Genomic DNA, 105,728 nt, shown 5'->3' with positions numbered 1-105,728 from the left:
CGCGGTCAGACCGCTGTAGGTGTAGAAGGAATTGCGGCCCGGGAACATCTGGTTGAACTGGGACTCGCTGACCACGAAGCCACCGGGCTGCGGGTTCCCACCGCCGGGCGCCGACCACTTCTGGTTCGACTGTCCCGAACACGTCCATATCTGGAGCCGTGTGCCGTTGGCCGTGCTGCGGTCGCGGACGTCCAGGCACTTGTTCGCCTGGGGGTTGACGATGTCGTTGGCACCGGACACGACCCACTGCTGGTTCGGCGTGCCGGCGCAGTCCCACAGCTGGACGAGTGAGCCGTCCGCCGTACCGCGTTCGACGATGTCGAGACACTTGCCGAGGGCCCGGATCGTGCCGTCACCCGGGAGGGACCACCGTTGCGCGTTGCTGCCGTTGCAGTCGTAGAGCTGCACGGGCGTCCCGTTGGCGCTGCTCGCTCCGGCAACGTCGACACACTTGCCGCCCAGCCCGCTGATCTGGCCGTCCGCGGCCTGGGCTGGCGCGGCGAACAAGGCGGCGAACAGTGCGGCGATCGCCAGGCCGGCGGCGGACCGTCCCACGGAGCGGCGTCTGGGGAGAAGGCGCGCGAGGGGTGTGAGGGACATCGTTGTCTGTCTCCTTTTCGCGAGCCGCGGACCATGAGGCCACCGGTCCCGCGCCATGGGGGACGCGCGGGCTCGGCGGGCACACCGGACGTACGGCTGGGGGCCGGCGGAGGGGGTGGGACCAGGAGTGCGGGGCTGTCGCGCAGGGAAGCGGGCTGTCGCCTGGTCCAGACCATGGCAGCGGTCTCGGATGCAGTCAATAGTTGAACAACCCTGCCCTGTATGTGGCTTGAAACCCCCCGCATGCCTCCGGGACGTGAAGTCGGCGACGTCTCCGGGCGGTCCTCCCGCACCTGCCGCCTCCAGGGCGTGTACCGCTCGTCCGCACCCTGGGCGGTAGCGATGCCTCCGGTTCCGTACCGCGGTCCGTTCTGTGTCTACCGTCGGTAATCGCTCCTGCGTAGACTCCACATCTCCCCGAGTCCGACGAGAGACGCTGGAGCGGACGACGATGTCTGCAGAGCAACACCCCCGACGTGAAGTCGTCACCGGCGTACCGCGCAACGCCCGGCGGGCCCCCGGCCACGCGCCCGCCCGCTCGGAGATCAGTGAGCAGACAACCCTCGGCGCCACCTATGTGCGCTCTCTCATGCGCAGCCAGCTGAGAGCCGCGCTCTACGCGCTCGGCACCCTTGCCCTGCTCGTCGGTTCGCTGCCCCTGCTGTTCGCGCTCCCGGCCGTGTTCGACGGCACCCTGGCCTCGCCGGAACCGTTCGTCTGGGCGGCGCTCGGCCTCGCCGTCTACCCCGTGATGTGGCTGACGGCCCGCTGGTACGTCCGCCGGGCCGAGCGCAACGAAGAGGACTTCACCCGACTCGTCGAAGGACGCTGACGGCGTGCCGCGGACGGCAGGGCCCGGTGACCGGACCGGCGCACGGCGGCCGGGCGGGCGGAGATGAACCAGACCTACGCGGTCACCGCCGTCACCGTGGTGGTGCTCGCCACGGTGCTCATCGGCGCGCTCGGGCTGCGAATATCGCGCACCACCTCGGACTTCTACGTCGCCTCACGCACGGTGAAACCTGGCCTCAACGCGGCGGCCATCAGCGGTGAGTACCTCTCCGCCGCCTCGTTCCTCGGCATCGCGGGCCTGGTACTGCTCCAGGGACCGGACATGCTCTGGTACCCGGTGGGATACACCGCCGGCTACCTCGTCCTGCTGGTACTGGTGGCCGCGCCCCTCCGCCGCTCCGGGGCCTACACCCTCTCCGACTTCGCCGAGGCCCGGCTGGAGTCCGCCGCCGTGCGCCGGCTCGCCAGCCTCTTCGTCGTCGGCATCGGCTGGCTCTATCTCCTGCCCCAACTCCAGGGCGCGGGCCTCACCCTGGAGATCCTCACCGGCGCACCCGACTGGGTCGGCGGACTCGTCGTGGCCGTCGTCGTCACCGGGGCGGTCGCGGCGGGCGGCATGCGCAGCATCACCTTCGTCCAGGCCTTCCAGTACTGGCTCAAACTCACCGCACTGCTCGTGCCCGCGCTCTTCCTCGTGGCGGCCTGGGCCCACGACGACGCCCCGAGAGCCCGTTTCGACGCGCCCGCGCTGCTGCGCGAGCACACCGTCGTCCGGGTCGGCGACACCGTACGCGTGGAGCTGGAGAAGCCGCTCACCCTCACGGTCCGCGGGGAGATCGACGGCACCGCCCACGACAACCGCACCGTCACCCTCGACGAAGGCACGCACAGGATCGACGCCGGTACCCGCCTCGGCTTCCCGGAAGGCGCGGAGGTGCCCGAACGGGCCTTCACCGGCGACGATCCGGCGAGCTGGTCGCAACCGCTGTCCGGCGGCCGCGACGGTTACCACCTGTATGCGACGTACGGGCTCATCCTCGCCACCTTCCTCGGCACGATGGGCCTCCCGCATGTGGCCGTCCGGTTCTACACGAGCCCCAACGGACGCGCCGCGCGCCGCACCACGCTCGTCGTGCTGGGACTGATCGGCGCGTTCTATCTGCTGCCTCCCGTGTACGGCGCACTCGGCCGTATCTACGCACCCGAACTCGCCCTCACCGGGGACGCGGACGCCGCCGTGCTGGTACTGCCGGAGCGCGTCGTCGGCGGGATCGCGGGCGATCTGCTCGGAGCGCTGCTCGCGGGGGGCGCGTTCGCCGCCTTCCTGTCCACCGCCTCCGGACTGACCATGTCCGTCGCGGGCGTCATCACCCAGGACGTGCTGCCCTCACGCGGCGTACGCCACTTCCGGCTCGCGACCCTGCTCGCCATGGCGGTTCCGCTGGCCGTGAGCGTCGTCGCCACGAACGTCCCGGTCGCCGACGCCGTCGGGCTGGCGTTCGCGGTGTCCGCTTCCTCGTTCTGTCCGCTGCTGGTGCTCGGCATCTGGTGGCGCAAACTCACGCCGCCGGGCGCCGCGGCGGGCCTCGTCATCGGCGGCGGCACGGCGCTCACCGCGGTGATGGCCACCCGCGCCGGACTCGCTCCCGAGGGCTGGCCGCACACCCTGATGGCGTGGCCCGCCGTCTGGTCCGTACCGCTCGGCTTCCTCACCATGGTGCTGGTGTCGCTCGCCACCGCACGCCACATACCGCGGGGCGCCACCGCCATGCTGGCGCGACTCCATCTGCCGGAGGACCTCGTCGGCAGACCCCAGCCGGAGGGAGCGGAGCGATGACCGGGACCGGACTGGCCGCACTCGCGGCGGCAGGTGTCGTCCTCCTCGCGATCGGTGTCGTCGTCGGCCGCTTCACCGCACGCCGCGGCGGGGAGAGGGACCTCGACCTGGGCACACCCGTCGAACGGGCGACCTTTCACACCCTGCACACCGCCTCGCTCGCCGCACCGCCCCTGCGTGCCGGACTGACCGAGGACACGGCCCGCAAGGCCGCCCGCCGGCTGCGCTCCCTGCTCGGCACCGAGGCGCTGTGTCTCACCGACCGGGAGACCGTGCTCGCCTGGGACGGGCCGGCCGCCGACCATCACGAACAGCGGGTGATGGAGCGCGTCGCAGAGATGCTGGAGTCGGGGCGCAGCATGAGTGTGCGCACCGACTGCGACGAGCTGGAGTGCCCGCTGCGCTGGGCCGTGATCGCCCCGCTGACCGGTGAGGAAGGGGTGCTCGGCGCGCTCGTCGCCTACGGCTCGCGTGAGTCGGCCGTGCTGGTACGGGCGACGACCGAGGTGGCCCGCTGGGTGTCCGTACAACTGGAGCTGGCCGAACTCGACCGGTCCCGGACCCGGTTGATCGAGGCGGAGATCCGCGCGCTGCGGGCCCAGATCTCACCGCACTTCATCTTCAACTCCCTCGCGGCGATCGCCTCGTTCGTCCGGACCGACCCCGAGCGCGCCCGCGAACTGCTGCTGGAGTTCGCGGACTTCACCCGCTACTCCTTCCGCCGGCACGGCGACTTCACCAACCTCGCTGACGAACTGCGGTCCATCGAACAGTATCTGGCGCTGGCCGGAGCCCGGTTCGGCGACCGGCTGAAGGTGACGCTCCAGGTCGCACCCGAAGTGTTGCCGGTGACACTGCCGTTCCTGTGCCTCCAGCCGCTCGTCGAGAACGCCGTCAAACACGGCCTGGAGGACTCCAGGAACGAGTGCCGGGTCACCATCGCCGCCCAGGACGCCGGTGCCGAGGCCATGGTGACCATCGAGGACGACGGCGTGGGAATGGACCCGGCCGTGCTGCGCGCGATTCTCGCGGGGGAGCGGCCCGCGACATCGGGCATCGGGCTCTCCAACGTCGACGAGCGACTGCGCCAGGTGTACGGGGACGACTACGGCCTCGTCATCGAGACCGGCGTCGGTGCGGGCATGAAGATCACGATGCGGTTCCCCAAGTACCGTTCGGGTGTGCACTCTTCGGCCGGCCGCCGCTCCTCCGGCTGACCGGTCCGGGTGCCGTCGTCGTGCGCGCCCGAGCGCCGGTGTCGCACATGTGCGCGGGTCCGGGCCGACCGCAGCGGTCTGATCAGCGGATTCCCGGGTACCTGATGCGGACGTGGATCATTCACCGATGGGGAGGGGACCTCGATGGCGACGGAAGCGCAGCAGGACGCTGTCAGATCGGACGGTCGCGACGAGACGCCGGACGAGCGGGCCGACCGGCAGTGGAGCGAACTGGTCCAGGAGATACGCGTCGCCCAGACCGGCGTGCAGATCATGTTCGGCTTTCTGCTCACGGTCGTCTTCACGCCCCGGTTCGTGACGCTCTCCGGCACCGACAAGACCATCTACATGATCACTGTGGTGCTCGGGGCGGCGGCCGTGGGCGCCCTGATCGCACCCGTCGCCTTCCACCGGATCGTCTCCGGACGGCGTATCAAACCGCATGCCGTGCAGTGGGCTTCACGGCTCACCTTCACCGGCTTGCTTCTGCTGCTGGCCACGCTGGTCTCGGCGCTCCTGCTGATCCTGCGGGCGGCCACGCACGACCACATCGTGCCCTGGATCGTCAGCGGAGTGTTCGCCTGGTACGTGCTCTGCTGGTTCGTGCTGCCCCTGTGGGCGAAGCGCCGGCACACCACGGCCCCGTGAAGGGGACCCGGCACACCACGGCCCCGTGAAAAGGGACGCGGCGCAGGGACGACTGAGTCCCGCCCGGTGTCCGGGAGCGACGGCACCGACCGAGCGGCCCGCGTGTGCGGGAGCGACGGCAACGACCGGGCCGCCCGGCCGGTGTCAGGCCCGTGCGACCCCGGTGAGCCGGGCGATGTCCCGCGGGTCCAGACCGGTGAGCTGCGCGATGCGCGCGGCGGGAACGCCGGCATCCAGGGCGCGGTGCACCAGGGCCTCCCAGTCCTGTGTCACCTCACGGAACCCGAGAAGCTCGTTCTCCATGTCCGTCACCCCCTGAGGAGCACACTGCTGCTGCACGCGGAAGGTCTCCTCCTCGCTCAGCGGGATGGGCAGCCGGTCGACGTCCTCGGGAATGAAGACCTCGGAACCGCCCGGCAGGATCCGCACCTGCTCGGAGGAGGCGGAGACACCATGGGCGTCCAGCCAGCCGCGGACCGCCGGGGTCTCCAGGCACTCCAGGCCGCCGACCGCGCCGAGTGCGGCCCCCAGCAGAGGAGAACGGTCGGGGAGCAGGAAGAGACAGGCCTCGTCAGCCATGGTGCGGAACCGCCTTCGTCGTGGAGCAAGCGGACACCGATGTTATCGCCGCTCAGCGGCGCCGCCCGCCGCGCCCCACCGGGGTCCGCCCGCCGGAGGGCCGAACTGCGGAACGAGCGGACATACGGCGATACTGCGCCCGCGCGGGCCGGGCTCTCGTCGCGATCCGGACCGGCTTCCGGGCAACGCGGTCGCATGCGGGGCGGGCGCCGGACCGCAGCGTGCGGGTGATCTCCCCCGGTGCCCCGGACACCGGGCGTGGCGCGCCCGTGGCGGCGTGTGTCCCGAGGTGCGAACGGTGGCGAACACGCGGAGTGTGGAAGTAACCCGATCGGCCTACGGCAACCCGTCCGGGAGGCTCACAGCACGGGGTGAAGGAGCAGACCATGACAAGCCATGTGAGCGGGGCTCGACCGCACTCCACGTCGCGGAGTTCCACCAGCAGCGGGTTCGTCACCGGCTGGACGGTGTTCGCCGGCGTCATGATGATCTTCGGTGGTCTCATGACCCTCTTCGCGGGCATCGCCGCCATCGCCAAGGACGACGTCTTCGTCGCCACGCGCAATTACGTCTTCCAGTTCGACCTCACCGGGTGGGGCTGGATCCACATGATCCTGGGCATCGTCATCGTGATCGCAGGGTTCGCCCTCTTCCAGGGCTCCACCTGGGCCAGGGTGGCCGGTATCGCGCTCGCCGGTCTGGCCATGCTGGCGAACTTCCTGTGGCTGCCGTACGCCCCGTTCTGGGCCATCGTGCTGATCGCCATCGACGGCTTCGTGATCTGGGCACTCTGCGCACCCCGCCACTCGGAGTCCTCGGCTCACTGAGCGAACAACTCGAGGCGGGCCTCGATCAGTACCCGCTTCCCCGGCCCGCCACCGGGACGCTTCCGGCGGCGGGCCGGTCTGTCCGGGCGTGGCCCTGGCGGGACAGACCGGCCGGGGCCGAGAAGGGAGGAGAGCGGAGTGGGCGATCCCACCGGGCCGCGTCCTTCCGGACGCGAGTGGAGCGACGCCCTCCTGGAGGCGCTGTTCACCGAGTCCCCCACGGGCCTCTACCTGTTCGACAAGGACCTCAGACTGATCCGTATGAACACCGCGGCGCGCGGGTGGCGGGGGGTGACCGTCGAGGATCACGCGGGCCGTCGCCTCGGGGAAGTGGTGCCCGGCTTCGACACCGAGGCGATCGAGGCCATGCTGCGGCGGGTGCTCGACACCGGGAAGGCCACGATCGACTTCGAGCAGCGCGGCTTTCCGCCCACCGATCCCACCCGCGAGTACGTGGCGTCCATCTCGGCCTTCCGGCTCCAGGGCCGAGGCGACACCGTCGACGGGATCGGGGTGGCGGCGGAGGTCGCCGATGTCACGGCGCAGTTCCGTGCGCGCAACCGTGTGCTGCTGCTCAACGAGGCGAGCGAACGGGTCGGCAGGACGCTCGACATGACCGGCACGGCGGAGGAGTTCGTCGAGTTCGTGGTCCCGGCGCTGGCCGATGCCGCCACGGTCGATCTGTTCGACTGTGTGCTGCGTGGAGGCGAGCCCCCGGCCGGGCCGGTGGAGGCGCACCTGCCGCTGAGGCGTGTCGCCCGGCGCGACGTGGAGAGCACGGGCGCGGACGGTGATCGGGACGGCTCGCTCCCGCTGATCAGCCTCGACCCGCCGACCCCCTACACCCAGAGCGTCGTCGATCATCAGCCGCGGCTGATCCAGCAGCCCGGCGTCGACCCGGGCGTCCCGGGCACCGGCGGCCGCGATCCGGCCGGCGAGGAACCCGGCTCCGTCCTGGTGCTGCCTCTCGTCACCCGCGGAGTGGCGCTGGGCGTGGCCGTGGTCCGGCGGAACCACCACTCCGACCCGTTCGACGACGACGATCTCACGATCGCCGCCGAGGTGGCGGGGCGGATGGCCCTGAGTCTGGACAACGCCCGCCGGTACGAGCGCGAGCACGCGACGGCCCGTACGCTCCAGCGCGGGCTGCTGCCTCCCGCCTTGCCGCGGGTCTCCGCCGTGGAGACCGCCCATCGTTATCTGCCGGGTCTCGACGCCGGCGGGGACTGGTTCGATCTCCTCACGCTGTCCGGGGGCCGGGTCGCACTCGTGGTGGGTGACGTCGAGGGCCACGGCCTGGCGGCCGCCACGACCATGGGGCAGCTGCGGACCGCCGTCTCCACACTGGCCGCGATGGACCTCCAGCCGGACGAGGTGCTGTCCCGCCTGGACGATCTGATGTCCCGGATGGCCGAGGAGAGGACCAGGCTCGCGTCCGACGCGACGAGCGACCAGAATCCCGGGGCGAGCTGTGTGTACCTCGTCTACGATCCCGTCTCCCGGCTGTGCACCTTCGCCCGGGCGGGACACCCGCCGCCCGTGCTCGTCCGGCCGGACGGGCACACGCAGGTCCTGGACGGCGGGGCGGGACCCCCGCTCGGACTCGGCGGGCTGCCCTTCGAGGCCGAGGACATGGAACTGCCCGAGGGAAGTCTGCTGGCCCTCTACACCAACGGGCTGATCGAAGGCCGCCGGGCCTCCGACGACGCGCTGGGCCGGCTCCAGCGTGTCCTCGGCCATCCGGGACGGTCCCTGGCGGACAGCTGCGACGAGGCCGTGTCCGCGGTGCGGCCGCGGCGGGCGGACGACGACGCCGTTCTGCTGCTGGCGCGCACCCGCTCCCTCAGGTCCGACTCCGTCGCCACCTGGACCCTGCCGCTGGACCCGGCGATCGTCTCCACGGCGCGCACCCTGGCAGGCCGCCAGCTCGCGTCCTGGGACCTCGACGACCTCTCCTTCACGACCGAGCTGATGGTGAGCGAACTGGTCACCAACGCCATCCGGTACAGCACGGGCACGGTCGTGCTGCGTCTGATCCGCGACGGCGACTCGCTCCTGTGCGAGGTCTTCGACAACAGCACCACCGCGCCGCACCTGCGCCGTTCCCGCGACAGCGACGAAGGGGGGCGCGGTCTGCTGCTGGTTGCCCAGTGCTCGCGACGCTGGGGCACACGCCTGACGGCCACGGGCAAGGCGATCTGGGCCGAACAGCCGTTGCCCGAGCCCGTGTCCACGCCACGCCTCGCGAAGCGGCCCGCGGATCCGGAACCGCCGGTGTGGCAGGAGGCCGGGCCGTCGGCGTGAACTCCTGCCGCCCGCGCCGATCGGGCCGTTCAGTTCAGTCCCTGGTCGAGGGGAACGCGTCGGCGCGGACATGGGGCATGGCCCGACTGGCCACCCGGTAGCGGCCGTTGGGAAGCTGGGCCGACGAGGTGGTGACGCGTACGGTCAGCGGACCGGCCCACTCGTATCCCCGCGTCTCCCCATGCCGGGCGAGCGAGTCCGTCAGCGCCCGTCCCACCTCCCCGACGCGCCGCAACAGCTCCTTGTGCACACTGCGGGTCAGTTCGATCTCGTACGCGTTGGGTACGACGACGCGGCTCTGGCTGCACACCACCGCATGGGTGTCGCACTCCCCTCGCAGCGCGTCGACCAGTTCCACCGGGTCCCGATGAACGACCTTGGCGAGCAGCCCGTCCTGCCAGCGCTCAAGGGCCTGCTCCCACCGCTTCAGATGTCCCATAGGAGTTCGCGTGCCCGTGATACCGGCAGATCACGCACGCCGGAACGGCGCTGTCCCCGGACGGCGGAACTCCGGTGCCTGTGCGATCCGCACGACAGACCTACGGCGCGGGCGCTCCCGCCGGTGCGCTGTGCCGGGCGTGGAGAAGGAAACTGCGGGCGGCGGCACTGAGCGGCCCTCGCGGGTGTGCGATACCGACCGGACGTAAGAGAGGCGGGCTGAAGGAGCGGACCTCCACCCGGTGATGGAACACCCGGAACACCGTGTCCCGGTATCCGATCAGCGACCCGGGTTCCTCCGTCGCACCCGTCCGTGTGTCCGGTCCCTGGTCGTTTTCGGCCACGGCCACCGGTCGCACACCGAGCCGGACGAACATCGCTTCGAGCTCGGTACGCCGGCCCGTACCCGGGGGAGGGAGGACCACCCTCAGGCCGCCCAGCATCCGCAGGGGCACCGGGTCGGGCAGCTCCGAGCCCGGTGGCGAGATCAGCACGATCTCGCGGTCCTGGAGGCGGTACGCCGACAGCTCCTGGTCCACCGGCAGATGGACCAGCCCCAGCTCGGCGGCGCCGTCGACCAGGGCGCGTTCGAGTGCCTCGCGGCTGTCGTGCCGGAGGAGCCGTACGTCGATCTCCGGGTGGCGCTCCACGAACGAGGGCACGAGGTCGGCGGCCACCGCACCGCAGAGGGCCGGCGTCGCAGCCACCTTCACGGTGGCCCGCAGCGCACTTCTGCGGGCTGTGCCGACGTCCTCGATCGCTCCGACCGCGTCGAGGACCGTTCGCGCCAGACGCACGACACGGGTGCCCTCGGCGGTCAGGGTCGCGCGCCGGCCGCGGCGGTCCAGGAGTGTCACGCCGAGATCCCGCTCCAGGGACTGGATGGACCGGGAGAGGGCGGGCTGGGCGATGTAGACGGAGCACGCTGCGGCTGTGATGGAGCGGCAGTCAGCGACGGCGACGAGGTATCGCAGCTGTTGCAGTGTGGGGGTCATGTGCGGACGTTAGCCCTCCGGGTCTGAGCCCTGAAAGAGGCACTCAGGTCAACAAGTCCCGGGCCGCATATGAAATCTGACGCACCGTCTGTTGCCAACCATACCTCTGCGGCATGGATGGGCGGATGGGCGTTGACACTGCCGTCGGGCCGCCGCAGGATGCAACGCGGCTTGCGAAGTTACTGGCCGTTAATCACCTCAGGCACCCGCGCACCCCCCACCTCACCGCCGTCGTGCCCCGCTCCCTCGACCGGCCCTGCACGGAACCCAAGGAGAGCCTGTGATCTCTCAGCCTGCCCGGCGTTCCCACCGGGATCTTGTCGTCGTGGTCAGTCCGTTCGAGGAGCCCCGCCCCCGGATGGTCGCGGCGGCGGAACGAGCGGGAGCCCTGGGCATTCTCGATCTCGGCAGGGACCGCGACCGGGCGCTCGCCGCCATGGCCGCACTGAGTGGCCGATACGGCGTGCGGGTACCGGCCGGATGTCTGCTTGCCCCCGGCGACCTGCCCGCCGCCGTGGACACCGTGCTCCTGGCCGAATCCCACTGGCGCGGTGGCACCGGCGCCTGGTCGGACGGTGGACGGCGCCGGGTGTGGGCCGAGATCGTCAGCCCGGCGGAAGCCGCGGACGCCGTCGCCGCGGGAGCCGACGGCATGGTGGCCAGAGGTCACGAAGGCGGCGGCCGTGTCGGCGAACCGACCACCTTCGTCCTTCTCCAACGCCTGCTCGCCGACCCCCGGTTGACCGTCCCCGTGCACGCCGCGGGGGGCATCGGCCTCCACACCGCGGCGGCCGCCGTCGCCGGCGGGGCCGCGGGAGTCGTCCTCGACACCCAACTCGCCCTGACCACCGAGGGAATGGAAGGACTGCCCCGCGCGGTGGCCGACGCGCTGCGTGCCATGGACGGCAGCGAAACCACCGTCGTCGCAGGCCATCGTGTCTACACCCGGCCCGATCTCGCGCTTCCCGAGGGCGACATGGCCGAGCTGCTCGGCGCGGGAGACCTGCGCGGCGTGCCCTTACCCGTCGGCCAGGAGGGGGCGACGGCCGCCCGCCTCGCCGCGCGTCACCGCACCACCGGCAGTGTCGTCCAGGCAGTCCGTGCGGCGATCACCGGCCACATCGGTGCGGCCGCCCGGACCCGGCCCCTGCTGCCGCGCCCCGGCGACGACCTGCTGCCCGTCGTCCAGGGCCCCATGACCCGGGTCAGCGACCGGTCGGCCTTCGCCTCCGCTGTGGCCGATGCGGGCGGACTGCCCTTTCTGGCCCTGGCCGTCATGGACGGCCAGGAGGTGCACGACCTGCTGACCGAGACCGCCGGGCGGCTGGCCGCCCGGCCCTGGGGCGTCGGTCTGCTCGGCTTCGCCCCGGACGAGCTGCGCCGGGCACAACTGGAAGCGGTCGCCGCCGTACGCCCGCCGTACGCGATCATCGCGGGCGGCCGGCCCGCCCAGGCCGCTCCGCTCGAAGCGGCCGGCACCCGGACGTATCTGCATGTGCCCTCACCGGGCCTGTTGGAGCGCTTCCTCGAAGAGGGCGCCCGGCGCTTCGTCTTCGAGGGGCTCGAATGCGGCGGACACATCGGTCCGCGCGCCGCATTCCCGCTCTGGGAGGAGCAGATCGAGCGCCTGCTCGCCTTCCCGCACGCGGAGGAACTCGACGTCCTGTTCGCCGGAGGCGTCCACGACGAACGCTCCGCCGCCATGGTCGCGGCCGCCGCGGGGCCGCTGGCCGAACGAGGAGCCCGCGTCGGCGTCCTGATGGGCACGGCCTACCTCTTCACCGAGGAAGCCGTCGCCGCCGGTGCCGTACTGCCCGGATTCCAGCAGGCGGCGCTCGACTGCGACACCACCACGCTCCTGCGTACGGCTCCGGGACATGCCACCCGGTGCGCCGTCACCCCGTACGCCGACACCTTCACCGCCACGGCCGAGCGGCTGCGCGCGGACGGCGCGAGTCCGAACGAGGTCTGGGAGGAGCTGGAGAAACTCAACCTCGGCCGGCTGCGGATCGCCAGCAAGGGCCTGCGCCGGACCGGATCGGAGCACACCCCGGTCGACGAGGACGAACAGCGCGCCGAAGGCCTCTACATGCTCGGCCAGATCGCCACGGCGCGCACGTCCGTCACCAGCGTCGCGGCCCTCCACGCCCAGGTGACCGAGGGCGCGACGGCCCTTCTCGCCGAGCGCGCCCGGCTGCTCGGTGCCGACGAGGCCGTCCCGGAGACGGAGGAACGGGCACCGCTGGAGATCGCCGTCGTCGGGATGGCCTGCCGGTATCCCGGCGCGGACGACCTCGCGGGGTACTGGGCCAACATCGTGGCCGGGACCGACTCGGTCACCGAGGTCCCCGCGGACCGCTGGGACACCGCCGCGTATCACGACCCCGACCCGGCGCGGGCGGGCGAGCGGACCCCGTCCCGCTGGGGCGGCTTCCTGGACCCCGCGCCCTTCGACGCCCTCGCGCACGGTATCGCCCCCGCCTCCCTCGGCAGCATCGAGCCGGTCCAGCTGCTCGCCCTCGACACCGCGGCACGCGCCCTCGCGGACGCCGGATACGCACCCGGACGGCACTTCGACCGGTCCCGCACCTCCGTCGTCTTCGGAGCCGAAGCGGGCACCGACCTCGCCGGCGCCTACGGTTTCCGTGCCCTGCACCGCGGCTACCTCGGCGACCTGCCGCCGGGTCTGGACGCCCAACTGCCCAGGCTGACCGAGGACTCCTTCCCCGGAGTGCTCGCGAACGTCATCGCAGGGCGCGTCGCCAACCGTCTCGACCTCGGTGGCGCCAACTGCACCATCGACGCCGCCTGCGCCTCCTCCCTCGCCGCCCTCGACCTGGCGTGCAAGCAACTCGGCGACGGGGACAGCGACATGGTGCTGTGCGGCGGGGCCGATGTGCACAACAGCCTCAACGACTACCTGATGTTCGCCTCCGTACGGGCCCTCTCGCCCACCGGCCGCTGCCGTCCCTTCGACGCGAGCGCAGACGGCATCGCCCTCGGGGAAGGCGTCGCCTGCCTCGTCCTCAAACGCCTCGCCGACGCGGAACGCGACGGCGACCGCATCTACGCCGTCGTCCAGGCCGTCGGAGCATCGAGCGACGGCCGGTCCCTCGGTCTGACCGCACCACGCCCCGAAGGACAGCGCCGGGCCCTGGACCGCGCCTACGCGAGAGCCGGGATCGAGCCCGCCGACATCGGTCTGGTGGAGGCGCACGGCACCGGCACCGTGGTGGGTGACAGCGCGGAACTGTCCGTCCTCACCGAGGTCTTCGGCGGACAGGAGACCGGCTTCTGCTCACTGGGTTCGGTCAAGTCACAGCTCGGACACACCAAGTGTGCGGCCGGCCTCGCCGGCCTCATCAAGGCGGTGCGGGCCGTGCACTCCGGTGTACGGCCGCCGACGCTGCACCTGACCGGCCCCAACGCGGACTGGACGGCAAGGACCAGCCCCTTCTTCTTCGACACCGAGGCCAGACCGTGGGCCGCGCCCGCGGGCAGTCGGCGGGCCGCCGTCAGCGCCTTCGGCTTCGGAGGCACCAACTACCACGCCGTGCTGACCGGGTACGCGCAGGCCGAGGAGCCCGAGCACGGCCTCGACGTCTGGCCGGCGGAGCTCTTCCTGTTCCGTGGAGCCGACCGGCAGGCGGCGGTGCGTGCCGTCGGCCGCCTCACCGCCCGCCTGGAGCAGAACGACGCGGCCGGGCGGCCCTGGCCGCTGCGCGACCTGGCGGCCGAAGTCTCCACCCAGGACGGTCCGGTCCAGGTGGCCGTCGTCGCGACGGACCTCGACGACCTGGCCGAAAAGCTGTCCCACGCCCGCGAGTTCACGGCCGGCGACGGAGTCCACGTGCGCCAGGAGGGAGACGGGAGCGGCCGGACGGCCTTCCTCTTCCCCGGCCAGGGCAGCCAGCGCCCGGGCATGATGGGCGACCTCTTCATCGCCTTCCCGCGCCTGCGCTCGGTGCTCCACGACGCGGACCCCGGCTGCGTGGCGGCCATGTACCCGCCCGCCGCGTTCACCGCCGAGGAGCGGGAAGCACAGCGCGCCGCCGTCACCGACACCCGGACGGCACAGCCGGCGCTCGGTCTCACCGGGGCGGCGGCCCACCGCCTCCTCACCTCGCTCGGCGTGCGCCCGGACTGCACGGCCGGCCACTCCTACGGAGAACTGGTCGCCCTGTGGGCGGCGGGCGCCTACGACACCGCGACCCTGCTGCGGCTCAGTGACCGCCGTGCCGCGGCCATACTCGCCGCGGCGGGGGACGACCCGGGAGCCATGGCCGCCGTACCCTGCGCGCCGCAGGACATCGCGGGCCCGTTGGCCGGCTGTGTCGTCGCCAACCACAACGCGCCCCGGCAGAGCGTCATTTCCGGTCCGACCGCGGCCGTGGAGGCCGCGGTGGCGGAGTTGCGTGCGGCCGGCGTGGCAGCCGAGCGCATCCCGGTCGCCTGCGCCTTCCACAGCGAGGTCGTCGCCGGTGCCGCGGACCTGCTGTCCGCCGAACTCGCGGACGCGGACGTGACCGCCCCCGACCTGCCGGTCTGGTCCAACACGACCGCCCGCCCCTACGGCGCCGAATCCGCCGCCGTGCGGGAGCTGCTCGCCCGTCAGGTCGCCGAGCCCGTCCGGTTCGTCGACCAGATCGAGGCCATGTACGCGTCCGGAGTGCGGATCTTCGTCGAAGCCGGACCCGGCCGCGTGCTCAGCGGACTGGTGGGCCGCATCCTGGGCGACCGCCCGCACACCGCCGTACCTCTCGACGTCCGCGGCGAACACGGCCTGACACGACTGGTCACCGCGCTCGCCGAACTCGCCGCCGCAGGTGTCCCCGTCGATCCGGAACCGCTGTTCCGTGGCCGTGCCACAGCTCTGCCCACCGAGGCGCCCCGTCGCCCGGGCTGGCTGGTGGACGGGCACCTCGTGCGGACCGCGGACGGTGTGCCGGTGGCAGGAGGGTTGCAGCCCGCCCGACGGGTGGAGGCGTCGGTCCCGGCAGCGGCGGACGACCGCCGGGAGGACGCGGTTCTGGAGTATCTGCGCGGAGCGCGGGAGCTGGTCGCGGCCCAACGAGACGTTCTGCTGGGCTACTTGGGGGCGAGTGGGGAGGTCCCGTCCCCGGTGCGCGAGGCCGTGCCTCGGGAGTTCGCGCCGCAGGACATCGTGGACGAGCCGACGGCAGACAGGCGCGCGGCGGACGAGGACCGACCCCTGACACCCGCTCAGCTCATGGACGCCGTACTGGAGATCATCCACATCCGGACCGGCTATCCGCGCGAGATGCTCGACCCGGCACTCGATCTGGAGGCCGACCTCTCGGTCGACTCCATCAAACGGGTGGAGATCATCGGTGCGCTGGCCGACCGGATCGGGCTGCCCTCCGGGACCGGCGGCGCCGAGGAATCGGCCGTCGAGGAACTCGCCCGCATCAAGACGATCAGCGGCATCGTCGACTGGATCGTGGCCCGCGGTACGACGTCGACCGGGCACGGTACGACGGTGGCCGAGGGCGCTGTGATCACGGCCGAATCGGGTCCCGGAGCCGGTCCGGCAGGCGGCGAGCTGCCTGCCCCCGCAGCCGGCCGTGTACCTCTGACCAGGCTGCTCGTCGAAGTCGCCTCGGTCGAGCCGCCCGCGACGCGGGACCCCGCCGACGCCCTGGCAGGGCGGCAGTTCGCCGTCGTCGACGACGGACTGGGCGTTGCCGTCGCCCTCGCGGCGGCACTGGAGGAGCAGGGCGCGGAAGTGCGCACCGTGCACCCGGACCGGCTGGCCGATGCCGCGGGCTGCGACGGCGTCGTCGACCTCAGTGCCCTGCGCCCGGCGCCCGCCCCGGTCCTGCCGGAAGCCTTCCGCGCCCTGCGGGAAACCCTGGTGGCCGGGACGCGCCAGTTGCTGCTGGTCACCGGCTGCGGAGGAGCGTTCGGCCGGGTCGCCGTTCCCGCGGACGTGGTCGCCGACCTGCTGCCTCAGGGCACACCCGAGGCCACGGACCCCATCCCCGGGGCCGGCCTCTACGGGTTCGCCCGCTCCGCCGCCATCGAATATCCGGGAGCGGAGATCCGGGCCGTGGACATCGACCCCAAGGACCGTCCCGAGCGGATCGCCTCGCATCTGATCGCCGAACTGTGCTCCCCGGACGAGCCCGTCGCGGTCGGCTACACCAACGGCACCCGCAATGTGCTGCGCACCGTCCCCGTACCGCTGTCCGGCCGGGGACGGCTGCCCCTGCCGCTGAGCCGCGATTCCGTCGTCCTGCTGACCGGCGGGGCCCGGGGGATCACCGCCCGCACCGCTCTCGCGCTGGCGGACGCCACCGGCTGCCACATCGAACTCATCGGCCGTACTCCGGCGCCCGACGACGCGGAGGATCCGGCTCTCGCCCATGCCCATGACCGGGTCGCGCTGCGTGCCGCGCTGGTCCACCAGGGACTGCGTACGCCCGCCGACATCGAGGCGGCCGCAACCCGGATTCTCGCCGCGCGGGAGGTCCGGGCCACCCTGGACGCCGTGAGGCGCGTCGCTGCCTCCGTGCGCTACCACGCGGCGGATGTCACCGACCCGCAGGCCGTGCACGCGGTCGTTCGTGACGTACGCGCCCGCCACGGCCGGCTCGACGGCATCGTGCACGGAGCGGGGACCATCGAGGACCGGCTCCTGTCCGACAAGGATCCGGCCTCCTTCGCCCGGGTCTTCGGCACCAAGGTCGACGGCGCACGTCACCTCGCCGACGCCGCGGCCGACCACGGGCACGCCCCCGCACCGGAGTTCCTCGTCCTCTTCGGCAGCGTCGCCGGGGTTTTCGGCAACCGCGGCCAGGCGGACTACGCGGCCGCCAACGACGCCCTGGACACGCTGGCCACCACCCCGGCCTGGTCGCGCCGCTTCCCCGGGCGGGTCCTCGCCGTCGACTGGGGCCCCTGGGCCGCCGAGGCCGGCGGCATGGTGACTCCCGAGCTGGAGCGGATGTACGCGAGCCGGGGAATTCCGCTGATCGACCCCGACGGCGGCACGGACGCGTTCCTCGCCGAGCTGGCACACGGCACCACGGGCCAGGTCGTGCTGCTTGCGGAGCAGCCCGGCGACGGGTTCGGAGGGCGGCCGTGACCGACCCGGGCCGCGGCCCCCGTCCCACCGACGCCGCCATCGTCGGGATGGGCGCGGTCTTTCCCGGCGCGGGAGACCTGGTCGCGTACCGCCGCAATCTCTACGCGGGCACCGACGCCATCACCGACGTACCGCCCGGGCGCTGGGACCCGGAGGTGTACTACGACCCGCACGGCAGCGAAGGCCCGGCACGCAGCGACCGCTTCTACTGCCGGCGCGGCGGCTTCATCGACGAGCTGACCGCCTTCGACCCGACCCGCTACGGCATCATGCCCGCGGCCGTGGCGGGCGCGGAGCCCGACCAACTGCTCGCGCTGCGCGTGATCGCCGAAGCCGTCGCCGACGCCGGGGGAGAGGAGGCGCTGCCCGACGACCGCTCCCGGATCGGAGTGATCCTCGGCCGCGGTGGCTTCATGGGGGTCGCCACCGCCCGCCTCGACCAACGGGTCCGTACCGCCCATCAGTTGGCGACGACCCTGCGCGAACTCGCCCCGGAACTGGGCGAGGACCGGATCGCCGCGGTCCGCGATGCCTTCCAGGCCGGCCTCGGACCGGAGCGGCCCGAGGCGTCGATCGGCCTCGTCCCCAGCTTCACCGCCGCCCGGACCGCCAACCGCCTCGACTTCCGGGGCCCCGCCTACACACTCGACGCCGCATGCGCCTCCTCCCTGCTCGCGGTCGAGCAGGCGGCCGGGCTGCTGGCGGCCGGGAGCTGCGACCTGGTCGTGGCGGGGGCCGTGCACCACTGCCACATCGCCACCTTGTGGAGTGTCTTCACCCAGTTGCGGGCGCTGAGCCCCAGCCAGCACATCCGTCCCTTCGACCGCGGGGCCGACGGCACCCTGCTCTCCGAGGGCACCGGAGTGGTCCTGCTGAAGAGGCTCGCCGACGCCGAACGGGACGGTGACCGTATCTACGCCGTCGTCCGGGGCGCCGGTGTCGCGGGCGACGGACGAGCGGCGAGCCTGATGAGCCCCCTCGTGGACGGACAGGTGCGCGCACTGCAACTCGCCTGGCGGCAGGGCGGCCTGGACCCGACCGCACCCGACGCACTCGGCCTGCTCGAAGCCCACGGCACCGGGACCCCGGTGGGGGACGAAGCCGAACTCACCACCCTGGCACGGGTGTTCGGATCGCGGGACGCGGGCGATGAACCCGTCGCGATGGGCTCCGTGAAGTCGATGCTCGGCCACACCATGCAGGCGTCCGGGATGGCGGGCCTGATCAAGGCCGTACTCGCCGTGCACGACAGGATCCTGCCGCCGACCCTCCATGTGGACGATCCGCACGAAGGGTTCGCCCGGACACGGATGCGCCCGGTCACCGCGGCCGAACCGTGGGAGCGCGGCCGGGCACCCCGCCGGGCAGGTGTGAACGCGTTCGGCTTCGGCGGCATCAACGCGCATGTGGTGGTGGAAGAGGCCCCGGGGGCGAGGGTTTCGGACGCCGCGTGGCCGCGGCTCGCGGGGGCGGCGGTTTCCCGTGCCGTGCCGACGTCCCCCGTTGCGGCCAGGGGGGTCACCGAGACCACCGGGGCCGACGGGGACGTGCTCCTGCTCTCGGCCGTCCGACCGGAGGACCTGGCCGCCTCCCTCGCGCGGTACCCGGACCCGGCAGTCGACCCTGCGACCGAGTCCCGCGGCGGGCCGTACCGGCTCGCCGTCCTCGGGCCCACCCCGAAGCGCCTGGCCCTGGCCGCCACGGTCGTCGCCAGGGGACGGCCCTGGCGGGGCCGCGGCGGCGTGTGGTTCACGCCGGACCCGCTGCTCGCGTCCGACGACGCCCGGCTGGCGTTCGTCTTCCCCGGCCTGGAGCCGGACCTCGTACCGGACGTGGACGACGTCGCCGCGCTGCTGCGGCTGCCGAAGCCCACCCTGACCGGCGGTGGCGCGCTCGTGGAACGCGCCGTCGACGCCATCGCCACGGGCCGGTTCTTCTCCCGCGTGCTGCCCGAACTCGGCGTCCGGCCGGACCTGTTGGCGGGACACAGCCTGGGGGAGTGGACCGCGATGGTGGCCGCGGGGATGTATCCCCAGCAGGCGGTCGACACCTTCATCGACTCCCTCAGGCCGGGAGATCTCGATGTGCCCGACCTCGTGTACGCGGCGCTGGGCTGCGGAGCGCGGCAGGCCACCGAGGCGCTGCGGGGCCTCGACCGCATCGCGGTCAGTCATGACAACTGCCCGCACCAGTCAGTGCTGTGCGGGGAGCCCGGCCCGGTGGCGGCGGCACTGGCCCGCCTGGCCGATCAGGGTGTGCTCACGCACGAGCTGCCCTTCCGGTCGGGTTTCCACACACCGATGTGGGCGCCGTACCTCGACCAGGTGCGCGCCGCCTTCGACAGACTGCCGTTGCGGCCGCCGACCGTGCCGGTCTGGTCGGCGACGACCGTCTCTCCGTACCCGGATGCGGATCACGAGATCCGCGATGTGGTACTGCGACACCTCCTGGAGCCGGTGCGCTTCCGGGAGTTGACGTCACGGCTGTACGCCGAGGGGGTGCGCGGCTTCGTCCAGCTGGGGCCCGGCAGTCTCCCCGGCTTCGTGGGGGACACCCTTCATGGTGAGAGCCATCTGGTCGTCCCGGCGGGCGCCGGGCCGGGTGAGGGCGTTGCCCAACTTCGGAGCCTGGTAGCGGCGTTGTGGACCGAGGGGCTGCAGCCGCGCTGGGAACGACTGCTGGAGCGCGGGCCCTCACTCCTCCCGACGAGCATGCCGCCACCACCCGTGGCCCCGGCCGAGGCAGCGGCGCCCTCCGCTACCGCCGAGCCCGCTGGACTGCGGCTCGACCTGGGCTCACCCCTCGTACGGCTCGACGGCAAGACGCCTTCGCTCACCCTCGGCACCGGCCGTGCGAGGACCGCCGTCGACCGGCCGGTACTGCTGTCGGCCCTGGACGCGGTGCTCGACGAGACGGAGAGCGCCGTGCGGAGCGTGGCCGACGCCTGGCGCTCGACGGCGGCACCGGCACGTTCGGCAGCAGGCGAGGCGGCCGCGCCCGCGCATTCCCCGGCTCGCGCGGCGGCCGCACCGGCACGTTCGGCAGCAGGCGAGCCGGCCGCGCCCGCGCATTCCCCGGGTCGCGAGCCGGCCGCGCCCTCCCGCCCCGAGGCCCGCGCGGCCACCGCACCCGAGGCCCACGCGGCGACCGCACCCGAGGCCCGCGCGGCGGCCGCGGTCCCGTCTCCCGCCCGCCGGACCCGGCGGCAACTCTCTCTGGAGACGATGCCGTACGTCCGCGACCACTGCGTCTACCTCCAGCCCGACGACTGGCCCGAGCCCGCCGACCGGTTTCCCGTCGTCCCCATGACCACCCTGCTGGAGCTGGCCGCCGACGCCGCTCGCGAGGCTGTGCCGGGACGGACGGTGACCGGCTTCGAGGACGTACGCGCACTGCGCTGGCTGCCCGTCGCCCCGCCCGTGGACGCCGAGATCACCGCGACACCGTCCGTGGAGCCCTTCGAGGGCGGTGGCGCGCGCGTACGCGTGGAGATCGCCGGCAGCGCGACCGTCACCGTCGTCCTGGCCGACCGCCACCCCTCCGCGTCGGCCCCCGATCGGGCATCCCTGACGCGTGAGGGACCGCCTCCCGTCAGTGCCGAGGCGCTCTACCGCGACCGGTGGATGTTCCACGGGCCCGCCTTCGCCGGGGTCCACCGCGTGGACGCCGTCGCCGAGGACGGCATCCGCGGTGTGCTGCGGGCCCTGCCCGCGCCCGGCGCGCTGCTCGATGCGGCGGGTCAACTCCTTGGGCACTGGATGCAGTTGCGGCTTCCCGAGGACCGCCTCGTCTTCCCGGCCTCGCTGGAGCGGATCCACCTGCACGGACCCGCACCCCGCGAGGGCGCCCTGCTCGGTGCCACGGCGCGGATCCGCGCCGTAAGACCGGACTCCGTACGCGGGGATGTGGAACTCACCGCCGGTGACGGCACGGTGTGGGCCCGTCTGGAGGGTTGGACGTACCGGCGCTTCGCGGCCGACGAGCGGGTGTGGCCGATGAAGTTCACCCCGGAGATCTGCGGCATCGGCGAGCCGCAGCCCGGCGGCTGGTGTCTGGCCAGACGCCGCTGGAGCGATGCGGCGTCGCAGGAACTGGTGATGCGCCGCTATCTGGGGGCGGACGAGCGCGCCGTGTACGAGGGACGTCCTCCGCGCGCCCGTTCGGCCTGGCTGCTCGGGCGGATCGCCGCCAAGGACGCCGTACGGCAGGCCCTGTGGGACACCGGCGCGGGGCCCCTCTTCCCCGTGGAGATCCCCATCGGCAACGACTCGCTCGGCCGACCCGTCCCCGAGGGCCCCCTCGCCGCAGGTCTGCGACTCTCCCTCGCGCACAAGGACCGGATGGCGGTCGCCTGCGTCCACACCGGCAGCTCCGTCGGTATCGACATCGAAGCCGTCACGGACGACCCGGACGCCCTGACCCCGATCGCGCTCACCGCCGACGAGCGGCGGCTCGCCGACGACCTCGCGGCGCGGGAGGGAATCGGTCACGCGCAGGCGGCCACCGTGCTCTGGTGCGCCAAGGAGGCCGCGGCGAAGGCGGAGGGCAGCGGGCTCGGCGGCCGCCCCCGGCAGTGGACCGTTGCCGAGGGACCCGCCGGACTGCTCGTGAGCTCCCCCGAGGGCAACGGCCACAGCATCCGGACCACCACCGTCCTCGGACCAGCCGAGCCGGACCGCGCCCCCGAGACGTTCGTCGTCGCCTGGACGGTCCCGGCGCCCACCCCCACCCATCGAGTCACCCCCACCCCCACGGAGGCCGGACATGGCATCTGACCCCACCGCCGAACGCATACTCGCCGAGATCACCGCCATGCTCGTCGAGACCGTGGGCGACGACTTCCTGCTGGAGGAGGAGGTCACCGCGGACACCACGTTCAACGAGGATCTGGCCCTGGAGAGCATCGAGTTCGTCGCCTTCGCCGAGCTGCTTCAGCAGCGCTACGGCACGGCCGTGGATCTCATGGCCTTCCTGGCCGAGAAGGACATGGAGGAGATCCTGGCGATGACGGTCGGCGATCTGGTGGCCCACATCGCGGGCAGGCTCCCCACGACACCGGCCCCGGTCGTCTGAGCCGGCATGCCCCTCGTCCACGCCAACTCCCTGCGCTTCCACGTCCACCGGCCGCCCGGCGACCGCACCGGCGCGACCGCCGTCTTCCTGCACGGCCTGGTCGTGGACAACCTCTCCAGCTTCTACGCCACCCTCGCGGTCCCCGCAGCCCAGGCCGGCCACGACATCGTCCTGTACGACCTGCGCGGCCACGGTCGCTCCGAACGCCCGTCCACCGGCTACGACATCGCCACCGCCGTGCAGGACCTGACCGCGGTGCTCACCGCCCTCGGCCTCGACGAGCGTCCCGTCCACCTCATCGGCAACAGCTACGGCGGCACGATCGCTCTGCACACCGCACTCGCCCGCCCCGACCTCGTCGCAGGACTCGTCCTGGTGGAGGCCCCGCTGACCGGTACCTGGATCGAGAACATGCTCGACACGCTGTCCGTCGCGGCCCTCGCCCTGGAAGGGAGCCAGGTCCCGCAGGAACTCTCCTCGATCGGCGCGCGCAAGGCCGCCCGGCTGACCGCCACCGCCGACGAACTCCTCAACCGCACCAGCATGATCGACGACATCGCCGCGAGCCGGCCCTTCACGCCCGAGGACTTCGCCCGCGTGCACTGCCCGGTCCTCGCCGTCTGCGGCGAACACTCCGAACTCGTCCCCGGTGCACGGGAACTGGTCCACCACGCGCCCGACTGCACGTTGCGCATCCTGCCGGGCCTCGGCCACGACGTCCTTCAAGGAGGCACCGACGACCTCCGGCACGCCGTGCTCGGCCGACTCGCCGAAGCGGCCGGCTCCCGCGAGACGCGACACGCCGGCGCGGTGGTCGTATGAAGGTCCTCTTCGTCGTCCCGCCGCTGGCCGGGCACATCAACCCCACGGTCGCCGTCGCCGCCGAACTCGCCGCGCGCGGGCACCGGGTCGCCTGGACCGGACCGGCCGAAGTCCTGCCCCGGCTGCTGCCGGCGGACGCGCGGCTCTTCCCGTCCGGAGACCGTCCCGGGCCCCGCGGCTACGGCGCGCTGCACACACACTGGCGCGATCTGCGGGGAGTCGCCGCGCTCCGCTTCCTGTGGTCGGAAGCGCTCATCCCGCTCGCCCACGCCATGATTCCCGGCGTCGAGGCGGCGGTCGACTCCTACGCTCCCGATGTCCTGGTCGTCGACCAGCAGGCACTCGCCGGAGCGGTGGTCGCCGAGCGCCGGGGACTGCCCTGGGCGACATCGGCGACGACATCGGCCGAGTTCACCCGGCCCTTCGCGGGCTTCCCCAAGGTGGCCGACTGGGTGATGGATCAGCTGGCAGGGCTGCTCGCGGACTGCGGGTCGGACCCCGGCTGGGACCCCCGCTTCTCCGACCGTCTGGTCCTCGTCTTCTCCACCCTCGAACTGGTCGGTGAGCACACGTCCCACCCCGGGCACTTCGCCTTCGTCGGCCCCGCGTTGAGCCCCCGTCCCTCCGACGGCTCCGCCTTCCCGTGGCAGCGGCTCGACCCCCTGAGACGCCGGGTCCTGGTGTCGCTCGGCACCCTCAACGGCGAGGCGGGCGGCCGCTTCTTCGCCGCTGTCCTCCAGGCCGCCGAACAGCTCGCCGACCGGGCGCAGTTGATCCTCGCGGCTCCGCCCGACGCCGTCGGCGAGGTTCCCGATCACGTCCTGCACCAGGAACGCGTACCCCAACTGCCCCTGTTACCGCACCTCGACGCCGTGGTGTCCCACGGCGGCCACAACACCGTCTGCGAATCCCTCGCGTACGGACTGCCACTCGTCGTCGCCCCGATCCGGGACGACCAGCCGATCGTCGCCGAGCAGGTCACCACCGCCGGCGCGGGCCTGAGGGTCCGCTTCGGCCGGCCCCGCGCGGCCGAGCTCCACGACGCCATCGCCGCCGTACTCGACAACCCCGCCCACCGCGGGGCAGCCCGCCGTATCCAGGCATCGTTCGCCGCCGCGGGCGGTGCCGCGGCCGCGGCCGACCGGTTGGAGAAACTCCTATGACACCGTCCCCGACCGACATCCCGTGGGCCGCCGTCGTCGCCCTGGCCGGGCTGACAGCGGGCACCGTGCGCGCCCGCCGAAGACTGCGCACCCTGCCCGTACTGGACCAGCTCGCCCCTGCGAACGGCACGTCCCCGTCCGGTGCATGGCATCTGATCACCGCCCGCGGGGTCGACGTCGACGCCGCCACCCTGCGCGCCGCGATCGCCCACGCCGAACGGGCCGGCCTCCAGGTGGTCGACCTGATTCCCGACAGGCTCGACACGGAACGGGCCCTGAGCCTGCTCCGCCTCCTCGACCGCAGCGCCGCGCGCTACGACCGCACCGCCGACGGCCGTGGAGCGGGACACGCTCTCCTCGTCGCCGAGGACGTCCTGCGTCGGTCGGGGATCGACGACGGCACCGGCGCCGCCCGTGAACCCGCCGAGCTGCACACCCTGCTGGGGCGTCTGAAGGAGTACGCCCCCGCCGGCACCGGAGTCGCCATCGCGCCCGGCCTGGCCGTCCCGCCACCCGACCCCGCCCGCCGGGGAGCGGAGCTGCGCGCACAGGGGCTGCCCACCGGTCTGCTGACCGTCGCCCAATTGGCCGGTCTCGGGCTGCTGACGCGCGCCGCCGTGGCGGACGGCGGATGGGGAGCAGCGGCAGCCGCCCTGTACTGGCTCCAGCCGGCCCTGGTCCTCGGCGGGCCGCGGCGAACGCTGCGCCCGGCCGACCTCCTCGGCGCGACCGCGGCGCGTCCCTTCACGTCCCTGGCCTCCGCGATCCGTACGGCCGCCGACGAGCGGTCCGGATCCGGTGCGGCCACCGCCGAACTGGAGGCGCTGCGCCCCGTCTACGCCGCCGAACTCAAGGCGGGCACCGACCGGTTCTTCGAGCCCCGGCGCCCCGACTGCCCCTGGTGCGGCTCGACCGAACTCTCCGTCCGCATCCGCGTCCCCGACCTGCTCCAGGGCAAACCGGGCCGCTTCACCCTCGAAGAGTGCGGCGACTGCGGACACGTCTTCCAGAATCCCCGGCTCTCCCTGGACGGACTCGACTTCTACTACCGCGACTTCTACGAGGGCCTCGGAGTGTCGGGCGCGGCCCAGGTGTTCGGCACGATGGGCCGTTCCTACCGGGCGCGCGCCGCGATGCTCCAGCCGTTCGGGACGCCCACCGCATGGCTCGACGTGGGCACGGGCCACGGCCACTTCTGCGACAGCGCACGCGACGTCTGGCCCGGCACCCGCTTCGACGGTCTGGACATGAGCCCCGCGGTGCGCGAGGCGGAGGTACGGGGCTGGGTCGCCGCCGCCCATCAGGGCCAGTTCCCCGAACTCGCCACCGGCCTCGTCGACCGCTACGACACCGTCAGCATGTTCCACTACCTCGAACACACCCGGGAACCGCTCGCCGAACTCGACGCGGCAGCGGCCGTCCTGCCGCCCGGTGGCCATCTGATCATCGAGCTCCCGGACCCCGAGTCCCGGCTCTCCCGGGTGCTCGGCCCGCACTGGCTGCCGTGGTTCCAGCCCCAGCACCAGCACCTCATCCCGATCGGCAACCTCCGCAAGGCGCTGGAGAGCCGCGGATTCACGGTGCTGGCGGAGGAACACGGCACGGCGCACCAGTCCTGCGACTTCGTCGGGGCCGTCCTGCTGACGGCGAACCGGCTCGCCCCTCATCCGTACGCCCCGTGGGGCGAGGGCAGAGCGACCCGCACGCGGCGTGTCGTCCGCACGGCCGTGCACACCGCGGCGCTGCCGTGCTTCGTCGTCGCGGCCGGTCTCGACGCCGCGCGTGCGGCGGTCGCCCGGCGCACGGAGGGCGGCAACGCGTACCGGCTGCTGGCCCGCAAGACACCGGAGGCGGGGTGACGGACACCGGGAGCCTGACGGGCGGCGGACCGGGGACGAGCACCGTCCCGGGTGTGCCGGACATCGCACGCCGCCACACCGCCGACCCGCTCTTCCGCCTGGTGGCCTTCGCCCTCGAATCCGCCCACGGCCGCCCCCCGGCCACGGTGTGGAGCGCCCCGCACGCCTTCCACCTCGCGGCGCGCCACACCGTCGCCGCCGCGGGCTGGCCGGTGGCGGCGGCCGCGGCACCACGCGACGACGGCCTGGTGCGGCTGAGTTCGCTGGCGCACCCGGCGCAGAGCTGCGAGTTCCGGCTCAGCGGGCCCTCGTCGTCGCATCCCGAGTGGGCGGCCCGCAGCTACGCGCTGCTGCGCACCATGGCCCGTGCCGGATACGGCCGGGGCGGCGCCGATCTGCACATCCACTCCACGCTGACCCCGGCGACCGGGCTCTCCAGCACCGAGCCGCTGGAGTGCGCGGTGGCGCTCGCGATCGCCGAACTGCACACCACCCGCGCCGGAACGCGCCCACCCCGAGGGCGCCTCGCGTCCCTGGCGAGGTCCGCGTCACCGGACGGCGACGCGGCGCTGCGCGAGGCCGTCCTGTTCGGCCGCCCCGGCCGGGCGCTGGTGCTCGAAGGCGGCCGCAGACGCCGGATCGACTTCGATCCTCCCGCGCAGGGGGCCAGGCTGATGTTGCTGGTGACCCGCGGCGAGGGCCTCGGCGCCGACGACGTCCGCCGGGCCCAGGAGTGCGCCCGTCGGACCGGAGCCCTGGCCGCCTGGCGACCGGGCCGGGGCCCTGGGCGGAGCACGCTCGTGCTGTTGCCGCAGGACCGCCTGACACCGATCCGTACGGAGGTGGCGAAGGAGTTCCGGACCGCCGGTCTGCCGGTGCCGCGCTTCCTGACCATCGCGGTGGCGGGCCCGGCCCGCCGCGAGGAGTGAACGGGCTGCCGACCGAGAAGTGCGGGGCGCCGTCGCAGAGCTTCGCGCCCCACGGCGCACCGCCCGCCTGACCCGGTCGCGTTGTCAGTGGTGCCTGCGATGGTGGGAGACATGGACGAGTTGATGCGTGGCCGGGTGTACGGCGCTGACCATGACGATCCCGATCCGGGCCCGCGGCCCGGGCACGTCTATCGCGAGCTGGTCGGGGGGCCGCTGGACGGGCTGTTGCTGGATGTCACCGACTGGCCCGCGGCACAGCTGGCGGAGGGTGCCGCGCTGCCCACCGAGCTCGGTTCCTTCGGGCCCGGAGGACGTGCGGCGTACGGCCCGCGGGCCGGTGACCCACGGCGCTGGGACTGGACGGGCGACGTCCGCTGACCCCACCCGCACACCACCCTGTTTCCCGGCCCACGCTCCCACGCAGGGGGCGGACGGTCGTCGCCGCAGGGTGGACCGTAGACTCGGTCCCCGCTTCCGGCCGCCGGCGGGAAGCGGGAAGCCGCTCGAAGGAAGGACCTCACGACCGTGAGCACCGCGGACCGATCAGACGCCCCCATCTACGCAGAGCTCGTCGACGAGCGAGGGGACGTCCCGGCCGAAGCACGCAGAACGGCCGAGCAGGCCCAGCAGCAGCTCGAGCAGACGATGAACTTCCGCGCCCGGGCGCACGGCTACAGCTGAGGCACTCGCCGCAGACGGGCCACGGGCCGACCGCGCCGCAGCGCGTACCGTCCGCAGCGGCGCAACTGCCCGGGAAGGGCGTTCGCCCGCTGCCCGCCGTGGGTGATGAACGCGTTCACGGGCGTCAGCGGATCGGCGCCCATGGTCCTCGCCAGCAGGACGCCGGCGGCCAGCGGCAACAGGACGCCGACCAGGGCGGCCCCGGTGACGGAGACGTGCTGGAGGCGGGGGCGGGGGGCCGCGTCAGGTGTCATGGCCGCTATTCGACCAGCTGGGCAGCGGGCCGGTATCGGCTCGGATACTCAGCTGAACGCGCCTCACGTACTCACCTCGGCCGAGGTGTGACCCAGGAGGTCAGACGGTGTCCCAGGGCACCGCTTCGTACGCCGCCGTGACGCCGGCCATGAACTCACGGGCGACGGGGAACTCGACGTCGTCGATCCGGCCCACCGGACTGATGCCGTGGGAGTTGGTGACGAACGCGGCGCGGTAGCGGGGCAGATCGCCGAGGGTGACCGGTCGGCGGACCGACGGCAGCCGAGGCTCCAGCAGCGCCATCGTCATCCCCCGCAGACAGGGCGCCTCGGGCCAGACGACGTGCTCGCCGTCCCAGAAGGCGATGTTGGTGATGGCGCCCTCGGTGACCAGGCCCTCGGGGGTGGTCAGCAGCGCTTCGTCGGCGCCCCGGGCCTCGGCCTCGTCCAGGGCCCGGTTCTGCACCGCTCCGTCGAGGTGCTTGATCCGCGGAGTGTGCCGGACGTACGGCACGGAGATCAGCCGCAACGGCCCGTTCGCCGCGACCTGGGGCGCCCGCACCGTGACCTTCGACGTCGCCCGGCTGTCGCCGTCCGGCCAGTGGACGTGGACCCGCACGGACGCGTCGTCACGTCCCGAGGCGGTGAGCGCCCGACGGATCTCAGCCCGCACCCGCTCGCCGTCCAGGCCTGCCCGGCCGAGGTACTCCCGGGTCGCGGCGTCCAGACGGTCCAGATGGAGTGCCAGGCCGCGCACCCGGCGGTCTCGCACCTGCATCGCGGTGAAGTGTCCGGGGCCGCTCAGCGCGGGCGCCGCCAGTGCGGATTCGGTGGCCGGAGCCCCGTCGATCTGTGTGTACGTGGTCTCTGTGCGGGTCAAGCGATCACCCTCGGCGCGGGTTCGGCGGAGTCGGCGGGCATGGCCGATGGCTCCGACACCCGCGCGCCGTGCGGAACGGTGCGGGGCGTCGGGATGCCGTGGCCAGGCGGGTCAGTGACGCAGGAAACCGTCTCCGTGGGTGTTCACATAAGCTTCGAGCGCGGTGAGCGCGTCCTGAGTGGCCTGCGGGCTGCCGCTGCCACGACGCTCCGCGTAGTACGCGGCGCCGAGCTTCTTCAGCAGGTCACCGCCGGCCTTCTGCTGCTGCACATCGTCGACCTTCTGCTTGCCCTGCTGCAGCGCGGACTGCGCCTGCTCCTTGGCTCGGTCGAGGAACCCGGCCATGTCTGCCTCCTGAGGATCAGTGGTACCTACTGGCACAACGTGATCAGCACCGCCCGGGTTCCGCAGTGGCGCGATGCGTCGCCGTTCCACCCGAACGGGCCCGTCGACGCGGCCTGCCGACCCCTTGCCGGTCCGGGCCGCCGTCCGGGGTCGCGGAGCCCTTCGGGTCCGTGCGCGTCCGCCCGCCGCTGGTCCCTCCCGCCGCAGTGGCGATCGTTGTTACGGTTCGCCGATGCCTGACTCTTCGCGCGATTCGGCCGACGGTGCCGGCTGGGGTACCAAGGAACGCGGCTCGTACAAGGAGTTGATGCCGCAGCACGTCGAAAAGCTCTCCTGGCTCAACCCGAAGACGCTCTGGCCGGCCCGGAACGGCGTCCTCGCCTCGTGGTTCGGCGATCCCACCGACGACCACCGGCAGCGCTGGGTCGAGCGGATGGCGGCCGACGGCGCCCCCGCCGACCTGGTGATCCGGCGCGACGACCCCGATCACTTCTCCTTCATGCTCATCGCCGACACCGGCGAGGGTGACGACCCGCAGTACGCGGTGGTCCCGGGCTTCCTGGCGGCGAGCCGGGGAACGCGCTTCGCCGTGCTCGCCAGCGATGTCGTGTACCCGGTCGGCCATGCCGACGAGTACGGCACGAAGTTCTTCCGTCCCTACAAGGACTATCCGGCGCCCATCTACGCCGTGCCCGGCAACCACGACTGGTACGACGGCATCAACGGCTTCATGCGGGTCTTCTGCGACGCCCCCGGCCCGCCCCAGGAAGCGACCCCGCGGCCGCGGCCCCTCAGCCGGGCCTGGCTGCGCTCCCTGCTGTGGCGGAAACCGCGGGCAGTCGACGAACAACGCCTCGCCGAGGTACGGCAGTTGCGGTCCGCGCCGGCCCAGCAGGCCGTCCAGCCGGGCCCGTACTGGGCCGTTGACGCCGGGCCCGTGCGCGTCATAGGGATAGACACCGGCCTCCTGGGCGGGATCGACGCCGAACAGGGCCGCTGGCTGCGTGAGGTCTCGCGCGGCGACACCCCCAAGATCCTGGTGACGGGCTCGCCGCTGTATGTGGACGCCGAGCACGAGCCGTGCCCGATCGAGGGCGGCGGCACGGTCGACGACATCGTGCGCAACCCCGCGCACCACTATGTCGCCGCGATCGGCGGCGACATACACAACTACCAGCGCTACCCGGTGACGGTGGACGGCCGCACCATCCAGTACGTGGTGGCGGGCGGCGGGGGCGCGTTCATGCACGCCACGCACACCATTCCGCGGGTCTCCGTCGCCGAGGTCACCGAGGACGACTTCCGCTGCTACCCGTTGCGCGGTGACTCGCTCGCCTTCTACAGCAGGCTCTACGGCCGCAGGCTGCACATGCGCCGCTTCTTCGAGCTCAGCGAGGCGCAGGCCGCCGCGGTCGTCGCCCATCGCCTCGGCATCCGCCCGACCCGGGCCGCAGGGCCCCCGGCACGCGTGACCCTCCGCACCCGCGTCGTGGCGTCCCTGCTGGGTGCCGGCAGCCGCCCCCAGCGCGCCTCGTGGCTGCGCCTCCCGGTCCGCAAGACCTACACACAGCTGTTCTCGCCGGGCTCGGCGACGTACAGCCCTCCGTTCTTCAAGTGCTTCCTGCGACTGGACGTCACCCCGGAAGCGGTTCGCCTTCGCTGCTTCTCCGCTACCGGGAACCGGGAAGCCGAACTCGATCCACCGGTGGAGGACGATGTGACGATCCCTCTGGTCTGACCGGCCTCGCCGACCGCCCCCCAACCGAACGACCCGAACCAGCCCCACCCGGCCGTGTGCCGCCCGACAGGAGAACCCCATGCCCTTCGCCGATGAACTCATCGGGCGGACCACGGCCGAAGCCCTCACGAACGCCCTGCGGGCCGCGGCCCCCGACGCGCCCCTCAAGGCCCTGCGGGCCGCGACCTCCGCGCTCGAACCGCTGTCGCTCAGGGAGCGCAGCGACCTGCTGCGGGACGCGCTGATCGAGGATCTTCCCGGCGACTACGCGGCCTTCGCCCGAACCGTACGGGCCGCCCGCGACAGCGACCCCGAGTTCAGCGGCTGGCTGATCTGGCCCGTCACCAGCGCGGTCGCGGTGAAGGCCGTCGACGAAGCGACCGACGAGGCCTTCGACGACGGCCTTCGGCTGCTGGCCGAACTCACCTCACGGCTCACCTCGGAGTTCGCCATCCGCCGGCTCCTCAACCACGACCTCGACCGCGCACTGGAAGCCGTCGCGGGCTGGACGACATCGGACGATGCCCACGTACGCCGCCTCGCCTCGGAAGGAACACGACCCTTCCTGCCCTGGTCCGCCCGCGTCCCGCGCATCCTGGCCGAACCCCGCGCGACCCTGCCCGTCATCAACGCCCTCTACCGCGACGAGAGCGAGTACGTACGGCGCTCCGTCGCCAACCATCTGAACGACCTGAGCCGCCAACAGCCGGACCTCGTTGTCGAAACGGCCGCCGCCTGGCTGGCCGAACCGGACGACAACACCGAACGCGTGGTCCGCCACGGGCTGCGCACCCTCGTCAAGAAGGGCCACCCCGGGGCGCTCGGTCTCCTGGGCTTCGCACCGGCGGCGATCGAGGTGACCGGTCCCCGCCTGGCGGCCGACGGCATCGCGTTCGGCGGCACCATCGGCTTCACCGCGACGATCCGCAACACCGGCCCGGAGGCGGCCCGGCTCGCGGTCGACTACATCGTTCACCACCGGAAGGCCAACGGCACACAGACCGAGAAGATCTTCAAGCTCACGACGCTGACCCTCGAACCGGGTGACAGCTTCGACATCGCCCGCGACCACTCGTTCCGCGCGATCACGACGAGGCGCTACTACCCGGGCACCCACGCGGTCGAGCTCCAGGTCAACGGCGTCCGCTCCGGCCGTGCCGAGTTCACGCTGCTGCCGCCCGACTGACAGTGCCCTGCACACGCAGCTCACAACGCGGCGTGGGAAGGGTGGTTCACCTCGTGCGCGTCGACTCCCTCCGGGTGCGCTACGAGGAGTTGGTCACCGCATGCCGAACAGCTGGGTCCAGTACGTACCCCCGGGGCCGCCGCTCGCGAAACCGACGCCGAGGTGGGTGAAGTCCGGCTTCAGAATGTTGGCGCGGTGTCCGGGGCTGTTCATCCACCCCTGCACCACCGCGGCGGCGGAGCGCTGGCCGAAGGCGATGTTCTCGCCGATGCCCCGGTGGTCGCCTCCCGCCGCGGTGGCCCGGTCCCACGGCTGGAGACCCTCGGGAGAGGTGTGGGAGTAGAAGCCGCGCGTCGCCATGTCGGCGCTGTACGCCTGTGCCACGCCGGCCAGGACCGGATCGGGTGCCAGCGGCGGCAGGCCCGCGACGGCCCGTTCCGCGTTCGTACGGGACAGGACCTCGGCGACCGTGCGGGCCAGGCCGTCCGACGTGAGAGGTTGGGCCCACAACGCGGTCCAGTACGTCTCGCCCCGGCTGTCCACCGCGGAGGCGGCACCGAAGTGGGTGATCTCACGGCCCGTCACGGTGCTCCGGTCGGCGGCTCCGTCGAGGCAGTAGGCGAGGAACTCATCCGGAGTGCGCGGCCCCGAGACGAGGTGCTCGGCGAGGTCGAGATAGGCGTACCCATGGGCGGTGACGAGTTGGTACAGCGACCGCCCGTCGGGTCCCTCGGTGCCGAGGCGGTGCTGCCGGGCCATCGCGGTGGCATGCGCACGGGCCGCCGCCGTGAGAGCGGGAGCCGGGGTGAGGGGCGGGACGCCGACCCGCTGCCGCTCGGCGTTGACGAGCGAGGCGAGCGCGTCCGGCGGCCCTCCCTGGGGAGCCGCGGCCGGCGCGGCCTCGGACGTGCCGTCGTCCGACACGTCGACGCCGAAGTCACGCGCCACGCCCGCGAGACCGTCCGCGTATCCCTGGCCGAGAGCACGCAGCTTCCAGGCACCGCGGTGGCGGTAGACCTCGGCCAGCAGCAGCACACTCTCCTGTCCCGCCGGGGGCGGCGTGAAGCGGGTGAGCGTGCGGTTCGACAGGTCGGCGACCTCCATCCTGGGGGAGGGGAGGCGGCTGAGCGGTGTGCCGGGCGAGGAGGAACTGACGACCAGGGTGACGCGGCCGGCGCCCGGGCGAAGACCCTGCCGGTTCAGCGTCACGGTCGCCGTGCCGAGGCGGACACCGGGTGCCGACGGCTGGTTCCAGAACACGAAGTCGCCGTCGTCGCGGACCCTGCCGTCGTCACCCGTGACCAGCACGGAAAGGTCGAAGGGTCCCGGCACGCGGAAGGTGAGCGTGCCGTGCGGCAGGGGGACGTTGCCGCCCGGAACCAACTCGCTCATGACCGTCGCCTTCGCGGTGTACGTGCCCCGCAGGAGCCTTGCGGGCCCCTCGTGCGGGGCCCGGGGTGTGTCCGGAAAGTCTCGTCCGGTTCCCGCCCTTCGGGCGGACGACGACACGATGCGGACACTCCCTGACCGGCTCAACGGAACACGGCCCCTCCCGGGTTCCCGGCCGGCTCGGGTCTACGGCCGCGAGGGCTTGCCCTTCGTACCGATCCAGGTGTGGAACAGCTTGTCGAGGTCCTTGCCGGACTGCTGTTCACAGAGGCGGACGAACTGCGCGGTGGTTCCGTGACCGTCGTGGTGGTCGGCCGCCCAGGTGCGCAGGATCCGCAGGAAGGTCCTGTCGCCGACCGCCTTGCGCAACTGGTGCAGGGCCATCGCCCCGCGCGAGTACACGGGCGCGCCGAAGATGTTCGCCCCGCTGCCCGGGTCGGCCGGCGGGAACGCCCACAGCTCGCTGCTCGCGGGCTCGGCGTACAGGGCGTCGAAGGACTTCTGCGCGCTGTCGCCGCCGTGCTGCTCCGCGTAGAGCCACTCGGCGTAGGTGGCGAAGCCCTCGTTCAGCCAGATGTCCTTCCAACTGGTGAGCGAGACGGAGTTGCCGAACCACTGGTGTGCGCTCTCATGGACCAGCGTCGGGAGGTCGGGGGCGCTGTCGTACACCGGCCGGGTCTGCGTCTCCAGCGCGTAGCCCGCCTGCGGGGCGCGGTCGACGATGGCACCCGCGGCCCGGAAGGGGTAGGGCCCGAAGAGCCTGCTTCCCCAGGCGATGACCGACGGCAGCTTCTTGAGCACCGGAGCGGACGCGGCCGCCTCGCGGGGGTCGACGGCGTTGTAGATCCGCAGACCGCCGGGGGCGGTGTACTGCTGGACCTTGAAGGTGCCCACCGTCGCCGTCGCGAGGTATGCCGCCATCGGCTCGCTCTGGCGCCAGCGGAATGTCGTGCGTCCCCCGGAGGTCTTCTGACCGCGGAAGACGCCGTTGGCGACGGCCGTACGCCCGGCCGGTACGGTGACGGCGAAGTCGTACGACGCCTTGTCCTTCGGGTGGTTGTTGGCGGGGAACCACGTCATGGCGCCCTGCGGCTCACCCGCCACGAACGCCCCGTCGTCCGTGGGGATCCAGCCGTCGAGGGATCCGTCCGGGTCGGTGACCGGCCGGGGAGTCCCTTCGTAGGTGACGGTGGTGCGGAACTCCTGGCCCTTGCGCAGCGCCTTCCTCGGCGTGATGACGAGTTCCTGCCCGTCGCGGCGGAAGGAGGCCTTGGCGTGGTCGACCGTGACGCCGGTGACCCGCAGCCCGCTCAGATCGAGATGGAAGCGGGACAGCCGTTCCGTGGCCCGGGAGGTGATCACGGCCCGTCCGTCGAGGTGACGGCTCGTGGTGTCGTAGCCGAGGGTGAGGTCGTAGTGACGGACGTCGTAGCCCCCGTTGCCCGCGAGCGTGAAGTACGGGTCGCCGACACCGGGTGACCCCGACGTGTCGGCCACGGCGGGCCCGGCCGCCGCGGCCAGCGCGGCGACCACGGCGACGGGGAGGCCCGTGGCGACGACGGCGCGCCGCCGCAAACGGGCCGGGCGCCCGGCAACCTGCTGGAAGGGTCGGGTCACCAAGGCTCCTCGGGCTCGGAGGCGATCACTTCGATCCAGACTAGGGTGCCGATCGCCACGGAACTCCCTCGAAACGGTCAAGGGACGCTCAGGCCAGGACGTTCAGTGCCCCCGGCAGGACCCGTGCGGTCATCGGCAGCGTCGCGTCGACCTCGCCGTCCGCCCCGTACGGCACGGGCCGGTCCGTCTCGACGCGTACCTCGGTGCCCCGGAGGATCTCCACCTGCGGGCGGCTGATGTGGGCACCCGTCTTGAGCTCGTTCATCATCGTGAAGAACAGCCGCTTCGGGGCGTGCCGGATCACGACGACGTCGAGCAGACCGTCGTCCACACGGGCGCTCGGCGCGACGAGACGCCCGAAGCCGTAGTAGCCGGAATTGGCCGCCACGACCGTGTAGCCGCGGCGCTCGTACAGCTCGCCGTCCACGGTGATGCGGTAGTTCACCGGCCGCCAGGAGACCACCGCACGCAGCCCGCCCGCGTAGTACGACGCGGCGCCGCGCAGCAGCCGCGAGGTGTTCGCGTGGCGGTTGGCCAGGGCGTCGACGCCGGCGTACACACTGCCGAGGACGGCGGTCCTGTCGTGGAACGCCGATTCGACCTCGATGGTGTCGACCTTGCGCGGAGCGCCGTTCAGCAGGATGTCCGCCAGCGCTCCGGGTTCGGTGGGCAGGCCGAGGGCACGGGCGAAGTCGTTGCCCCGCCCGGCCGGCACGAGGCCGAGCACGGCGTCCGTGCCGCTCAGCGCCCCGCCCACGCACCCGGCCATCCCGTCTCCGCCGACCGCCAGGACGGTGCGGCCCCGTTCGCCGGCCGCCCGGGCCACGCTGCGGGCGTGCTCCAGGCTGTTGCTGTACTCCGTCTCCAGGTCCGCGCCCGCCTCCCGCAGCAGACGGGCGAGCGGGAGAAGGGTCGCGGCTCCGCTGGATCCCCCGGAGGCCGGGTTGACGACGGCGGTGAACTGTCGCATGCGTACGCCTTTCGGAAGGCAGAGGAGCCGGTCAGCGGAGGGGGAGGAGGACGCCGGGACTGAGGATCCCGTCGGGGTCGAGACGTGCCTTGACGGCCTGGAGGATGTCGGTGCCGAGCGCGCCGATCTCCTGCCCGAACCAGTCGCGGTGGTCGGTTCCCACGCCGTGGTGGTGACTGATGGTGCCACCCGAGGCGAGGATCGCGTCGTTCGCGGCCCGCTTGACCGGCGTCCAGTGGGCGATCGGGTCCTCGCCCTGGGCGGACACGACGGTGAAGTACAGCGATGCCCCGGTCTCGTAGACGTGCGAGATGTGGCACATGACCAGCGGCGGGGTGCCCGCGGCGGTCAGGGTCTCGTTGAGGGCGGTGCGGACCGCGTCGTAGAGCGCGGGGATGCCGGACCAGAAGGTGGCGGTCTCCAGCGTCTCGGCGAACGCGCCGGCGTCCAGCAGGGCGTCCCGCAGGTAGGGGGCGGAGTAGCGTCCGTGGGCCCAGCGCTCACCGGGTTCGGTGCCGACGAGCTCGCCCCCGCAGGTCTCCAGCACGGTCCGTGCCTGCTGCTGCCGGCTCGCGTTGTCCTCGGGCGTTCCCTCGAAGCCGACGATGGCCATGCACCCGGCGGGCGCACCGTCGGGACCGGAACCGCCGATGGCGTCGGGCTGGGCGAGCCCGATGAGGGTCTCGGTCTCGTCGGACAGCCTCAGCACGGTGGGCCGCGGGCCGTCCTGGGCGAGCGTGCGCAGAGCGGCGGCACCGGCCTCGAACGAGGCGAAACGCCACCCTTCGTAGACCCGCTCCACCGGGCGGGGGCGGATGCGCACCGTCACGGAGGTGATGACGCCGAACGCGCCCTCGGACCCGAGGACCAGCTGACGCAGATCGGGGCCGGCGGCCGAGCGCGGCGAGCGGCCGAGATCGAGGCTGCCGCGCGGGGTGGCGACCGTGAGGCCGAGCACCATCTCGTCGAAGCGGCCGTATCCCGCCGAGGCCTGGCCGCTGGAGCGTGCCGCGGCGAAGCCGCCGATGGTGGCCCACTCGTAGGACTGCGGGAAGTGCCCCAGCGTGAACCCGCGCTCGGCGAGGAGAGCCTCGGCCTCGGGGGCGCGCAGCCCGGGCTGGAACGTGGCGGTGCGGGAGACCTCGTCCAGTGCGAGCAGCGCGTCCATCCGGCGCAGATCCAGGGCGACGAACGGGCCCTGGCCCTCCGGCGCGAGGCCGCCGACGACGGAGGTGCCGCCGCCGAAGGGAACGACGGCCACGCCGTGCTCGGCGCAGACCGCCAGGACGGCGACGACATCGTCGTGGCTGCCGGGGAGCAGGACCGCGGCCGGGGTGTCGTCGGTGTCGCCGGCCCGGATGCGCAGCAGGTCGGGCGTCGACTTTCCGCGGGTGTGCCTGATCCGGGTCTCGGCGTCCGTCCGCAGGTGCTCCGGGCCGCCGAGCGCGTCGGCGAGGGCCTGACGGACGTCGGCGCCGAGCGGCGACTCGGGGACCTGGATCTCCTCGAGGGCGATCGGTTCCGCGGACCGCGGCTTCACGCCGAGGGCTGCCTGCAGGAGCTCGATGACCGAGTCGGGCAGAGGGGCCGCCTTGGCCGGGTCGCCCCAGCCGCTCCACAACATGTCCACGCGGGTTTTCCTCACTGGTTGGTCCGGTGGCCGTGTCAGCCGGCCGCACTGCCGTTACACTGTGACAGATGACGCCCATTCGTCACAACCATGCGGACGGCGACGCCGTTCTCGACGCGGCCCGGGACTGTGTTCTCGCGGTCGGCGTCCGCCGGACCACCCTGACCGACGTGGCCCGGCGGGCCGGCGTCTCCCGTATGACGCTCTACCGGCGCTGGCCCGACGTGCGGACCCTCGTCGGCGATCTGATGACGCGTGAGTGGATCGCCGTCGCCCAGGGCGCGCTCCCTCAGGCCGACGACTCCGCCCCGACCCGGGAGCGACTGGTCGACGGGCTGGCGGCCGGAGCGCAGGCGTTCCGGGCGCATCCGCTGTTCCGCAAGATCATCGACGTGGATCCGGAGCTGCTCCTGCCCTATCTGCTCGACCGGCGCGGTGCCACGCAGGACGCCCTGCTGGAGCTGATCGTCACCGCGGTCGAGGAGGGGCAGGCCGACGGCTCGATCCGCCGGGACCACGCCGTCCGTCAGGCCCGCTCGCTGCTTCTGGTCGTACAGGGCTTCACGCTCTCGCTGCGCACCATGACCGACGACAGCGAACCCGACCTCACCGCCGCCGCGTTCCAGCAGGAGCTGCGGACCGTCCTGGAGAGGATGCTCGCCCCATGAGCCCCACCCCCGACACCTTCCCTTCCTCCCTCAACGCCTCACGGCGCGCTCGTGAGCTGGCCGAACTCACCGACGGCACCACTGTCGACGTTCTGGTCGTCGGACTCGGCGCGACCGGCGCCGGAGCCGCCCTGGACGCCGCCGCCCGGGGACTGTCCGTGGCGGCGATAGACGCCCACGACCTCGCGTTCGGCACCTCACGCTGGAGTTCGAAGCTGATCCACGGCGGGCTGCGCTATCTCGCCACGGGCCAGCTCGACGTCGCCCACGAGAGCGCCGTCGAACGCGGCATCCTGATGGAACGCACCGCCCCGCACCTGGTACGCCCACTGCCCTTCGTCCTGCCCCTGACCCCGCTCGTGGGGCGGGCCCAGGCCGCCGTCACCCGGGTCGGTCTGCGGGCGGGCGACGTCCTTCGCGCGTCCGCCCGCACCTCACGATCCACGCTGCCCGCCCCGCGTTCCCTGTCCGCGCGGGAGACCCGGCACCTGGCGCCCGGCCTCCGCTCGACGGGGCTGCGCGGCGGCCTGCTCTCGTGGGACGGCCAACTCAGCGACGACGCACGCCTGGTGACGGCGATCGCCCGTACGGCGGCGGCGCACGGCGCCCGCATCCTGACCCGGGTCCGTGCACTGGAGGTCGGTGACTCCGTCGCCCGCGTACGCGACGAGCTCACGGGCGAGGAAGGGTTCGTCCGGGCGCGTGCCGTGATCAACGCGACGGGCGTATGGGCGGGCGGCCTTGTCGAGGACATCCACCTGCGCCCGTCGCGCGGGACGCATCTGGTCCTGCGGGCCGAGGCTCTGGGCGGTCTGTCGTCCGGTCTGCACATCCCGGTCCCGGGAGAGTCCAACCGCTTCGTCCTGGTGCTGCCGCAGGGCGACGGCAGGGTCTACGTCGGTCTCACCGACGAGCCGGTGGACGGCGACATCCCCGACGTCCCCGAAGTGCCCGAGTCCGACATCGGGTTCCTGCTCGACGTGCTCGGCTCGGCGCTGTCGGCACCGCTGCCCCGGTCCGCGGTCGTGGGCGCGTTCGCCGGGCTGCGGCCTCTGCTGACCGCGGGCAGCGGGACACAGGAGCGCACCTCCGACATCTCACGCCGGCACGCGGTCCTCAGCTCCCGGGACGGTGTCGTCACCGTCGTCGGAGGCAAACTCACCACCTACCGGCGCATGGCCCAGGACGCGGTGGACCACGCCGTGAAGACGCGCGGACTCGTCGCCGGCCCGTGCCGGACCGCCACACTGCCGCTGGTGGGGGCCGCCTCGCCGGACGCCCTCGCGGCCCTGGACGCGCCCCGCCGCCTGGTGGAGCGATACGGCACCGAGGCCCCCGCCGTCCACGCCCTCGGCGCCGCGGACCCGGCCCTGCGGGAACCGGTGGTCGCCGGCCATCCGGTCACCGGAGCCGAACTCGTGTGGGCCGTGCGGCACGAGGGCGCGCTCGACGAATCCGACGTCCTCGACCGCCGCACCCGCATCGGACTGGTCCCGCAGGACCGGGAGTCGGCGCTGGACGCGGCACGCTCCGCGCTGTTCGCGGGGTCGCCCGGCGGGGGCGGGAGCGACTGACCGCGGGGCGGTGGAGCGAGCGAGCGCCGAGTCGGGTCCCAGGTCGTCACCGCCCGGTCAGGCGACCCGCGTGCCCGTCCCCGACACCCGGACCCGCTCGTCGCCTTCGCGCAGCTCCACCGTCAGGACCCCGGGACGGCCCAGGTCCTCGCCCTGATGGAGGGTGAGGACCGACGAGGCCGGCACCAGACCCAGTTCGCGGGCGTACGCGCCGAAGGCGCCCGCGGCCGCGCCCGTGGCCGGGTCCTCGACGACGCCGCCCACCGGGAACGGGTCGCGGACGTGGAAGACGTTCTCCGACTCCCGCCACACCAGATGCACCGTCGTCAGATCGAGGCGGTGCATCAGGGCTTCGAGACGTTCGAAGTCGTACTCCAGGTCCGCCAGTCGCTCGCGGGTCGCGGCCCCGAGCACGAGATGACGCGCGCCCGCGAACGCGATACGGGGCGGGAGCGCGGGATCCAGATCGCCGGCCGGCCAGTCGAGCGCGGCCAGAGCCTCGTCGAGATCGGCGGCCGCGATCTCCTCGGTGCGCGGTTCGACCGTCGTGAGCGTGGCCCGCAGCGAGCCGCTCACCTCGGTCACGGTCACGTGCACCGTGCCCGCGCGTGTCGCGAAGACCAGGTCACCGGGGCCGATGCGCTCGCCGAGAGCGACGGCCGTGGCCACGGTGGCGTGCCCGCAGAACGGCACTTCGGCCTGCGGGCTGAAGTAGCGGATGGTGAACGCACGGCCGCTCTCGCCGCCGAGCCCGTCCGGTGGCGGGGTGAGGAAGGCCGATTCGCTGTACCCGAGCTCCGCGGCGATGGACAGCATCTCCGCGTCGCCGAGCGCTGCCGCGTCGAGGACGACGCCGGCAGGGTTGCCACCCTTCGGATCCTCGGAGAAGGCGGTGTAGCGCAGGACCTCTTGCTTCGTCGTCATGACGGGCGCAACGACGGGCGGGCGTGGGTTGTTCCTGCCGGCCGGTGCGCAGGTGACAGGCCGAAGCCGCTCGCGGGCGGCGCCGGCCTTGCGCTCGTGGGCCGTTGTCAGTGCCGCCCCCTAATCTCCTCGGCATGGCACGGGTGACATTCGTCGACGAGACGACATCGGGCAGCCGCAGTGACGGCTGGGGACTGGACATCGCCGAGGAGCGGCTGGCGTTGCGCGAGGTGATCCGACGGCGGGTCTTCCAGGAGGTCGCGGAGTTCCACGCACGGGGCGCCGGGGAGTACCAGGGGCTGGTCCGGCCCGCCTCCGGCAACGGTTGGGCGGACCGCGCGTCCGGTGCCGGCCGTACGGGCGAGGCGACGGGCGGCCGGATGGATCCGGAGGCCCAGTGCGCCCTCGCGCTCGCCGCCTTCGAGCGCAACGGCTTTCTCATACTCGTCGGCGACCGGCAGGTCGAGGATCTGGACGAGGAGATCGAGCTGCGCCTCGACACCGAAGTCACCTTCCTCAAGCTCGTCCCCCTGGTGGGTGGCTGATGGCCATGTACAGAGCCGAACAGCTGCGGCAGGTCGAGGGCCACATCGCCGACGACAACATGGGCGAGCTGGCGAAGAAGCTCGTGAACATCGCCGCGGTCAACAACAACCACTGGCACGACGACGGCGCGAAGATCCTCGCGGCGGTGGGCGCGCTGCCCGAGAACTCCCGGCTGCGGCTCGCCAACGCCCTGGTCGCACGCCACCGGTCGGGCGGTGACGGTGACATCGTCCGCGGCCATGTCCTCACCCTGGTCGGCGTCGTGGGGCGTGACCTTCCCGACGATCCGCTCTCCGCGGAGCGGCTGCGGAAACTGGACGACCTCTCCCGGGTCAGCTCCCACTACGCGACGCACGAGCTCCACACCCTGGTCGAAGCCGAACTGGCCGCCGGACGGCCGGTGTCGGGCCATGTGGTCGCCGTGGTGCGGCGCTGCCACCTGAGCGCGTACCACGACAAGCAGCGGCTCGGCGAGCTGGCGAAACGGCTCACCGAGCCGGTGCTCAATCCCGGTGAGGCATGGTCGGACCGCGTGCTGGCGGACCTGCCCGTGCTCGCCGGCGACTGGCCCGCGCTGCTGTCGCACGCGCTCACCGCCACATCGGCGAAGCCCAGCGCGAAGTGGGACCGGCCCGCCCGGGACCTGATCGCCTCCATCGGGGCCGATCAGGTGCGGACCACGGTGGTGTCATGGCTCGCGCTGGTCGGGCGGCCCCGGACGCTGGAACTGGTCCGCGGTCCCTACGAGTCGGACGTCAACAACGCCCTCGACCCGTACAACGCCAATGCCTTGCGCGGTCTCGCCTGGATGTTGTCCCTGCTTCCGCCCCACCCCGAGACGGCACGGACGCTCGGGGCGCTGACCGACGTCTGTCTGCGCAAGGTGGCCGGGCTCGGACCCCGCAACCCGAAGATCGCCAACGCGGGGGTCACGGCGCTCGCCCGTATCGAGAGCGAGTCCGCCCTCGCCGAACTGGCCCGGCTCGCCACCCGTGTGACCTACAAGGGCACCCTGAAACTGATCGACGCGGCACTGGAGACACGGGCCGCCGCGCTCGGGCTGAGCCGGGACGAGATCGAGGAACTCGCCGTACCCGCCTACGGGTTGACCGAGGTGGGCCGGGCGGTGCACCAGCTCGGGGAGTGCACGGCGGAACTGACCGTGACCGGCGGCCGGGCCCGCCTGACCTGGCTGAACGCCGCGGGCAAGCAGGTCAAGGCGCCGCCCACCGTGGTAAGGCGCGACCACGCCGACGAGCTGAAGGAGCTCAAGGGCGCGGCCAAGGACATCGACAAGATGCTCGGCGCCCAGTCCGAGCGGCTGGACCGGCAGTTCCTCGCCCGCAGGTCATGGGCGTACCGGGCCTGGCGCGAGCGGTATCTCGACCATCCACTCGTGGGCACCCTCGCCCGACGGCTGCTGTGGACCGTGGACGGCACGACGTGCGGATACGCCGACGGCGAGCTGCGCGACCAGGACGACGAGCCCGTCACCGACGGCACCGCCGTCGAGCTGTGGCACCCCGTAGGCCAGGATGCCGCGGATGTCGTCCGATGGCGGCTCTGGCTCGAACGGCACGCGATCACCCAGCCGTTCAAGCAGGCACACCGCGAGGTCTATCCGCTCACCGACGCCGAGCGGACCACGGGGACGTACAGCAACCGCTTCGCGGGGCACATCCTGCGACAGCACCAGTTCCACTCGCTCGCGGCGGTCCGCGGCTGGACGAACCGGCTCAGACTCTGCGTGGACGACTCCTACACACCCGCCTACCGTGAGCTTCCCCAGTGGGGGCTGCGCGCCGAGTACTGGATCGACGGCGAGGCCGAGGGCTGGGGCCCGGGCGAGACCACCGAGTCCGGCAGCTATCTGCGGCTGGCCACCGACCAGGTCCGCTTCTATCCGATCGACGCCCCGCACAACTACGCGCACGCCGGCAGCGGGCGCTACGAGATGTGGCTACGGGACGGCGGTGACCGCGTCGCACCGCTGGCGCTCACGGACATTCCGGAGCTGGTGCTCTCCGAAGTCCTGCGCGACGTCGATCTCTTCGTCGGCGTGGCCTCCGTCGGCAACGACCCCACGTGGCAGGACGGTGGCCCCGGCGGCCGCTTCCGGGAGTACTGGACCAGTTACGGCTTCGGCGAGCTGAACCAGAGCGCGGCGACCCGCCGGGAGCTCCTCACCCGGCTCGTGCCGCGCCTGGCGATGGCCGACCGCTGCACGGTCGAGGGCCGCTTCCTCGAGGTACGGGGCGATCTGCACACGTACAGGATCCATCTGGGGTCCGGCAACATCCTGCGGACGCCGAACGACCAGTACCTGTGCATCGTGCCCAAGGCCGGCGGCGGACACGACACCGGCTATCTGCCCTTCGAGGGTGACGGCATGCTCGCCGTGATCCTCAGCAAGGCCACCATGCTGTCGAGGGACAAGGAGATCACTGATCCCACGATCGTCAGTCAGCTGCGCTGAGCGCGTTGGGGGCGGCGTCTGAGGTTCCCCGGAGAAAATGTCGCGGCACATGTCGATCCGGCCGCCTCCTGTTCGACGCAGGGGTGAGAGGCGGGGACAGGCCCCGCCGCCGGACGGTGGAGCCGACCATGGACCGCGACGAGATTCTCTCCTGGGTGAAGGCCGAGCGCCTGAGCCTTGCCGACTTCTTCGAAGGCCTCCACGACGAGGAGTGGGAGGAGGCATCGCTCTGCGCCGGCTGGACGGTCCACGACGTGGCCGCCCATCTGACCCTGTCCACCCGCACCACGCCGGCGGGTTCGATCACGGGAATCATCCGGGCCCGCGGCAACTGGGACCGGATGGAAGCCGACAAGGCACGGGAGAGGGCGGCCGGGTTCGGTCCGGCCGAACTGATCGCCCAGCTCCGTGAGACGGCCGGCTCGGCTCGTCGGGCGCCCGGCGCCGCGCCCCTGGACCCGCTGGTCGACGCCCTTGTGCACGGTCAGGACGTGGCCCGCCCGCTCGGACGCCGCCGGGACATGCCGGTGGAGCCGACGGTCGCGGCCCTCGGCCATGTCCACGGAAGCATCTTCTACGGCGCGCGCAAACGCCTCCGCGGCACCAAGCTGGTGGCCACGGACGCGGACTGGTCGGCGGGTTACGGACCGGACGAGGTCAGGGGACCGGTCGGGGAGCTGCTCCTGCTGGCGACCGGGCGTCCGGAGGGGCTGGCGGGTCTCTCCGGCCCGGGTGTGCGACGGCTCGAGGCGGCGCTGCGGTGACGGGGTGCGCTGCGATCCGGACGGTGTCAGGGCGCCCCGCCGGCCGGCCTCGGAGGACAGGGCGCCCCGGAAGCCGTGCCGCGGGGGACACGGCCTCGGCGGCACCGAGCGCGCGGGATGCCGCCGCCTTCTCGTGTACTCCCCGTCCCCTCCTAGCGGCCGACGCCCGCGATGGCGGTGGCCAGAGCCGTGATCGGCGGCCACGACCACTGGCCGGCACGCGCCAGCAGAAAGCTGCGGCGCTTGCCGGCCAGCGGGTCCAGCGGCCGGAACGCGACGTCCGACCGGTTCCTCTCGATCCCCGATTCCGCGAGCAGCGCCACCCCGAGTCCGGCTCCGACCAGGCTGTTCACCAGGTGCAGGCTGTCCACGCGGTGGGCGATGCGAGGGGTGAACCCGGCGATGGCGCACACGCGCTGCACCAGTTCGTCGTCGTCGGTCCCGCGGGAGTTGGCGATCCAGCCCGTCCCGGCGAACTCAGCCAGTTCGGAGACCGCGACGGGGCTCCCGGCGTCCGGATGGTCCACGGGGACCGCCAGGAAGAGCGGCTGTTCCTCGAACTGCCGGGCACTCAGTTCGGGCGGGAGACTGCGGGGGACCAGGCTGTAGTCGTACACGACACCGAGGTCCATCCCACCGGAGCGCAGCAGCCCGGCCGTGTGCTCGGGCTCGTGCTCGTACACCTCCACCACCACGCGTGGATACACCTCACGCAGATGCGCCAGGGCGGGGAGGACGACAGGCTCCACCGCGGTGAAGAAGCTCGCCAGCCGCACCCTTCCCACCGGATCGGCCGCGCCCCGCAGCTCCGCCTGGGCCTCCTCCACCGCGGCGAGGATGCCCACCGCGTGCTCGACCAGTCGCTGACCCGCGGGTGTCAGCTGGACCCGGCGGCCGACCCGGTTCAGCAGCGGGACCCCGACCTCCTCCTCCAGGACGGCGAGGTGCTTGGAGACGGCCGACGTCCCGTAGCCGGTGCTCGCGGCCACCGCCGCCATCGTGCCCAGGCGGTGCAGTTCGACCAGGAGACGCAGCCGTCCCAGATCGGGCAGGTGGTCGATGCCATCACTCGTCATCGGTCAATTGTCCACTGATGGTGGCTGAAGCGTCCACCATCGGCCCGTGGACAGAAACAGAGCCCGGCCGGTCCAATGGCCTGGTGACTGCCACCACCGCCGCCGATACGACCGACGCAACCACCGGTGCAGCGGCGCCCTCCGGGCCCCGCCTGATGCCGGGCCCAGCGCTCGTCCTGATCGCCATGGCCGCCCTGCACACCGGGAGCGCGCTGGCGACGGAGCTGTTCGGTTCACTCGGTCCGGCCGGCACCACCTGGCTCCGTCTGACGTTCGCGGCCGTGTTCCTTCTGGCCTGCACCGGCAGGTCCCTGTGGCGGACGCTGAAGACGACACCGCGCGCCGACCTGCTGGCCACATTCCTGCTCGGCGCTGTCAGCGCGGGCATGATGCTCCTCTTCTCCGAAGCGGCCGCCCGCCTCCCCCTGGGGACGGCCACCGCGCTGGAGTTCCTCGGCCCCCTCACGGTCGCCGTCGTCGCATCGCGCCGGTTCAAGGAGCTGACCTGGCTGGGACTTGCCGCCATCGGCGTCCTGCTGCTCACCTCACCGTGGGCGGGCGCGACGAGCCTGGCGGGCGTCCTGTTCGGTCTCGGCTCGGCGGCTTGCTGGGCGCTGTACGTCGTCGGCACGGCTCATGTCGGCAGCCGCTTCTCCGCGCCCCACGCCCTGGCCGTCTCGCTCGCGGTCGCCGCCGTCGTCGCCGCACCCTTCGGTGCGCCCGGCGCTCTCCCAGCCCTCACCTGGCACACCGCTGCTGCCGTCGCCGGTATCGCGGTGCTCATGCCGCTTGTGCCGTTCCTGCTCGAGATGAAGGCCCTCCAGCGCATCGGCAAGACCACCTACGGCACCCTGGCCGGACTCGAACCGGCCGTGAGCCTGCTGGCCGGCGTGATCCTCATCGCGCAGACACCCACCTCGCTCCAGATCGCCGGCACCGCTCTGGTGGTCGCCGCGGGCATCGGCGCGACGCGGGCCGAGGCGCGCCGGCGGACGGCCGGACCGGCGGTCCTGTAGCGCGCCTGCGGCCCGCCCGCCTGCCCGGGGCGCGTCCATTCGTGTGCCCATGTCCGGCCGGGCACCGGGTACGCGGCCCTCGGGGGAACCGATGACCTTGGCCCTCGCTCCCGCGGGGCGCCGGGCTCCTGGGGTCCGCCCTCCCGGGGGGCAGGCCCGACATCCAGCGATTCGAGGCGAGACGCAGATGAACGATCACGGCACGGACGACGCCGTACCTCGGCGACCGCAGGACGAGCTCCGGAGGAACGCCGCCGAGGCGGGGGCTCGCGAACGGGAGCGTACGGAGCACGAAGCGGTGGTTGCCGCGGCGGAGGCGGCCGCCCCGACGTCACCCGAGGGCCGGGACACCCTCCGCCGGGCGCTGGCCCGTACGGGAGTCCTCGATGTGTTCGGTGACCAGGACGAGACGGTGGTCGGGGCCGTCGCCGAGGCGTCCCCCGATGCCGCCGCCGTGGTGGCCGGATGGATCGACACCGCTTTCGAGGCGGGGCGGGCCCAACGCCCCTGACTCCCCGGCGCGGTACCGACCCGTACCTGCTCCGCGCATCGTCCGCAGGCGCGCCGGAGACGGGCGGAAGGCGCCGCGTACCGTGGCGGTCAGCCGTTGATCCCACCGAGCCGGCGCTCGGGCGCGGGTCGTCCGGAGTGCGCGGGTCGTTCAGAGAGAAGGAACAGGCGTCATGCGTATCGCTGTCGTGGGTGCGGGAGGAGTGGGCGGGTACTTCGGTGCGCGCCTCGCGGCGGCCGGGAACGAGGTGACGTTCGTGGCCCGGGGCAGGCATCTGGAGGCGATCCGCCGCAACGGGCTGCTGGTACGGAGCCCGCTCGGCGAGTTCCGGGTGCACGCCGACGCCGTGGTGCCCACGATCGCCGACCTCGGGCCGGTCGATGTCCTTCTCATCGCCGTCAAACTGTGGGACACCGACGACGTGGTGGCCCAGCTCCGGAACCACGTCGGCGCGGGCACCATGGTCATCTCCCTGCAGAACGGCGTGCAGAAGGACACGGTCCTGCGTCGTGAACTGCCCGCGGAGACCGTCGCCGGGGGAGTCTGCTACATCTCGGCCACCATTCAGGAGCCAGGGATCGTCGTGCACAACGGCGAGATGCAGAAACTGGTCTTCGGCGAGTACGGCGGACAGGACTCGGACCGGACCCGGGCGTTCCTCGACGCCTGCCTCAAGGCCGGCATCGATGCCGAGATCAGCGCCGACATCGAACGGGTCGTCTGGGAGAAGTTCGTCTTCCTGGCCAGTGTCTCGGCGGCGACGTCAGCGGTCCGCCAACCCATCGGCGTGGTCCGTTCCCACCCCCGCTCCCGCGTCCTGCTCGGGGATCTCATGGCGGAGGTCGTCGCGGTCGGCCGGGCGGCCGGCGTCCATCTGGATCCCGCGTTCGCCGACGACCGGCTCACTTTCTGCGACAGCCTTCCGGCGACGATGACCTCGTCGATGCACCACGACCTGACGGAGGGGCACCGGCTCGAACTGGCGTGGCTGAGCGGCGCGGTGGCCGACCTCGGCGAGGAACTCGGCGTGAGCACACCACGCCACCGGACCGTCGCCGACATCCTGGCTCCCTACGAGCTGGGTGAACCGGAGCCGGTGGAGCCGTCCATCGACCCCGACCCCGACAACGGCGCCTGAACAGACGGTACGGATGGAGCGGACACCCGCTGCCCGGGCAGGCTCGTGCCGGCGTCCGGGCACACGGGCCGTGGGGGCCGGGCGGACGGATCAGCGACTGCCGTCCTTGCCGGAGGATTCCTGCGGGTCCACGCCGGTGAAGGCAGAGGCGTCCTTCTCGCCGCTGGGGCGCTGGGACTTTCCCCTCCGGCCGGTGTCGTGCATGCCCTCGGACTTCTTGCCACGGTCCTCCCCGCTCGTGGTCGTGCTGTCCACGGGCGTGCCGGCCTCCGAAGCCCGCTTCTCCTCACTGGTGGACGCCCTGCGTGGCTTGTCGGCCTCGGGGGCGTACGTGTCGGGGTGGAAGGACCGGTGAGCGCTCGGGTTCGACTGCTGGGACTTCTCGTCCACATCGGGCGACCACCCGTGCTGCTTGTCCCCCTTGTGTCGGCTCGGCCCCTCGCCGTGCCGGGGCTGACTGGGCTTGTTCGCCATCGCGAGACCTCTCGTAGATGTCGTATGTCCCAGTATCCGCCTTCTTATGTATTTGGTTCCAGGGGTGCCGGTCATGGTCGTGTACGGCGCGGCCGCGCCTCCGGCGTACGGCTGGGCCCGTCCCCGCCGAGGTCATCCGGGTCCCGTGCGTGACCCGCGCGAACCCGGTTGAATGACGCACCGGTGAAGATCGAGAGCGGCGGGAGGGGGCGCGGTGGACTGGTGGACCCTGGTCGGGGGCCTGCTCGCAGGGCTGGCCATCGCCGCACTCACCGCGCCGGTCGGTGTGTCCGGGGCGGTGTTCCTCCTTCCCGTGCAGCTGAGCGTGTTCGCCGTGCCGAACCCCGCGGTCACCCCGACCAATCTGCTGTACAACGTCGTCGCCGGCCCCGGCGCCCTGTGGCGCCACCGCACCGTCGGCACCCTCGGCGGTCCGCTGACGCGTCGCCTGGTGCTGGGCACGCTGCCGGGCGTCGTCATCGGCGCCTGTATCCGGGTCTTCGCGCTCCCGGGGCCGACGGTCTTCCGCCTGCTCATCGCGTCCCTGCTGCTGCCGCTCGGGCTGTCCCTGTGCCTGCGCACGCTCCGGCCCGTGCGGCAGCGAACCGTCGACGAGCTGTCGGGTCCGGCGCTCACCGCGCTGGCCGTGACCGTCGGAACCGTCGGCGGGATCTACGGAATCGGCGGCGGGTCCCTGCTGGGGCCGATTCTGGTCACCCGGGGCGTACCCGTCGCGAAGGTCGCCCCGGCCACGCTCGCCGCGACCTTCGCCACCTCCGTGGTCGGCGCCGGCGCCTACGCACTGCTGTCCCTGGTCGGCTCCGGAGCCATCGCCCCCGACTGGTCCCTCGGCCTCGCCTGCGGCGCCGGCGGTCTCATCGGCGGATATGTCGGTGCCCTGCTCCAGCCGTACCTTCCGGAGTCGGCACTCCGCGTGATGCTCGGCCTGATGGCAGCGGCCCTCGGCATCCTCTACGCGGTACAGGTCCTGCGCTGAACGGCGGTCTTTCCCGACGGGGCGTGGAAGCTGCTCGAAGCGACCGACCGGCGGGCAGGTTCCGGGCGCCCGCCCGGGCGACGGGGCGCGCAACCCGTACGTCACACTGGTGACCCGTCACCGTACGACGCGAGGCGACCGATGGCTTTGCAGATGAGTGCCACCAACCCCGAGCACCCCGCCGTCCTGCTCGAACTGCCGTGGCACCTCCCGCTGGAGGAGTGGCCGGAGAAGTATCTGGTGCCGCTGCCGCGCGGCATCTCGCGGCACGTCGTGCGCTACGCCCGGGCAGGAGCCGAGGTGGTGGCCGTCAAGGAGTTGGCGGAACGCCCGGCGGCGAGGGAGTACGAACTGCTGCGCACCCTCGCCCGGCTCGGCATCCCCGCGGTCGATCCGCTCGCGGTGGTCACCGGCCGCAGCGGCACCGAGGGGGAGCCCCTGGAGCCGGTGCTGATCACCCGCCACCTCAACGGGTCTCTGCCGTACCGCTCCATGTTCGAGACCACCCTGCGCCCCACCACGGTCCACCGGCTCATGGACGCACTCGCCGTCCTGCTGGTCCGCCTGCATCTGGCGGGCTTCGCCTGGGGCGACTGCTCGCTGTCCAACACACTCTTCCGCCGGGACGCCGGTGCCTACGCCGCCTACCTCGTGGACGCGGAGACCGGCGAGCTGCACCGCCAACTCAGCCCAGGGCAGCGCGAGTACGACATCGACCTGGCCCGCGTGAACATCATCGGCGAGATGCTGGACCTGGAGGCCTCGGGTGCGCTGCATCCCTCGGTCGATCCCATCGCGTTCGGCACCGAGATCTGCCGCCGGTACCACGATCTGTGGACGGAGCTGACCCGCACCTCGGTCTATCCGGCCGGCAAGCACCACTACATCGACCGCCGGATCCGCCGGCTGAACGATCTCGGTTTCGACGTCGCCGAGATGCAGATCCAGCACTCCTCGAACGGCGACACGGTCACCTTCGTGCCGAAGGTCGTCGACGCCGGCCACCACCAGCGCCAACTGCTGCGCCTCACCGGCCTCGACACCGAGGAGAACCAGGCCCGGCGCCTGCTGAACGACCTGGAGAGCTGGATGGCGACCCAGGAGGACTACGCACCGGGCGACCCGCTCGGCGCCCGCGCGGAGGTACTGGCCCACCGCTGGGTCCGCGAGGTCTTCAGACCCACGGTACGAGCGGTCCCGCATCAGCTCAGGGGCGCCATGGACCCGGCCGAGGTCTACCACGGGCTGCTGGAACACCGCTGGTACCTGTGCGAACGCGCGCAGCACGACATAGGCCTGGAAGCGGTGGTGGAGGACTTCGTCACGCATGTGCTGCCCCTCGCGCCGGAGGTCGCGGACGGGAACGCCGCACCGTCGGTGACGGACACCGCCCCGCCATCGCCATGAGCGCGGGGCGGCGGGGTGATGCCGAGGGCCCGCGGCTGCTGCGGACGGTCCGCAGCGGCACGGGCTCCACGGGCACCTGGCTGCGCGGACGACCCGGAACAGCACCCGGACAGGGCCTGGGCCCGCACCCCGTGAAACGCATCCTCGTGGCCGGCATCAGCGGGGCCGGCAAGACCACCATGGCGCAGGCCGTCGCCGCACGGCTCCACCTGCCGTTCCACGAGATGGACTCGCTGAAGTACACCGGACCGGACTGGGCGACAGGCCCGGACTTCGTCGAGCAGGTGGCGGCGATCGCCGCGCGTCCGGGCTGGATCATCGACTCGCTCGGCTACCCGGAAGTGCGGGACCTGCTGTGGGAGCACGCGGACACCGTGATCTGGCTCGACTACACGAGAGCCGTCGTCATGCCCCGCGTCCTGCGCAGGTCGCTGCGCCGGACCCTCTTCCGCGAGCGGATCTTCGGCGGGAACGTGGAAACCGTCTCCGACTGGTTCCGCCGCGATCATCCGGCGTGGTGGGCCTGGTCGCAGCATGCCGCCCGGCGTGCGGAGATCGAACGGCGCAGCCGCGATCCCCGCTTCGCACCGCTGAACGTCCTGCGTTTCCCGTCCCCCCGGAGTGCGGAGGAGTGGCTGCGGCAGGTGTGACCTGCCGCTTCCGGACCGGAGGGCCGCCCAGCACTGTGACCGGCCGGTACCGCGAGCTGATCCGGCGGCCACCCGAAACACGTCGTCCGCGAGCCGATGAGTTTCCCGATCGCCGTCCGTCTACTTGTCCGAACGGCAGCCACCACGGCGGCCGCGGACGCGAGAGCGGAGTGACGGACATGGCACAGCAGGTCTACATCAACCTTCCGGTGAAGAACCTCGAGACGACGAAGGCTTTCTGGAGCAAGCTCGGGTTTTCCTTCAACGATCAGTTCAGTGACGAGCAGGGGGCCTGTCTGGTCATCAGCGACACCATCTACGCGATGCTCCTCACCGAGGCGCGCTACAAGGACTTCACCAAGAAGGCCGTCGCCGACGCCTCCACGACCAGCGAGGTCATCATCGCGTTGAGCGCGGAAAGCCGTGAGCGGGTGGACGAACTCACGGACAACGCGCTGGCCTCCGGCGGTTCGCCCGCGGGCGAGACTCAGGACCACGGGTTCATGTACGGCCGTTCCTTCCAGGACCCGGACCACCACAACTGGGAGGTCATCTGGATGGACATGTCCGCCGCCGGTGGCGACCAGGGCTGACCTCTCACCCGAGGACATGGCCCGGCTGTGCCGTCAGGATGTGTGCGTGGTCGACGGCCCGGTGAGGACGACTCCTCGCCGGGCCGACGCGCACCGCCGCACACCTCGCCGGGCCGTCACGCGTGACCGGCACCCCCCCGCACCCCGACCGGCGCCCCGCCGCCGACCCGGCCTCAGCCGCCGACCGTCCGCAGATACGCGGCGAGCGCCTCGATCGCCGCCGGGTTGCGCGGACTCTCCACGAGGTCCACGTAGTCGAGCACGAAGATCTTCCGGTTCTTGACCGCGGCGACATGCGCCAGCGGGGGATAGGACAGCAGGAACTTCCGCTTCGCCTCGGCGCTCGGCTGCGCGTAGTCGTTGATGACGATGACGTCCGGGTTCTTCTCGACCACCGTCTCCCAGCCGATCGTCGTCCATGAGTCCGCCAGGTCATGCGTGATGGACGTGCCGCCCGCCTTGGTGATGATCTCCTCGGGCGCCGCGAACCGGCCCGCCGTGAAGGGCTTGTCCTGGCCGCTGTCGTAGAGGAAGACCGTGGGCCGCTCGGCACCGCCGGGGACCTTGTCCGCGACGGCGGCGATGCGCTTCCTGAAGTCGGCGATCAGCTTCGCGGCCCGGTCCTCCACGCCGAAGAGCTTTCCGAGATTGGTGAGGTCGGTGTAGAGGGCCTGGAGCGGCGGCATGATGCCGCGTGCCTTCTCGTTGCCGTTGCGGCAGGACTCGGTGAGTACGTACGAGTCGACACCGACCTTGCGCAACGAGTCCGGGGTGATGCCGTCGCCCTCGCTGAAGCCGTAGTTCCAGCCCGCGAAGACCATGTCGGCACGGGCGTCGAGTACCACCTCGCGCGTGATCGCCTTCTTGGAGAGCCACGGCACCCTGTCGTAACCGGCACGCCAGGGAACTCCGTTCAGGTCGCCCTTGTCGTCCGGCATCACATAGCCGGCCATGCGGTCCTCCAGACCCAGGGCGAACATGATCTCGGTGATGCCGACGTCGTTCGTCACCACGCGCCGGGGCACCTTGTCGAAGGTCACCTTCCGTCCGCAGTTCTCGATGGTCACCGGCCCGCCGTCGCCCTTCGCGTCGGAGGGCTCGGACTTCTTCGCGCCGCAGCCTGTCAGCGTCAGGGCGAGGACGGCGGCGAAGGCGGCGCAACGGCGGCTGGACACGGCGAACATGAGGGCTTCCTATTCGGGGAGGGCGGGTTCGGGGCGTGCGGGTTCGGGGCGTGCGGCTTCTGGGAGCCCCGCGACGGGAATCGGGGTCTGCGTCGGCAGCCGGTCGAACAGCAGCCGCAGGGCGCCGGTCTCCGGGTGGCGTACGCGGTGGGCGCGCACCCCGAAGACGTCGGCGAGCAGTTCGGCGGCGAGCACCTCGTCGGGCGGGCCCGAGGCGATGACGGAGCCCTGGGAGATCACGTACAGCAGATCGCAGTACTCCGCCGCGAGATTGAGGTCGTGCAGCGCGGTCAGTACGGTCACCGCACCGTCGGAGCCCGGCGGCCGCCAGTCGCGCACCAGCGCCAGCAGGTCCAACTGGTGGGCTATGTCGAGGTGGTTGGTCGGCTCGTCGAGCACCAGTACCCGTGGGGACTGCGCGAAGGCACGGGCCATCAGTACCCGTTGCCGTTCACCGCCGGAGAGGGTGAGAAAGGTCCGGTCCGCCAGATGCCCCGCACCGGCCCGGTCGAGCGCCTCGGAGCACACGGCGATGTCCCTCGCCGACGGCCGGCCCAGCGCGGAGGCCCGCTGATGGGGGAGCCGCCCCATGGCGACCACCTCGGCGACCGTGAAGTCGAACTCCGGTGCCGAGTCCTGGGGGAGGGCCGCGACACCGCGTGCGGCGGCCCGCGCGTCCATCGTGTGCAGGTCCTCGCCGTCGAGACGCACCACGCCGTCCGCGGGCCGCAGCGCCCGGTAGACACAGCGCAACAGGGTCGACTTGCCACTGCCGTTGGGGCCCACGAGGCCGACCATCCGACCCGCGGCGACCCCCAGATCGATGTCCCGCAGCAGGCGGGCACCACCGATGTCGACCGACAGGTTGTCGATGTCGATCCGCAAGTCATCGCCCCCCGAAGGCATAGCCACGACGGCGCATCAGCACCAGGAACAGGGGCACGCCGACCACCGCGGTGATCACACCCACCGGGAGTTCGGCGGGCGCGAGCAGCAGACGGGACAGGATGTCCACCCACACCAGCAGCACCGCCCCCATCAGCGGCGCGACGGCCAGCACACGTCGGTGGTCGGCGCCGACCAGCATCCGGACGAGGTGCGGAACCATCAGACCGACGAAGCCGATCGCACCGCTCACCGCGACCACGGCGGCTGTGACTCCGGCGGTGACGACGAACAGCTCGCGGCGCAGCCGCTCCGGGTTCACCCCCAGCGCGGACGCGGTCTCGTCGCCCATCGCGAGCGCGTTGAGCCGGCCCGAGGACAGAGCGAGGTGGGCCAGCCCCGCGGCCACCGTCGCCGCCGCGATCGGCAGTGCGTTCCACGACGCGCCGCTCAGACTGCCCAGCAGCCACATCAGGGCGGACCGGGCCGCCTCACCGCGTTCCGCGCCGAACACCATCAGGGTGGTGACGGCCGAGAAGCCGTACGACATGGCGGTCCCGGTGAGGATGAGCCGCAGCGGGGTCATACCGTGCGCGCTGCGGGCCACCGCGTAGACCAGGGTCATGGCCGCGAGGGCGGAGGCGAAGGCCGAGACGGACAGCGCCCAGATCCCCAGTGCCGCGAAGGTGCCGAACAGGATCACGGCGTTGGCGCCCACGGCCGCGCCGTAGGAGATGCCGAGGACGAAGGGGTCGGCCAGCGCGTTGCGCACCATGGCCTGGACGGCGACGCCCGTCGTCGCGAGACCTGCCCCGACGACGGCCGCGAGCAGCGTGCGGGGGAAACGGATCTCCCAGACGATGCTGTAGGCAGCCGTCTCGTCCGCCCGCAGGGTCCCGCCGGTCAGCCCGGCCCACAGCAGGCGCAGGACCTCACCCCAGGTCAGATCAGAGGCCCCCAGCGCCACTCCGCACACGAGGGACAGCAGCAGGGCGGCCGCGAGACCGACGGCGAGGGGAGCGGCAGGTGTCCGGCGGGGTGGACCGGCCCCCGGAGACTTCACGGGCGTGGCGGTGGCTGCGGACACGCGCGGTCCTTCGGATCGGGCCGCGGGCATACCTGAGCAAGGGCGGCCCGCACGGCACGAGGCGCGCGGTTTCCCTCTCGCAGTCCGCGGCGAGCAGTGGGGAGTTCCGTACGTTCCGTGGGTAACCGGGCTTGCACGTCACCCTGGTTCACCGGGCGACGTACTTACCGTTGCGGGTCAGCGCCGGACTCTCACCGGACTTCCCCCACGGGACGCCTGCGCAGCGTAGCAAGGGGCTGCGGAAGGGCCGCAACAGGGCGACCGGCCCGCGTACGGCCCCGCGCTACGAGGTCGACGCGGGGGCAGGGGCGGCGTCCTGCACCGGTGTGCGCTCCGCCAGCCGGTGCAGTTCGGCGGTGAACTGGGCGCCGGCCAGCAGCGCCAGGTTCGACACCCACAGCCAGATCAGGAAGACGACGATGCCGGCCAGCGAGCCGTACAGCCTGCTGTAGGTGCCGAACCCGGAGACGTACGCCGCGAATCCGGCGGACGCGGTGAGCCAGAGCAGGCCGGCGAGCACACCACCGGGCAGGGCGTGCCGCAGACAGCGCGCCGACGTCGGTCCCGTTCGGAAGAGGACCATCACCAGGACCGCGACGAGGGCGACGAGGACCGGCCACTTCAGCAGACTCCAGGCCGCCGCGCCGCCCTCGCCGATGCCCGCCCACCGGCCGAGCATGGCCGCCAGCGGGCCGCTGGTCACCAGGACGACCGCGCTGACGACCAGCAGGGCCAGCACGGTGATCGCGGTCAGCACGATCCGGTAGGCCGTACGCAGGGCCGGCCGGGTGTCCTCGGTGCCGTGGAGAGCATGCAGCGCCCGCCGGAAGACGGCCACATAACTGGACGCGGACCACAGGGCGCTGACACCGCCCGCTGCCACGAGGGTGAGCGCGGCGGACCGTTCCGCGGCCATTCCGCGCAGCGCCTCCTGGAGCGAGGTCCCCGCCTCGGCGGGCGCCCACGCCGTGACATGGGCGATCAGCGTCTCGGTGGTGGCGTCGCTGACCAGCCCGATGACGGAGACGGAGACCAGGAGGGCGGGCAGCAGAGCGAGAATCGCGTAGTAGGTGAGCGCCGCCGCCCAGTCGGACACGTCGTCGTTCCACATCGACACCGGCGTACGGCGCAGGGCCACTCGCCGCTGCGACCAGGCGGTGTGGGCGCGAGGGATCGCGCAGGGCTCCGCCGGGGCCGCGGCCGCGGCGGCGGAAGCGGCCGGCCTGAGGTCGAGGCCGATGCCGTCGGGGGCGGGGACGCGCCGTGTCATGGCGTTGCCTCTCAGGGGGTGCGTGGTGCCGGGGAGCGGCTGTGATCATGTCATCCGAGGTCAGAGCCCGGTCCGAGGACCGGGCCCTCACCTCCGTGTGCCCCCGCCACGGCAATGTCCTCGTCACAGAGGTGACGGCATTCGGGGAGTTCAGTGGATACGGTGCACCCGGGGGCACCGGCCGCGCGGATCCGCCGCGCGGTCGCGGAACGTCCGCACACTCCTCGGGACCGTTCCTCGTGCCGCGTCACGCGGTCGTCGGGCGTGTCCATGGACAGACGAGGTGAGCACGTGGCCATGGCGGAGATGACGGGCTTCGACCGGCAGGTGGTCCGCGCGCCTGTCGTCCGCGCGGGCCGCCGTCCGACGCGGAAGGCGGTCGTACGGCGATGACCCAGAACCCTCCCACTCCTCACGAGCAGGCCGGCCACGGCACGGAAGAGACGCGAGACGTCGATCTCCTGCCGTGCGGCCGCGACCTGTTCCGCATCATCGAACAGGGGCAGGCCGAGCAGCCCGATCCGCACGTCCGCTCCTGCCCGTACTGCACGGCCGTGCTGAGCGAAGCCTCCCTGCTGAACGACGTCGTACGCCGGGCCGGGGACGGCGGTTCCGTCGACGCCGGCGCCGGGTCCGACGCCGGCGCCGACGGGGACTCGGCCCGGATCGCACGGGTCATGGACGTGGTGCGCCTGGAGCTGAGCCCCGGCAGAAACCTCCCGCTCGGCGGGAGCGACGAGGACACGTGGATCACCGAGGCGGCCACCGTCCGGACCTTCCGGGCCGCGGCCGCGTCACTCACCGGTGTCCGCGCCGGCGACTGCGTCGTCCGCGCGCTCGAAGCGGCGGACCCGGAGACGGCCAGATGGCCGCGCGGCCCGGTCCACGTGCGGCTGGACGCCGTCGTGGGGCGAACGTGGCACCTTCCGGACGTCGCCGCACGCATCCGGGAGCGCATCACCTCGGCGGCCGACACGGAACTGGGCATGGACGTCGCAGTCATCGACGTACGGATCGCCGACATCCTCGACCCCGAGGACGGCGACGAAGGGGGAGACCGATGACGGACAGCAAGCCGTCCGCGCAACTGGCGGACGCCATCACCACCGCGGTCCTGAGCACCCGGGGCGTGGCGTTCCTGCGCCCCGGGCTCACCGACCTCCTGATCGCCTCGTCCGGCTCCGGATGGGGCAGCCCCGCCGGCGGCACGACCGGAGCCGGCCGCGGAGTGCGCGTCGTGCGCCAGCAGGAGTCCGAGGCCTGGACCGTCGAGGTCACCATCGTCCTGCGGCGCGGCCATCGTGCGCTGGACGTCACCCGGGCGGTGCGGGCGGCCGTCGAGGAGACGGTCCGCCCCGCGCGCGGCCCGTCGGTGCCGGTGCATGTGACGGTGACGGTCAGCGGAGTGGTCTGAGCCGGGCGCGCGCGGTGGTCTGAGCCGGGCGCGCGTGGTGCTCTGCGTGCCTCCGGCCCTGACCCCGCTGTCCGTGGACCGGCCCCGCCTCCTACGCCGGGTACGGCAGCAGCCCCGCCTCCTACGCCGGGTACGGCAGCAGCCCCGCGTCCGTCCGCTCCCAGGCCGTCTTCAGCTCGCGCAGCAACTCCGGCCGCAGCGCGGCCTTGTCGGCCTGTTCGCGTACGTCCGAGGCCAGATGAAAGAGCTGGTCCTGGCCGCTGCGGCCGCGGTAGTACTTCCACTCCCCGCGCCGCAGGGCCCGCTCGCCGCGCACCCGCCAGAACAACTCCCGTTTCGCGGCGGGCTCTTCGCCCCGCTGGAGATACCCGGCCAGGCTCGTGCCGTCGAGCGGGTACGCGCGGTGCGGCCGGGCGCCGCCCAGTTCCAGCAGGGTCGCGGTCCAGTCCGGTGTGAACACGGGCAGCCGGCTGACCTGACCACCGTCGACCGCCGCCGGCCAGCGCAGTACGGTCGGCACCCGGATGCCGCCCTCCTGCAACGACGCCTTGTTGCCGCTCAGGGGCCAGTTGTAGGAGAATCGCTCACCGCCGTTGTCGCTGGCGAAGACGACCAGGGTGTCCCGCTCCTGCCCCGATCTGCGGAGCGCGGCGAGCACCTGCCCCGCCGACCGGTCCAGGTCCTCGACCATCTCCGTGTACTTCTCGATGGACCCGCCGTCCGCATGCCACAGCGCCCGCCCGTCACCCGCCTTGATCCGGCGGACGATCTCGGCGCTCTCCCTTGTGTCCCCGTCCGCGATCCAGGGCCAGTGCGGGGTGGTGAAGTTGAGGTTGAGCAGCCACGGCCTGTCGTGGTCGCGCTGTACGTACTCGCTCGCGCGCTCGGTCAGGATGCGGGTGTAGTACCGCAGGTCCCGGTACTCGGCATCGCCCTCGTAGAGGTCGTACTCACCGCCGAGCCCGAGCTTCGAGTAGTACTCCAGAGCTCCGCCGAAGTTCCCGAAGAACTCGTCCCAGCCGGACCTGGTGGGCGAGTAGTCCGGCAGATAGCCGCAGTGCCACTTGCCGATCAACGCCGTCGCGTAACCGGCGTCCCCGAGCAGCGAGGCGAGGGTGGGATGGGTCGGTTCGAGCCCGACGGATCTGTCCGCGATGGGCTCCGCCAGGCCGCCCGTGGTGCGGCCCGGATAGCGGCCCGTGTAGAGGGAGAACCGGGTCGGCGAGCAGGTCGCGGACCCGGAGTAGGCGTCGGTGAAACGCACACCCTGACGGGCGAGCCGGTCGAGATGCGGCGTCCTGATGTGCGGGGACCCGTACGAGGACAGGTCGGCCCAGCCGAGGTCGTCGCCCAGGACGAAGAGGATGTTGGGCCTGCGCGCAGGGCGACGCGGGGCGGCTGTGAAAGGCCGTTCGGCGGCCTGTGCCTCACCCGCGGTCACCCCCACGGCGGCGGCCGCGCCGGCGCCGATGACCCCGCCGAAGGTACGACGGGACAGCTTGGATTCACGTGAAGCCATGACGTCTCCTGACAAAGAGACCTGCCCGTTTCGGATCACCACGCAGCTGCGGACAGGGTCCTCGGGCGTGGGAGGGCAGGGTGAAGGAAGGGGCGGCCGCGGTGGCCCGTCGGGCGGACCGGGAGTTCAGCGCTCGGAGCCGCAGGGCTCAGACGCACCTCAGACGCAACAGATGGCGCTCGCTACACGGACCAGGTCGACGTGGCGGCGCTCCACGAGCGTGACCGTGCGGTCACCGAGGGGCTGCATGATCGGGGAGCCTGTCCCACACCCCGCTCGCCTGTCAACGCCTGTCCGCGGGCCGGAACACCGCGACCCGCCGGGAGCGCCGAAACAGGAAGACACCGATCCGCGGGACGGCGGTGCGGATTCGTGTTTCGGGGAAGGCGGGTGAAGGATGAGCCATATGGACGTGCGGAGCAGGAATCATGTCAGGGCGACCGGCCGCGAAGACGGTCCGGTCGTGGTGCTTTCGCACGGCTTCGGATGCGACCAGAACATGTGGCGCCTCGTGGTGCCCCATCTGGAGCGCGACTTCAGGGTCGTGCTGTTCGACCACGTGGGGGCCGGCCGGTCGGATCTGTCGGCGTGGGACGCGGAGCGCTATTCGACGCTGGACGGATACGCCGATGACGTGTTGGCGGTGTGCCGCGATCTGGCATCCGGGCCGGTGACCTTCGTCGGGCATTCGGTGAGCGCCATGGTCGGTGTTCTGGCCGCCGCCCGGGAACCGGAGGCCTTCGAGCGGCTCGTCCTGCTGACCCCCTCGCCCCGCTACATCGACGACGGTGACTACCGGGGAGGATTCAGCGCGGCGGACATCGACGAGCTGCTGGAGTCCCTGGACAGCAACTATCTCGGCTGGTCGGCGACGATGGCGCCGGTCATCATGGGCAACCCGGACCGGCCCGAGCTGGGGGACGAGCTGACCAACAGCTTCTGCCGCACGGACCCGGACATCGCGCGGGTCTTCGCACGGACGACGTTCCTGTCCGACAACCGGGCGGATCTCGCGAAGGTCACGGTCCCGACGCTGGTGGCCCAGTGCTCGAACGACGCGATCGCCCCGCCGGAGGTGGGTGCGTACGTCCACGGCCAGATTCCCGGCAGCGAGCTGGTCACGCTGGAGGCCACGGGACACTGCCCGCAGCTGAGCGCACCGGAGGCGACCGCCGCGGCGATCGCGGCCTTCGCCGGTGCGCATCGATGATGTGCGACACGAGCGACGGCGGCGGGCCCGGACCGTGCCCGGATGCCGAGCAGCCGGGCGACGACGAGGCACGCTTCTCCGCTCTGCTGGAGGACAGCGCCGAGGACCTGTACGAGAACGCCCCCTGCGGCTACCTCTCGACGCTCCTCGACGGGCAGATCGCCAAGGTCAACGCCACGCTCCTCGACTGGCTGGGATACCGCCGCGAGGACCTGGTGGGCCGCAGGCGTTTCGCCGACCTGCTCACTGTCGGCGGCCGGCTCTACCACGAGACGCACTTCGCCCCGCTGCTGCAGATGCAGGGAGAGATCAACGGCATCGCTCTGGAACTACGGCGGGCCGACGGGGGCCGGCTGCCGGTGCTGGTCACCTCGACGGTCAGGACCGACAGCGACGGTCGGCCGCTGCTGATCCGCACCACGCTGTTCGACGCGCGGGACCGCAGGGCGTACGAGACCGAGCTGCTGCGCGCCCGCCGGGAGGCCGACACGGAACGTGAGCGCCTCCAGAAGCTCGCCACCACCCTCCAGCAGACGCTGCTGCCCCCCGCTCTGGCGCCTGTACCCGGCCTGGATGTGGCCGCGCACTACCACATCGCCTCCATCGATCAGGTGGGCGGCGACTTCTACGACCTGTTCCCGCTGGCCGCCGGGACATGGGGCCTGTTCCTGGGCGATGTGTGCGGCAAGGGAACGGCGGCCGCGGCCGTGACGTCCCTGGCGCGCTACACGCTGCGCGCCGCAGCGGTGTACGACCCTGCCCCCACCGCGGTGATCAGCAATCTGAACACCGTGCTGAACCACGAGTACCAGGGGCACGACCCACGATTCTGCACGGTCATCTTCGGTGTGCTGACCCCCGACGCCGACGGCTTTCGCGTCACGCTGGCCAGCGGCGGGCACCCGCCTGCCCTGCTTCTGCGGGCCGATGGCACCGCCGACTACCTGCACACCCCGGGAGGACAGCTCGTCGGCGTCCTGCCCGACGCCCACGTCGCCACGGTCGCCGTGCGTCTCGACCCCGGCGACACGCTGATCCTCTACTCCGACGGTCTGACCGAGGCCCATGTCCACGCGTCCGCGGAACGCTGGGGTGACGACGCACTCCTCGCTTTCGCCCGTGGCCTCGCACCCACGACCGCTTCGGCCGCCGTCACCGCCCTGAGCGAACTGCTCGAATCCTTCGGCGCCGGCGTGGACGACGACACCGCCGTCCTCGCCATCAGCGTGCCCCACCGTCCAGTGAAGAGCCACCGTGAGTGAACTGAGCGTCACCACCCGCCCCGGACCGAACGGCCCGGTCGTCGTGCTGGCGGGTGAACTGGACCACGACACCGCCTCCGAGGTCCGAACCCTGCTGTCCGGACTGGAACTTCGCCCGGCCACGCAGCTCGTCGTCGACCTGACCGAGCTGAGCTTCTGCGATTCGAGCGGGATCACCGTCCTCCTCGCCGCCCGCAACCATGTCCTGGCCGCACAGGCAGGCATGGCGTTGTCAGCGGTCCCCGAAGGCGTCCAGCGCGTCTTCCGCATCCTCGGCCTGGATCAGGTCTTCGTCACGTACCCGACCGTGGAGGATGCGGTCGCCGCCTGGCCGCAGCAAACCGAATGAGGGAGAGCACACCGATGCACGGCCCTTCCGATCCGATACAGCGAGAGCGGACACCTGTGATCACCGAACCCGTACCGGATCTCCAACTTCAGCTGCTGATCCGCCTCCTGGGCCAGGATCCCCGGATGAGTCTGCCCATCACGCTGAACGTCCCCGGCGCTGTCATCCACGGTGACCTGATCGCTCACGAGGCGTGGAAGGCGGACTGGGCGCAGAGTCTGCGACGTATGGAAGGGCCCGGCGCCCAACTCCTCGCCTCCTTCCCCGAATCGGTGGACCAGGCCCTGGACGAAATGGCCGGCGACGACGGCCATCAGGGCCTTCCGCAATGGATCCATCTCCGGGACACCACCTGTTTCACGGGTACCCCCCATCCCGTGGCCTCCGCCTTGTGGCGGGGACGGCTGGCGGATGTCGCCGGCTGGTCACTCGGCAAACCGGCATGACCCGGGTCCAGCTCGCGACAAAAAGCGTATGACAAAGAGAAGGGGGCCGACCGGAAAATCTCCGGTCGGCCCCCTTTTCACGGGGTGCATGTCGTTCAGGCGAGGGGACGGCCGTAATAGCCGCCGATCTCGTCGTGGTAACCCGCGTCACCGATGTGCTTGTCCTTGTCGAACTCGGGAGCGTCCTTGATCTGCTCCTTGGTCCGGTCGACGTAGACCTTCTCCTCGGCGGCATCGACGCGGACGACGGTGCCGGCCGGCAGAAGGACATGCTTGCCGAAGATCCAGACGCCCGTGTCGACGACCAGGTAGGCCGCACCCACGTCGTCGGAGTGCTTGTCGACCTTGCCGATGTGGCCGTCCGTCGCCTCGACCTTGAATCCCACCAGGCTGTGGCCCGGGGTGTATCCGGTCGTCGGCTGGTAGCCCCAGATGTTCTCACTCATGAATGTCTCCTTCGTCGATCGGTCGCTGAATTCTTCGCCGCCGCCCGGAAATTGACGGCGCGTCGTCAAAGGCAACAATGGGGGAGTCGTGCTTGTCGGCCTCCGAGCCACCGAGTGCCCCGTCCCATTCCCGTCACACACGTCATCGAAAACGGGGCCGGAAATGCACGCAGGCGCCCACCCCTCGCGGGTGGGCGCCTGCGCCTTCGCGTACTGCTCGGCTCAGCACATCTTGTAGTCGACCTTGGTGGAGTTGTAGGCACAGGTGTCGACGGTCGCCCCGGTGGACCTCTTGAGGGTCGCCGTGTCCCGGTCGTTGTTCCACACGTAGGCCGCCCGGCCCTGGTACCGGTTGGTCGCGGTGTTGGTGCCCTTGCCGGTGCGGATGGTCACCGTCTTGCCCTTGCCGAGGGTGTAGGCGCCGAAGACGTACCGGTGGTTGGCCGCGTCCACGAGCGTCCAGCCGCTGAGGCTGACGGCCGCGGCGGTGGTGTTGCGGATCTGCACCCACTCGTTGGTGAGGCTGGTGTTGGTGCGGGTGTCCGAGCCGGGACTGTCGTAGTAGATCTTGTACAGATGCACCGAGCCGGGCGCCGCCTGGGACGGTGACGGCATCAGGACGAGGCCACCGAGGCACGCCGCGACAGCGGCAGCGGCGATGGAACGGGTGTGGAGCATGGGCGTCCTCAGATCAAGGCCGGGCACCCCCCAAATCGGGCCCGGCGAGAACGCCCAGGTTAGGTCCAACCACCACGGGGCGGGCGGTATTCGGGAATTCGTGAGATATCGCTTATATGTGCGATACGGGGGCGGTGTGCGCAGCGTCCCGGGCAGTGGCGGCGTTCCCGCCGCGACGGGCGGCTCAGTTCATCCGGTGGTCGAGGTTGATCGCCGAGCTGATGAGGGCGAGGTGCGTGAACGCCTGGGGGAAGTTGCCCAGATGCTCGCCCGTCAGCCCGATCTGCTCCGCGTACAGGCCCACATGGTTGGCGTAGGTGAACATCTTCTCGAGTGCGAGCCTGGCCCGCTCCACCTCGCCCATACGCACCAGCGCCTCGACCCACCAGAACGAGCAGATGGAGAAGGTCCCCTCGCTCCCGTCCAGTCCGTCCGGCGCCTCTTCCGGGTTGTAGCGGAACACCAGGCTGTCCACCACCAGCCGGCGCTCGATGGCCTCGACGGTCGACCGGAACCGGGGATCGGTCGGGGAGAGGAACTTGACCATCGGCATGAGCAGCAGGGACGCGTCCATGATCGTCTTCGGGGGGCCGTCGTCGTCGGAGAGACGCTGGACGAACGTGCGCTCCTCGGGGTGCCAGCCGCGCGTCATGATCTGGTCGTAGATCTCGTCGCGGGCCCGCAGCCAGCTGACCAGGTCCCCGGGCAGCCCTCGCTGGCGGGCCATTCTGACCATGCGCTCGACCGCGACCCAGCACATGAGCCGTGAGTAGGTGTGGTTCTGCTGGCCGCCCCGCGTCTCCCAGATGCTCTCGTCGGTGCCGTCCCAGTTCTTCAGCAGCCAGTCGAGGATGCCGCACAGATCGGTCCAGCTGTCGTGCGAGATGCCGGCGCCGTACTTGTTGAACAGATAGATCGAGTCGATCAGCTCGCCGTAGATGTCCAGTTGGCACTGACCGCTCGCTCCGTTGCCGATGCGCACCGGATGCGATCCCCGGTACCCCTCCAGGTGGTCGAGCGTCTCCTCGGGGAGGATCGCGTCGCCGTCGATCGAGTACATGACGCGCAGCGGCCCGGCGGCTCCGTTCGTCGCGTTGCGCAGGCGCGCGGCGAGCCAGTCGATGAACTCCTGCGCCTCCTGCGTGAATCCGAGGCGCACCATCGCGTAGAGGGAGAACGCGGCATCCCGGATCCAGACGTATCGATAGTCCCAGTTGCGCTGGCCGCCGAGCTGTTCGGGCAGTCCGAGGGTGGGTGCGGCGATGATCGCGCCCGTCGGCTCATGGGTCATCAGTTTCAGCGTCAGGGCCGATCGGTGGACCATCTCCCGCCAGCGTCCGGTGTACGTCGACTGCTTCAGCCAGGTGCGCCAGTACGTCACCGTCGCATCGAAGAGTTCGTCTGCGGCAGTCGGTTCCACCGGCTCCGGCGTCGTGCCGTCCTCGTCGTCGGCCGTTTCCAGGATGAACAGCGCCGTCTCGCCCTCGCGGAGGACGAACCGGGCGTGGGCGTCGGTCTCGTCGAGCTCCAGGTCGACGGTGGCCCGCACCGAGAGGCTGATCTCCCGGCCCGTGAACCGCACGCCCTGGCGGGTCCGCTCGGTGCGGGGCATTTCGCGTCCGTAGTCCAGTCGCGGTGCGATCCGCACGGACATGGTCATATGACCTCGCACATTGACCACCCGCCGCACGAGGCGCTGCCGGTGGTCAGGGTCCTTCTCCCGCAGGATGGGCATGAAGTCCTGGATCTCGACGATGCCGTGCTCGGTGAGCATCCGCGTGAGGAGGATGTTCGTGTCGGGAAAGTAGAACTGGTGGTGGGTGACGCCGGCGCACACCGGCCGGATCTCCCAGTAGCCGCCACGCCGAGCGTCGAGAAGCGAGCCGAAGACGCTGGGGGAGTCGAACCGCGGGGCGCAGAACCAGTCGATCCGTCCGTCGGTGCCGACCAGGGCCGCTGTGCGCAGATCGCCGATCAGCCCGTGCTCGGCGATCGGCAGGTACCCGTGCGGGTCGCTGTCTGTGGGCTCCTGTGCTCGCGCTGTGGTCATTTCCCGGCACCTCGCCACCCCGGTGACTCGTCCTGCCCAGTCTCACTCACCGGTGCCGTCGGCGCACTCCGGTCACGATCCGGTATCGGTCGACGGTCCCGCTCTTGCTTTTCGGCCGTGTAATCGATTCCAATCGGCCGTGTAATCGTTTCCATGGATCACTGCCATGGAGCGAGGCGCACGGAACCCACAAGGAGGTGGACCGTCGATGGCGAGCATCAAGGATGTCGCGGCCGAGGCCGGAGTCTCGGTTGCCACGGTCTCGCGCGTCCTCAACAGCCATCCCTCCGTCAGCCCCGGGGCGAGGGCCCGCGTCCTCGCCGCCGTCGACGCGCTCGGTTACCGGCCGAACGCCGTGGCCCGGTCCCTGCGCACCGATCAGACCCGCACCCTCGGCCTCGTGATCAGTGATGTGCTCAATCCGTACTTCACCGAGCTGGCCCGCTTCGTCGAGGAGGAGGCCCGCGCGCTCGGCTACAGCGTGATCATCGGCAACGCCGACGAGCGGCCCGAGCTCCAGGACCACCATGTACGGACCCTGCTCGACCGCCGCATCGACGGCCTGCTCGTCTCGCCCGCGGACGGACGGTCCCCGCTGACGCTGGACGCGGCACGCGGCGGCACCCCGATGGTCTTCGTCGACCGCTGGATTCCGGGCGTCGACGTGCCCGTCGTGCGCTCCGACGGCCGGCAGGCCATCCGGGACCTCGTCGGGCATCTGCACAGGCTCGGCCACCGCAGACTCGCCATCATCGCGGGGCCCGCGGCCACCACCACCGGACGCGAGCGCGTCGACGCCTTCCGCGACGCGCTGCGCGAACACGGGCTCCCGCTGATCGACGCGTACATCGGGCAGGGCGACTTCCAGGCCGAGAGCGGCCGCCGCGCCACGGAAGCTTTCCTGGCGCTCACCGAGCCTCCCGACGTGGTCTTCGCCGCCGACAACCTCATGGCACTCGGAGCGCTGGACGCCATCCGCGGACACGGCCTTCGCGTACCGCGGGACATCGGGCTCGCCGCCTTCGACGACATCCCGTGGTTCCCGCACACCGATCCACCGATCACGGCGATCTCCCAGCCCACCGCCGAGCTCGCCAGAGCCGCCGTCCGGGCGCTGGCCGACGTGATCGAGGGGAGACCCCCGAGCTCCGTCAGCCTCCCCGCGCGTCTCGTCGTACGCCGCTCCTGCGGTGAAGGCGGCGCGCATGCCGAAGACCCCGAGATCCCGGAAGTCCCCGGAGTCCCCGACCACCCCGCGAGCCAGAGGAGCAACTTGTGAGCCACCCCGACGAGTTGCTGCGCATCGAAGGACTGCGCAAGACGTTCCCCGGCGTCGTCGCCCTCGACGCCGTCGACTTCGACCTGCGCCGCGGTGAGGTGCACGTCCTGCTCGGTGAGAACGGAGCCGGCAAGAGCACCCTCATCAAGATGCTCTCCGGCGCCTACCGCCCCGACAGCGGACGCATCCTCGCCGACGGGCGCGAGGTCCGCATCCACAGCACCCAGGACGCCGAACGGCTGGGGATCGCGACCATCTACCAGGAGTTCAACCTGGTCCCCGATCTCACGGTCGCCGAGAACATCTTCCTCGGCCGTCAGCCGCGGCGGTTCGGGATGATCGACCGCCACCGTATGGAGACGGACGCGGCCGCGCTGCTGGACCGCGTCGGCCTGCGGGTCTCCCCGGGCGCCCTCGTCCGCGAACTGGGCATCGCCCGGCTCCAGATGGTCGAGATCGCCAAGGCGCTCAGTCTCGACGCACGCGTCCTGATCATGGACGAGCCGACCGCCGTCCTCACCACCGAGGAAGTGGACCAGCTCTTCCGCATCGTGCGGCAGTTGCGTGAGGACGGCGTGGGCATCGTCTTCATCACCCACCACCTCGAGGAGATCGCGGCACTCGGCGACCGGGTGACCGTCCTGCGGGACGGCCGCAGTGTCGACGAGGTCCCCGCGTCGACACCCGAGGCCGAACTCGTACGGCTGATGGTGGGCCGGAGCATCGACCAGCAGTATCCCCGGCAGCGCCCCGAGGTGGGCGAGCCGCTGCTCTCGGTGCGCGGGCTCACCCGGGGCGGCGTCTTCCACGACGTCAGCTTCGAGGTGCGGGCCGGTGAGGTCGTCGGCCTCGCCGGGCTCGTCGGCGCCGGCCGCACCGAGATCGCCCGGGCCGTCTTCGGCGCCGACCCCTACGACACGGGCACCGTCGACGTGCGCGGCGAACAGCTCCGCGGACACGACGTGAACGCCGCCATGCGGGCCGGCATCGGCCTCGTCCCCGAGGACCGCAAGGGCCAGGGACTGGTGCTCGACGCCACGGTGCAGGAGAACCTGGGCCTGGTCACCCTGCGCTCGGCCACCCGCGCCGGACTCGTCGATCTCAAGGCCCAGCGCGTCGCGGCCGCCCGGATCGCCGAGCAGCTGGGCGTACGGATGGCGGGCCTCGGCCAGCACGTCCGCACCCTGTCCGGCGGCAACCAGCAGAAGGTCGTCATCGGCAAATGGCTCCTCGCCGACACCAGAGTGCTGATCCTCGACGAGCCGACGCGCGGAGTCGACGTCGGCGCGAAGGTCGAGATCTACCAGCTCATCAACGAGCTGACGGCCTCCGGTCACGCGGTGCTGATGATCTCCAGCGACCTGCCCGAGGTCCTCGGCATGAGCGACCGGGTGCTCGTCATGGCACAGGGCCGTATCGCCGGTGAACTCACCGCGCACGAAGCCACCCAGGACGCGGTGATGGCGCTCGCCGTCAGCGCACCACCCACGACAACCCCCGCACAGAACGACGCAGTGAACGAGGAGGGCCCCCGTGGCCAGTGACACGCTCAAGAACGACACGGGCAAGAGCGGCGCCTCCGCCTCGACCCTGCGCCGCATCCTGCTCGACAACGGCGCCCTGACCGCGCTGGTGGTCCTGGTGGTGGCGATGTCGCTGCTCTCCGGCGACTTCCTGACCACCCAGAACCTCCTCAACGTCGGCGTCCAGGCCGCCGTCACCGCGATCCTCGCGTTCGGCGTCACCTTCGTCATCGTCTCGGCGGGCATCGACCTGTCGGTCGGATCGGTGGCCGCGCTCAGTGCCACGGTCCTCGCCTGGATCGCGACGTCCGAGGGACTACCGGTCTGGCTCGCGGTCCTGCTCGCGATCGGCACGGGCCTGGCCTGTGGTCTCGTCAACGGCGCCCTCATCTCGTACGGCAAACTGCCGCCCTTCATCGCCACGTTGGCCATGCTGTCGATCGGCCGCGGACTGTCGCTGGTCATCTCCCAGGGCAGCCCGATCGCCTTCCCCGACTCCATCTCCGTGCTCGGCGACACGCTCGGCGGCTGGCTGCCGGTCCCGGTCATCGTGATGATCGGCATGGGCCTGATCACCGCACTGATCCTCGGCCGCACCTACATCGGCCGCTCGATGTACGCCATCGGCGGCAACGAAGAGGCGGCCCGCCTGTCGGGCCTGCGCGTCAAGCGTCAGAAGCTCGTCATCTACGCCCTGTCCGGCCTGTTCGCGGCCGTCGCCGGCATCGTGCTCGCCTCCCGGCTCGTCTCCGCGCAGCCGCAGGCCGCGCAGGGCTACGAACTCGACGCGATCGCCGCGGTCGTCATCGGCGGCGCCAGCCTGGCCGGCGGAGTCGGCAAGGCGTCCGGCACGCTCATCGGCGCGCTCATCCTCGCCGTGCTGCGCAACGGTCTCAACCTGCTCTCCGTCTCCGCCTTCTGGCAGCAGGTCGTCATCGGTGTCGTCATCGCCCTGGCCGTCCTGCTCGACACCCTGCGCCGGCGCACCGGAACCACGGCGGCCGCCGCGGGCGCTCCCGGTACCGGAGGTCCGGGAAACGGGAAACGCGGTGCGCTGAAGCTCGGCGTGGCCGCCGTGTGCGTCGCGGCCGTCGTCGGTGGTGTGTCCCTGCTCAACCCCGGCGGCTCCGGGACCACCACGAAGATCGGGATGTCGCTCTCCACGCTCAACAACCCGTTCTTCGTGCAGATGAAGGACGGCGCGCAGGCGGAGGCCAAGGCCGCGGGTATCGACATCACGGTCACCGACGCCCAGAACGATGCTTCGCAACAGGCCAACCAGCTCCAGAACTTCACCAGTTCCGGCGTGAAGTCCGTCATCGTGAACCCCGTCGACTCGGACGCGGTCGGCCCGGCGGTCCGGACCGCCAACAAGGCGGGCATCCCGGTGATCGCCGCCGACCGCGGTGTCAACAAGGCCGAGACCGCGACCCTCGTGGCCTCCGACAACATCGCCGGCGGCAAGCTCGCGGCGAAGACGCTCGCCGACAGGCTCGGCGGCAAGGGCACGATCGTCGTTCTCCAGGGCACGGCCGGCACCTCCGCGAGCCGGGAACGCGGCGCGGGCTTCGCCGAGGGCCTCAAGGCCTACCCGGGCATCAAGGTCGTCGCGAAGCAGCCCGCGGACTTCGACCGCACCAAGGGTCTGGACGTCATGACCAACCTCCTCCAGGCCAACCCCGGTATCAACGGCGTCTTCGCCGAGAACGACGAGATGGCGCTCGGCGCGGTCAAGGCGCTCGGCGCCAAGGCAGGAAAGTCCGTCTCCGTGGTGGGCTTCGACGGAACTCCCGACGGCCTCAAGGCGGTTCAGGCGGGCACGCTCTACGCCTCGGTCGCCCAGCAGCCCAAGGAGCTCGGGAAGATCGCCGTCCAGAACGCGGTGAAGGCCGCACAGGGCAAGGAAGTGAGCAGCACGGTGAAGGTGCCCGTGAAGGTCGTCACCAAGGCGAACGTCGCCGACTTCTCCTGAGCCGCGGTCGGAGGGCCGCGGATTCGCCGCGGTCCTCCGATCCGCCGGATCCATCCGGTCCGGCAGCACACGCCCCACCCGAGAGAACGAGAAAGCAGGACCAGCGATGCACGACCACGGCCCCCACGACCTGCTGGTCATCGGGTCGGCCAACGCCGACCTGGTGATCGGGGTCGAACGCCGCCCGGCGCCGGGGGAGACGGTGCTCGGCTCCGACCTGTCCGTCCACCCGGGCGGAAAGGGCGCCAACCAGGCCGTCGCCGCCGCGCGCCTCGGGGCGCGCGCCGCCCTGATCGCGCGGGTGGGCGACGACGACCACGGCCGTCTGCTGCTCCGGTCGCAGCGGGAGGCGGGTGTGGACACCGAGGGCGTCCTCGTCGGCGGCGCGCCGACCGGCGTCGCTCTGATCACCGTGGACCCGTCGGGAGACAACAGCATCGTGGTGTCGCCCGGCGCGAACGCCCGGCTGACACCGGCGGATGTCAGGGCGGCCGAGGACCTCCTCGCCGCCGCACGCGTGATCTCGGTCCAGCTGGAGATCCCGCTGGACACGGTCGCCGAAGTGGTGGCCCAACTGCCCCCGACGGCCCGTCTCGTCCTGAACCCCTCCCCGCCCGCGCCCCTTCCCCCCGATGTGCTCGCGGCGTGCGATCCCCTGGTCCTCAACGAGCACGAGGCGCGCTTCATCCTCGGCCCCTCCGCGGGAGCCACACCCGAGGAGTGGGCCGCGGGACTCCTGGCCATCGGCCCGCGCTCGGTCGTCATCACGCTCGGCGCACAGGGGGCGCTCGTCGCCGACACGCGGACGGGTGCTCACGTACACGTGCCGAGCCCGCAGGTGGAGGCGGTCGACACCACCGGCGCCGGGGACGCGTTCACGGCCGCCCTGGCGTGGCGGATCGGCCTGGGCGAGCCTCTCGCCACCGCGGCATCCTTCGCCGTGCGTGTGGGCGCCGCCGCCGTCACCGGACAGGGCGCTCAGGAATCGTTTCCCACGGCCGAGGAGGTCGCTGCCCTGTGAAGAGGACAGGCATTCTGAACCGCCACCTGGCGGGCGCCCTGGCGGAACTGGGGCACGGCGATCTGGTGCTGGTCTGTGACGCCGGCATGCCCGTCCCCAACGGTCCGCGCGTGGTGGATCTGGCCTTCCGGGCAGGAATCCCGTCGTTCGCGGATGTGCTGGACGGCCTGCTGGACGAGCTGGTGATCGAGGGAGCCACGGCGGCCCGAGAGGTCACAGATGCCAACCCCGAGGCCGCCGGTCTCCTCGCGCAACGGCTGCCGGCGCTGGACTTCATCACCCACGACGAGCTGAAGGCGCGCTCGGCGACGGCCCGTCTGGTGGTGCGTACGGGAGAGGCGCGGCCCTACGCGAACGTGCTGCTGAGGTGCGGCGTCTTCTTCTGAGCGGAGACCGGCCGCGCATCCGCCGGCCGCCCCGGCCGGGAAGTAGTGGCGAGACCCGCACCGCGCGGGTCCGCCACGAAGGGACGCCGGATCATGAATTCCCGTACCCCCGCAGCAGTCGTCGCCTCCCTCGGCGTATGTGCACTGGCACTCGGTGCCGCCGCTCCTGTCGGCGCCGCTGACCGGAGCGCGGACCAGGCCATGGTCTCCGTCTTCCACGCCGTCCCGGGCCTGACGGTGGACGTCTACGCGAACGGTGACGAACTCCTGGGCGACTTCGAGCCCGGCACACTCACCGAGCCGCAGGCCCTCGCCGCCGGCTCCTACGACCTGAAGGTCTTCAAGGCGGGCGAGGGCCCCGACGGCACGCCCGCGATCCAGAAGACGATCGAGGTGCCGGCCGGCGCCAACGCGACGGTCGTCGCCCATCTGTCGGCCGACGGCACACCGGAGCTCGACGCGTTCGTCAACAACGTCTCCAAGGTGCCTCCCGAAAAGGCCCGGCTGACGGTACGTCATGTCGCGGCGGCACCCGCCGTGGACGTACGAGCCGGCGGAACACCGCTGTTCACCGGGCTGGTCAATCCTCGTGAGGCCACCGCCGAGGTGGACCCGGGCACGGTCTCCACCGACGTCGTGCTCGCAGGCACCGACACGGTCGCCATCGGACCCGCGGACCTGAAGCTGGCCGAGGGAACCGGCAACGTCGTGTACGCCTGGGGCAGCGCCGCCGACAAGAACCTCGCCCTCAAGGTGCAGTCGTTGGACGGCATGCGGTCCACCCCGGGTGCTTCCGCCGGCAGCCCGAGTGCCATGGGCGTGACCAACTCCTCGGACTCCTGGCTCGTGTGGAGCGCCGCCGCGGGGATCACCGCTCTGGCGGGCGCGCTCGTCCTGAGCCGTCGGGCCCGCGAGCGTGCCTGACTCCCGGCAGTCGTCCGTGCCGGCCGGGCCGCCTCTCGTGCACGTCGTACTGGGTCTTCGTTCTCGTCGGCGCGGAGGAGGAGACGGTGGCGGAGCACCTCGATCCGGCGGACCTCGCGGAGCTGTCCCTGGGAACGGCAGGTGAGGCGGATCTGGACGAGGAGTCCCGGCGGCATCTTCGGGACTGTGCGCAGTGCGGCACCGAACTGGAGGAGCTGCGACGGGTCGTGCGGGCCGCGCGGTCGGTCGGTCCGGCGGACCTGCTCCGTGCTCCTCCCGGCAGGGTGTGGGAGGCGATCGCCAGGGACCTGCGGGCCGCCCCCGTCGACCGTCGGCCGTCCACCGGCACCGCCGGGCTTGACGGGCTTGACGAGGAAGCATCGCTCCGGCAGGCCAGGCGTCACCACAAGCGGACGCTTCTTCTCGCCGCCGTGTGCTTCGCCGCAGGAGCGGCCGCGGGCTGTGCCCTGATGCGGCGGAACAGGCCGGCAACGGCAGTCCCGCGCACAACGGCGCGTCCCGCGGGCCGTCGCCGCGCCGCCGCAGGCACTCTTCGGCCGCTTTCGGGTCGTCCTCGATGGTTCGCCGGGCGCGGGGAAGGAGTCGGGACATGAGGCTGATCAGCGAGCGCACCGACCCCGGTCCACGCGTCCGGTGGAAGTACTACGTGGCCGCGGGGACCGCGGTCGCGGCGACGGCCGTCGTGGGATCGATCGCCGTCGACCCCACGACACCCTGGTACCGGGCACTGTCCAAGCCGCGGTGGCAGCCCCCGCCGTGGGCGTTCGGCGCCGTATGGACACCGCTGTACGCGAGCATCGCCTGGGCCGGCGGCCGCGCCCTCGACCGGGCCTCGCCCCGGGACCGCAAGCCCCTGGCGATCGCCTTGGCCGCCAACCTCACCCTCAACGCCGCGTGGAACTGGCTGTTCTTCCGGGCCCGCAGCCCGCGCGCCGGCCTCCTCGGCACGCTGGCGCTGGACCTGAGCAACACCCATCTCCTCGTCCGCACCGCGCTCAGCAGCCGGTCGGCGGGCGCCGCGCTGGTGCCGTACGCCGCCTGGTGCGCGTTCGCCACCGTCCTCAACGCCGACCTGGCCCGCCGCAACCCCAGGGGCGCCCGACTGCGGTCGGCATGACCGGCACTGAACTCCGGCACGGAATCAGGGGCGGGTGCGGATGCCGTGTGGTTTATCGCGGCGAGATGAGGCAACCCGGCTGGTGCGGGACCCACCATTCGGAGGACGCAATGATCATTCTCGGTCTCATCCTGCTCATCATCGGTGCCATCGCGGGCCTAGGCATCCTGTGGACCATCGGTCTCATCCTGATCGCGGTCGGGGCCGCACTGTGGATTCTGGGAAAGGTGGGCCACGCCGTCGGCGGTCGCCAGCACTACTGGTGACCGGCGACTGACCGCCGGCTCGCCGGCCGGCGCGACGACGGTGCGCCCGTACGACGGGACAGGGCAGGCACCCCCTCGGGTTCTCGGGGGTGCCTGCCCTGTCGCTGTCCGTGGTCGGCGTCGGTTCAGGAGTGACCGTCGGGGCGGTACGCGCCGCGTGACGGGGAGCGAGCAGCGGGTGACAGGGCCGCCCCATGGGCGTCTCCGCGCCCGCAGCCCGTTCCGCGCCTCTGCCCCGAAGTGCGTGTGGTGCCGGGTCTGCTCTCCGGAACCCCAGGGCGGATACCGTGGTGATCATGAGTGGTGAGCGGGACCTTCGGAAACTGCTGAGCGGTATGCGCCCCGAGCTGAACCCGGGGCGCTATGTCTTCACCTCGGTCGACGACGGTGTCCCGCGCGGTGTCGCCCCCGTGGTCACGGTCAGGGAGCCGGAGGGGTTGACCCTGGTGCTGCCGGTGGAGCAGGCCGATGCGGCGGGCCTGGCCTACGACTACGTCGCGGGGTGGATCACCCTGCGTGTCCACTCCGCTCTGGACGCCGTTGGTCTGACCGCCGCGGTCGCCGGTGAACTCGCCGATGCGGGCCTGAGCTGCAACGTCGTCGCCGGATTCCACCACGACCACCTCTTCGTCGCCCACGATCGCGCGGCCGAGGCGCTCGGTCTGCTGGAGGGCCTTGTGCGCCGTTCCGGATGATCTGACCTCGTTCCTGCCTCCCTGTGGCTGTTGTCACATACGGGCTCAGGGGGTGGAACTGGTGCCTGGTGCAACTAATGTGGCTTCTCTGCCGTCTTCCAGGCGTCAGCGCACCAATGCACGAACGAGGAGTGTCAGCCGTGGGGGACATACGCCGCCGGGGAGCCGTCGTACTCGGGACAGCCGCCCTGGTGGCCCCGCTGTCGGTGGTCGTGGGAAGCACGACCGCCCAGGCGGCGGCTTACTGCACGACACAGACCGGGCCCCACCAGAAGCAGGTCGAGAAGTTTCTCGGCCGCCCCGTGGACGGCAAGCAGTCGGTCAACGACTGCAAGGCGATCCAGGCGTTTCAGACCAAGCACGCGATCAGCCCCGCCGCCGGCCTGGCCGGTCCCGTCACCTGGGGCGTCATGGATCTCATGAACCGGCAGAAGGCCGTCGGCCGGAACCCGAACAAGGCCGGCGCGTGCCCCGTGAACAGGGGCCGGATCGCCTGTGTCGATCTGACGCTCCAGCTCAGCTGGATCCAGGACGGAACGAAGCTCGTCCACGGACCGGTGCCCGTGCGCACCGGCCGCGACGGGCACGAGACCCGCACCGGGCTGAAGAAGGTCTCCTGGCGCGACATCGACCATGTCTCCAGCCTGTACGACACGCCGATGCCCTACAGCCAGTTCTTCGACGGCGGCCAGGCCTTCCACTCGGTCGGCATCAGCGTCTGGGGGCAGCCCGGCTCGCACGGCTGCGTGAACATGACCAAGACCGACGCCGCCGCGTACTGGAAGCTGCTCCGCACCAACGACGACGTCTTCGTCTACGGCCGCAAGCCGGGCACCTGAGCGCACCACCCTCCCCACGGGAGCCGGCCGGCTGCCGATGCCTCCGAAGGCGCCGAGCGCGACCGGCCGAGCGATGAGTGAACCAACTCCGGTCACAGTGCTGCCATTCGGCTGCGCCTCCTGAGCAACACCGGGCAGAATCCTGCGCAGTTTGACTTCATGCCCATGCCACGCGGGAGCTTCCCCGGGCCCAACCCCCCTTCCTCTCCGCAGTATTGGGCGTTCCTTCACCAGAGCGACATCTGTCCACTCTCCGAAGGCCGACGGAAGTGGGAGATGGTGCTCCGGGCGTGCCGCAGCCGGACTGCCCGTCCCGCGACGGTGCCGATCAGGAGGACGCAGTGAACAAGAGATGGTCGCCGAGGGCCTTCGGGCGCCCCACGCAGCCCGCCGCGTTTGCGGACGGTGCCTCCACGGCCCGCAAGCCGAAGCGATCGCGGCGGGTGGGCAGACTGTCGCTCATGAGCTTCGCCGGAGCGGTCGTCCTGGTCGTGGCATCACCGGCCACCGCCTTCGCCGACCCCCCGCGCGCGCTCCCCGGCAGTGCGGACGGTCTGGAGCAGACGTTCCAGCCCACCTACGACTACGACCGCGACGGCTGCTACTCCTCTCCCGCCATCGGTCCCGACGGGACGATCGCCCCGGGGCTGAAGCTCGGCGGTGACGTCAACGGCAACTGCCGTGATCTGTCCGATCTGGAGAACACCAACGGGTACTCCCGGGAGAAGTGCAACAACGGGTGGTGCGCGATCGTCTACGCGCTCTACTTCGAGAAGGACCAGGTGTCCCTGGGCGGCGGCAGCCTCGGCCACCGTCACGACTGGGAGCACGTCGTGGTGTGGGTGCGGAACAACCAGGTCGAGTACGTGTCGACCTCCGCGCACGGCGGCTTCACGGTCCACAACCGTTCGCAGATCCGCTTCGACGGGACACACCCCAAGATCGTCTATCACAAGGACGGGGTGAGCACCCACACCTTCCGCGCCGCCAACTCCGGTGACGAGCCGCCGGAGAACCACCGCGGTACGTGGCAGTTCCCGACGCTCGTCGGCTGGAACGGCTACCCCGCGGGCCTCCGCGACAAGCTGAGCGCGGCCGACTTCGGCAGCGCCACCCTCGGCATCAAGGACGACCAGTTCAACTGGCACCTGTCCAGGGCCAAGCCGGCGAACATCCCGTTCGACCCGAACGCCTGAGAGCCGGTCCCGGCCCCCCTCCGTACGCGGACTCCGTACGCGGACGGGGGCCGCTGTCCGTCGTCGGCCACGGTGACCGGTCAGGCCGAACGCTCCCGCTGGGCGAGGAACGCGCCCACGGTGTCGCGGAAGCGGAGCGGATCGTCGAGCCACGGGTAGTGGCCGGCGGCCGGCTGGACGGCCCGTTCGGCCCGGGGGAACAACTCCGCCACGGCGGCGGCGACACGGGGGAGCGGACCGCTGTCCAGGGCCCCGGCGAGGACGAGCACCCGGGCATCCAGGGACGCCATGACCGCCCGGGCAGCGGCAGGGTCGAAGGCTCCGGCGGCGGCATACGCCTCCGCCGCCTCGGCGTTGCTCTGCTCGACCTCGGATGCCGCGTGTGCCTGTGCGGCCGCGTCCCAACGACCGTAGAAGAAGGGGCTGATCGCATCCCAATCGGCCTCGGTCGCCGAGCCCGCCCGGACGGCCTCCCAGGCGGCCTGAGCGGACGCGAACCACGGTTCGGCGCTGCGCAGGGCAGCGGCCTCCCGGCGGTGCTCCTCGGTGAAGTCGATGCCGAGAGCACGCGCACGGGCGGTGATCAGCGAGAGGGAGCGAACCCGCCGCGGGTGGCGCGCCGCATGGAGCAGCGCGAGATCACCGCCCGCGGAGTGCGCGAGGACATCGACCCGGCCGAGTCCGAGATGCACCCGGAGCCCCTCGATGTCCTCCACCTGGCGGTCGCAGCGGTAGGTCGCCGGGTCGTCGGGAAAGCCGGATGCGCCCGTGCCCCGCAGGTCGAGCAGGACGAGCCGGCGCTGCTTCGACAGCCCGCCGAGATCGCCCAGATAAGCGGAAGCGCGCATGGGTCCGCCCGGAATGCAGAGCAGCGGCTCACCCTCCCCCACGAGGTGATAGGCGAGTACGGTCCCGTCGGACGCGGTGAAGGCAGGCATGCGGCAACCCTCGTACGACGGGGACGATCACAGCAAGTGCATGGTCCCGACGACCGTTCGGCGGGGCACCGTTGACGGCGCGGGCCGCTCGCCCGCACGCTCAGCGAGTGAGCGCCATATGCAGCCGTAGCGTCAGGCCGGACTCGGCGGCCCGTACCTCGACGAGGTCGCAGAGGTGGTGGATCATCCAGAGCCCCCGGCCCCCGTTGGCCGAGGCGATGGACGGCCGGCGGCGGCCCGCCAGGGGGTTGGACAGCCGACCGCTGTCGCGGACCTCGGCCACGGCCGCGCCGCTGTCGTTCGTCCACAGGCGCAGCGTGCCGCTGCCGCCGCCATGAGCGATCGAGTTGGCGGTCGCCTCGCTGATGGCGAGGACGAAGTCGCTGCGTCGCCCGAAGTCGAGCGAGGTGCCGAGGGCCCATGTCTCGGCGTGTTCGCGTACGAGACCGAGCTGGCCGCGGCTGTAGGCGAGCGACGACGCTTCGGCCGGTTCCGGTAGCGGCTCGTCGCAGTCGGCGCAGACGACGGCGGGGTCGATGTAGGCGGGACTGGCCTGGTGGCTGCCGTCCTCGATCAGTGTCGGGTGGGTGCGGCGGGCGTCCGCGAGGATCGACTCACCGAGCCGTTCGACGTCGTAGGGACAGAGAATGGTGGCCGCGCGGCCGGCGAACGCCGTGTTGATGAGTGCCTCGTGCCGGGTCGCCTCGAGGACCTCCTCGTGGGAACGGGACGGCCAGATCGGCTCGCCGACGATCCGGGCGGACCGCCCGGCATGGCGGTCGGCGAAGCCCTGCAGGGCGGACAGGATGCGTCCGGGGTTGACGCCGAGGACGGTCATGTCCGTGAAGTCGACACCGCGTCCCGAATCGCCGATGCTGTCGCGCAGCGCGGCCAACTGCGGCCCGGGTACGGCCACGAGCACGGGTTCGTCCGCCTCCAGGGCCCGGGTGACGAAGCCGCCCACCTCCGCCACGTACTCGTCGAGACCGCGGTAGAAGAGGCCGGGGTGGACGAACGCTTCCGTCTGCGGTTCCGGGACAGTCTGCGTATCGCTCATGCTGCCACCTCCAGCACCGTGCACTCGTCGGGGAACAGTTCGGCCACACGTTGCAGCGAGGGCGGCGGCCACTGCAGCACGAGACGGCGGCCCTGACTCCTGAGGGTGCCTGCCGTCTCCACCAGTGCTCCCACCGCGTCCATGCCGAAGAACCGCGTCCCGGACAGGTCGAGATGAACCACGTTTCCGGGCATACGGGGCAGGGTGTCCAGGAGGGCCGTCAGGACGGTGCGGTTGTCCGTGTCGGCGTCGCCGCGCAGCCGCAGACCGGAGCTGTCGGTCAACGGGACTGCTGTCAGGGGCGCGTTCACCCCCGCGACTTCGGTGAGCGAGGGTGACAGATGGAGGTGATGGGCGGCGAGCAGGACGTCCGACGGCGTGTCACGCCGGTCGTAGAGACATATCCCGGTCAGCGGCAGATCCGCGTACACCTCTGCCTCGACCCGCAGTTCGTACTCCAGCAGTCGGTCGGCCCCCGGTGGCCGCCGGAGGTGCCAGTTCATCTCGCCGATCACCCGCAGTCCCGGATAGCCCTGGGCCACGGCTTCTCCGCACGCTTCGCGCAGCCCCGCCATCAGCAGGTCCGGATCGAAGGGGAGCCGCTCCAGGTAGCTCCGGTGGGTGTCCGTCACCCGCAGCTGCCCGCTGCTCAGCAGCGTGTCCACGTCCACGCCGTCGGAGCGGAGCAGGGAGGCGATCGCCGACGGCTCGGCCGTGTCCGCGAAGAAGTGGACCTGCTGCCTCTGCGCCAGTCCCTCGCGCACCGAGGCGGTCACTGTCGCGGCCCACTCCGCTCGACTGCGGTAGGCATGGCAGGCGTGGACGCCCCGTGGCGGGGCCGCTCGATCGCCGCTGACTGCAGGCACCGTTCCTCCTCGCGAGGCGGTGGTCCCCTGACGCCCCGTGCACCGCCCGAGGGTCGAGACTACAAGGCCGGAATCCGCCGCGCTGAGGATCCGCCCCGGAGAGTGACGGGAGGTGACCGCGGGGGTACCTGGTCTCGCGGTCGCCGCGCAGGTGTGTTCCGGATGCCAACCCTCGCGGAAGGGGCGAAAGGACCGTAAATTGATCGGTGGTGAGAGGTGAGCGGCGAGGCAGTGGACATGTGAGCACGTGATGCCATGAGACTCGACTACGCAGCGTTGTTCTTCGCGACGCCCAGTCCCTGTCTCGTGCTGGACCCGGACCTCGTCATCGTCGACGCGAACCGTGCCTATCTCCGGGCGACGGTCCGCACCAGGGACGACCTCGTCGACCGCTACGTCTTCGACGCTTTTCCCGACAACCCGAGAGACCCCGACGCGGACGGCGTGCCGAGCCTCGCCTCCTCACTCCGCCGAGTCCTGGAGACGGGTAAGCCGGACTCTCTGGCGCCGCAGCGCTACGACATACCGCTCGTGGACGCCCCCGGGCAGTTCGAGGAGCGGTGGTGGTCCACCACCAACACGCCTGTCTTCAGCCCCACAGGCGATGTCGCCTGGATCCTTCACCGGGTCGAGGATGTCACCGCGTTCCTCCAGGACGTTCGCGGGGACGGTTCCGGCAGACAGCGGGAAGCGGGAATGGAGGCCGAACTCTACGCCCGTTCCCGCGAGTTGCAGCGCGTCAACGAGGAACTGCGGCAGGCGCACGCCCGCGAGCGCCAGGTCGCGGTGGCCCTTCAGGAAGCGATGCTCCACGTGCCCGACCTGGACAAGCACACGGACATCGCCGTGCGCTATCGGCCTGCCGTCGGATCGCTCAATGTGTGCGGCGACTGGTACGACGTCGTCGACCTCGCGCAAGGCGTCTTCGTCCTCGCGGTGGGGGACGTGGTGGGGCACGGGCTGCAGGCGGCGACCGTGATGGGCATGCTGCGCAGCGCCCTGAGCGCCGCGGCGCGAGCCGCCGACGGACCCGCCAAGGCCCTCGAAGTCCTCGGCCTCTACGCCCGTTCCGTCGAGGGGGCCGTGGCCACCACCGCGGCCGTGGTGACCGTCGACACCGGCCGGTGCCTCATGACCTACAGCTGTGCCGGTCACCCGCCGCCCATCCTGATGCGCCCGGACGGCAGTTGGGAAGCGCTCGACCAGGCGACCGACCCCCCGCTGGGCGCGCGCCCCTCCCATGTCCCCCGCCCTCAGACGAGCCGCCCCTACACCCCCGGCGCCATGCTCGTCCTCTACACCGACGGACTGGTGGAGCGACGGGGCGAGGACATCGACGTCGGACTGGAGCGGCTCGCGGATGCCCTGTCCCACCACCGGGAACTCGGCGCGGAACGCCTGGCCGATGCCGTGCTGCGCGAACTCGACGTCAGCGGCGGCGCGGCCGACGACATCGCGCTGGTCATCGTCCGCCTGTGACCGCCCGGTCGGGCGCTGTCGGCTCCGGCTGCTGTCGATCACTCCTCGGGGGTCGGCGCAAGGAAGGCGGCGCATCCACGGGCCGCGCAACCGGGATTACCAGAGGCCGGCGGACGGCCGGAAGGCGCGCACCCGTGCCTGCTCCTGTCGAGCCCGGCCGGGAGCGGAATCGGCGAGGACGGCGCCGACCCTCACGGATCCCGGGTCAACTGGTGTGCCGAGCAACTGAGTTGTCGGGGAATACCCCCTGAGTCCGACCGGAATTGGATGCCGACATGTGATCAGCGGGAGATATGATCTTCACGCCGCATTCATCTCGCACTCACGTTTCATCCAAGCCCTGGGGGGGCCTCAGCCATGTCCGAAACGCCGCCGACCCTCGACCGCAGACGCCTGCTCCGCCTCGCTGCCGCGGGTGCCGCCGTCGCGGCAGGGGGGACCTTCGCCGGGCCCGCGTCCGTCGCGACGGCCGCTCCCGTCCCCACCCCGTTCCCCGGGATTCCGCGCTCCCTCGCCCTGAGCGTCCCGCGCGGAGTCGACGGGAGCGCGCCCCTGCCGCCACTGCCCGACCCGATCTCCGAGGGCCGGATCGCCAGGCCGAGCCGGAGCATCCCGTACGCCCCGGGTGCGCCCGACCCGCGGACGGTCACCGACGACGTCCCGACGGAGCTGCCGTTCGCCTTCAACCGGACCGGGTACACGATCGCCACCGATCTGCCCGACTACCTGCGGCCGTGGCGCGACCGCCCCACCACGTGGGCGAACGTCACCCCCAACTCGGAGCACGTCTATCTGGACTCCAAGGGCGTCGTGCAGTACCGGCCGGGCTGGAACGAGCCCGGCTACGACCAGCCCGTCACCCAGATCCAGTTCGGCCTGGGCTGCATCACCAGCTACCGCAACGAGCAGGACCCCGCCCGCAAGGCGCTCTTCCTGACGCGCGCCAAGGCGCAGGCGAACCGGCTGATCGAGAAGCGCGTCGAGAAGCGCGGTGCCTGGTACTTCCCGTACCCCTTCGACTTCACGCACGCGGCGCACAGCGGCGTCTCCTACCGTGCGCCGTGGTACTCCGGCATGGCGCAGGGTGAGGCCATCAGCCTCTTCATCCAGCTGTCCGAGCTGGACGGCCTCACCGCGGAGGAGCGGACGCTCTACCGCGCCGCGGCCGACGGCGCGTTCTCCTCACTGCTCCGCGCCGACGACGCGCAGCCGTGGGTGATCAACAAGAACGACTCGGGCTACCTGTGGATCCAGGAGTACCCGGGCGCGCAGCCGGGCACGGGTGACTACACCTACAACGGCATGATCTTCGCCATGTTCGGCCTGTGGGACTACTTCGTGGCCACCGGCAACGAGCTCGCCGCCCAGCTGTACGACGGCTCCGCCACCACCATGGCCCGCTACTTCCCGCTGCTGCGCAACACCCGCTGGCACTCGTACTACTGCCAGACCCACCGCATTCCCGCCCCCACCTACCACCAGCACCACATCAACCTGTTCCGCCAGCTGCACTGGCAGACGGGCAGCCCGGACTTCGCGCACCACCAGGACGTGCTGACGGACGACTTCCCGTCGCCGTACCTGCGCGACGGCTCCGCCATCGCCTTCGCGGCGGGCACCCACACGCTCTACCGCCTGGACACGGCCGCCGACGGCACCTGGGTCGCGGCCAAGGGCGACGCGCAGCTCGAGACGAAGAAGGTCACCTTCGCCCGGGCGACCCAGGCGCCCGCGGCGATGAGGCGCCGTATCGAGGACCGCGGCATCTACTACCGGATCGGCGCGGGCGCGTACGCCGACTGGTGGGTCGGCGAGGTGTGGCCGAACTCGTTCCTGCGCGGCGAGTACCTCACCACCGTCTTCCGCCCCCAGCGCACACTCACCTTCCCCGGCGGCAACCAGCCGGTCGAGGTCTACCGGTTCACCGAGGACGGAACGGCGGCGAGCATCAAGACGGTCGCGTTCGCCAACCCGTCCAACGCGCCCTTCGACCGCCGGGCGATCGTCAACGGCCGGCCGATGTGCCAGATCACCGCGGGCACGCTGACCGGCTACTGGGTCGCGGCGAACCAGATCACGACGGACGGGCACTGACACTCGGCCGGTGGTGGCTCGCCCCCTGGGAGCGCGCCACCACCGGTGGCCGGCGCGAGCGCATGCCGCAGGATCGGTCCTCGAGCAGGCCGGCCGAGCGTACGTTCCGTGAGCTTTCGTGCCGGGCCTGGCCTTCACCGGACCGGTGTGCAGGGGTTCTGCGGGCCAGGACCGTGCGTGACAAAATGGGAGGGAGCCCAGGCAGTAGAGCCAGAGGGAGCTCGGAATGGAATCTTCCGAAGCGTCTGGTATGCAGTTCGGCATCTTCACGGTCGGTGATGTCACGGCCGACCCCACGACAGGTCTCACCCCTGCCGAGTCGGAGCGTATCCAGGCCACCGTCGCGATCGCGCGGAAGGCCGAGGAGGTCGGACTCGACGTCTTCGCCACGGGCGAGCACCACAACCCGCCGTTCGTCCCGTCCTCGCCGACGACGCTGCTCGGCTACATCGCCGGGCAGACCGAACGCATCATTCTCTCGACCTCGACCACCTTGATCACGACCAACGATCCGGTGAAGATCGCCGAGGACTTCAGTGTGCTCCAGCATCTGTCCGGCGGCCGCACCGACGTCATGCTGGGACGAGGGAACACCGGGCCGGTCTATCCGTGGTTCGGGCAGGACATCCGCAAGGCCATCCCGCTGACCGTGGAGCACTACGGTCTGCTGCGCCGTCTCTGGCGCGAGGAGGTGGTCGACTGGGAAGGCGAGCTGCGCAGTTCGCTGCAGGGCTTCACCCTTGCTCCGCAACCCCTGGACGGTGTCCCGCCCTTCGTGTGGCACGCGTCGATCCGCACTCAGGAAGTGGCCGAGCTGGCGGCCTACTTCGGTGACGGGTTCTTCGCCAACCACATCTTCTGGCCCGCCTCCCACACGCGGTCGATGGTGGAGCTGTACCGCCGCCGGTTCGCCCACTACGGCCACGGCCGGCCCGAGCAGGCCATCGTGGGTCTGGGCGGGCAGGTCTTCATGCGGCGCAACAGCCAGGACGCGGTCGACGAGTTCCGGCCCTACTTCGACAACGCGCCGGTCTACGGGCACGGCCCGTCGCTGGAGGACTTCACCTCGATGACGCCGCTGACGGTCGGATCACCGGCCCAGGTGATCGAGAAGACGCTGGGTTTTCGTGAGTACGTCGGCGACTACCAGCGTCAGCTCTTCCTCGTCGACCACGCCGGTCTCCCGCTCAAGACGGTGCTCGAACAGCTCGACCTCCTCGGCGAGGAGGTGGTGCCGGTACTCCGCAAGGAGTTCGCGGTCGGCCGGCCGGCGGATGTCCCGGCAGCACCGACGCACGAGTCCCTGCTGCGCGCCCGTCGGAGCGAAGAGAGCCGGCAGTCCGAGGACGAACCCGAGAACGAGATGCAAGAGGATCCGGATACGCGATGAAACTAGCCATCATCTCCGGCGGTCTGCGTGAGCCGTCGTCGACCCGACTCCTCGCCGACCGGTTGGTCACAGCGCTGAGTGGTGAAGTCGAGAAGTCCGGCGACCATGTCGACGCGTCGTTCGTGGAACTCCGCCGGCTGGGCCACCCCATCATGGACGCGATGCTGACCGGGTTCGCGGGGGAGTCCCTGGAGTCGGCCTTTGCCAGGGTCGCGGAGGCGGACGGCGTCATCGCCGTCACGCCCGCGTTCAACGCCTCCTTCGGCGGGCTGTTCAAGTCCTTCTTCGACGTACTGCCGGAAGACACCCTCGCCGACATGCCTGTCCTCATCGGCGCGACCGGCGGGACCGAGAGGCACTCCCTCGTTCTCGAACACGCTCTGCGGCCGATGTTCTCCTATCTGCACGCGATCGTGTCCCCCCGCGCGGTCTACGCGGCCACCAGTGATTTCGGTTCCCAGACGGGCGCCGCCCTCGGGGAACGCATCACCGCCGCCGCGGCCGACTTCGCCCGTCTCCTGCGTGCCTGCGGTCCGCGGGCACGACGGGAGGTGGCCGACGAAGACCTCGCGTCCATGCAACAGCTGCTGGGCGGTGCGGTCGCGGGCCCCTAGACCGAGCCCGGGGCCGGCTCGATTACACAGCAGCGGGCGTCCACCAGGTGAAGGGCTGATCCATGCGCAGCGAAGATCTTCCAGCCCCCGAGACGGGGTTCGTCCTCACACACTTCCTCACCGTGGCGGACGTCCCACGAGCGCGTGCGTTCTACACCGACGTCCTCGGTGGCGAGGTCGTGCTCGAGGAGAACCCGTGCATCGTCAAACTCGCGAACAGCTGGCTCCTGATGAACCCCGGCGGCGGGCCGACTCCCGACAAACCCGACGTCACCCTGCATCCGCCGAACGATCCGACGACGGCCACGAGCTTCCTCAACATCCGCGTGGCCGACATCGAGAGCGTCTATCGCGAATGGAGCGCCAAGGGTGCCGAGTTCCTGACCCCGCCGATCGACAGGAAAGCCGAGATCCGGTGTTACGTCCGCGACCCGGACGGCTATCTCATCGAGGTCGGGCAGTCCACGGGGCTGCTGAAGGGGATTCTCGCCGACCCGCCGGCCGGTGAGGACTGACCGGCCGGATCCGCACATGACGGTCCCGGTCCGCGCCGACGCGTACGACGCTGTGTTTGACATGGCGCTGCCGGCCCCGGCCTGAGCGGCACCAGTAAGGTCTGCGGGATGACCGCGACGCCTTCGGACTTCTTGCTCCGTGCCCTCGATGCCCCGGGGGAGCCGCCTCTGAGGCCGCTGCCGCCCGTCGTGACGGAACTTCTGCGTTCACTGGGGGCCCCGCCCCGTCTCGCGGCGCACCTGCGCGCGGTCCACGATGTCGCCGTCGACCTGACCGATTGGGTGCGGGACCGCTACCCGGACCTCGCCGTCGACCGTGACGCCGTTCTCTTCGGCGCGGCGACCCATGACGTGGGCAAGACGCTGCACCCCGAGGAGCTCGCCGGGCCCGGCTCGGCGCACGAGGCGGCCGGTCGCGACCTGCTGCTGGACCGCGGCTTCGAGCCGGCCCTTGCCCGCTTCGCCGCCACGCACGCGAGCTGGGACGACCCCGCCGTGACGATCGAGGACCTTCTGGTCAGCGCGGCCGACAAGGTGTGGAAGGACAAGCGGGTCCCCGAGCTCGAGGACAAGCTGGTCCGGGCGCTGGCCGGGGCGACGGGGCGGGAGCCCTGGGAGGAGTACCTCGCGCTCGACGACGTGCTGTCCGGGCTCGGCGCGGATGCCGGGCGTCGCCTGACCTTCCAATCGGCGTTTCCGGTCCATCCGTGACGCGGGGCGGTCGGCGGCCCGCGGTCGTGGAGCGGCCCGACGGCTCAGTTCGCCCGGCTGCCCACCGATCCAGTGGCCCCGCTCGGGGGCGATGCCTACCGCGTGCCGCGCAGCCGGACCGTGACGAGGAGACCGCCGGCGGGCCGGGGGACGAGGTCGAGTGTTCCGTCGTGGGCGCGGATGACGCTGTCCACGATGGCCAGGCCCAGGCCGACGCCCGCGTGCTCGTCGGTGCGTACGCGCTCCGCGCCGCGCTGGAAGGGTTCGGTCAGGGTCGGTACCAGTGCCGGTGGGAGCCGGCGCCCCGTGTTCTCGACCCGCAGCACGCTCGTGTCGCCGTCCGCCTCGGTGCGGACCGTCACGGTGCCGCCGGCGGGGAGGTTGTGGACGACGGCGTTCTGGACGAGGTTCATCACCATCCGCAGCAGAAGCTCCGCGGAGCCGCTGGTGAGGGCCGCGGCACCGGTGACATCGAGCGAGATCCGGCGCTGTTCGGCGAGGGGCAGCAGCGTCTCGGCGGCTTCCTCGGCGATGAGGGAGAGGTCCACGCTCTCGCGGGCGACGTTCCCTCCGTCGCCGCGGCTGAGCAGCAGGAGCGCCTCGGTGAGGTCGATCGCCCGCGTATTGACCTCGTGCAGGCGCTCGATGACCTCATCCCGGTGCCGCGTGGGGTCCTTGCGGGCGACGTCGAGGAGCGTCCGTGAGATCGCCAGCGGCGTGCGCAGTTCGTGGGAGGCGTTCGCGGCGAACCTCTGCTGCTCCGCGACGTGGGACTCGAGTTGGCGGAGCATCGAGTCGAACGCGTCAGAGAGCTCACGGAATTCGTCCTGGCGGCCCCGCATGCGAATCCGGTGGGAAAGTGATCCTGCCCCGGCCGTCCGTGCCGCAGCCGTGATCTGTGTGAGGGGTGCGAGCATCCGGCCGGCGAGGATCCATCCGCCCAGAAGGCCGAACACGAGCAGGAGGACCATCGCCGCGGCAGCGGCGGGAGCGAACATGCGCACCAAGAGATAGCGGTTGGGCGAGATCCCGAGCAGCCCCTGGGAGTTGTCGGGTACGTAGCGCAGCAGGAACACCCACACCACGGCCAGCAGGAGAGCGCCCGCGACGGCGAGGAACCCGGCGTAGCTGAGGGTGAGTTTCCATCGGGCGCTGAGCCCTGTGCGTCTATCCACGCGCATGGCCGGGGGTGGTGGCGTCCCTGCCGCGGGCGATGTCGGTTCCGGGGCCCGTACCGGTGTCGATCCGGTACCCGACGCCGGGCACCGTGGCGATGATCCATGGTTCGCCGAGCCGTTTGCGCAGCGCGGAGACGGTGATGCGCACGGCGTTGGTGAGGGGGTCCGCGTTCTCGTCCCAGGCCCGTTCCAGCAGATCTTCGGCGCTGACGACCCCGCCCTCGGCGGCGACGAGGACCTCGAGCACGGCGAACTGTTTGCGGGTGAGCGCGACATGGAGTCCGTCGCGGAAGACCTCCCGGCGGAAGGGGTCGAGCCGCAGGCCCGCGATCTCCCGGACCGGGGGCCGGGCGTACGCGCGTCTGCGGTCGAGGGCCCTCAGCCGCAGGACGAGCTCCCGCAGCTCGAACGGTTTGGTGAGGTAGTCGTCGGCTCCGAGTCCGAACCCGGAGGCCTTGTCGTCGATCCGGTCGGCAGCGGTGAGCATCAGGATCGGGATGCCGCTGCCGGAGGCGACGATGTGCCGGGCGACCTCGTCGCCGGAGGGGCCGGGGATGTCGCGGTCGAGAACCGCGAGATCGTAGGAGTTGACGCCGAGCAGCGCCAGGGCGGAGTCGCCGTCGCCGGCGATGTCGGCGGCGATGGCCTCCAGCCGGAGACCGTCACGGACGGCTTCAGCCAGGTAGGGCTCGTCCTCCACGATCAGTACGCGCATGTCCGAAGCGTAAGCAGAAGGCTGTATCGCCGAGGTATGCGAGGACCCGGGCCCACCGGACCGATGACTCAGCCCGCCGGGGTCATCACGGGCCGGGGCGGGTCCGACGGCGCTTCCTCCGCAGTGCGCCACCAGCGGCGCGACGCCAGGGCGGCCAGCACGGCGCCGGCGGCATTGACCAGGACGTCGTCGACGGAGGACACCCGGTCCAGCCGCAGGACGTACTGCGCGGTTTCGACGAGGACCGAGCAGGCCGCCCCGAGCGCCAGGATTCGTGGCACGGACGCCGGCGCCGCGAACCGCATCGGGGCGAAGAACCCCAGCGACGCGAAGACCAGCAGGTTGCCGGCGATCCCGACGGATCCCATCGTGGCCAGGTCGCGCAGCGGCACCAGGCTCACCCGGGCGGGGGCGTCGCCCGCCCCGCCGCCCGGCATCATGGTCAGCCACAGGAACGGCACCGTCCCGTGGACCATGCCCACCTCGGCCAGCGACATCCGCCAGGCCGAGGCGACTCCCGCGTCCCGCCGGCGGTGCGCGAGAGCCCACACCACCAGTGCGGCCAACGGCAGTGCGACCAGCGTCATGAGCACCACACCGTTGAAGGTGTCGAAGCAGCCGTGCCAGCGTCCGGACATGCACATCGGAGCGGACATCATGAGCGGCCGCCACAGGACGTACAGGACGCCGGCCAGGGCGAGGACCGCCAGGCCGATGAGCACGATCCCGCGCGCGCGGCGGGCCGGTGCGGACAGGGAAGCGTTGTGGTTCATACCCTCATGGGAGACGGAGGGCCGTTGCGGTGGCGTATGCGGTTTTCGATACGCCCACGACATGACGCCCACGACATGACGCCCACGACAAGCGGGCCCTCTCGGAACAGGAGGCCGCCGGACGAGGCGTTCTCGGGCTCAGGGCCCATGAGTCGGCCGCTCCGACGACGCGCACAGCGCTGGTCTAAGCTCTGCGGATGACCTTGGAATGGGAGCAGGCAATCGTCCACTCGGTAGACCCGGTGGCGTTGGGGCAGTGGTGGGCCGAGGCTCTGGGCTGGGTTGTGGTCCACTCCTCCGATGACGAGTTCGAGATCCGCCCGGCGCCGGATCGCCTGCCGGGGCTGGACTTTGTCCGGGTGGATGAGGCCAAGTCGGCGAAGAGCCGACTGCATCTCGACTTCAGGCCCGACGACCAGGCCGCCGAGGTGGCGCGACTTGTGGCCCATGGCGCACAGCATGTCGACATCGGCCAGGGTGAGCAGTCGTGGGTTGTCCTGGCGGACCCCGAGGGCAACGAGTTCTGTGTCCTCGGACAGCGGCGGCAGTGAGCCGGCTGTCTCAACTCCGCATGCACGCCGGCCAGTCGGCGTGCTCCGAGGCCCAAGGTCTGTCCGGCAGGATGCGCCGGACAGGCCCTGGTCCTCGAGCAGGGCTCAGCGCTTCAGCGTGAAGGTGAAGTCGCCGGAGAGCCTGCCGCCCAGCCGGACCGCCGACACGAGCTTCCCCTCCGTGATCAGCCTCTCCACCTCGGCCCGCGGAAGACCGCACCCTTCGGCGATCAGCCGCACCGGCCGGACGGGGATCCTGGCCGCGAAGCGGACCGAGATGTCGATCACCTCGCGGTCCAGATGATCCGATCCGCCGGTGTCGAGGCGCCAGGCGTTGTCCCAGTCGAGGGCGATGCGGTTGCGGCGCAGTACGAGCGGATCCTGAAGCAGTTCGGCTGTCAGACCGGGGTCGTTGTCGTGCAACCGGTCCAACAGCTCAGGCCGTACGGAGCGCACACTCACCCGCTCCAGGACCGTGAGCTTCGCCGTGTCCCCGCAAGCGGTGCAGAGCACGAGGAGCCAGGCGTCGATCATCTTGTGGTTCGCGTTGACGCGGAATTTCCCGCTCGCCCGGAAGCGCGGGGACGCGCACGCGTGGCATCGGCGGAGGACGAGCGGCAGGCAGGTGGGCGTGACCACCCAGTTGTTGAGCACAGAAGTACACCGGTTTCAGTGAGAAGTCCGCAGCAAAAAGGAGCGCGGCGCACAGGTGCGACGCGCGACGATTCAGCGCTCGGGAGGTCTCACAGGGTGTACAACGGCACGTCCTTGCCCAGACGACTTGGTTCGGCAGCACGGTAGTGGCGCGCGGTTGTGCCGCTCCACCGGTTTTCCGGCCCGACGGTTCGAGCCGGGCGGGGCTCATCGTCCCCGGCCGCCCCCCGACCCCCTGCTCACCGGGAACGGGATGCCTTCCGGATCGGGGCCGGTCAGCACCGCGTTGCGCGCGGTCTCCCGCTGATGGAGCACCTGCCGCGGGTCGTTGACCGTGATCTGATGCGATGCGATGCGATGCCAGGCGAGGCGATGCGATGCCAGGCGAGGCGAGGCGAGGCGAGGCGAGGCGATCGGCGAACAGCGATGACGCGACCCCGGGGCGATCGCGTCGGTCTCCTGGGGTCGGGTACCCGGGCCGACGCGGACGATCCGGCGTCCGACCCGCGTGTTTCCCCGCGGTGGCGAGGGCGCAGGGTAGTCCGTATGACCACACCCGCTGAGTTGTTCCGCTCCTTCGCCCGCACCCGTGCTTCGCTCGACGGCACGCAGGTGACCTTCTGGTGGTCCGGCGACGTCTACTCCTGGGCTCCTGACGAGCCCTACCGGCGTGTCTTCGGCTTCGAAGGGCTCAACGTCGCCCGTCTGGTCCAGGACCCCGATGCCGGACCGGACGCCTACCAACTGCTCACCCGCGAGGCCGCCTTCTACCTGGACCCCGCGACCCGCGAGATCCTGGAGACCTGGGAGGACCTGCCGGTCGTGCACGTCTGGAACGATCCGGCCAATCAGCGGTGGCGACCTTTCCCGATTCCGACGACCGAGCTCGGCGGGCAGGTCTGCTTCAGTCTGGAGATCCCGCTCGCCTACCCCTCGCCGCTGCCGGTGGCCCAGTACCCCGTCCACTCGGCCGGCGACACCTACAAGGCCCTGGAGCTCTTCCAGTTCTTCGCCGACCGCGCCGACCTGGCCGGCCCGGAGCCCAGCGTGCCGGCCACCATGTCGTGGAGCCGCATGTCCCCCTGGCTCCCCTGGATGGCCCGCGGGCAGCGGCCGGGCGGCCTCACCTTCCACTGCCGGGGCCGCAAGCTCGGCTCGTACGCGGAGGTCCCCGAGCGCACCCGTGCCTACATCGCCGACCGTCACCCGGAGTTCGCCGAGGCACCGGAGAAGTGGAGCGAGCCGAACGAGACGAGCTGGACGTACTTCCGCAAGCTCAACCCGCCGCAGTAGCGGGCCGGCCACCTCGCAGCCGGCGGCTTGCACACCCGTCGTGGCGGGCCGCGCTACCAGCCACGCCGGCGGCCGGCCGAATGGGGAGACCGGAGCCGGTCCACCAGGGCGCGGCGCAGCTCGCGGTCCTCGTCCGTCTCGACGGCCATGTCGAGTTGGACGATGTCCACCCCTGCCGACCGCAGTACGCCGATGCGTTCGGCCACACTGTCCGGGGAGCCGACGAAGGCGGCGGCGAGGGACCGGCGGATGCAGGCCACCACCTGCTCGGGTCCGCGTGCCGGGTCGGACCGGCCGCGTTCGCGGTCCCGGTCCGGCTGGACCGCCTCCGTCCAGCGCGCCGAGTCCGGGCCGGCGGTGAGGCGCAGCGCGTCCCGGGTGATCCGCCGCGCCCGTGCGGCGGCCTCCTCGTCGCCGGGACCGAGCACGAGAGTGATGTGCCGCCAGATGCGCAGCGTCCGGCCGTGCTCAGCCGCAGCGGACCGGACCTCCGCGATACGGCGGCGCGTGGCCGGCACCGGAAGCGTTGCGATCGCGTACGCCTCGGCGTGCCGGGCCGCGAGGTCGAGCCCTTCCGGCGAAGAGCCGCCGAACGACAGCAGTTCGGCGCGCGGCTCGGGGCGCAGTCCTGACAGGGCATCCCGGACCGAGTAGAACTCGCCCTCGTGGTCGAAGCTCTGTCGCTCCGTCAGAGAGCGCCGGAAGACCTCCAGATACTCTCCTGCCCGCCGGTAGCGATCGGACTTCCCCAACGGGTCGCCGTCGCGCAGGACGTCCGCGTCGCTCGACCCGACGATCACATGGGCCGCCGCGCGACCACCGGAGAGTCTGTCCGGCGTGGCGAGCGACCGGGCCGCCGCGGTCGGCGCCGTGGTTCCCGCCCGGTGGGCCACGGCGACACGCAACCGGCTGGTGGCCGCGAGCGCCCACGCGGCCACCAGCCAGGGGTGCGGGCCACGAACTGGGGGAGAACGAGGAGGACGGCCTGGACAGCGCCCTCGTGGTGCAGTCCTACGAGATCCGGTTCACGTCCCCCGAGCGCAGGGCAGCGGTGCGGGCCGCGGCGTCCGGGAGCGACTTGATCACCAGCTTGTCGAGCTTGGGCGCTCCCCGCCGGTAGCGCTTGTTGCCGGCCAGTTCGATCTGCAGGCCCTCCTTCTGCGAGACGAAGGTGAACGGGCCTGTGCCGACGGGCTTTCATCCTGTGACCGCAGGTCACAGGCAGGAAGCCCGGGGGAACGAGAACGCGATGACCGGCGGCGGCGCGTCGGGGCACTCGGCGCCGGCCGCGTGGGACGCGTCTCGGGGCGGGCGGCACCTGTCGCGGCTGCGGAAGCTCTCGCTCAGTGCGTGGCCGCCGGAGCCAGGTGCCCGCCCAGCCGGCGCCGGGAGGGCGTGAGCGCCGGGCGCAGGTCCGGGGAGAGGCCGAGGGAGGCGCGCAGGGCATTCGCCTCGTGACGGGCCCGCTCGCCGGGGCCGTCCTCCTCGTGGATGTCGGCGAGGACATCGAGCGTACGGGCGGTCCAGTACGGGGAATCGAGCCGCCGCCAGATCGCCAGCGACTGCCGGGCGCTTTCCATGGCCGCGGGCCGGCGTCCCGCGTGCAGGTGCAGATCGGCCAGCGCCCGCAGGGTGATGGCCTCACCGAAGCGTTCGCCGAACCGGCGGTACGCGGCCAGGCATCCGTCGAGGATGCCCTCGGCGCGTTCCGTGTCACCGTGCACGTCGGTGAGGTGGCCGAGCCATTGGAGGACGTGCACCTCGCCGACGTGGTTTCCCTGCCCGGTGGCGATCCGGTGGGCCGTCTCCAGCCGTTCCCGGGCGGCGGCGAGCCGGCCGACGGCGAGTTCGACGAGGCCGAGGCAGCGCTGTGCCGAGAACTCGCCCCGGCGATAGCCCGCGGTGCGCGAGAGCATGAGCGAGCGGCCGAAGGCGATGCGGGCCGCGGCGGTCTCGCCCCGTTCCAGATGTACGGTGCCGAGTGCGCACAGCGCGTAGGCCTCGGCGTGCCCGTTGCCCGTCTCCCGCGCGGCGGATATCCCCTGTTCCAGCCGGCAGGCGGCCTCCCGGTACCGGCCGCGCAGCCGCAGCAGGACACCGAGGCCCACGGCCGCTGCCGCCTCGCCCGGGTCGGGCCGCCCGCGCAGGGCGTAGGCGTCCAGCGACCGCTGGAAGCTGGTGATGGCCTCGCTGTAGCGGTCCTGGGCGGTGTTGAGTTCACCGAGGCCCCGGTGCATGACTGCTTCGCCGAGCCGGTCGCCCGCCGCGTGTGCGGCCGCCAGCGCTGTCTCGTGGGTGTCGCGCCAGTCGTTGAAGTGCGCGGCCGACTCGAAGGAGTCGGCGAGTGCGGCGGCGAGCCGCCACGCCGTGCCGGGCTCGGCCTGGCGCACCAGCGCACAGACCGTGGTGCGTTCCGCGCTCAGCCAGGCGAGCGGCCCGGCCGGCAGACGGTCGGCGGCGGGCGGGTGCCAGGTGGCCGGCAGTGTCGGCACGGGGCCCGCGAAGCCGGAGGCGAGGGCCCGGTCGGCGCGCTGCGCGAGATGCAGATAGGCGGTGCAGACCCGGGCGAGCGCGGCGTTCTGTTCGTGCGGCGGCTCGTGCACGGCGGCCTGCTCCTGCGCACACAGCTGTACGAGGTTGTGCATACGGAAGCGGGGTTCGCCGGTGGCGTCGGGCGCGGCGACGTCCAGCAGCCGGTTGTCGACGAGGCGGTCCAGGGCGCGTTCCGCCTCCGCGGGCCCGCAGTCGAGGAGCGCGCCGAGGACCCAGCCGGGAACGGTGGGGGCGGAGAGCAGGCCGAGCAGTCGGAAGGCGCGCTCCGCGCTCGGTTCGAGGGCCGCGTAGCTCAGCGAGACACTGGCCCGTACCGCCAGATCTCCGGCGATCAGCTCGTCCAGGCGCCGCCGTTCGTCCGCGAGGGCGTCCGCGATGCGGCCGGCGGACAGATGGGAGCGGGTGGCCAGCCGTGCTCCGACGATACGCAGCGCGAGGGGCAGGTTCCCGCACTGGCGGACGATGCGCGCGGCGGCTTCGGGGGAGCGCCGGGTGCGGTCGTCGCCGACCGCGCGGGCCAGGAGGGTGTGCGCCTCGGCGTCGGGAAGCAGCCCGAGGTCGAGGCGGCGGGCGCCTTCCAGGCCCGCCAGTGCGCTGCGGCTGGTGGCGAGGACGGCACTGTCGTCGGTGCCGGGCAGCAGGGGGCGCACCTGCCGTTCGCTGTGGGCGTTGTCGAGGACGACGAGGACGCGGCGGTCGGCGAGTTCGGCCCGGTAGCGGCGGGACCGTTCCTCGAGCCCGTCGGGGATGGCGCCGCCGCTCACCCCGAGAGTGCGCAGCAGTGAGAAGAGGATGTCGCCGGGCTCGGCCGGATGCTGTGCGGAGGTGCGCAGATCGGCGTACAGCTGGCCGTCGGGGAACGCGTCGCGCAACAGATGCGCGGCGTGCACCGCGAACGCGCTCTTGCCGGCCCCGGCGACACCCGTGACGACGACGATGCGCGGCGCCCCCGCGGCCGGTCCGCCGAGCAGGCCGAGCGCCTGGTCGAGGTGCGTCTGCCGGCCGACGAAGTCCGGGACGGTGGGCGGCAGTTGGCAGACCGGCTTGGCGGCCCGGGGTTCGGTGTCGTCGAGTACGGCCCTCAGCGCCTCCTGGAGCCCCGCACCCGGGGCGACGCCCAGTTCCTCGTGCAGGAGGCGCCGCGCCGAGGCGAACGCGTGCAGGGCGTCCGACCGGCGTCCCGAGCGATGCAGGGCGATCATCAACGTGGCCCACAGTGACTCGTGCAGGGGCTGTTCCGCGAGCAGGGCGCCCAGTTCGGCTGCCACCTCACCGTGCATGCCCGCGGCGAGTTTCGCTTCGGCGAGAGCCTGGCGGGCCGTGAGCCGGCACTCCTCCAGCCGCGCGGATTCGGCCAGCACCGACGGGGTGGGCAGGACGTCGCCGAGGGCCCGACCACGCCACAGCTCCAGGGCTTCGGACAGGACGCGCACAGCCTCCTCCGCCTGCCCGTCGGCCAGGGCGGCGCGACCGGCGGTTGTGAGGGCGGCGAACCGCTCCGCGTCCGACTCGCCGGCGCGCAGGGAGAGTTCATAGCCCCCGGAACGGGTGAGCAGTCTGCCCTGCGCCGTGCCGAGAACCTTCCGGAGCCGGTGCACGTACACCTGGAGGGACTTCGCCGCCGAGCTCGGGACCTGATCGCCCCACAGCTCGTGGATCAGGGAATCGGCGGAGACGAAGTGGTTGGCGTCGATGAGCAGAAGTCCCAGGACCGCACGCTGTTTCGCCGCGTTCACGGACGTCCACCGCGTGCCGTCGAAGACTTCCAGCCGCCCGAGGATTCGGTAGCGCATCACACCGCCCAGGTCGCGCTCGGATCGTGCGGCCGTGGCCCGGGACTGCCTGCCAGTGGCCGATGTGAGCATGCCAAGCCGCGCTACCGTCGCGCAACCACCGTGCTACTACCGCCCGGTAGACACAGATCTCCACTTCCGGGAACCGGACAGGAGACCGCTGATGGAACCGCGTTCAGTCAGGTGCCGACGTCTGTGGTCGGTGGCAGCGACGCTCCTGGCCCTGGTGGGCGGGGCGGCCGTGGCGCCCGCCGGAGCCGATCCGGTGAACAGCGGTACGCGTACGGTGGGTTACCACGGCTACGAGATCGAGGTACCGGCGAGCTGGCAGGTCGTCGACCTCACGGAGCGGCCCGACGCGTGCATCCGCTTCGACCGCCCCACGGTCTACCTCGGCCGCCCCGGCGCGCGCAGCAGCTGCCCGGCGCACCTCGTGGGGCGAACCGCCGGCCTGCTCGTCGAACCGCTCGACGCCTCCTCCGCGCAGCGGATCACCGGCGCGACGGCGCGTGCGGTCAGGGGCACGGCCGTGGCCACGACGCCGGTGTCCCGCAATGCCGAGATCAAGGTCGCCGTCGAGGACGCCGGAGTGCTCGTCACCACGGCCCACACACCCGAGACCGAGCCGGCCGTACGCCGTGTCCTCGACTCCGCGACGCTGGCCCCCGGAGCCGAGCGAACCCCGGTGCCGAACCGCGCCGACGCCGCACCCCTGGCCGCCGCCGGACCCCAGCCCGGCACCTTCGCCGGCAAGGGTTTCGACGCCTGCGCCGCGCCCTCCGCCGCCACCATGAACGCCTGGTACGCGAGTTCCCCCTACCGCGCCGTCGGCGTCTACATCAGCGGAGCGACCCGGGCCTGCGGTCAGCCCAACCTCACGGCGAACTGGGTGACGGACCAGACCGCCAGGGGATGGCGGCTCATGCCCATCGACGTCGGGAAACAGGCCCCGTGTTCCACCTTCTCCAACAAGATGTCCACCACGCCGGCCACCGCCCGGTCCCAGGGAGCCACCGCGGCCGACGCCTCCGTGGCCGCCGCGCAGTCGCTCGGCATCCCCGCGGGCAGCGCCCTCTACAGCGACATCGAGGGCTATCCGTCCACCGCCTCGTGCAAGGCGTCCGTGCTGTCCTACCTGTCCGGCTGGACCGATGCGCTGCACGCCCGGGGATACCTCTCCGGCCTCTACTCCAGTGCCTCGTCGGGCATCCGGGACGCGGCCACCGAGTACGACAACAGCGCCTACAGCCGCGTCGACCACATCTGGTACGCCTGGTGGAACAACGCCGCCGACACCAACACCGGCACGTACGTCCCCGCCGGCTCCTGGGCCGACCATCAGCGCATCCACCAGTACGCGGGCGATGTATCCGAGACCTGGGGCGGCGTCACCGTCAGCATCGACCGCAACTATCTCGACGTGCGGACGGCCACGACGTCACCCACCGGCTGTGCCACCACCAACCTCAGCTTCACCGCGTATCCGACACTGACGTCCGGCTCCACGGGCAGCCCGGTCAGGGCGGCCCAATGTCTGCTCAGGAGCGCCGGACACGACCCGGGCGCGGGCACACCCACGGGTACCTACGACGCGGGCACGTCGGCCGCCGTCCGCTCCTTCCAGACCGCCCGCGGGCTCCCCGGCGACGGCATCACCGGGCCGAAGACCTGGACGGCCCTGCTCTCCCGGGGCTCCACCCCGCTCATCCGCACCGGATCGACGGGAGAAGCCGTGACGCGGATCCAGCGCGCCCTCACCGCGGCGCTCGGCCGCACGGTCGGCATCGACGGTGCGTTCGGCGCGGGTACGGAAGCGGCCGTCCGCGACTACCAGTCCTCCCGTGGGCTCTCCGCGGACGGCATCGCCGGCCCGGCCACCTGGTCGGCACTCCAGTCAGGGAAGTAGGGACACGCCATGCAGCCCACATTCACGGCGCGCGGCATCCGGCACGGGCTCCGCGTCCACGGCCGACTCCCCTGGCGCGCCTGGCTGTTCATCGCCGCCGCCGTCCTCCTTCTGACCGGTGTCGGCGTCCCGGCCCAGGCATTCCCCCAGGCATTCACCCCGACACAGAGCGCGGGCAACCGAGGAGCCGACGTCGTCGCCCTTCAGCACCTGCTGACCGCGCACGGCCGGAGCGAGACCGCCGACGGGATCTTCGGCTCCGGGACCGCCGGATCCGTCCGGGCCTTCCAGAGCGCCGAGGGTCTGGGCGTCGACGGGATCGTCGGCCCCGCCACCTGGGCGCGGCTGTTCGTCACCGTACGGGCCGGCGACACCGGACCCGCGGTCAAGGGCGTGCAGTCCCTGCTCAACGCCAAACGCAGCGCCGGGCTGTCCGTCGACGGGAGCTTCACCGCCGCGACCACCGCCGCCGTCAAGGCATTCCAGACCCACGCAGGACTCACCGCCGACGGCATCGTCGGGCCGGACACCTGGAAGAACCTTCTGTGGCACTACGAGTACGCAGCCTTCGGCTCCGGCAGCGGGCTCTGCGACGTCGATCCGGACGGCAACACCACAGCCAACTGGGCCACGGGCGCGGCCGTCGCCCAACTCGAAGCCGCGGCAGCCTCCTTCGCCGCCACCGGCAACGGCAGGGGCCCGTGGGTGACGCCGGCTTCGAACACGGGGGAGCCATCAACGGACACGCCAGCCACCGCGTCGGCCTCGACATCGACCTCTGGCCGGTGCGCACCGACTCGGCCCAGTGCACCACCGGCTCCCGCATCACCTGGCAGTCCGCCACGTACGACCGGGCCGCCACCCGCAGCCTCGTCCAAGCCCTCCGCGCCGCCGCCCCCGGCCACGTCGCGCTCGTCTTCTTCAACGACCCGCAGCTCATCTCCGAGGGACTGACCACGCAGTACGCCGGACACGACAACCATCTGCACATCCGGTACTGCGAAAAGGTCCACCCCAACAGCCTCTACGTCTGCTGATCCCCGTCCCCCCGCACGCACTTCGGACCTGGAGGTCCCATGACCCACCGCATCGTCAGATCCGTTCTCGCCCTGGTCCTGCTCGCGGCCGGTCTGCTCGCCGGCTCGCTCGCCACCGCGGGATCGGCTCACGCGGACGGCTGCTACACCTGGAACCGCACCCTCTCGCAGGGCGCCTCCGGCGCCGACGTGACCGAGCTGCAGATCCGTGTCGCCGGATATCCCGGTTACGGAGGCGTCCTCGGCATCGACGGCGACTTCGGGCCCGCCACCAAGGCGGCCGTGACCCGGTTCCAGCAGGCATACGGTCTGCCCGCCGACGGGATCGCCGGCCCCGCCACCTTCGAGCGGATCTACGCCCTTCAGGACAACGACTGCACGCCCGTGCACTTCTCCTACGCCGAACTGAACACCTGCAACACCACCTGGGCCGGTGGCGCGGTCTCCGCCGGCACTGCCAAGTCCAATGCACTGCGCACGATGTGGAAGCTGGAGGCCATGCGGCACGCACTGGGTGACCAGCCCCTCCGGGTCACCAGCGGATTCCGCTCCACCGCCTGCAACAACGCCGTCGGGGGCGCGGCCGGCAGCCGCCACCTCTACGGCGACGCGGCGGACCTCGGCGCCGGCCCGCACACGCTGTGCAAGCTCGCCCAGCAGGCCAGGAGCCATGGATTCAACGGCATCCTCGGCCCGGGCTACCCCGCCCACAACGACCACGCACACGTCGACCACCGCCCCTCCCGCTTCTGGTCCGCGTCCTCCTGCGGCATCTGACCGGCAGCGATCCAAGCGCCCGTCTCCTCGAAGCACCCCACCCACCGCACAGGGAGCACGTGCATGAAGACCATCGGACAGGCCGCCGTGGCCTGCGCTCTCGTAGCGGGATCACTCGTCGCCACCTCGTCGACGGCGCACGCGGATCCCACGACGCCGGACCATGCCGTCATCGTCTGCGACAGCGCGAGCTTCTACGACAACTACGACAGCGCGCACGGACCGACCGGCCTGAAGCGCACCCTGCTGCGCGGCAACAAGGTCGGGCACACCCGGGGAGCGCACCCGGTCTACAACGGCTGGGCGGCGACCTTCGACTTCGGCCCCAACGACTGGGGCTACGTCCGTCAGGAGTGCCTCGGCGGCTTCGGCTCCTGGTAGTCCTCCGGCGTCCGAGCAGTCCGGCACCCACGAAGGAGTCACCGATGAAACGCACGCCCCTGCGCGTTGTCGCCGTCCTCGGCCTCGCGCTCGCCGCCGCCCTGACCGTCACACCCGCCCAGGCCGCGAACGGGACGGTGGGCGAACGCGAGACCGTCTGTGCCACCGATCTCTTCGTCCGTGTGACCGCGCCGCACGGAGCGTGGATGGGCACGCTCTACCGCGGCCAGACCTTCCTCGTCGAGAAAGTGAACGGGGACTGGGTGTACGGCTTCGCCTACGGGGACATCAACCGGCGCGGCTGGGTCCAGAACGGATGGTTCTGCTGACCGGACCGGTCACCGGCAGGCCGACGGCTCATTCCGGTCACCGACGGTGATGACCCACAAGGAGCGGCCCCGGTCTCCGGGGCCGCTCCGCACGCCGTCCGGGGGGCTCGCGCCCGCCGCCAGTGCCGAAGCTGCCGTTTGAGGGGGACGATAGAGGTGGCAAAGACGCGCAAACCGGGCAGCGGCTCGGATCGGCGCAGTGTCACCCGACGGTGGCGGTGCCAGCGGAGAGGAGGCCCGGAGTGGGTGCAGCCGAGTCTTTCCGGGCCGGTCCCGGCATGGAGAGGGCCCCCACCGCGACGGGCGGCCTCCTCGATGTCCTGAACGTGGCGGCGATCCTCCTCGACGACGAGGGCAGGATCGATCTCTGGAGCCCGCAGGCCGAGCTGCTCTTCGGCTACACCGCGGACGAGGCGCTCGGCAGGTACGCGGGCCGACTGCTGATCCACGAGGAGCAGCGGGAAACCGCGCTGGGCATGTTCGCCCAGGTCATGGAGGCCGGCGAGAGCTGGGCCGGGGTCTTTCCCGTACGGCACAAGGACGGCAGCACCCGACTGGTGGAGTTCCGCAACATGCGGCTGCTGGACGACCAGGGTGACTACTACGCCCTGGGGCTCGCCACCGACCAGACCACGCTGCACCAGGTCGAACGGGACCTGGCGCTCTCCAACCGGCTCGTGTCCCAGTCGCCGATCGGTCTGGGCGTACTGGACACCGACCTCCGGTACGTCTCGGTGAACCCGGCGGAGGAGCGGATGAACGGCGTACCCGCCGCCGATCACGTCGGCCGGCCCGTCCACGAAGTGCTCCCCTTCCTGGACGACACCTTCGAAGGGACCATGCGCAAGGTCCTGGCCACCGGCATCCCCGTCCTCGACCAGTACACCAGCGGCCGCACCCATGCCGATCCGGAGAACGAGCACGCCTGGTCGATCTCCTTCCACCGGCTCGAAGCGCCCAACGGTGAGGTGCTGGGGGTGGTGACCTCCAGCGTGGACGTCACCGAGCGCCACCGTGCCGTGGAGGAACAGCGTCGTACCGTGCTCACGCTCCAGCGCAGCCTGCTGCCGCACCCGCCGCCGAAACGTCCCGGACTGGCTCTCGCCGCCCGCTACCAGCCCGCCGAGAAGGCCAGCGAAATCGGGGGTGACTGGTTCGACGTCATCCCGCTCGCCGGCGACAAGACCGCCCTCGTCGTCGGAGACGTCATGGGCAGCGGCGTCAACGCCGCCGCCAACATGGGGCAGCTCCGCACCGCGACCCGCACCCTGGCAGGTCTCGACCTGGACCCCGCCCAGATCCTGCGGCATCTCGACCACGTCACCGAGGAGCTCGAGCAGGACACCATCGCCACCTGCGTCCACGCCGTCTACGACCCGCACTCCGCGCAGTGCCGCATCTCCCTCGCCGGCCATCTGCCCCCGGCCGTTCTGCGCATCGACGGACGGCGCGAGCTGCTGGACCTGCCCACCGGAACCCCGCTCGGCGTCGGCGGGAACCACTTCCACAGCACCACGATCGACCTGAACCCGGGGGATCAGCTCGTCCTGTACACCGACGGGCTGGTCGAGCGGCGGGATGTGTCCATCGACGACTGCCTGGACGAGCTGCTGGGTCTTCTGGACGACCCCCACCGCTCGCTGGACGACACCTGCGAGCTGCTTCTGAGCACGCTGCGTCACGCCGGGGACCACGACGATGTCGCGCTGCTCATCTCCCGGGTCCTTCCCTCGCTGCACAGGGGGGAAAGCTGATCCGTGCCCGTCTCAGCCGGTCAGGAGCGCGCGAAGTTCCCCGGCGACCTCTGCCGGCGCCTCCTCCGCCATGAAATGGCCGTACGCGACGGATGTGTGCCGGGGCCGCGGTGCCCAGGCGCCCCACAGCGCCTCCGCGTCGAAACCGAGCGCGGCGCACCAGTCCTGCTGGAGCACGCCGACCGGCATCGCGAGCCGCCTGCCGCTGCTGCGATCGGCCCGGTCGCGCGGTATCTCGACGCCCTCGCCGCCGCACTCGGGTGCTCGCTCTGACACCTGTCCCGCGTGGCGCTGCCGCTACGACGGGACGGCGGCCGGGTCGTCCGCCGTCGGGGCGGGCGGCGGATCGCTCAGCTGCTCGCGCACGTAGTTCCAGACCACCGCGATCAGCGCGGCCACCGGCACCGCGAGCAGACTGCCCACGACGCCCGCCAGGTTGCCGCCGAGCGCCACGGCCACCAGCACCATGGCGGCGTGCAGGCCGAGCCCGCGGCTCTGGATGATCGGCTGGAACACGTTCCCTTCGAGTTGCTGCACCACGATGATGATCGCCAGCACGATCAGCGCGTCGGTGAGGCCGTTCGACACCAGCGCGATGAGTACCGCGACCAGCCCGGCGAACAGGGCGCCCACGATGGGGACGAAGGCCGAGACGAAGGTCAGCACCGCCAGCGGGAGTACCAGCGGTACACCCACGATCCACAGCCCGAGGCCGATGAACACGGCGTCGAGCAGACCGACGAGCGCCTGGGAACGCACGAACGCGCTCAGGGTGTCCCAACTACGCGCGGCCACGGTCGGGATGTCGGTGGCGAGGCGGCCGGGCAGCTGGCGGGTGAGCCACGGCAGGAACCGCGGACCGTCCTTGAGGAAGAAGAACATCAGGAAGAGCGCCAGGACGGCGGTGACCACACCGTTGAACACGGTGCTCACTCCTGTGACGACCGTGGAGGTGATGCTGCCGACACTGCCCTGAAGGCGCGCCACCCCGGAGTCGAGGGCTTTGGTGATCTCGTCGTCGCCGATGTTCAACGGCGGCCCGGCGGCCCACTCGCGCAGCTTCGCGATGCCTTCGACCACACCGTCGGTCAGCTCACCCGATTGGGACGCCACCGGCACCGCGATGAGCGCCGCGACCCCCACGGCGACAAGGAGGAACAGCACGGTGACGACCGATGCCGCCAGAGCCGGGCGCCACCCGTGCCGGCGCAGGAACCGCGTCAGGGGCCACGTCAGCGTGGTGAGGAACAGGCCCACTATGAGCGGCCAGACGACCGACCACATGCGGCCGAGTACCCACAGGGCCACCGCGGCCATGACGAGGACCAACAGCAACTCGGCGGACACGCGCGCCGACGTCCGGAGCGCGGCGGCGGTTTTTCGGGAGCTCAACCTGGCAGACATGGGGTCACCTTATGGGTACGTGCCTCGCACTTCAGTATCCGCTGCCCCTTCGGCAACAGCCGTGGGTGGCTCGTCGTCGAGCCGTACCGGCGAACGGAGTTGCCACCCGCCCTGAGCACTTCCCCGCATGGGAGAAGAGGGCGGCTTTGGGCCTCTTTGTGGCCGAAAGCTGCGAGTTGCGCAACGTGCGCGCCGTTCGCACGTCTCACATGACGTACGGGAAAATCATCGATGTGGGGGAGCTGAACATGCGGCGCTACTGGACAACAGGTGTGGCACTTGCGCTGGCGGGTGCGGGACTTGTGGCAGCGGTGGGACCCGCGGGAGCCGCGACACAGCCGGCATCGGGCGCCCCGTCGCCGTCCGCGTGCTCGACGGTGTGGGGCAGCACCGTCAAGCAGGCCGTCGACACGGACTCGAAGCCGCTGCGGAACGTGACGACGTCCCGGGGCGAGTGCTACGACCGCATGGTCTTCGACGTCAAGGGAGCCACGGGCAAGCTCGGCTACTACGTCGGCTATGTCGACGCGTTCCACCAGGACGGCTCGGGCGATCCGATACCGGTCGGCGGAGGCGCCATTCTGGAGGTCTATGTCTCCGCCCCGAGCTACGACCCGGTGACACTTCGTCAGACCTACGGCGGACGGGCCGCAAAGTCCCTGCCGGGCGTGGACGTGACCGGGTACAAGACGTTCAAGGACACCCGGTTCGGCGCGAGCTTCGAAGGGCGCACACAGATCGGGCTCGGCGTCCGGGCGAGGCTGCCGTTCCGGGTGCTGCAGTCCGGCGACCAACTGATCGTGGACGTGGCCCACAAGTGGTGACCCGTCCGCCCCGGGGCGGTGCGGAGCCGGTCAAACCTCCCGTGCGCCCGCATCACCGGGGTGGAGTAACAAAAGGCGCTCGTCGGTGGCGGACATGGTGGCATGTAGGTGAAGAGTGCTGCCTAGCCAGAGGAGCCGAGGCATGTACGAGATGTGGGCCGGAGCCACTGCCGCAGGTGAGGATCCCGCCTGGCACGTGCTGGCGCCGGACAAGACCAAGACGCTCTGTGGCCTTCGACGGTCCGAGGGCCAGGAGGAGTACTCGACAGAACGGCACTGTTTTCCGTGCATGACGGCCTTCCAGCACGTCATCGAACCACCTGAGCGCGTGCGGTGAGCTGACCGGACCGCGATCGTGTCCGAAGGAGCGCCGGGGTGGGGTGGTCACCCCACCCCCGCGCGCCTTCG

The 105,728-nt window shown here is 71.6% G+C and carries 94 protein-coding genes, 4 pseudogenes and 1 riboswitch; of the genes and pseudogenes, 63 read left to right on the top strand and 35 right to left on the bottom strand.

The window, feature by feature from the left end; all coding sequences use genetic code 11:
* The coding region (locus ACFWU3_RS19720; protein WP_384438864.1) for a ricin-type beta-trefoil lectin domain protein at positions 1 to 600 on the bottom strand (600 nt) is incomplete at its 3' end.
* Between the two features lie 451 nt (positions 601 to 1,051).
* Here ACFWU3_RS19720 and ACFWU3_RS19715 point away from each other — a divergent pair.
* The 4 genes from ACFWU3_RS19715 to ACFWU3_RS19700 all read left to right on the top strand — a co-directional run bounded on the left by ACFWU3_RS19715 (position 1,052) and on the right by ACFWU3_RS19700 (position 5,094).
* Positions 1,052 to 1,432 carry a hypothetical protein gene (locus ACFWU3_RS19715; RefSeq protein WP_384438861.1) on the top strand — a complete coding sequence of 127 codons (381 nt, stop codon included), beginning with the start codon at positions 1,052 to 1,054 and terminating at the stop codon, positions 1,430 to 1,432.
* A 63-nt stretch (positions 1,433 to 1,495) separates the two neighbouring features.
* Positions 1,496 to 3,229: a cation acetate symporter gene (locus tag ACFWU3_RS19710; protein ID WP_384438858.1), complete on the top strand. Its 1,734-nt coding sequence runs from the start codon at positions 1,496 to 1,498 to the stop codon at positions 3,227 to 3,229.
* Entirely contained in the window at positions 3,226 to 4,446 is a 1,221-nt protein-coding gene (locus ACFWU3_RS19705; protein ID WP_384438855.1) for a histidine kinase, read from the top strand. The genes ACFWU3_RS19710 and ACFWU3_RS19705 overlap by 4 nt, the downstream gene beginning before the upstream one ends.
* A 144-nt stretch (positions 4,447 to 4,590) precedes the next feature.
* The gene (locus ACFWU3_RS19700) at positions 4,591 to 5,094 is read left to right on the top strand and encodes a DUF6328 family protein (protein WP_384438852.1); all 504 of its coding nucleotides are present in this window, start codon (positions 4,591 to 4,593) and stop codon (positions 5,092 to 5,094) included.
* A gap of 144 nt (positions 5,095 to 5,238) precedes the next feature.
* Here the strand turns inward: ACFWU3_RS19700 and ACFWU3_RS19695 are convergent, their stop codons facing one another.
* A complete protein-coding gene (locus tag ACFWU3_RS19695) occupies positions 5,239 to 5,673 on the bottom strand; it encodes a DUF6003 family protein (RefSeq protein WP_384438849.1) in 435 nt (144 codons plus the stop codon).
* 386 nt (positions 5,674 to 6,059) lie between these two features.
* Here ACFWU3_RS19695 and ACFWU3_RS19690 point away from each other — a divergent pair, with 386 nt between their 5' ends.
* Positions 6,060 to 6,500, top strand: coding sequence for a hypothetical protein (locus ACFWU3_RS19690; RefSeq protein WP_384438846.1), 441 nt, complete (start codon positions 6,060 to 6,062; stop codon positions 6,498 to 6,500).
* A 138-nt stretch (positions 6,501 to 6,638) separates the two neighbouring features.
* Positions 6,639 to 8,804, top strand: coding sequence for a SpoIIE family protein phosphatase (locus ACFWU3_RS19685; protein WP_384438843.1), 2,166 nt, complete (start codon positions 6,639 to 6,641; stop codon positions 8,802 to 8,804).
* Between the two features lie 34 nt (positions 8,805 to 8,838).
* Here ACFWU3_RS19685 and ACFWU3_RS19680 read toward each other — a convergent pair whose 3' ends face one another.
* Positions 8,839 to 9,243 (bottom strand): DUF3662 domain-containing protein, encoded by a 405-nt coding sequence (locus ACFWU3_RS19680; RefSeq protein WP_384438840.1) that lies wholly within the window; start codon positions 9,241 to 9,243, stop codon positions 8,839 to 8,841.
* Between the two features lie 100 nt (positions 9,244 to 9,343).
* Positions 9,344 to 10,237, bottom strand: a complete 894-nt coding sequence (locus tag ACFWU3_RS19675; protein WP_384438836.1) for a LysR family transcriptional regulator — start codon at positions 10,235 to 10,237, stop codon at positions 9,344 to 9,346.
* A 280-nt stretch (positions 10,238 to 10,517) separates the two neighbouring features.
* On the opposite strand from ACFWU3_RS19675, the gene ACFWU3_RS19670 reads away from it, so the two are divergent.
* The 9 genes from ACFWU3_RS19670 to ACFWU3_RS19630 all read left to right on the top strand — a co-directional run bounded on the left by ACFWU3_RS19670 (position 10,518) and on the right by ACFWU3_RS19630 (position 27,872).
* A complete protein-coding gene (locus tag ACFWU3_RS19670) occupies positions 10,518 to 17,345 on the top strand; it encodes an SDR family NAD(P)-dependent oxidoreductase (RefSeq protein ID WP_384438833.1) in 6,828 nt (2,275 codons plus the stop codon).
* Positions 17,342 to 22,120 (top strand): beta-ketoacyl synthase N-terminal-like domain-containing protein, encoded by a 4,779-nt coding sequence (locus ACFWU3_RS19665; RefSeq protein WP_384438830.1) that lies wholly within the window; start codon positions 17,342 to 17,344, stop codon positions 22,118 to 22,120. Before ACFWU3_RS19670 ends, ACFWU3_RS19665 begins: the two co-directional genes overlap by 4 nt.
* Positions 22,110 to 22,418, top strand: coding sequence for a phosphopantetheine-binding protein (locus ACFWU3_RS19660; protein ID WP_327677326.1), 309 nt, complete (start codon positions 22,110 to 22,112; stop codon positions 22,416 to 22,418). Before ACFWU3_RS19665 ends, ACFWU3_RS19660 begins: the two co-directional genes overlap by 11 nt.
* Positions 22,419 to 22,424: 6 nt before the next feature.
* Complete coding sequence (locus tag ACFWU3_RS19655; RefSeq protein WP_384438827.1) at positions 22,425 to 23,240, top strand: alpha/beta fold hydrolase; 816 nt, start codon at positions 22,425 to 22,427, stop codon at positions 23,238 to 23,240.
* Positions 23,237 to 24,403 carry a glycosyltransferase gene (locus tag ACFWU3_RS19650; RefSeq protein ID WP_384438824.1) on the top strand — a complete coding sequence of 389 codons (1,167 nt, stop codon included), beginning with the start codon at positions 23,237 to 23,239 and terminating at the stop codon, positions 24,401 to 24,403. Before ACFWU3_RS19655 ends, ACFWU3_RS19650 begins: the two co-directional genes overlap by 4 nt.
* Entirely contained in the window at positions 24,400 to 26,262 is a 1,863-nt protein-coding gene (locus ACFWU3_RS19645) for a methyltransferase domain-containing protein (protein WP_384438821.1), read from the top strand. The genes ACFWU3_RS19650 and ACFWU3_RS19645 overlap by 4 nt, the downstream gene beginning before the upstream one ends.
* A gap of 53 nt (positions 26,263 to 26,315) precedes the next feature.
* The gene (locus ACFWU3_RS19640) at positions 26,316 to 27,191 is read left to right on the top strand and encodes a galactokinase (RefSeq protein WP_384438818.1); all 876 of its coding nucleotides are present in this window, start codon (positions 26,316 to 26,318) and stop codon (positions 27,189 to 27,191) included.
* Between the two features lie 111 nt (positions 27,192 to 27,302).
* Positions 27,303 to 27,569: a hypothetical protein gene (locus ACFWU3_RS19635; RefSeq protein ID WP_313942408.1), complete on the top strand. Its 267-nt coding sequence runs from the start codon at positions 27,303 to 27,305 to the stop codon at positions 27,567 to 27,569.
* 147 nt (positions 27,570 to 27,716) lie between these two features.
* Positions 27,717 to 27,872, top strand: a complete 156-nt coding sequence (locus ACFWU3_RS19630) for a hypothetical protein (protein ID WP_313942407.1) — start codon at positions 27,717 to 27,719, stop codon at positions 27,870 to 27,872.
* On the opposite strand, the gene ACFWU3_RS19625 is transcribed toward ACFWU3_RS19630, so the two are convergent.
* From ACFWU3_RS19625 to ACFWU3_RS19615, 3 genes are all read right to left on the bottom strand, one after another.
* Positions 27,863 to 28,126 carry a hypothetical protein gene (locus ACFWU3_RS19625; protein ID WP_384438813.1) on the bottom strand — a complete coding sequence of 88 codons (264 nt, stop codon included), beginning with the start codon at positions 28,124 to 28,126 and terminating at the stop codon, positions 27,863 to 27,865. The two genes, ACFWU3_RS19630 and ACFWU3_RS19625, sit on opposite strands and share 10 nt — an antisense overlap.
* Positions 28,127 to 28,226: 100 nt before the next feature.
* The gene (locus ACFWU3_RS19620) at positions 28,227 to 29,006 is read right to left on the bottom strand and encodes an aminotransferase class IV (protein WP_384438810.1); all 780 of its coding nucleotides are present in this window, start codon (positions 29,004 to 29,006) and stop codon (positions 28,227 to 28,229) included.
* 111 nt (positions 29,007 to 29,117) lie between these two features.
* Positions 29,118 to 29,351: a hypothetical protein gene (locus ACFWU3_RS19615; protein WP_384438807.1), complete on the bottom strand. Its 234-nt coding sequence runs from the start codon at positions 29,349 to 29,351 to the stop codon at positions 29,118 to 29,120.
* A gap of 232 nt (positions 29,352 to 29,583) precedes the next feature.
* Here ACFWU3_RS19615 and ACFWU3_RS19610 point away from each other — a divergent pair, with 232 nt between their 5' ends.
* Complete coding sequence (locus ACFWU3_RS19610) at positions 29,584 to 31,089, top strand: metallophosphoesterase family protein (protein ID WP_384438804.1); 1,506 nt, start codon at positions 29,584 to 29,586, stop codon at positions 31,087 to 31,089.
* Between the two features lie 79 nt (positions 31,090 to 31,168).
* Positions 31,169 to 32,275 carry a DNA alkylation repair protein gene (locus ACFWU3_RS19605; protein ID WP_384438801.1) on the top strand — a complete coding sequence of 369 codons (1,107 nt, stop codon included), beginning with the start codon at positions 31,169 to 31,171 and terminating at the stop codon, positions 32,273 to 32,275.
* 93 nt (positions 32,276 to 32,368) lie between these two features.
* On the opposite strand, the gene ACFWU3_RS19600 is transcribed toward ACFWU3_RS19605, so the two are convergent.
* The 4 genes from ACFWU3_RS19600 to ACFWU3_RS19585 all read right to left on the bottom strand — a co-directional run bounded on the left by ACFWU3_RS19600 (position 32,369) and on the right by ACFWU3_RS19585 (position 37,881).
* Positions 32,369 to 33,667 carry a CAP domain-containing protein gene (locus tag ACFWU3_RS19600; RefSeq protein ID WP_384438799.1) on the bottom strand — a complete coding sequence of 433 codons (1,299 nt, stop codon included), beginning with the start codon at positions 33,665 to 33,667 and terminating at the stop codon, positions 32,369 to 32,371.
* A 183-nt stretch (positions 33,668 to 33,850) separates the two neighbouring features.
* On the bottom strand, positions 33,851 to 35,239 hold the full coding sequence (locus ACFWU3_RS19595; RefSeq protein WP_384438874.1) for a M1 family metallopeptidase: 1,389 nt from the start codon (positions 35,237 to 35,239) through the stop codon (positions 33,851 to 33,853).
* Positions 35,240 to 35,369: 130 nt separating this feature from the next.
* Complete coding sequence (locus tag ACFWU3_RS19590; protein ID WP_384438796.1) at positions 35,370 to 36,251, bottom strand: diacylglycerol/lipid kinase family protein; 882 nt, start codon at positions 36,249 to 36,251, stop codon at positions 35,370 to 35,372.
* Positions 36,252 to 36,282: 31 nt separating this feature from the next.
* Positions 36,283 to 37,881: an FAD-binding oxidoreductase gene (locus ACFWU3_RS19585; RefSeq protein ID WP_384438793.1), complete on the bottom strand. Its 1,599-nt coding sequence runs from the start codon at positions 37,879 to 37,881 to the stop codon at positions 36,283 to 36,285.
* A 68-nt stretch (positions 37,882 to 37,949) separates the two neighbouring features.
* Between ACFWU3_RS19585 and ACFWU3_RS19580 the strand changes: the two genes are divergently transcribed.
* Positions 37,950 to 38,549, top strand: coding sequence for a TetR/AcrR family transcriptional regulator (locus ACFWU3_RS19580; RefSeq protein WP_384438790.1), 600 nt, complete (start codon positions 37,950 to 37,952; stop codon positions 38,547 to 38,549).
* On the top strand, positions 38,546 to 40,123 hold the full coding sequence (locus ACFWU3_RS19575) for a glycerol-3-phosphate dehydrogenase/oxidase (protein ID WP_384438787.1): 1,578 nt from the start codon (positions 38,546 to 38,548) through the stop codon (positions 40,121 to 40,123). The genes ACFWU3_RS19580 and ACFWU3_RS19575 overlap by 4 nt, the downstream gene beginning before the upstream one ends.
* A 57-nt stretch (positions 40,124 to 40,180) precedes the next feature.
* Here ACFWU3_RS19575 and ACFWU3_RS19570 read toward each other — a convergent pair whose 3' ends face one another.
* Positions 40,181 to 41,047 carry a PhzF family phenazine biosynthesis protein gene (locus ACFWU3_RS19570; RefSeq protein WP_384438784.1) on the bottom strand — a complete coding sequence of 289 codons (867 nt, stop codon included), beginning with the start codon at positions 41,045 to 41,047 and terminating at the stop codon, positions 40,181 to 40,183.
* 134 nt (positions 41,048 to 41,181) lie between these two features.
* On the opposite strand from ACFWU3_RS19570, the gene ACFWU3_RS19565 reads away from it, so the two are divergent.
* The 3 genes from ACFWU3_RS19565 (at position 41,182) to ACFWU3_RS19555 (ending at position 44,833) form a co-directional block, all read left to right on the top strand.
* The gene (locus tag ACFWU3_RS19565) at positions 41,182 to 41,592 is read left to right on the top strand and encodes a hypothetical protein (RefSeq protein ID WP_384438781.1); all 411 of its coding nucleotides are present in this window, start codon (positions 41,182 to 41,184) and stop codon (positions 41,590 to 41,592) included.
* A complete protein-coding gene (locus tag ACFWU3_RS19560; protein ID WP_384438778.1) occupies positions 41,592 to 44,069 on the top strand; it encodes a DUF4132 domain-containing protein in 2,478 nt (825 codons plus the stop codon). The genes ACFWU3_RS19565 and ACFWU3_RS19560 overlap by 1 nt, the downstream gene beginning before the upstream one ends.
* 128 nt (positions 44,070 to 44,197) lie before the next feature.
* Positions 44,198 to 44,833 carry a maleylpyruvate isomerase family mycothiol-dependent enzyme gene (locus tag ACFWU3_RS19555; RefSeq protein WP_384438775.1) on the top strand — a complete coding sequence of 212 codons (636 nt, stop codon included), beginning with the start codon at positions 44,198 to 44,200 and terminating at the stop codon, positions 44,831 to 44,833.
* 152 nt (positions 44,834 to 44,985) lie between these two features.
* Here the strand turns inward: ACFWU3_RS19555 and ACFWU3_RS19550 are convergent, their stop codons facing one another.
* Positions 44,986 to 45,909 (bottom strand): LysR family transcriptional regulator, encoded by a 924-nt coding sequence (locus ACFWU3_RS19550; RefSeq protein ID WP_384438772.1) that lies wholly within the window; start codon positions 45,907 to 45,909, stop codon positions 44,986 to 44,988.
* Between the two features lie 83 nt (positions 45,910 to 45,992).
* On the opposite strand from ACFWU3_RS19550, the gene ACFWU3_RS19545 reads away from it, so the two are divergent.
* From ACFWU3_RS19545 to ACFWU3_RS19535, 3 genes are all read left to right on the top strand, one after another.
* The gene (locus tag ACFWU3_RS19545; RefSeq protein ID WP_384438769.1) at positions 45,993 to 46,925 is read left to right on the top strand and encodes a DMT family transporter; all 933 of its coding nucleotides are present in this window, start codon (positions 45,993 to 45,995) and stop codon (positions 46,923 to 46,925) included.
* A 187-nt stretch (positions 46,926 to 47,112) separates the two neighbouring features.
* Positions 47,113 to 47,436, top strand: coding sequence for a hypothetical protein (locus ACFWU3_RS19540; RefSeq protein ID WP_384438766.1), 324 nt, complete (start codon positions 47,113 to 47,115; stop codon positions 47,434 to 47,436).
* Positions 47,437 to 47,608: 172 nt separating this feature from the next.
* On the top strand, positions 47,609 to 48,574 hold the full coding sequence (locus ACFWU3_RS19535; protein WP_384438764.1) for a ketopantoate reductase family protein: 966 nt from the start codon (positions 47,609 to 47,611) through the stop codon (positions 48,572 to 48,574).
* Between the two features lie 90 nt (positions 48,575 to 48,664).
* On the opposite strand, the gene ACFWU3_RS19530 is transcribed toward ACFWU3_RS19535, so the two are convergent.
* Positions 48,665 to 49,048, bottom strand: a complete 384-nt coding sequence (locus ACFWU3_RS19530; protein WP_384438761.1) for a hypothetical protein — start codon at positions 49,046 to 49,048, stop codon at positions 48,665 to 48,667.
* A 214-nt stretch (positions 49,049 to 49,262) separates the two neighbouring features.
* Between ACFWU3_RS19530 and ACFWU3_RS19525 the strand changes: the two genes are divergently transcribed.
* The 4 genes from ACFWU3_RS19525 (at position 49,263) to ACFWU3_RS19510 (ending at position 52,695) form a co-directional block, all read left to right on the top strand.
* Positions 49,263 to 50,045, top strand: coding sequence for a sulfite exporter TauE/SafE family protein (locus tag ACFWU3_RS19525; protein ID WP_384438758.1), 783 nt, complete (start codon positions 49,263 to 49,265; stop codon positions 50,043 to 50,045).
* A 141-nt stretch (positions 50,046 to 50,186) separates the two neighbouring features.
* The gene (locus ACFWU3_RS19520; protein WP_384438755.1) at positions 50,187 to 51,452 is read left to right on the top strand and encodes a DUF4032 domain-containing protein; all 1,266 of its coding nucleotides are present in this window, start codon (positions 50,187 to 50,189) and stop codon (positions 51,450 to 51,452) included.
* On the top strand, positions 51,449 to 52,102 hold the full coding sequence (locus ACFWU3_RS19515; RefSeq protein WP_384438752.1) for an AAA family ATPase: 654 nt from the start codon (positions 51,449 to 51,451) through the stop codon (positions 52,100 to 52,102). Before ACFWU3_RS19520 ends, ACFWU3_RS19515 begins: the two co-directional genes overlap by 4 nt.
* Before the next feature lie 179 nt (positions 52,103 to 52,281).
* On the top strand, positions 52,282 to 52,695 hold the full coding sequence (locus ACFWU3_RS19510; RefSeq protein WP_327677266.1) for a VOC family protein: 414 nt from the start codon (positions 52,282 to 52,284) through the stop codon (positions 52,693 to 52,695).
* A gap of 173 nt (positions 52,696 to 52,868) precedes the next feature.
* Here ACFWU3_RS19510 and ACFWU3_RS19505 read toward each other — a convergent pair whose 3' ends face one another.
* The 4 genes from ACFWU3_RS19505 to ACFWU3_RS19490 form a co-directional block, all read right to left on the bottom strand.
* Positions 52,869 to 53,879, bottom strand: coding sequence for an ABC transporter substrate-binding protein (locus tag ACFWU3_RS19505; RefSeq protein ID WP_384438749.1), 1,011 nt, complete (start codon positions 53,877 to 53,879; stop codon positions 52,869 to 52,871).
* Positions 53,880 to 53,888: 9 nt separating this feature from the next.
* Entirely contained in the window at positions 53,889 to 54,764 is an 876-nt protein-coding gene (locus ACFWU3_RS19500; RefSeq protein WP_384438746.1) for an ABC transporter ATP-binding protein, read from the bottom strand.
* 1 nt (position 54,765) lies between these two features.
* Positions 54,766 to 55,881: a FecCD family ABC transporter permease gene (locus ACFWU3_RS19495; protein ID WP_384438743.1), complete on the bottom strand. Its 1,116-nt coding sequence runs from the start codon at positions 55,879 to 55,881 to the stop codon at positions 54,766 to 54,768.
* An 89-nt stretch (positions 55,882 to 55,970) separates the two neighbouring features.
* Positions 55,971 to 56,057: riboswitch (cobalamin riboswitch) on the bottom strand.
* 77 nt (positions 56,058 to 56,134) lie between these two features.
* Positions 56,135 to 57,121 (bottom strand): YihY/virulence factor BrkB family protein, encoded by a 987-nt coding sequence (locus ACFWU3_RS19490; protein ID WP_384438740.1) that lies wholly within the window; start codon positions 57,119 to 57,121, stop codon positions 56,135 to 56,137.
* Positions 57,122 to 57,510: 389 nt separating this feature from the next.
* Between ACFWU3_RS19490 and ACFWU3_RS19485 the strand changes: the two genes are divergently transcribed.
* Together ACFWU3_RS19485 and ACFWU3_RS19480 are read left to right on the top strand one after the other, a co-directional pair.
* Positions 57,511 to 58,185 carry a hypothetical protein gene (locus ACFWU3_RS19485; RefSeq protein ID WP_384438738.1) on the top strand — a complete coding sequence of 225 codons (675 nt, stop codon included), beginning with the start codon at positions 57,511 to 57,513 and terminating at the stop codon, positions 58,183 to 58,185.
* A complete protein-coding gene (locus ACFWU3_RS19480) occupies positions 58,182 to 58,535 on the top strand; it encodes an Asp23/Gls24 family envelope stress response protein (RefSeq protein WP_384438735.1) in 354 nt (117 codons plus the stop codon). Before ACFWU3_RS19485 ends, ACFWU3_RS19480 begins: the two co-directional genes overlap by 4 nt.
* Before the next feature lie 121 nt (positions 58,536 to 58,656).
* Here ACFWU3_RS19480 and ACFWU3_RS19475 read toward each other — a convergent pair whose 3' ends face one another.
* Both ACFWU3_RS19475 and ACFWU3_RS19470 read right to left on the bottom strand, forming a co-directional pair.
* On the bottom strand, positions 58,657 to 60,054 hold the full coding sequence (locus ACFWU3_RS19475; RefSeq protein ID WP_384438732.1) for a sulfatase-like hydrolase/transferase: 1,398 nt from the start codon (positions 60,052 to 60,054) through the stop codon (positions 58,657 to 58,659).
* Positions 60,055 to 60,213: 159 nt separating this feature from the next.
* Entirely contained in the window at positions 60,214 to 60,303 is a 90-nt protein-coding gene (locus ACFWU3_RS19470; protein WP_384438729.1) for a putative leader peptide, read from the bottom strand.
* A 157-nt stretch (positions 60,304 to 60,460) separates the two neighbouring features.
* On the opposite strand from ACFWU3_RS19470, the gene ACFWU3_RS19465 reads away from it, so the two are divergent.
* From ACFWU3_RS19465 to ACFWU3_RS19450, 4 genes are read left to right on the top strand one after another with little or no spacing between them, the layout of a single operon-like run.
* Positions 60,461 to 61,264 carry an alpha/beta fold hydrolase gene (locus ACFWU3_RS19465; protein ID WP_384438726.1) on the top strand — a complete coding sequence of 268 codons (804 nt, stop codon included), beginning with the start codon at positions 60,461 to 60,463 and terminating at the stop codon, positions 61,262 to 61,264.
* A complete protein-coding gene (locus ACFWU3_RS19460; protein ID WP_384438723.1) occupies positions 61,264 to 62,526 on the top strand; it encodes a PP2C family protein-serine/threonine phosphatase in 1,263 nt (420 codons plus the stop codon). Before ACFWU3_RS19465 ends, ACFWU3_RS19460 begins: the two co-directional genes overlap by 1 nt.
* Entirely contained in the window at positions 62,519 to 62,875 is a 357-nt protein-coding gene (locus tag ACFWU3_RS19455) for an STAS domain-containing protein (protein WP_384438720.1), read from the top strand. Before ACFWU3_RS19460 ends, ACFWU3_RS19455 begins: the two co-directional genes overlap by 8 nt.
* A gap of 14 nt (positions 62,876 to 62,889) precedes the next feature.
* Positions 62,890 to 63,321 carry a hypothetical protein gene (locus tag ACFWU3_RS19450; RefSeq protein ID WP_384438717.1) on the top strand — a complete coding sequence of 144 codons (432 nt, stop codon included), beginning with the start codon at positions 62,890 to 62,892 and terminating at the stop codon, positions 63,319 to 63,321.
* Positions 63,322 to 63,416: 95 nt separating this feature from the next.
* Here the strand turns inward: ACFWU3_RS19450 and ACFWU3_RS19445 are convergent, their stop codons facing one another.
* The 3 genes from ACFWU3_RS19445 to ACFWU3_RS19435 all read right to left on the bottom strand — a co-directional run bounded on the left by ACFWU3_RS19445 (position 63,417) and on the right by ACFWU3_RS19435 (position 66,495).
* Positions 63,417 to 63,767 carry a PRC-barrel domain-containing protein gene (locus ACFWU3_RS19445; RefSeq protein ID WP_384438714.1) on the bottom strand — a complete coding sequence of 117 codons (351 nt, stop codon included), beginning with the start codon at positions 63,765 to 63,767 and terminating at the stop codon, positions 63,417 to 63,419.
* A gap of 222 nt (positions 63,768 to 63,989) precedes the next feature.
* On the bottom strand, positions 63,990 to 64,445 hold the full coding sequence (locus ACFWU3_RS19440; RefSeq protein ID WP_384438711.1) for a lamin tail domain-containing protein: 456 nt from the start codon (positions 64,443 to 64,445) through the stop codon (positions 63,990 to 63,992).
* A 184-nt stretch (positions 64,446 to 64,629) separates the two neighbouring features.
* Complete coding sequence (locus ACFWU3_RS19435) at positions 64,630 to 66,495, bottom strand: glycoside hydrolase family 15 protein (protein WP_384438708.1); 1,866 nt, start codon at positions 66,493 to 66,495, stop codon at positions 64,630 to 64,632.
* A 208-nt stretch (positions 66,496 to 66,703) separates the two neighbouring features.
* On the opposite strand from ACFWU3_RS19435, the gene ACFWU3_RS19430 reads away from it, so the two are divergent.
* The 11 genes from ACFWU3_RS19430 to ACFWU3_RS19380 all read left to right on the top strand — a co-directional run bounded on the left by ACFWU3_RS19430 (position 66,704) and on the right by ACFWU3_RS19380 (position 77,734).
* Positions 66,704 to 67,774, top strand: a complete 1,071-nt coding sequence (locus ACFWU3_RS19430; RefSeq protein WP_384438705.1) for a LacI family DNA-binding transcriptional regulator — start codon at positions 66,704 to 66,706, stop codon at positions 67,772 to 67,774.
* Positions 67,771 to 69,318 (top strand): sugar ABC transporter ATP-binding protein, encoded by a 1,548-nt coding sequence (locus ACFWU3_RS19425; protein WP_384438702.1) that lies wholly within the window; start codon positions 67,771 to 67,773, stop codon positions 69,316 to 69,318. Before ACFWU3_RS19430 ends, ACFWU3_RS19425 begins: the two co-directional genes overlap by 4 nt.
* On the top strand, positions 69,308 to 71,269 hold the full coding sequence (locus tag ACFWU3_RS19420; RefSeq protein ID WP_384438699.1) for a substrate-binding domain-containing protein: 1,962 nt from the start codon (positions 69,308 to 69,310) through the stop codon (positions 71,267 to 71,269). The genes ACFWU3_RS19425 and ACFWU3_RS19420 overlap by 11 nt, the downstream gene beginning before the upstream one ends.
* 106 nt (positions 71,270 to 71,375) lie before the next feature.
* The gene (locus ACFWU3_RS19415; protein WP_384438696.1) at positions 71,376 to 72,290 is read left to right on the top strand and encodes a ribokinase; all 915 of its coding nucleotides are present in this window, start codon (positions 71,376 to 71,378) and stop codon (positions 72,288 to 72,290) included.
* A complete protein-coding gene (rbsD, locus tag ACFWU3_RS19410; protein WP_384438693.1) occupies positions 72,287 to 72,676 on the top strand; it encodes a D-ribose pyranase in 390 nt (129 codons plus the stop codon). Before ACFWU3_RS19415 ends, rbsD begins: the two co-directional genes overlap by 4 nt.
* A 93-nt stretch (positions 72,677 to 72,769) precedes the next feature.
* Positions 72,770 to 73,600: a DUF4397 domain-containing protein gene (locus ACFWU3_RS19405; protein ID WP_384438690.1), complete on the top strand. Its 831-nt coding sequence runs from the start codon at positions 72,770 to 72,772 to the stop codon at positions 73,598 to 73,600.
* 610 nt (positions 73,601 to 74,210) lie between these two features.
* Positions 74,211 to 74,738, top strand: coding sequence for a TspO/MBR family protein (locus ACFWU3_RS19400; protein WP_384438687.1), 528 nt, complete (start codon positions 74,211 to 74,213; stop codon positions 74,736 to 74,738).
* Positions 74,739 to 74,848: 110 nt separating this feature from the next.
* Positions 74,849 to 75,004, top strand: coding sequence for a DUF6131 family protein (locus tag ACFWU3_RS19395; RefSeq protein ID WP_384438684.1), 156 nt, complete (start codon positions 74,849 to 74,851; stop codon positions 75,002 to 75,004).
* Between the two features lie 296 nt (positions 75,005 to 75,300).
* Complete coding sequence (locus ACFWU3_RS19390) at positions 75,301 to 75,699, top strand: ACT domain-containing protein (RefSeq protein WP_384438681.1); 399 nt, start codon at positions 75,301 to 75,303, stop codon at positions 75,697 to 75,699.
* A gap of 140 nt (positions 75,700 to 75,839) precedes the next feature.
* Entirely contained in the window at positions 75,840 to 76,538 is a 699-nt protein-coding gene (locus ACFWU3_RS19385) for a L,D-transpeptidase (RefSeq protein ID WP_384438678.1), read from the top strand.
* Between the two features lie 461 nt (positions 76,539 to 76,999).
* Entirely contained in the window at positions 77,000 to 77,734 is a 735-nt protein-coding gene (locus tag ACFWU3_RS19380; RefSeq protein ID WP_384438675.1) for an NPP1 family protein, read from the top strand.
* An 80-nt stretch (positions 77,735 to 77,814) separates the two neighbouring features.
* On the opposite strand, the gene ACFWU3_RS19375 is transcribed toward ACFWU3_RS19380, so the two are convergent.
* The 3 genes from ACFWU3_RS19375 to ACFWU3_RS19365 all read right to left on the bottom strand — a co-directional run bounded on the left by ACFWU3_RS19375 (position 77,815) and on the right by ACFWU3_RS19365 (position 80,595).
* Positions 77,815 to 78,672, bottom strand: a complete 858-nt coding sequence (locus ACFWU3_RS19375; RefSeq protein WP_384438673.1) for an alpha/beta fold hydrolase — start codon at positions 78,670 to 78,672, stop codon at positions 77,815 to 77,817.
* Between the two features lie 100 nt (positions 78,673 to 78,772).
* A complete protein-coding gene (locus tag ACFWU3_RS19370; protein ID WP_384438670.1) occupies positions 78,773 to 79,729 on the bottom strand; it encodes an anti-sigma factor RsbA family regulatory protein in 957 nt (318 codons plus the stop codon).
* Positions 79,726 to 80,595 (bottom strand): MEDS domain-containing protein, encoded by an 870-nt coding sequence (locus tag ACFWU3_RS19365; RefSeq protein ID WP_384438667.1) that lies wholly within the window; start codon positions 80,593 to 80,595, stop codon positions 79,726 to 79,728. Before ACFWU3_RS19365 ends, ACFWU3_RS19370 begins: the two co-directional genes overlap by 4 nt.
* Before the next feature lie 255 nt (positions 80,596 to 80,850).
* Between ACFWU3_RS19365 and ACFWU3_RS19360 the strand changes: the two genes are divergently transcribed.
* The 6 genes from ACFWU3_RS19360 to ACFWU3_RS19335 all read left to right on the top strand — a co-directional run bounded on the left by ACFWU3_RS19360 (position 80,851) and on the right by ACFWU3_RS19335 (position 87,398).
* The gene (locus ACFWU3_RS19360; protein ID WP_384438663.1) at positions 80,851 to 82,074 is read left to right on the top strand and encodes a PP2C family protein-serine/threonine phosphatase; all 1,224 of its coding nucleotides are present in this window, start codon (positions 80,851 to 80,853) and stop codon (positions 82,072 to 82,074) included.
* Positions 82,075 to 82,431: 357 nt separating this feature from the next.
* Positions 82,432 to 84,168, top strand: a complete 1,737-nt coding sequence (locus ACFWU3_RS19355; RefSeq protein ID WP_384438660.1) for a D-glucuronyl C5-epimerase family protein — start codon at positions 82,432 to 82,434, stop codon at positions 84,166 to 84,168.
* Positions 84,169 to 84,418: 250 nt separating this feature from the next.
* A complete protein-coding gene (locus ACFWU3_RS19350) occupies positions 84,419 to 85,558 on the top strand; it encodes an LLM class flavin-dependent oxidoreductase (protein WP_384438871.1) in 1,140 nt (379 codons plus the stop codon).
* Complete coding sequence (locus ACFWU3_RS19345; RefSeq protein ID WP_384438657.1) at positions 85,555 to 86,172, top strand: CE1759 family FMN reductase; 618 nt, start codon at positions 85,555 to 85,557, stop codon at positions 86,170 to 86,172. The genes ACFWU3_RS19350 and ACFWU3_RS19345 overlap by 4 nt, the downstream gene beginning before the upstream one ends.
* 62 nt (positions 86,173 to 86,234) lie before the next feature.
* Positions 86,235 to 86,687, top strand: a complete 453-nt coding sequence (locus ACFWU3_RS19340; protein ID WP_384438654.1) for a VOC family protein — start codon at positions 86,235 to 86,237, stop codon at positions 86,685 to 86,687.
* A 108-nt stretch (positions 86,688 to 86,795) separates the two neighbouring features.
* Positions 86,796 to 87,398 (top strand): HD domain-containing protein, encoded by a 603-nt coding sequence (locus ACFWU3_RS19335; RefSeq protein ID WP_384438651.1) that lies wholly within the window; start codon positions 86,796 to 86,798, stop codon positions 87,396 to 87,398.
* A 95-nt stretch (positions 87,399 to 87,493) separates the two neighbouring features.
* On the opposite strand, the gene ACFWU3_RS19330 is transcribed toward ACFWU3_RS19335, so the two are convergent.
* The 3 genes from ACFWU3_RS19330 to ACFWU3_RS19320 form a co-directional block, all read right to left on the bottom strand.
* Positions 87,494 to 88,573, bottom strand: a complete 1,080-nt coding sequence (locus ACFWU3_RS19330; RefSeq protein ID WP_384438867.1) for a sensor histidine kinase — start codon at positions 88,571 to 88,573, stop codon at positions 87,494 to 87,496.
* A complete protein-coding gene (locus ACFWU3_RS19325) occupies positions 88,566 to 89,291 on the bottom strand; it encodes a response regulator transcription factor (RefSeq protein ID WP_384438648.1) in 726 nt (241 codons plus the stop codon). Before ACFWU3_RS19325 ends, ACFWU3_RS19330 begins: the two co-directional genes overlap by 8 nt.
* 68 nt (positions 89,292 to 89,359) lie before the next feature.
* On the bottom strand, positions 89,360 to 90,064 hold the full coding sequence (locus ACFWU3_RS19320; protein ID WP_384438645.1) for a VanZ family protein: 705 nt from the start codon (positions 90,062 to 90,064) through the stop codon (positions 89,360 to 89,362).
* A 197-nt stretch (positions 90,065 to 90,261) separates the two neighbouring features.
* Between ACFWU3_RS19320 and ACFWU3_RS19315 the strand changes: the two genes are divergently transcribed.
* On the top strand, positions 90,262 to 90,615 hold the full coding sequence (locus ACFWU3_RS19315; RefSeq protein WP_384438643.1) for a VOC family protein: 354 nt from the start codon (positions 90,262 to 90,264) through the stop codon (positions 90,613 to 90,615).
* A 105-nt stretch (positions 90,616 to 90,720) separates the two neighbouring features.
* Here the strand turns inward: ACFWU3_RS19315 and ACFWU3_RS19310 are convergent, their stop codons facing one another.
* Positions 90,721 to 91,269 carry a DUF1062 domain-containing protein gene (locus tag ACFWU3_RS19310; protein ID WP_384438640.1) on the bottom strand — a complete coding sequence of 183 codons (549 nt, stop codon included), beginning with the start codon at positions 91,267 to 91,269 and terminating at the stop codon, positions 90,721 to 90,723.
* 546 nt (positions 91,270 to 91,815) lie between these two features.
* Between ACFWU3_RS19310 and ACFWU3_RS19305 the strand changes: the two genes are divergently transcribed.
* Positions 91,816 to 92,562: a DUF1838 family protein gene (locus tag ACFWU3_RS19305; RefSeq protein ID WP_384438637.1), complete on the top strand. Its 747-nt coding sequence runs from the start codon at positions 91,816 to 91,818 to the stop codon at positions 92,560 to 92,562.
* A gap of 53 nt (positions 92,563 to 92,615) precedes the next feature.
* On the opposite strand, the pseudogene ACFWU3_RS19300 reads toward ACFWU3_RS19305, so the two are convergent.
* The 3 genes and pseudogenes from ACFWU3_RS19300 to ACFWU3_RS19290 all read right to left on the bottom strand — a co-directional run.
* Positions 92,616 to 93,509, bottom strand: a pseudogene (locus tag ACFWU3_RS19300) (LLM class flavin-dependent oxidoreductase); the annotation flags it as partial.
* A gap of 64 nt (positions 93,510 to 93,573) precedes the next feature.
* Positions 93,574 to 93,747: pseudogene (locus tag ACFWU3_RS19295) on the bottom strand (ABC transporter substrate-binding protein); the annotation flags it as partial.
* Positions 93,748 to 93,905: 158 nt separating this feature from the next.
* On the bottom strand, positions 93,906 to 96,980 hold the full coding sequence (locus ACFWU3_RS19290; protein ID WP_384438634.1) for a BTAD domain-containing putative transcriptional regulator: 3,075 nt from the start codon (positions 96,978 to 96,980) through the stop codon (positions 93,906 to 93,908).
* Positions 96,981 to 97,110: 130 nt separating this feature from the next.
* On the opposite strand from ACFWU3_RS19290, the gene ACFWU3_RS19285 reads away from it, so the two are divergent.
* From ACFWU3_RS19285 to ACFWU3_RS19255, 7 genes and pseudogenes are all read left to right on the top strand, one after another.
* On the top strand, positions 97,111 to 98,814 hold the full coding sequence (locus ACFWU3_RS19285; RefSeq protein WP_384438631.1) for a glycoside hydrolase domain-containing protein: 1,704 nt from the start codon (positions 97,111 to 97,113) through the stop codon (positions 98,812 to 98,814).
* 9 nt (positions 98,815 to 98,823) lie between these two features.
* Positions 98,824 to 99,291, top strand: a pseudogene (locus tag ACFWU3_RS19280) (peptidoglycan-binding protein); the annotation flags it as partial.
* 224 nt (positions 99,292 to 99,515) lie between these two features.
* Complete coding sequence (locus ACFWU3_RS19275) at positions 99,516 to 99,851, top strand: penicillin-insensitive murein endopeptidase (protein WP_384438877.1); 336 nt, start codon at positions 99,516 to 99,518, stop codon at positions 99,849 to 99,851.
* A gap of 39 nt (positions 99,852 to 99,890) precedes the next feature.
* The gene (locus ACFWU3_RS19270; RefSeq protein ID WP_384438628.1) at positions 99,891 to 100,628 is read left to right on the top strand and encodes a D-Ala-D-Ala carboxypeptidase family metallohydrolase; all 738 of its coding nucleotides are present in this window, start codon (positions 99,891 to 99,893) and stop codon (positions 100,626 to 100,628) included.
* Between the two features lie 63 nt (positions 100,629 to 100,691).
* Entirely contained in the window at positions 100,692 to 101,009 is a 318-nt protein-coding gene (locus ACFWU3_RS19265) for a hypothetical protein (RefSeq protein ID WP_313942332.1), read from the top strand.
* A gap of 44 nt (positions 101,010 to 101,053) precedes the next feature.
* A complete protein-coding gene (locus ACFWU3_RS19260) occupies positions 101,054 to 101,338 on the top strand; it encodes a hypothetical protein (RefSeq protein ID WP_384438625.1) in 285 nt (94 codons plus the stop codon).
* A 242-nt stretch (positions 101,339 to 101,580) separates the two neighbouring features.
* Positions 101,581 to 103,092: a SpoIIE family protein phosphatase gene (locus ACFWU3_RS19255; protein WP_384438622.1), complete on the top strand. Its 1,512-nt coding sequence runs from the start codon at positions 101,581 to 101,583 to the stop codon at positions 103,090 to 103,092.
* A 12-nt stretch (positions 103,093 to 103,104) separates the two neighbouring features.
* Here ACFWU3_RS19255 and ACFWU3_RS19250 read toward each other — a convergent pair.
* Both ACFWU3_RS19250 and ACFWU3_RS19245 read right to left on the bottom strand, forming a co-directional pair.
* Positions 103,105 to 103,335: pseudogene (locus ACFWU3_RS19250) on the bottom strand (alpha/beta hydrolase); the annotation flags it as partial.
* Positions 103,336 to 103,389: 54 nt separating this feature from the next.
* The gene (locus ACFWU3_RS19245; protein WP_384438620.1) at positions 103,390 to 104,496 is read right to left on the bottom strand and encodes an AI-2E family transporter; all 1,107 of its coding nucleotides are present in this window, start codon (positions 104,494 to 104,496) and stop codon (positions 103,390 to 103,392) included.
* 209 nt (positions 104,497 to 104,705) lie between these two features.
* Between ACFWU3_RS19245 and ACFWU3_RS19240 the strand changes: the two genes are divergently transcribed.
* Positions 104,706 to 105,320: a hypothetical protein gene (locus tag ACFWU3_RS19240; RefSeq protein WP_384438617.1), complete on the top strand. Its 615-nt coding sequence runs from the start codon at positions 104,706 to 104,708 to the stop codon at positions 105,318 to 105,320.
* Between the two features lie 142 nt (positions 105,321 to 105,462).
* Positions 105,463 to 105,657, top strand: a complete 195-nt coding sequence (locus ACFWU3_RS19235) for a hypothetical protein (protein WP_313942327.1) — start codon at positions 105,463 to 105,465, stop codon at positions 105,655 to 105,657.
* Positions 105,658 to 105,728 lie beyond the last annotated feature (71 nt).

Origin of the sequence: Streptomyces sp. NPDC058685, from assembly GCF_042714725.1 — a bacterium.
GTDB lineage: Bacteria > Actinomycetota > Actinomycetes > Streptomycetales > Streptomycetaceae > Streptomyces.
This window is presented reverse-complemented; position numbering and strand designations above follow the sequence as displayed.

Excerpts from the sequence above, each read along its gene's own strand:
- ACFWU3_RS19350 (WP_384438871.1), top strand. The coding sequence starts at position 84,419 with ATGCAGTTCGGCATCTTCACGGTCGGTGATGTCACGGCCGACCCCACG.
- ACFWU3_RS19400 (WP_384438687.1), top strand. The coding sequence starts at position 74,211 with ATGAGGCTGATCAGCGAGCGCACCGACCCCGGTCCACGCGTCCGGTGG.
- ACFWU3_RS19265 (WP_313942332.1), top strand. The coding sequence starts at position 100,692 with ATGAAGACCATCGGACAGGCCGCCGTGGCCTGCGCTCTCGTAGCGGGA.
- ACFWU3_RS19465 (WP_384438726.1), top strand. The coding sequence starts at position 60,461 with ATGGACGTGCGGAGCAGGAATCATGTCAGGGCGACCGGCCGCGAAGAC.
- ACFWU3_RS19660 (WP_327677326.1), top strand. The coding sequence starts at position 22,110 with ATGGCATCTGACCCCACCGCCGAACGCATACTCGCCGAGATCACCGCC.
- ACFWU3_RS19515 (WP_384438752.1), top strand. The coding sequence starts at position 51,449 with ATGAGCGCGGGGCGGCGGGGTGATGCCGAGGGCCCGCGGCTGCTGCGG.
- ACFWU3_RS19290 (WP_384438634.1), bottom strand. The coding sequence starts at position 96,980 with ATGCTCACATCGGCCACTGGCAGGCAGTCCCGGGCCACGGCCGCACGA.
- ACFWU3_RS19320 (WP_384438645.1), bottom strand. The coding sequence starts at position 90,064 with ATGAACCACAACGCTTCCCTGTCCGCACCGGCCCGCCGCGCGCGCGGG.
- ACFWU3_RS19495 (WP_384438743.1), bottom strand. The coding sequence starts at position 55,881 with ATGCCCGCGGCCCGATCCGAAGGACCGCGCGTGTCCGCAGCCACCGCC.
- ACFWU3_RS19490 (WP_384438740.1), bottom strand. The coding sequence starts at position 57,121 with ATGACACGGCGCGTCCCCGCCCCCGACGGCATCGGCCTCGACCTCAGG.
- ACFWU3_RS19635 (WP_313942408.1), top strand. The coding sequence starts at position 27,303 with ATGGACGAGTTGATGCGTGGCCGGGTGTACGGCGCTGACCATGACGAT.
- ACFWU3_RS19460 (WP_384438723.1), top strand. The coding sequence starts at position 61,264 with ATGTGCGACACGAGCGACGGCGGCGGGCCCGGACCGTGCCCGGATGCC.
- ACFWU3_RS19510 (WP_327677266.1), top strand. The coding sequence starts at position 52,282 with ATGGCACAGCAGGTCTACATCAACCTTCCGGTGAAGAACCTCGAGACG.
- ACFWU3_RS19575 (WP_384438787.1), top strand. The coding sequence starts at position 38,546 with ATGAGCCCCACCCCCGACACCTTCCCTTCCTCCCTCAACGCCTCACGG.
- ACFWU3_RS19235 (WP_313942327.1), top strand. The coding sequence starts at position 105,463 with ATGTACGAGATGTGGGCCGGAGCCACTGCCGCAGGTGAGGATCCCGCC.
- ACFWU3_RS19360 (WP_384438663.1), top strand. The coding sequence starts at position 80,851 with ATGAGACTCGACTACGCAGCGTTGTTCTTCGCGACGCCCAGTCCCTGT.
- ACFWU3_RS19435 (WP_384438708.1), bottom strand. The coding sequence starts at position 66,495 with ATGACCACAGCGCGAGCACAGGAGCCCACAGACAGCGACCCGCACGGG.
- ACFWU3_RS19440 (WP_384438711.1), bottom strand. The coding sequence starts at position 64,445 with ATGCTCCACACCCGTTCCATCGCCGCTGCCGCTGTCGCGGCGTGCCTC.
- ACFWU3_RS19340 (WP_384438654.1), top strand. The coding sequence starts at position 86,235 with ATGCGCAGCGAAGATCTTCCAGCCCCCGAGACGGGGTTCGTCCTCACA.
- ACFWU3_RS19335 (WP_384438651.1), top strand. The coding sequence starts at position 86,796 with ATGACCGCGACGCCTTCGGACTTCTTGCTCCGTGCCCTCGATGCCCCG.
- ACFWU3_RS19325 (WP_384438648.1), bottom strand. The coding sequence starts at position 89,291 with ATGCGCGTACTGATCGTGGAGGACGAGCCCTACCTGGCTGAAGCCGTC.
- ACFWU3_RS19370 (WP_384438670.1), bottom strand. The coding sequence starts at position 79,729 with ATGAGCGATACGCAGACTGTCCCGGAACCGCAGACGGAAGCGTTCGTC.
- ACFWU3_RS19580 (WP_384438790.1), top strand. The coding sequence starts at position 37,950 with ATGACGCCCATTCGTCACAACCATGCGGACGGCGACGCCGTTCTCGAC.
- ACFWU3_RS19240 (WP_384438617.1), top strand. The coding sequence starts at position 104,706 with ATGACGTACGGGAAAATCATCGATGTGGGGGAGCTGAACATGCGGCGC.
- ACFWU3_RS19590 (WP_384438796.1), bottom strand. The coding sequence starts at position 36,251 with ATGCGACAGTTCACCGCCGTCGTCAACCCGGCCTCCGGGGGATCCAGC.
- ACFWU3_RS19645 (WP_384438821.1), top strand. The coding sequence starts at position 24,400 with ATGACACCGTCCCCGACCGACATCCCGTGGGCCGCCGTCGTCGCCCTG.
- ACFWU3_RS19480 (WP_384438735.1), top strand. The coding sequence starts at position 58,182 with ATGACGGACAGCAAGCCGTCCGCGCAACTGGCGGACGCCATCACCACC.
- ACFWU3_RS19260 (WP_384438625.1), top strand. The coding sequence starts at position 101,054 with ATGAAACGCACGCCCCTGCGCGTTGTCGCCGTCCTCGGCCTCGCGCTC.
- ACFWU3_RS19715 (WP_384438861.1), top strand. The coding sequence starts at position 1,052 with ATGTCTGCAGAGCAACACCCCCGACGTGAAGTCGTCACCGGCGTACCG.
- ACFWU3_RS19530 (WP_384438761.1), bottom strand. The coding sequence starts at position 49,048 with ATGGCGAACAAGCCCAGTCAGCCCCGGCACGGCGAGGGGCCGAGCCGA.
- ACFWU3_RS19695 (WP_384438849.1), bottom strand. The coding sequence starts at position 5,673 with ATGGCTGACGAGGCCTGTCTCTTCCTGCTCCCCGACCGTTCTCCTCTG.
- ACFWU3_RS19625 (WP_384438813.1), bottom strand. The coding sequence starts at position 28,126 with ATGACACCTGACGCGGCCCCCCGCCCCCGCCTCCAGCACGTCTCCGTC.
- ACFWU3_RS19550 (WP_384438772.1), bottom strand. The coding sequence starts at position 45,909 with ATGACGAGTGATGGCATCGACCACCTGCCCGATCTGGGACGGCTGCGT.
- ACFWU3_RS19540 (WP_384438766.1), top strand. The coding sequence starts at position 47,113 with ATGAACGATCACGGCACGGACGACGCCGTACCTCGGCGACCGCAGGAC.
- ACFWU3_RS19615 (WP_384438807.1), bottom strand. The coding sequence starts at position 29,351 with ATGGCCGGGTTCCTCGACCGAGCCAAGGAGCAGGCGCAGTCCGCGCTG.
- ACFWU3_RS19705 (WP_384438855.1), top strand. The coding sequence starts at position 3,226 with ATGACCGGGACCGGACTGGCCGCACTCGCGGCGGCAGGTGTCGTCCTC.
- ACFWU3_RS19485 (WP_384438738.1), top strand. The coding sequence starts at position 57,511 with ATGACCCAGAACCCTCCCACTCCTCACGAGCAGGCCGGCCACGGCACG.
- ACFWU3_RS19305 (WP_384438637.1), top strand. The coding sequence starts at position 91,816 with ATGACCACACCCGCTGAGTTGTTCCGCTCCTTCGCCCGCACCCGTGCT.
- ACFWU3_RS19345 (WP_384438657.1), top strand. The coding sequence starts at position 85,555 with ATGAAACTAGCCATCATCTCCGGCGGTCTGCGTGAGCCGTCGTCGACC.
- ACFWU3_RS19415 (WP_384438696.1), top strand. The coding sequence starts at position 71,376 with ATGCACGACCACGGCCCCCACGACCTGCTGGTCATCGGGTCGGCCAAC.
- ACFWU3_RS19520 (WP_384438755.1), top strand. The coding sequence starts at position 50,187 with ATGGCTTTGCAGATGAGTGCCACCAACCCCGAGCACCCCGCCGTCCTG.
- ACFWU3_RS19390 (WP_384438681.1), top strand. The coding sequence starts at position 75,301 with ATGAGTGGTGAGCGGGACCTTCGGAAACTGCTGAGCGGTATGCGCCCC.
- ACFWU3_RS19680 (WP_384438840.1), bottom strand. The coding sequence starts at position 9,243 with ATGGGACATCTGAAGCGGTGGGAGCAGGCCCTTGAGCGCTGGCAGGAC.
- ACFWU3_RS19535 (WP_384438764.1), top strand. The coding sequence starts at position 47,609 with ATGCGTATCGCTGTCGTGGGTGCGGGAGGAGTGGGCGGGTACTTCGGT.
- ACFWU3_RS19405 (WP_384438690.1), top strand. The coding sequence starts at position 72,770 with ATGAATTCCCGTACCCCCGCAGCAGTCGTCGCCTCCCTCGGCGTATGT.
- ACFWU3_RS19600 (WP_384438799.1), bottom strand. The coding sequence starts at position 33,667 with ATGAGCGAGTTGGTTCCGGGCGGCAACGTCCCCCTGCCGCACGGCACG.
- ACFWU3_RS19380 (WP_384438675.1), top strand. The coding sequence starts at position 77,000 with ATGAGCTTCGCCGGAGCGGTCGTCCTGGTCGTGGCATCACCGGCCACC.
- ACFWU3_RS19690 (WP_384438846.1), top strand. The coding sequence starts at position 6,060 with ATGACAAGCCATGTGAGCGGGGCTCGACCGCACTCCACGTCGCGGAGT.
- ACFWU3_RS19710 (WP_384438858.1), top strand. The coding sequence starts at position 1,496 with ATGAACCAGACCTACGCGGTCACCGCCGTCACCGTGGTGGTGCTCGCC.
- ACFWU3_RS19565 (WP_384438781.1), top strand. The coding sequence starts at position 41,182 with ATGGCACGGGTGACATTCGTCGACGAGACGACATCGGGCAGCCGCAGT.
- ACFWU3_RS19375 (WP_384438673.1), bottom strand. The coding sequence starts at position 78,672 with ATGCCTGCCTTCACCGCGTCCGACGGGACCGTACTCGCCTATCACCTC.
- ACFWU3_RS19470 (WP_384438729.1), bottom strand. The coding sequence starts at position 60,303 with ATGCAGCCCCTCGGTGACCGCACGGTCACGCTCGTGGAGCGCCGCCAC.
- ACFWU3_RS19555 (WP_384438775.1), top strand. The coding sequence starts at position 44,198 with ATGGACCGCGACGAGATTCTCTCCTGGGTGAAGGCCGAGCGCCTGAGC.
- ACFWU3_RS19475 (WP_384438732.1), bottom strand. The coding sequence starts at position 60,054 with ATGGCTTCACGTGAATCCAAGCTGTCCCGTCGTACCTTCGGCGGGGTC.
- ACFWU3_RS19505 (WP_384438749.1), bottom strand. The coding sequence starts at position 53,879 with ATGTTCGCCGTGTCCAGCCGCCGTTGCGCCGCCTTCGCCGCCGTCCTC.
- ACFWU3_RS19430 (WP_384438705.1), top strand. The coding sequence starts at position 66,704 with ATGGCGAGCATCAAGGATGTCGCGGCCGAGGCCGGAGTCTCGGTTGCC.
- ACFWU3_RS19650 (WP_384438824.1), top strand. The coding sequence starts at position 23,237 with ATGAAGGTCCTCTTCGTCGTCCCGCCGCTGGCCGGGCACATCAACCCC.
- ACFWU3_RS19610 (WP_384438804.1), top strand. The coding sequence starts at position 29,584 with ATGCCTGACTCTTCGCGCGATTCGGCCGACGGTGCCGGCTGGGGTACC.
- ACFWU3_RS19315 (WP_384438643.1), top strand. The coding sequence starts at position 90,262 with ATGACCTTGGAATGGGAGCAGGCAATCGTCCACTCGGTAGACCCGGTG.
- ACFWU3_RS19270 (WP_384438628.1), top strand. The coding sequence starts at position 99,891 with ATGACCCACCGCATCGTCAGATCCGTTCTCGCCCTGGTCCTGCTCGCG.
- ACFWU3_RS19700 (WP_384438852.1), top strand. The coding sequence starts at position 4,591 with ATGGCGACGGAAGCGCAGCAGGACGCTGTCAGATCGGACGGTCGCGAC.
- ACFWU3_RS19560 (WP_384438778.1), top strand. The coding sequence starts at position 41,592 with ATGGCCATGTACAGAGCCGAACAGCTGCGGCAGGTCGAGGGCCACATC.
- ACFWU3_RS19570 (WP_384438784.1), bottom strand. The coding sequence starts at position 41,047 with ATGACGACGAAGCAAGAGGTCCTGCGCTACACCGCCTTCTCCGAGGAT.
- ACFWU3_RS19445 (WP_384438714.1), bottom strand. The coding sequence starts at position 63,767 with ATGAGTGAGAACATCTGGGGCTACCAGCCGACGACCGGATACACCCCG.
- ACFWU3_RS19245 (WP_384438620.1), bottom strand. The coding sequence starts at position 104,496 with ATGTCTGCCAGGTTGAGCTCCCGAAAAACCGCCGCCGCGCTCCGGACG.
- ACFWU3_RS19675 (WP_384438836.1), bottom strand. The coding sequence starts at position 10,237 with ATGACCCCCACACTGCAACAGCTGCGATACCTCGTCGCCGTCGCTGAC.
- ACFWU3_RS19605 (WP_384438801.1), top strand. The coding sequence starts at position 31,169 with ATGCCCTTCGCCGATGAACTCATCGGGCGGACCACGGCCGAAGCCCTC.
- ACFWU3_RS19355 (WP_384438660.1), top strand. The coding sequence starts at position 82,432 with ATGTCCGAAACGCCGCCGACCCTCGACCGCAGACGCCTGCTCCGCCTC.
- ACFWU3_RS19395 (WP_384438684.1), top strand. The coding sequence starts at position 74,849 with ATGATCATTCTCGGTCTCATCCTGCTCATCATCGGTGCCATCGCGGGC.
- ACFWU3_RS19450 (WP_384438717.1), top strand. The coding sequence starts at position 62,890 with ATGCACGGCCCTTCCGATCCGATACAGCGAGAGCGGACACCTGTGATC.
- ACFWU3_RS19655 (WP_384438827.1), top strand. The coding sequence starts at position 22,425 with ATGCCCCTCGTCCACGCCAACTCCCTGCGCTTCCACGTCCACCGGCCG.